Source organism: Thioprofundum lithotrophicum, from assembly GCF_055387065.1.
Genome location: NZ_AP042379.1, coordinates 1,539,203 through 1,650,148 on the forward strand (window position 1 = coordinate 1,539,203; position 110,946 = coordinate 1,650,148).

At 67.0% G+C, this 110,946-nt stretch carries 106 protein-coding genes and 1 pseudogene (2 of these 107 only partly in view); 83 read left to right on the forward strand and 24 right to left on the reverse strand.

The features are described from left to right. The 3 genes from metH to ACZ5BH_RS07175 form a co-directional block, all read left to right on the forward strand. On the forward strand, positions 1-2,370 hold the 3' portion of the coding sequence (gene metH / locus ACZ5BH_RS07165) for a methionine synthase (RefSeq protein WP_464888572.1). Its footprint begins 1,344 nt before the window's first position; the window shows 2,370 of its 3,714 coding nt (coding positions 1,345-3,714); its start codon lies off the left edge, out of view; its stop codon occupies positions 2,368-2,370. A 116-nt stretch (positions 2,371-2,486) separates the two neighbouring features. After that, entirely contained in the window at positions 2,487-2,981 is a 495-nt protein-coding gene (locus ACZ5BH_RS07170; RefSeq protein ID WP_464888573.1) for a YaiI/YqxD family protein, read from the forward strand. Positions 2,982-3,135: 154 nt separating this feature from the next. Further along, on the forward strand, positions 3,136-4,767 hold the full coding sequence (locus ACZ5BH_RS07175) for a methyl-accepting chemotaxis protein (protein ID WP_464888574.1): 1,632 nt from the start codon (positions 3,136-3,138) through the stop codon (positions 4,765-4,767). 25 nt (positions 4,768-4,792) lie between these two features. On the opposite strand, the gene ACZ5BH_RS07180 is transcribed toward ACZ5BH_RS07175, so the two are convergent. Further along, complete coding sequence (locus ACZ5BH_RS07180; RefSeq protein WP_464888575.1) at positions 4,793-5,326, reverse strand: hypothetical protein; 534 nt, start codon at positions 5,324-5,326, stop codon at positions 4,793-4,795. Positions 5,327-5,448: 122 nt separating this feature from the next. On the opposite strand from ACZ5BH_RS07180, the gene ACZ5BH_RS07185 reads away from it, so the two are divergent. From ACZ5BH_RS07185 to ACZ5BH_RS07210, 6 genes are all read left to right on the forward strand, one after another. Further along, entirely contained in the window at positions 5,449-5,874 is a 426-nt protein-coding gene (locus ACZ5BH_RS07185) for a hypothetical protein (protein WP_464888576.1), read from the forward strand. Positions 5,875-5,906: 32 nt separating this feature from the next. After that, positions 5,907-7,781, forward strand: coding sequence for a flavohemoglobin expression-modulating QEGLA motif protein (locus ACZ5BH_RS07190; RefSeq protein WP_464888577.1), 1,875 nt, complete (start codon positions 5,907-5,909; stop codon positions 7,779-7,781). Further along, positions 7,781-8,839, forward strand: coding sequence for an ATP-grasp domain-containing protein (locus tag ACZ5BH_RS07195; protein ID WP_464888578.1), 1,059 nt, complete (start codon positions 7,781-7,783; stop codon positions 8,837-8,839). Before ACZ5BH_RS07190 ends, ACZ5BH_RS07195 begins: the two co-directional genes overlap by 1 nt. A gap of 82 nt (positions 8,840-8,921) precedes the next feature. After that, on the forward strand, positions 8,922-9,689 hold the full coding sequence (locus tag ACZ5BH_RS07200; RefSeq protein WP_464888579.1) for a rhomboid family intramembrane serine protease: 768 nt from the start codon (positions 8,922-8,924) through the stop codon (positions 9,687-9,689). A 21-nt stretch (positions 9,690-9,710) separates the two neighbouring features. Then, positions 9,711-10,547 (forward strand): SDH family Clp fold serine proteinase, encoded by an 837-nt coding sequence (locus ACZ5BH_RS07205; RefSeq protein WP_464888580.1) that lies wholly within the window; start codon positions 9,711-9,713, stop codon positions 10,545-10,547. Between the two features lie 295 nt (positions 10,548-10,842). Beyond that, positions 10,843-12,372: a SulP family inorganic anion transporter gene (locus ACZ5BH_RS07210; RefSeq protein WP_464888581.1), complete on the forward strand. Its 1,530-nt coding sequence runs from the start codon at positions 10,843-10,845 to the stop codon at positions 12,370-12,372. A gap of 114 nt (positions 12,373-12,486) precedes the next feature. Here the strand turns inward: ACZ5BH_RS07210 and ACZ5BH_RS07215 are convergent, their stop codons facing one another. The 3 genes from ACZ5BH_RS07215 to ACZ5BH_RS07225 all read right to left on the reverse strand — a co-directional run bounded on the left by ACZ5BH_RS07215 (position 12,487) and on the right by ACZ5BH_RS07225 (position 14,286). Next, positions 12,487-12,834: a hypothetical protein gene (locus ACZ5BH_RS07215; RefSeq protein ID WP_464888582.1), complete on the reverse strand. Its 348-nt coding sequence runs from the start codon at positions 12,832-12,834 to the stop codon at positions 12,487-12,489. Positions 12,835-12,946: 112 nt separating this feature from the next. Continuing rightward, positions 12,947-13,498, reverse strand: coding sequence for a hypothetical protein (locus ACZ5BH_RS07220; protein WP_464888583.1), 552 nt, complete (start codon positions 13,496-13,498; stop codon positions 12,947-12,949). A gap of 113 nt (positions 13,499-13,611) precedes the next feature. Beyond that, positions 13,612-14,286, reverse strand: a complete 675-nt coding sequence (locus ACZ5BH_RS07225) for an SOS response-associated peptidase (RefSeq protein ID WP_464888584.1) — start codon at positions 14,284-14,286, stop codon at positions 13,612-13,614. A gap of 70 nt (positions 14,287-14,356) precedes the next feature. On the opposite strand from ACZ5BH_RS07225, the gene ubiA reads away from it, so the two are divergent. From ubiA to ACZ5BH_RS07245, 4 genes are all read left to right on the forward strand, one after another. Further along, entirely contained in the window at positions 14,357-15,238 is an 882-nt protein-coding gene (gene ubiA / locus ACZ5BH_RS07230; protein ID WP_464888585.1) for a 4-hydroxybenzoate octaprenyltransferase, read from the forward strand. 215 nt (positions 15,239-15,453) lie between these two features. Beyond that, entirely contained in the window at positions 15,454-16,380 is a 927-nt protein-coding gene (locus tag ACZ5BH_RS07235) for a hypothetical protein (protein WP_464888586.1), read from the forward strand. Further along, a complete protein-coding gene (locus ACZ5BH_RS07240; RefSeq protein ID WP_464888587.1) occupies positions 16,380-16,988 on the forward strand; it encodes a PilN domain-containing protein in 609 nt (202 codons plus the stop codon). The genes ACZ5BH_RS07235 and ACZ5BH_RS07240 overlap by 1 nt, the downstream gene beginning before the upstream one ends. Further along, the gene (locus tag ACZ5BH_RS07245; RefSeq protein ID WP_464888588.1) at positions 16,985-17,653 is read left to right on the forward strand and encodes a hypothetical protein; all 669 of its coding nucleotides are present in this window, start codon (positions 16,985-16,987) and stop codon (positions 17,651-17,653) included. The genes ACZ5BH_RS07240 and ACZ5BH_RS07245 overlap by 4 nt, the downstream gene beginning before the upstream one ends. On the opposite strand, the gene ACZ5BH_RS07250 is transcribed toward ACZ5BH_RS07245, so the two are convergent. Further along, positions 17,604-18,014, reverse strand: a complete 411-nt coding sequence (locus ACZ5BH_RS07250; RefSeq protein ID WP_464888589.1) for a DUF1702 family protein — start codon at positions 18,012-18,014, stop codon at positions 17,604-17,606. The two genes, ACZ5BH_RS07245 and ACZ5BH_RS07250, sit on opposite strands and share 50 nt — an antisense overlap. Here ACZ5BH_RS07250 and mshL point away from each other — a divergent pair. From mshL to ACZ5BH_RS07270, 4 genes are all read left to right on the forward strand, one after another. Then, positions 18,007-19,842, forward strand: coding sequence for a pilus (MSHA type) biogenesis protein MshL (gene mshL, locus ACZ5BH_RS07255; RefSeq protein ID WP_464888590.1), 1,836 nt, complete (start codon positions 18,007-18,009; stop codon positions 19,840-19,842). The two genes, ACZ5BH_RS07250 and mshL, sit on opposite strands and share 8 nt — an antisense overlap. Before the next feature lie 18 nt (positions 19,843-19,860). Further along, positions 19,861-20,787: an ExeA family protein gene (locus tag ACZ5BH_RS07260; protein WP_464888591.1), complete on the forward strand. Its 927-nt coding sequence runs from the start codon at positions 19,861-19,863 to the stop codon at positions 20,785-20,787. Then, on the forward strand, positions 20,784-21,875 hold the full coding sequence (locus tag ACZ5BH_RS07265; protein ID WP_464888592.1) for a tetratricopeptide repeat protein: 1,092 nt from the start codon (positions 20,784-20,786) through the stop codon (positions 21,873-21,875). The genes ACZ5BH_RS07260 and ACZ5BH_RS07265 overlap by 4 nt, the downstream gene beginning before the upstream one ends. 189 nt (positions 21,876-22,064) lie before the next feature. Next, positions 22,065-22,649: a porin family protein gene (locus ACZ5BH_RS07270; protein WP_464888593.1), complete on the forward strand. Its 585-nt coding sequence runs from the start codon at positions 22,065-22,067 to the stop codon at positions 22,647-22,649. 118 nt (positions 22,650-22,767) lie between these two features. On the opposite strand, the gene ACZ5BH_RS07275 is transcribed toward ACZ5BH_RS07270, so the two are convergent. After that, complete coding sequence (locus tag ACZ5BH_RS07275; RefSeq protein WP_464888594.1) at positions 22,768-23,238, reverse strand: aminoacyl-tRNA deacylase; 471 nt, start codon at positions 23,236-23,238, stop codon at positions 22,768-22,770. Between the two features lie 81 nt (positions 23,239-23,319). Here ACZ5BH_RS07275 and ACZ5BH_RS07280 point away from each other — a divergent pair, with 81 nt between their 5' ends. Continuing rightward, positions 23,320-23,568: a hypothetical protein gene (locus tag ACZ5BH_RS07280; RefSeq protein WP_464888595.1), complete on the forward strand. Its 249-nt coding sequence runs from the start codon at positions 23,320-23,322 to the stop codon at positions 23,566-23,568. A gap of 18 nt (positions 23,569-23,586) precedes the next feature. Further along, on the forward strand, positions 23,587-23,793 hold the full coding sequence (locus ACZ5BH_RS07285; RefSeq protein ID WP_464888596.1) for a dodecin: 207 nt from the start codon (positions 23,587-23,589) through the stop codon (positions 23,791-23,793). Between the two features lie 177 nt (positions 23,794-23,970). Here the strand turns inward: ACZ5BH_RS07285 and ACZ5BH_RS07290 are convergent, their stop codons facing one another. After that, positions 23,971-24,678 carry a phosphoribosyltransferase family protein gene (locus ACZ5BH_RS07290; RefSeq protein ID WP_464888597.1) on the reverse strand — a complete coding sequence of 236 codons (708 nt, stop codon included), beginning with the start codon at positions 24,676-24,678 and terminating at the stop codon, positions 23,971-23,973. 81 nt (positions 24,679-24,759) lie between these two features. Between ACZ5BH_RS07290 and ACZ5BH_RS07295 the strand changes: the two genes are divergently transcribed. The 13 genes from ACZ5BH_RS07295 (at position 24,760) to ACZ5BH_RS07355 (ending at position 36,056) form a co-directional block, all read left to right on the forward strand. After that, positions 24,760-25,233, forward strand: a complete 474-nt coding sequence (locus ACZ5BH_RS07295; RefSeq protein WP_464888598.1) for a hypothetical protein — start codon at positions 24,760-24,762, stop codon at positions 25,231-25,233. Beyond that, positions 25,230-26,174, forward strand: a complete 945-nt coding sequence (bioB, locus tag ACZ5BH_RS07300) for a biotin synthase BioB (protein WP_464888599.1) — start codon at positions 25,230-25,232, stop codon at positions 26,172-26,174. The genes ACZ5BH_RS07295 and bioB overlap by 4 nt, the downstream gene beginning before the upstream one ends. 20 nt (positions 26,175-26,194) lie before the next feature. Then, positions 26,195-27,361: an 8-amino-7-oxononanoate synthase gene (gene bioF, locus ACZ5BH_RS07305; RefSeq protein ID WP_464888600.1), complete on the forward strand. Its 1,167-nt coding sequence runs from the start codon at positions 26,195-26,197 to the stop codon at positions 27,359-27,361. Then, positions 27,358-28,143, forward strand: a complete 786-nt coding sequence (bioH, locus tag ACZ5BH_RS07310) for a pimeloyl-ACP methyl ester esterase BioH (RefSeq protein WP_464888601.1) — start codon at positions 27,358-27,360, stop codon at positions 28,141-28,143. The genes bioF and bioH overlap by 4 nt, the downstream gene beginning before the upstream one ends. Continuing rightward, entirely contained in the window at positions 28,133-29,005 is an 873-nt protein-coding gene (bioC, locus tag ACZ5BH_RS07315) for a malonyl-ACP O-methyltransferase BioC (RefSeq protein ID WP_464888602.1), read from the forward strand. Before bioH ends, bioC begins: the two co-directional genes overlap by 11 nt. Beyond that, entirely contained in the window at positions 29,002-29,667 is a 666-nt protein-coding gene (gene bioD / locus ACZ5BH_RS07320; RefSeq protein ID WP_464888603.1) for a dethiobiotin synthase, read from the forward strand. Before bioC ends, bioD begins: the two co-directional genes overlap by 4 nt. 370 nt (positions 29,668-30,037) lie before the next feature. Continuing rightward, on the forward strand, positions 30,038-30,355 hold the full coding sequence (locus ACZ5BH_RS07325) for a c-type cytochrome (RefSeq protein ID WP_464888604.1): 318 nt from the start codon (positions 30,038-30,040) through the stop codon (positions 30,353-30,355). 80 nt (positions 30,356-30,435) lie between these two features. After that, positions 30,436-31,197 (forward strand): cytochrome c oxidase subunit 3, encoded by a 762-nt coding sequence (locus tag ACZ5BH_RS07330; protein ID WP_464888605.1) that lies wholly within the window; start codon positions 30,436-30,438, stop codon positions 31,195-31,197. Between the two features lie 46 nt (positions 31,198-31,243). Next, positions 31,244-32,056, forward strand: coding sequence for an SCO family protein (locus ACZ5BH_RS07335; RefSeq protein WP_464888606.1), 813 nt, complete (start codon positions 31,244-31,246; stop codon positions 32,054-32,056). Then, the gene (gene coxB / locus ACZ5BH_RS07340) at positions 32,049-32,846 is read left to right on the forward strand and encodes a cytochrome c oxidase subunit II (protein WP_464888607.1); all 798 of its coding nucleotides are present in this window, start codon (positions 32,049-32,051) and stop codon (positions 32,844-32,846) included. The genes ACZ5BH_RS07335 and coxB overlap by 8 nt, the downstream gene beginning before the upstream one ends. Before the next feature lies 1 nt (position 32,847). Beyond that, positions 32,848-34,428, forward strand: coding sequence for a cytochrome c oxidase subunit I (locus ACZ5BH_RS07345; protein ID WP_464888608.1), 1,581 nt, complete (start codon positions 32,848-32,850; stop codon positions 34,426-34,428). A gap of 60 nt (positions 34,429-34,488) precedes the next feature. Beyond that, on the forward strand, positions 34,489-35,403 hold the full coding sequence (gene cyoE, locus ACZ5BH_RS07350; RefSeq protein ID WP_464888609.1) for a heme o synthase: 915 nt from the start codon (positions 34,489-34,491) through the stop codon (positions 35,401-35,403). Positions 35,404-35,414: 11 nt separating this feature from the next. Beyond that, positions 35,415-36,056, forward strand: coding sequence for an SCO family protein (locus tag ACZ5BH_RS07355; RefSeq protein WP_464888610.1), 642 nt, complete (start codon positions 35,415-35,417; stop codon positions 36,054-36,056). 79 nt (positions 36,057-36,135) lie between these two features. On the opposite strand, the gene ACZ5BH_RS07360 is transcribed toward ACZ5BH_RS07355, so the two are convergent. Continuing rightward, a complete protein-coding gene (locus ACZ5BH_RS07360; RefSeq protein ID WP_464888611.1) occupies positions 36,136-37,491 on the reverse strand; it encodes a cbb3-type cytochrome c oxidase subunit I in 1,356 nt (451 codons plus the stop codon). A 96-nt stretch (positions 37,492-37,587) separates the two neighbouring features. On the opposite strand from ACZ5BH_RS07360, the gene ACZ5BH_RS07365 reads away from it, so the two are divergent. The 11 genes from ACZ5BH_RS07365 to ACZ5BH_RS07415 all read left to right on the forward strand — a co-directional run bounded on the left by ACZ5BH_RS07365 (position 37,588) and on the right by ACZ5BH_RS07415 (position 50,469). Further along, positions 37,588-38,616 carry a COX15/CtaA family protein gene (locus tag ACZ5BH_RS07365; protein WP_464888612.1) on the forward strand — a complete coding sequence of 343 codons (1,029 nt, stop codon included), beginning with the start codon at positions 37,588-37,590 and terminating at the stop codon, positions 38,614-38,616. A gap of 602 nt (positions 38,617-39,218) precedes the next feature. Next, on the forward strand, positions 39,219-40,652 hold the full coding sequence (gene ccoN / locus ACZ5BH_RS07370; RefSeq protein ID WP_464888613.1) for a cytochrome-c oxidase, cbb3-type subunit I: 1,434 nt from the start codon (positions 39,219-39,221) through the stop codon (positions 40,650-40,652). Between the two features lie 34 nt (positions 40,653-40,686). Continuing rightward, positions 40,687-41,433, forward strand: coding sequence for a cytochrome-c oxidase, cbb3-type subunit II (gene ccoO, locus ACZ5BH_RS07375; protein ID WP_464888614.1), 747 nt, complete (start codon positions 40,687-40,689; stop codon positions 41,431-41,433). Between the two features lie 12 nt (positions 41,434-41,445). Next, complete coding sequence (locus ACZ5BH_RS07380) at positions 41,446-41,640, forward strand: cbb3-type cytochrome oxidase subunit 3 (RefSeq protein WP_464888615.1); 195 nt, start codon at positions 41,446-41,448, stop codon at positions 41,638-41,640. Then, a complete protein-coding gene (gene ccoP / locus ACZ5BH_RS07385) occupies positions 41,637-42,545 on the forward strand; it encodes a cytochrome-c oxidase, cbb3-type subunit III (protein WP_464888616.1) in 909 nt (302 codons plus the stop codon). Before ACZ5BH_RS07380 ends, ccoP begins: the two co-directional genes overlap by 4 nt. Before the next feature lie 120 nt (positions 42,546-42,665). Beyond that, positions 42,666-44,099: a cytochrome c oxidase accessory protein CcoG gene (ccoG, locus tag ACZ5BH_RS07390; protein ID WP_464888617.1), complete on the forward strand. Its 1,434-nt coding sequence runs from the start codon at positions 42,666-42,668 to the stop codon at positions 44,097-44,099. After that, positions 44,089-44,904 carry a FixH family protein gene (locus ACZ5BH_RS07395; protein ID WP_464888618.1) on the forward strand — a complete coding sequence of 272 codons (816 nt, stop codon included), beginning with the start codon at positions 44,089-44,091 and terminating at the stop codon, positions 44,902-44,904. Before ccoG ends, ACZ5BH_RS07395 begins: the two co-directional genes overlap by 11 nt. Positions 44,905-44,906: 2 nt before the next feature. Beyond that, positions 44,907-47,372, forward strand: a complete 2,466-nt coding sequence (locus tag ACZ5BH_RS07400; protein ID WP_464888619.1) for a heavy metal translocating P-type ATPase — start codon at positions 44,907-44,909, stop codon at positions 47,370-47,372. Then, positions 47,369-47,560, forward strand: a complete 192-nt coding sequence (ccoS, locus tag ACZ5BH_RS07405) for a cbb3-type cytochrome oxidase assembly protein CcoS (RefSeq protein WP_464888620.1) — start codon at positions 47,369-47,371, stop codon at positions 47,558-47,560. The genes ACZ5BH_RS07400 and ccoS overlap by 4 nt, the downstream gene beginning before the upstream one ends. A gap of 468 nt (positions 47,561-48,028) precedes the next feature. After that, the gene (locus tag ACZ5BH_RS07410) at positions 48,029-49,807 is read left to right on the forward strand and encodes a VWA domain-containing protein (RefSeq protein WP_464888621.1); all 1,779 of its coding nucleotides are present in this window, start codon (positions 48,029-48,031) and stop codon (positions 49,805-49,807) included. Next, positions 49,804-50,469, forward strand: a complete 666-nt coding sequence (locus tag ACZ5BH_RS07415) for a hypothetical protein (protein ID WP_464888622.1) — start codon at positions 49,804-49,806, stop codon at positions 50,467-50,469. The genes ACZ5BH_RS07410 and ACZ5BH_RS07415 overlap by 4 nt, the downstream gene beginning before the upstream one ends. 14 nt (positions 50,470-50,483) lie before the next feature. Here ACZ5BH_RS07415 and ACZ5BH_RS07420 read toward each other — a convergent pair whose 3' ends face one another. After that, positions 50,484-52,415, reverse strand: coding sequence for a sensor histidine kinase (locus ACZ5BH_RS07420; RefSeq protein WP_464888623.1), 1,932 nt, complete (start codon positions 52,413-52,415; stop codon positions 50,484-50,486). Between the two features lie 24 nt (positions 52,416-52,439). Beyond that, positions 52,440-55,661, reverse strand: a complete 3,222-nt coding sequence (locus ACZ5BH_RS07425; RefSeq protein WP_464888624.1) for a bifunctional diguanylate cyclase/phosphodiesterase — start codon at positions 55,659-55,661, stop codon at positions 52,440-52,442. Between the two features lie 285 nt (positions 55,662-55,946). On the opposite strand from ACZ5BH_RS07425, the gene ACZ5BH_RS07430 reads away from it, so the two are divergent. The 4 genes from ACZ5BH_RS07430 to cmoB all read left to right on the forward strand — a co-directional run bounded on the left by ACZ5BH_RS07430 (position 55,947) and on the right by cmoB (position 58,970). After that, entirely contained in the window at positions 55,947-56,744 is a 798-nt protein-coding gene (locus tag ACZ5BH_RS07430) for an undecaprenyl-diphosphate phosphatase (RefSeq protein ID WP_464888625.1), read from the forward strand. 77 nt (positions 56,745-56,821) lie between these two features. Then, positions 56,822-57,223, forward strand: coding sequence for a hypothetical protein (locus ACZ5BH_RS07435; protein ID WP_464888626.1), 402 nt, complete (start codon positions 56,822-56,824; stop codon positions 57,221-57,223). Positions 57,224-57,267: 44 nt separating this feature from the next. After that, positions 57,268-57,996, forward strand: a complete 729-nt coding sequence (gene cmoA / locus ACZ5BH_RS07440) for a carboxy-S-adenosyl-L-methionine synthase CmoA (protein WP_464888627.1) — start codon at positions 57,268-57,270, stop codon at positions 57,994-57,996. Further along, positions 57,996-58,970, forward strand: coding sequence for a tRNA 5-methoxyuridine(34)/uridine 5-oxyacetic acid(34) synthase CmoB (cmoB, locus tag ACZ5BH_RS07445; protein WP_464888628.1), 975 nt, complete (start codon positions 57,996-57,998; stop codon positions 58,968-58,970). The genes cmoA and cmoB overlap by 1 nt, the downstream gene beginning before the upstream one ends. Positions 58,971-59,593: 623 nt before the next feature. Here the strand turns inward: cmoB and ACZ5BH_RS07450 are convergent. The 4 genes and pseudogenes from ACZ5BH_RS07450 to ACZ5BH_RS07465 form a co-directional block, all read right to left on the reverse strand. Continuing rightward, a pseudogene (locus tag ACZ5BH_RS07450) lies at positions 59,594-59,845 on the reverse strand (methyl-accepting chemotaxis protein); the annotation flags it as partial. An 880-nt stretch (positions 59,846-60,725) separates the two neighbouring features. Beyond that, entirely contained in the window at positions 60,726-62,048 is a 1,323-nt protein-coding gene (gene rimO, locus ACZ5BH_RS07455) for a 30S ribosomal protein S12 methylthiotransferase RimO (protein ID WP_464888629.1), read from the reverse strand. Between the two features lie 124 nt (positions 62,049-62,172). Then, positions 62,173-63,447 carry a multifunctional CCA addition/repair protein gene (locus ACZ5BH_RS07460; RefSeq protein WP_464888630.1) on the reverse strand — a complete coding sequence of 425 codons (1,275 nt, stop codon included), beginning with the start codon at positions 63,445-63,447 and terminating at the stop codon, positions 62,173-62,175. Then, entirely contained in the window at positions 63,444-64,409 is a 966-nt protein-coding gene (locus ACZ5BH_RS07465) for a complex I NDUFA9 subunit family protein (protein ID WP_464888631.1), read from the reverse strand. The genes ACZ5BH_RS07460 and ACZ5BH_RS07465 overlap by 4 nt, the downstream gene beginning before the upstream one ends. A gap of 311 nt (positions 64,410-64,720) precedes the next feature. Here ACZ5BH_RS07465 and ACZ5BH_RS07470 point away from each other — a divergent pair, with 311 nt between their 5' ends. The 3 genes from ACZ5BH_RS07470 to ACZ5BH_RS07480 are packed head-to-tail and all read left to right on the forward strand — an operon-like array spanning position 64,721 to position 67,230. Beyond that, positions 64,721-66,085 (forward strand): NAD-dependent succinate-semialdehyde dehydrogenase, encoded by a 1,365-nt coding sequence (locus ACZ5BH_RS07470; protein WP_464888632.1) that lies wholly within the window; start codon positions 64,721-64,723, stop codon positions 66,083-66,085. 9 nt (positions 66,086-66,094) lie between these two features. Continuing rightward, complete coding sequence (locus tag ACZ5BH_RS07475) at positions 66,095-66,415, forward strand: heavy metal-binding domain-containing protein (protein WP_464888633.1); 321 nt, start codon at positions 66,095-66,097, stop codon at positions 66,413-66,415. Between the two features lie 23 nt (positions 66,416-66,438). After that, positions 66,439-67,230, forward strand: coding sequence for a sulfite exporter TauE/SafE family protein (locus ACZ5BH_RS07480; protein ID WP_464888634.1), 792 nt, complete (start codon positions 66,439-66,441; stop codon positions 67,228-67,230). Positions 67,231-67,424: 194 nt separating this feature from the next. On the opposite strand, the gene ACZ5BH_RS07485 is transcribed toward ACZ5BH_RS07480, so the two are convergent. The 7 genes from ACZ5BH_RS07485 to ACZ5BH_RS07515 form a co-directional block, all read right to left on the reverse strand. Further along, positions 67,425-68,777: a sensor histidine kinase gene (locus ACZ5BH_RS07485; RefSeq protein WP_464888635.1), complete on the reverse strand. Its 1,353-nt coding sequence runs from the start codon at positions 68,775-68,777 to the stop codon at positions 67,425-67,427. Between the two features lie 306 nt (positions 68,778-69,083). After that, entirely contained in the window at positions 69,084-69,761 is a 678-nt protein-coding gene (locus ACZ5BH_RS07490; protein ID WP_464888636.1) for a response regulator transcription factor, read from the reverse strand. A 1-nt stretch (position 69,762) separates the two neighbouring features. Then, positions 69,763-70,029 (reverse strand): PepSY domain-containing protein, encoded by a 267-nt coding sequence (locus tag ACZ5BH_RS07495; RefSeq protein WP_464888637.1) that lies wholly within the window; start codon positions 70,027-70,029, stop codon positions 69,763-69,765. A 57-nt stretch (positions 70,030-70,086) separates the two neighbouring features. Continuing rightward, positions 70,087-70,551, reverse strand: a complete 465-nt coding sequence (locus ACZ5BH_RS07500; RefSeq protein ID WP_464888638.1) for a hypothetical protein — start codon at positions 70,549-70,551, stop codon at positions 70,087-70,089. 82 nt (positions 70,552-70,633) lie between these two features. Next, complete coding sequence (locus ACZ5BH_RS07505) at positions 70,634-71,104, reverse strand: DsrE family protein (protein ID WP_464888639.1); 471 nt, start codon at positions 71,102-71,104, stop codon at positions 70,634-70,636. 78 nt (positions 71,105-71,182) lie between these two features. After that, positions 71,183-72,166 (reverse strand): GTP 3',8-cyclase MoaA, encoded by a 984-nt coding sequence (moaA, locus tag ACZ5BH_RS07510; protein WP_464888640.1) that lies wholly within the window; start codon positions 72,164-72,166, stop codon positions 71,183-71,185. Positions 72,167-72,246: 80 nt separating this feature from the next. After that, positions 72,247-72,516 carry a hypothetical protein gene (locus ACZ5BH_RS07515; protein ID WP_464888641.1) on the reverse strand — a complete coding sequence of 90 codons (270 nt, stop codon included), beginning with the start codon at positions 72,514-72,516 and terminating at the stop codon, positions 72,247-72,249. A gap of 166 nt (positions 72,517-72,682) precedes the next feature. Between ACZ5BH_RS07515 and ACZ5BH_RS07520 the strand changes: the two genes are divergently transcribed. The 19 genes from ACZ5BH_RS07520 (at position 72,683) to nirJ (ending at position 90,615) form a co-directional block, all read left to right on the forward strand. Further along, on the forward strand, positions 72,683-73,366 hold the full coding sequence (locus tag ACZ5BH_RS07520) for a Crp/Fnr family transcriptional regulator (protein WP_464888642.1): 684 nt from the start codon (positions 72,683-72,685) through the stop codon (positions 73,364-73,366). Between the two features lie 107 nt (positions 73,367-73,473). Then, positions 73,474-73,908 carry a c-type cytochrome gene (locus ACZ5BH_RS07525; protein ID WP_464888643.1) on the forward strand — a complete coding sequence of 145 codons (435 nt, stop codon included), beginning with the start codon at positions 73,474-73,476 and terminating at the stop codon, positions 73,906-73,908. Positions 73,909-73,923: 15 nt separating this feature from the next. Next, the gene (locus ACZ5BH_RS07530; RefSeq protein ID WP_464891206.1) at positions 73,924-75,303 is read left to right on the forward strand and encodes a cbb3-type cytochrome c oxidase subunit I; all 1,380 of its coding nucleotides are present in this window, start codon (positions 73,924-73,926) and stop codon (positions 75,301-75,303) included. Positions 75,304-75,403: 100 nt separating this feature from the next. Continuing rightward, complete coding sequence (locus ACZ5BH_RS07535; protein ID WP_464888644.1) at positions 75,404-75,934, forward strand: cytochrome c oxidase subunit 3 family protein; 531 nt, start codon at positions 75,404-75,406, stop codon at positions 75,932-75,934. Between the two features lie 7 nt (positions 75,935-75,941). Further along, the gene (locus ACZ5BH_RS07540) at positions 75,942-76,232 is read left to right on the forward strand and encodes a cytochrome C oxidase subunit IV family protein (RefSeq protein ID WP_464888645.1); all 291 of its coding nucleotides are present in this window, start codon (positions 75,942-75,944) and stop codon (positions 76,230-76,232) included. A gap of 209 nt (positions 76,233-76,441) precedes the next feature. Beyond that, positions 76,442-77,254, forward strand: coding sequence for an AAA family ATPase (locus tag ACZ5BH_RS07545; RefSeq protein ID WP_464888646.1), 813 nt, complete (start codon positions 76,442-76,444; stop codon positions 77,252-77,254). Continuing rightward, positions 77,235-77,639, forward strand: coding sequence for a magnetosome magnetite crystal formation protein family (locus ACZ5BH_RS07550; protein WP_464888647.1), 405 nt, complete (start codon positions 77,235-77,237; stop codon positions 77,637-77,639). The genes ACZ5BH_RS07545 and ACZ5BH_RS07550 overlap by 20 nt, the downstream gene beginning before the upstream one ends. After that, positions 77,636-78,598, forward strand: a complete 963-nt coding sequence (locus ACZ5BH_RS07555) for a 4Fe-4S binding protein (protein WP_464888648.1) — start codon at positions 77,636-77,638, stop codon at positions 78,596-78,598. Before ACZ5BH_RS07550 ends, ACZ5BH_RS07555 begins: the two co-directional genes overlap by 4 nt. A 120-nt stretch (positions 78,599-78,718) precedes the next feature. Further along, a complete protein-coding gene (locus ACZ5BH_RS07560; RefSeq protein WP_464888649.1) occupies positions 78,719-80,683 on the forward strand; it encodes a monovalent cation:proton antiporter family protein in 1,965 nt (654 codons plus the stop codon). A gap of 287 nt (positions 80,684-80,970) precedes the next feature. Continuing rightward, positions 80,971-82,842: a nitric oxide reductase activation protein NorD gene (locus ACZ5BH_RS07565; protein WP_464888650.1), complete on the forward strand. Its 1,872-nt coding sequence runs from the start codon at positions 80,971-80,973 to the stop codon at positions 82,840-82,842. A 127-nt stretch (positions 82,843-82,969) separates the two neighbouring features. Further along, on the forward strand, positions 82,970-84,688 hold the full coding sequence (locus ACZ5BH_RS07570; RefSeq protein WP_464888651.1) for a cytochrome D1 domain-containing protein: 1,719 nt from the start codon (positions 82,970-82,972) through the stop codon (positions 84,686-84,688). A gap of 73 nt (positions 84,689-84,761) precedes the next feature. Then, complete coding sequence (gene cobA / locus ACZ5BH_RS07575) at positions 84,762-85,550, forward strand: uroporphyrinogen-III C-methyltransferase (protein WP_464888652.1); 789 nt, start codon at positions 84,762-84,764, stop codon at positions 85,548-85,550. After that, the gene (locus ACZ5BH_RS07580; protein ID WP_464888653.1) at positions 85,543-85,881 is read left to right on the forward strand and encodes a c-type cytochrome; all 339 of its coding nucleotides are present in this window, start codon (positions 85,543-85,545) and stop codon (positions 85,879-85,881) included. The genes cobA and ACZ5BH_RS07580 overlap by 8 nt, the downstream gene beginning before the upstream one ends. Next, complete coding sequence (locus ACZ5BH_RS07585) at positions 85,878-87,047, forward strand: cytochrome D1 domain-containing protein (RefSeq protein WP_464888654.1); 1,170 nt, start codon at positions 85,878-85,880, stop codon at positions 87,045-87,047. Before ACZ5BH_RS07580 ends, ACZ5BH_RS07585 begins: the two co-directional genes overlap by 4 nt. Before the next feature lie 218 nt (positions 87,048-87,265). Continuing rightward, positions 87,266-87,751: an Lrp/AsnC family transcriptional regulator gene (locus ACZ5BH_RS07590; protein WP_464888655.1), complete on the forward strand. Its 486-nt coding sequence runs from the start codon at positions 87,266-87,268 to the stop codon at positions 87,749-87,751. Next, positions 87,742-88,284, forward strand: coding sequence for a siroheme decarboxylase subunit beta (ahbB, locus tag ACZ5BH_RS07595; protein WP_464888656.1), 543 nt, complete (start codon positions 87,742-87,744; stop codon positions 88,282-88,284). The genes ACZ5BH_RS07590 and ahbB (ACZ5BH_RS07595) overlap by 10 nt, the downstream gene beginning before the upstream one ends. Continuing rightward, the gene (locus ACZ5BH_RS07600) at positions 88,277-88,729 is read left to right on the forward strand and encodes an Lrp/AsnC family transcriptional regulator (RefSeq protein WP_464888657.1); all 453 of its coding nucleotides are present in this window, start codon (positions 88,277-88,279) and stop codon (positions 88,727-88,729) included. Before ahbB (ACZ5BH_RS07595) ends, ACZ5BH_RS07600 begins: the two co-directional genes overlap by 8 nt. A gap of 4 nt (positions 88,730-88,733) precedes the next feature. Beyond that, positions 88,734-89,261, forward strand: a complete 528-nt coding sequence (ahbB, locus tag ACZ5BH_RS07605) for a siroheme decarboxylase subunit beta (protein WP_464888658.1) — start codon at positions 88,734-88,736, stop codon at positions 89,259-89,261. 163 nt (positions 89,262-89,424) lie between these two features. After that, on the forward strand, positions 89,425-90,615 hold the full coding sequence (nirJ, locus tag ACZ5BH_RS07610) for a heme d1 biosynthesis radical SAM protein NirJ (protein ID WP_464888659.1): 1,191 nt from the start codon (positions 89,425-89,427) through the stop codon (positions 90,613-90,615). Between the two features lie 458 nt (positions 90,616-91,073). Here nirJ and ACZ5BH_RS07615 read toward each other — a convergent pair whose 3' ends face one another. The 3 genes from ACZ5BH_RS07615 to ACZ5BH_RS07625 form a co-directional block, all read right to left on the reverse strand. Next, positions 91,074-91,502 carry a hypothetical protein gene (locus ACZ5BH_RS07615; RefSeq protein WP_464888660.1) on the reverse strand — a complete coding sequence of 143 codons (429 nt, stop codon included), beginning with the start codon at positions 91,500-91,502 and terminating at the stop codon, positions 91,074-91,076. Between the two features lie 623 nt (positions 91,503-92,125). Then, positions 92,126-94,525, reverse strand: a complete 2,400-nt coding sequence (gene lon, locus ACZ5BH_RS07620; RefSeq protein ID WP_464888661.1) for an endopeptidase La — start codon at positions 94,523-94,525, stop codon at positions 92,126-92,128. 54 nt (positions 94,526-94,579) lie between these two features. Then, the gene (locus tag ACZ5BH_RS07625) at positions 94,580-94,984 is read right to left on the reverse strand and encodes an Hsp20/alpha crystallin family protein (protein ID WP_464888662.1); all 405 of its coding nucleotides are present in this window, start codon (positions 94,982-94,984) and stop codon (positions 94,580-94,582) included. 227 nt (positions 94,985-95,211) lie between these two features. Here ACZ5BH_RS07625 and ACZ5BH_RS07630 point away from each other — a divergent pair, with 227 nt between their 5' ends. From ACZ5BH_RS07630 to ACZ5BH_RS07695, 14 genes are all read left to right on the forward strand, one after another. Continuing rightward, complete coding sequence (locus ACZ5BH_RS07630; RefSeq protein ID WP_464888663.1) at positions 95,212-96,981, forward strand: bifunctional diguanylate cyclase/phosphodiesterase; 1,770 nt, start codon at positions 95,212-95,214, stop codon at positions 96,979-96,981. Between the two features lie 84 nt (positions 96,982-97,065). Continuing rightward, the gene (locus ACZ5BH_RS07635; protein WP_464888664.1) at positions 97,066-98,610 is read left to right on the forward strand and encodes a cytochrome D1 domain-containing protein; all 1,545 of its coding nucleotides are present in this window, start codon (positions 97,066-97,068) and stop codon (positions 98,608-98,610) included. Positions 98,611-98,834: 224 nt separating this feature from the next. Then, the gene (gene nosZ / locus ACZ5BH_RS07640; RefSeq protein ID WP_464888665.1) at positions 98,835-101,144 is read left to right on the forward strand and encodes a Sec-dependent nitrous-oxide reductase; all 2,310 of its coding nucleotides are present in this window, start codon (positions 98,835-98,837) and stop codon (positions 101,142-101,144) included. Positions 101,145-101,216: 72 nt separating this feature from the next. Then, positions 101,217-101,546: a c-type cytochrome gene (locus ACZ5BH_RS07645; RefSeq protein ID WP_464888666.1), complete on the forward strand. Its 330-nt coding sequence runs from the start codon at positions 101,217-101,219 to the stop codon at positions 101,544-101,546. Between the two features lie 76 nt (positions 101,547-101,622). Continuing rightward, positions 101,623-102,771: a NapC/NirT family cytochrome c gene (locus ACZ5BH_RS07650; RefSeq protein WP_464888667.1), complete on the forward strand. Its 1,149-nt coding sequence runs from the start codon at positions 101,623-101,625 to the stop codon at positions 102,769-102,771. 140 nt (positions 102,772-102,911) lie between these two features. Beyond that, positions 102,912-103,625 (forward strand): c-type cytochrome, encoded by a 714-nt coding sequence (locus ACZ5BH_RS07655; RefSeq protein WP_464888668.1) that lies wholly within the window; start codon positions 102,912-102,914, stop codon positions 103,623-103,625. 61 nt (positions 103,626-103,686) lie between these two features. Next, positions 103,687-104,859, forward strand: a complete 1,173-nt coding sequence (locus tag ACZ5BH_RS07660) for a hypothetical protein (protein ID WP_464888669.1) — start codon at positions 103,687-103,689, stop codon at positions 104,857-104,859. Between the two features lie 7 nt (positions 104,860-104,866). Further along, on the forward strand, positions 104,867-106,192 hold the full coding sequence (locus ACZ5BH_RS07665; RefSeq protein ID WP_464888670.1) for a nitrous oxide reductase family maturation protein NosD: 1,326 nt from the start codon (positions 104,867-104,869) through the stop codon (positions 106,190-106,192). A gap of 3 nt (positions 106,193-106,195) precedes the next feature. Next, positions 106,196-107,020 carry a 4Fe-4S dicluster domain-containing protein gene (locus ACZ5BH_RS07670; RefSeq protein ID WP_464888671.1) on the forward strand — a complete coding sequence of 275 codons (825 nt, stop codon included), beginning with the start codon at positions 106,196-106,198 and terminating at the stop codon, positions 107,018-107,020. Continuing rightward, positions 107,017-107,997, forward strand: coding sequence for a NapH/MauN family ferredoxin-type protein (locus tag ACZ5BH_RS07675; protein WP_464888672.1), 981 nt, complete (start codon positions 107,017-107,019; stop codon positions 107,995-107,997). The genes ACZ5BH_RS07670 and ACZ5BH_RS07675 overlap by 4 nt, the downstream gene beginning before the upstream one ends. Next, positions 107,994-108,869, forward strand: coding sequence for an ABC transporter ATP-binding protein (locus tag ACZ5BH_RS07680; protein WP_464888673.1), 876 nt, complete (start codon positions 107,994-107,996; stop codon positions 108,867-108,869). Before ACZ5BH_RS07675 ends, ACZ5BH_RS07680 begins: the two co-directional genes overlap by 4 nt. Continuing rightward, positions 108,866-109,345 carry a hypothetical protein gene (locus tag ACZ5BH_RS07685; protein ID WP_464888674.1) on the forward strand — a complete coding sequence of 160 codons (480 nt, stop codon included), beginning with the start codon at positions 108,866-108,868 and terminating at the stop codon, positions 109,343-109,345. Before ACZ5BH_RS07680 ends, ACZ5BH_RS07685 begins: the two co-directional genes overlap by 4 nt. After that, positions 109,346-110,173 (forward strand): ABC transporter permease, encoded by an 828-nt coding sequence (locus ACZ5BH_RS07690; protein ID WP_464888675.1) that lies wholly within the window; start codon positions 109,346-109,348, stop codon positions 110,171-110,173. A 20-nt stretch (positions 110,174-110,193) separates the two neighbouring features. Then, a protein-coding gene (locus tag ACZ5BH_RS07695; protein ID WP_464888676.1) for a UbiA family prenyltransferase crosses the window boundary here: on the forward strand, positions 110,194-110,946 show its 5' portion. 192 nt of this gene lie beyond the right edge of the window; only the first 753 of its 945 coding nucleotides appear in the window; its start codon is at positions 110,194-110,196; its stop codon lies off the right edge, out of view.

Here is a 110,946-nt window from a genome sequence, read left to right on the forward strand (position 1 = left end):
AACTCCATCTCCCTCAAGGAAGGCGAAGAGAAGTTCCTGGAACAGGCGAAGCTCTGCCGGCGCTACGGCGCGGCCGTGATCGTCATGGCCTTCGACGAGGAAGGCCAGGCCGACACCCGCGAGCGCAAGGTGGAAATCTGCACCCGCGCCTATCGCCTGCTGCGCGAGAAGCTCGACTTCCCGCCGGAGGACATCATCTTCGATCCCAACATCTTCGCCGTGGCCACCGGCATTGAGGAGCACAACAATTACGGCGTCGACTTCATCGAGGCCACCCGCGAGATCAAGCAGAGCCTCCCCCACGCCCTGGTCTCCGGCGGCGTATCCAACGTCTCTTTCTCCTTCCGCGGCAACAACCCCGTGCGCGAGGCCATCCACGCCGTGTTCCTCTACCACGCCATTCGTGCCGGCATGGACATGGGCATCGTCAACGCCGGCCAGCTCGCCGTGTACGAAGACATCCCCGCCGACTTGCGCGAGCGGGTCGAGGACGTGATCCTCAATCGCCGCCCCGATGCCACCGAACGCCTGCTGGAGATTGCCGACAAGTACCGCGGCGACGGCAGCGAGACGAAGAAGGAAGAAGATCTCGAATGGCGCAGCTGGCCGGTGGAAAAGCGCCTGGAACACGCCCTGGTCAAGGGCATCGACGCCTTCGTGGTGGAAGATACCGAGGAAGCCCGGCAGAAGTTCGACCGCCCCATCCAGGTCATCGAAGGCCCGCTGATGGATGGCATGAACGTGGTCGGCGATCTGTTCGGCGCCGGCAAGATGTTCCTGCCCCAGGTGGTCAAGAGCGCCCGGGTGATGAAGAAGGCCGTGGCCCACCTCATCCCCTACATCGAAGCCGAGAAGGCCGATGGCGCCGAGACCGCCGGCCGCATCCTCATGGCCACGGTGAAGGGCGACGTGCATGACATCGGCAAGAACATCGTCGGCGTGGTGCTGCAGTGCAACAACTTCGAGGTGATCGATCTGGGCGTGATGGTCCCCGCCAACACCATCCTGGAGACGGCGAAGAAAGAGAAGGTGGACATTATCGGCCTCTCCGGCCTCATCACCCCCTCCCTCGACGAGATGGTGCACGTGGCCAAGGAGATGCAGCGCCTGGGCTTCGACATTCCGCTGATGATCGGCGGCGCCACCACCTCCCGCGCCCACACCGCGGTCAAGATCGAGCAGCACTACGACGGCCCCGTGGTCTGGGTGAAGGACGCCTCGCGGGCGGTGGGCGTGGCCCAGAACCTGATCAGCGAAGAGTTCAAGGACAGCTTCGTCGAGGAGCTGCGCCGCGAGCACGAGCGGGTGCGCAAGACCCACGCCGGCCGCCGTGCCGCCACCAAGTGGCTCACGCTGGAGCAGGCCCGGGCCAACCGCTCGCCCCTCGACTGGGAAGGCTACACCCCCCCGGTGCCCAACGATCTGGGCCTGCAGATCTTCGACGACATGCCGCTGGAATTCCTGGTCCCCTACATCGACTGGACCCCCTTCTTCCACACCTGGGAGATGCGCGGCAGCTATCCGAAGATCCTCAACGATCCCCACAAGGGCAAGGAAGCGCGCAAGCTCTACGACGATGCCCGCGAGATGCTCGATCGCATCGTGCGCGAGAAATGGCTGCGCGCCCGCGCCGTCATCGGCCTGTTCCCCGCCAACCGCGAAGGTGACGATGACATCGCCGTCTACACCGACGAGCGCCGCAGCGAAGTGCGCATGGTTCTGCACCATCTGCGTCAGCAGGTGGAAAAACCCCCGGGCAAGCCCAACCGCTGCCTGGCCGACTTCATCGCCCCGAAGGAAAGCGGCAAGGCCGACTACCTGGGCGCCTTCGTGGTCACCGCCGGCCTTGGTATCGACGAACACGTGCAACGCTTCGAGGAAGCGGGCGACGACTACAACGCCATCATGCTCAAGGCCCTGGCCGACCGACTGGCCGAAGCCTTCGCCGAGCACATGCACCACCGGGTGCGCAACGTCAACTGGGGTTACGCCGACGAAACACGCAAGTGGACGCCGGACTACGGCCTCAAGTCGGAAAACTTCGACAACGAAAAACTGATCAAGGAAGACTACGTGGGCATCCGCCCCGCCCCCGGCTATCCCGCCTGCCCGGATCACACCGAGAAGGCCCTGCTCTGGAAACTGCTCGACGCCGAAGCCCACGCCGGCGTGCAGCTCACCGACAGCTTCGCCATGTGGCCTGCCGCCTCCGTCAGCGGCTGGTACTTCAGCCACCCCGAATCCTGCTATTTCGCCGTCGGCAAGATCAACCGCGACCAGGTCGAAGACTACGCCCGCCGCAAGCAGATGCCCCTCGAAGTCGTCGAACGCTGGCTCGCCCCCAACCTCGGCTACGAACCGGACGACTGAGCAACCCGAATCCGCAAAACCAAGCCCCAACTGTAGGAGCGGCGCAAGCCGCGACAACACCTCCCAACGTTCACCCTGCAGGCGCGGCGCCCCCGCCGCGACAACCATCCCACAATATGCACAACGACCATCCCCACAAAGCCCATGCCCCCAACCCCCACATCTGGATCGACGCCGACGCCTGTCCGATAGCGGTACGCGAGATCGTCATCCGCGCCATCCGGCGGACGGGCCTGCCCGCCACCTTCGTGGCCAATCATGTGCTGCCCCTGCCGAAACTGCCCAACCTCCGTTTCCAGCGGGTGGCCGCCGGCTTCGACGTGGCCGACAATCTGATCGCCCGTGAAGTCCGGCCCGGCGATCTGGTGATTACGCAGGACATCCCGCTCGCGGCCGAGGTGATCGAAAAGGGCGCCGCCGCCCTCGGCCCCCGGGGTGAATGGCACACCGCCGAGACCATTCGCCAGCGACTCAATATGCGTGATTTCATGGAGACCCTGCGCGCATCCGGTATCCACACGGGCGGCTCCGCTGCTTTCGGTGTAAGGGAAAAACAGGCCTTCGCCAATCATCTCGATCGCTGGCTGGCAAGGCATGCCCGCGGTGATTGACGGTCTCGAAATCGTGCTCCCTGCTGTGGGTCGGGGTTCAGCCCGACATCGTCGCCGGTCGTGTGCGCAAACCCGTACAAAAGCATGGGTAAAACAAGGCGTGACTCGGCCGCTAAGCAGATGACATCACGGCAATTCGCAACGGAGCATAGCCATGACCCTGCTATCCCGCCTGACCATCCGCGCCCGATTGAGCCTGGCCTTCGTCCTGATCTTCATCGGTTTCGGACTGACCGTTTTCGTTTCACTGTATGGCCTGGCCAGCAGTGGTGCAACGATCGCGAGTTACTTCAATCACAACCAGTTGCGCCTCACGGCTTACCAGAACATGTATGGCGATGGCCTGCTCTCCGGTGTGGCCCTGCGCAATCTGGTGCTCAAGCCGAAACTGAAGAAACCCTACAAGGTCGTGCCGGCGGCCATCGAACGCTTCGAGAAAAACTACGCCACGGCGCTCGCGGTTTCGGCAGAGCGAGAGGAACTGGCCAAGGCGCTCCAGGTGATCAAGGGTTATTGGGACAAGACCCGCGATGCCAAGCTGCAGGTGCTGGAGCGAATGAAGGTGGGTGATGTGGAGGGCGCCACTGAATTGTTGCGCACGGTGGAGCACCCCAATTGGCAGAAGGTGCGGATCCACCTGCAAGAACTCATCAATCGCGAGATGGCGGACACGTCTGCCGTGCAGGCTTCCATTCTGGAACGGGAACGAGCCACCTTGCGCACAACCCTCATCCTTACCGCCATTGGTGTTTTGCTGGCGGCCGGCGTGGCGGTCTTTGCCATCCGTGGCATCCGCCAGGCCTTCGGACACATGACCTCGGCGCTTGAGGAGATCGCCAGTGGCGACGGGGATCTGACCCGGCGCATGCCCGAAGACGGTCGTGACGAGCTGGCCGGCCTGGGGCGGGTGTTCAATCGCTTCCAGGAAAAGCTCCAGCACATGCTGGGTGACGTGGCCCGCAGCGGTCAGCGCCTGAACGAGGCGACCGCCCGGCTCACCGAGCTGAGCGTGAACACCAAGTACAGCATGAACCAGCAGGAGACCAAGCTCGAACAGGTGGCCACGGCCATGAACGAGATGACCGCCACGGTGCAGGAGGTGGCGCGTCATGCCGGCGAGGCCTCCGGCTCGGCTCAGGCGGCCGACGAGGAAGCCAACCGGGGCCGGGTCATCGTCAGTGAGGTGGTGCAGGTGATCAACGATCTTGCCACCGAGGTGGAAGCCACTGCCGGCACGCTGCAGCGGCTGGAAGAGGATACGGTGCAGATCGGCGGGGTGCTCGACGTGATCCGCGGCATTGCCGAGCAGACCAACCTGCTGGCGCTCAATGCCGCCATTGAGGCAGCCCGTGCCGGCGAGCAGGGCCGGGGTTTCGCCGTGGTGGCCGACGAAGTGCGGACCCTGGCTTCCCGCACCCAGGACTCCACCCAGGAGATCCAGAGCATGATCGAACGGCTGCAATCCGGCGCCCGGCAGGCGGTAGCCGCCATGGAGCAGGGGCAGCAGCGTACCGGTCAGGCCGTGGACACGGCGCGGTCCGCTGACGAGGCGCTGCAGGCCATCACCACGGCGGTGGCCACCATCGCCCAGATGAATACCCAGATCGCCACCGCGGCCGACGAACAGTCGGCGGTGGCCGAGGAAATCAACCAGAACGTCACCGTGATCAGCAGCCTGGCCGGCGAGGCGGCCCAGAGCGCCGAGCACACGGCGGCTTCCAGCCAGGAACTTGAAGCGGTGGCCGGGGAGTTGAACCAGGCCATTTCCGTTTTCCGGATCCAGTGAGGTTCGGTTCCGCGCAACGTGAGGGTCACTGGGGTTTGCTGCGTCCCACGTACACTTCCTCGCCGGTGAGCGTGTTGAGATACACGTCCAGCCCGTTTTCGTGACGCAGGAAGATCAGGGAACGGTCGGCGGCCTCGTTGGGCACGAAGCCGAAGGAGCGGCTCAGGGAACGTTCGTATTCCCAGCCTGGCGGCGAGACCAGGCTGGTCTCCGCGCCGCCGGCCAGGCGCGCGGCGGCGACCGAAACCCCGGCCGCGTCGTCGTGCATGTGGCCGAACTCGAGCCAGTCGCAGGGTGCCACCGGTCCGCGCAGCTGATCCACCACCACCAGATCCACGGCCCGCCCCTCGCGCAGATAGACCAGCCCCCGCCGTTCCAGGCCGGCAATCCATGCCTCCGTGTCATCGGGCGTCATGAAGCCCACGCGCACCAGTTCACCGTCGGCGCACAGGGTATCGTTGGGCACGAGGGCCATGAAGGCTTCCCAGTCGTCATTGAAGACGCGCAACACGGCATCGGCGCGCAGGATGACGGAAATGGCTTCCACGAGCACGGCCATGGCAGGCCTCCCGAGACGGTTTGCCGGCCATGATGGAGCGGCGGGCGCGCCCATGCAAGCCGTTGCCCCGGCGTGCCGATGGGGCGAGAATGCCCTTTTCCGCATTTTCCCTGGAGCCCTGCATGAAAACCGCCTTGCCGCGCCTGCTGCTGTCCCTGTCCGTGGTGTTGCTCGCCGCCTGCACCCTCAAACCCTCGGCTGACGAAATCCGCCAGCTCGTCGAGCAGCGCTTCCAGAAGGCGGGTTTTGGCGAGCTGTTCGCCATCGAGAACTTCGAGAAGGTGAACGGCTACGAACCCCGTGACAACGTCTACGTGGCCGAGGTGGAATACGATCTGGTGTTCCGCAGGGGCCTGCGCGAGCTGGAGGCGGAACTGAAGCAGGATGCCGGTGATGCGCCGATGGCCGCGTTCATGAATGCCATGGGCCTGCTGGCCCTGAAGATGCAGTATGGCAACTTCAAGGCCGGCGATCGGGTGCACAGGAAGGAAGCCATCCGTCTGATCCGCACCGAGAAGGGCTGGCGGATCCTCGAAGAGGACGCTTGAAAAGCGCCAGCCGGGCATCAATGTCATCCGGCATGGATGACCGGATCCCCCTCGTTTCCGAAACCGAGCGCGCGGCGGTGGTGGCGGCCCTGCGCCGCGGCGAGGGCGTGCGCCGGGATCTGCCGGGCGGCGGGCGGCTGGTGTTCGACCGGCCCGTGCCCTTCCTGTGCCTCTACCGGCGCCCCGGGCCCGAAGCGGATCCGGCCACCGAGGGCCTGATCGCCAGCCAGTCGGCCTGGCTGTTGCTGCCGCCGCAGACGGATCCCGCCGGGGTGGCATCCCTGCTGGACGACATCTCGGCGGTGCTGACGGCGCGTTTCGGCGCCTTCCTGCTGCTGGAGATGTGGCTGCGTCCCCCCCGCGGCGAGGAGGAGAGACCGCCCCACGTGTTCCGCATCGTGGCCCCTTCCCACGCGCCGCCCGTGGCCGTGCTGGAGGAGATGGAGGAAGCCCTGCTGGCCTGTACCATCCATCGGCGCACGCCCACCATCTGCGTGGACTACGTGGAGACGGTGCATGCGCCGGCCGCCTCGCCCTGGCCGTGTTGCCGGCGGGAAGGCGTGACCTGCCTGGGTCTCGAGGTCAGCCCGGTGTACCGGGACCCCCGCAGTGGCGAGGTGTACGTGTTCGCCTGGGAGGCCTTCCGCCGGCGCCTCAACACCGCGCTCAAGCGCAGCTTCCACGCCTTTGCCCAGCACTGCACCCGCTGGCGCCCGGCGCACTTTCACGAACTCGGCCCGCAGACGCCCGACACCGAGGCCCTGAAGGTGGATCGGGGGCTGGCCCGGATCAGCGCCGCGTTCGACCTGCTGCTGCATGTCACCCCCGTGAACACCGAAGCCGCTTGGGAGGCCTTTCGCCGCAGCGGCTTCGAACGCCCTCCCGAATTTCTCTACCGGCCCCGCACGGTGGCACCGGGCCAGATCAAGCGGCGCCTGTTCCGCCTGCCCCTGGAACGCATCGAGGATCCCACCCTGGCGCGCATCCTGCACGCCAAGCGCGATGAGCTGGATCGCCAGATCACCCTGCTGGCCGACCGCAACACGCCACGTTTCCTGCCGGGGAGCCGTGCCCTGTTCGGTGACGTGGAGCCGGAACTGGCGGCCCTGGCCGACGAACTGCTCGCGGGCATCGACCACGATGGCCGCGAGTCCGCCGGGCCGTGGCTCGATGCCGAGGCCTTCGCCGCCCGCGCCCGTGAGGAACTGGCCTTCTACCGCCGGCAGGACCGGCGCCTGCGCTCGGGGGTGGAGGTGCGCGACGACATTGCCGGCATCCTGGTCTCCCACGGCCGTTTCCTGATCGGCCGGGGCGCGAAGGTGGCCGCATCGCGGGTGGAGGTGGCGCTCGCCCACGAGATCGGCACCCACGTGCTCACCTGGCACAATGGCCGTCATCAGCCCTTCCGCGAGCTGCAGGAGGGCATGGCCGGTTACGAGCCCATGCAGGAAGGGCTGGCGGTGCTGGCCGAATACCTGGTGGGCGGGCTGGAAGCCGCGCGCCTGCGCCAGCTCGCCGGGCGGGTCAAGGCGGTGCAGCTCATCACCGCGGGCGCCGATTTCGTCACCACCTTCCGCACCCTGCACAAGGAATATGGCTTCGGCGCACGATCCGCCTGGATGATGACCATGCGCACCTTCCGGGGCGGCGGTTACACCAAGGATGCCGTCTATCTGCGCGGCCTGCAGCGTCTCCTGCAACGCCTGGCCGAAGGCGTGGATCTGGCCGGCCTCTACGTGGGCAAGCTGGCCGACGCCTGGCTGCCCTATGTGGAGGAGCTGCGCTGGCGCACCATCGTGCAGCCGCCGGCCCTGTTGCCGCGGTTTCTCGAGACGCCCGGCGCCAGGGCGCGCCTGCGCCGCCTGGCCGCGGGAATCGGCGTGCCCCAACTGCTGGAGGCGGCCTGATGCGCATCGGCATCATCGTCAACGATCTGTTCGAGGAACGCTTCGGCTATACCACCACCCAGCTGGCGATGGTGGCGGTGCGGCATGGCCACGAGGTCTGGTACATCGACGTGGGCGATCTGGTGCTGCGCCCCGACGATCACGTCTATGCCCATGCGGTGAAGGTGCCGCCCCGCGCCCACCGCAAGCGGCGCGCCTTTCTCGAAGGGGTCTGGGACACCGCCCGCCAGGGCCGCGAGGAGATCGCCGTGGCCGAGCTGGACGTGCTGCTGCCGCGCAACGATCCCAGCCTCGACGTGTTCAGCCGCCCCTGGGCGCGCGCGGCGGCCATCGACTTCGGGCGGCTGGCGGTACGCGATGGCGTGCTGGTGCTCAACGATCCGGACGGCCTCGCGCTCGGCCTCAACAAGCTGTATCTGGAATACTTCCCCGAGTCGGTGCGCCCGCGCACCCTCGTCACCCGCGACAAGAGCGAGATCAAGGATTTCATCGCCGCCCAGGGCGGCCATGCGGTGCTCAAGCCGCTGGCCGGCTCGGGCGGGCGCAACGTGTTCCTGGTGCGCCCCCACGATACGCCCAACGTCAACCAGATGATCGAGGCGGTGGCCCGCGACGGCTTCTGCATCGCCCAGCAGTATCTGCCCGACGCCATCCACGGCGACACCCGCCTGTTCCTGCTCAACGGCCGGCCCTTCGAATACCGGGGCCGCATCGCGGCCATCCACCGCCAGCGGCGCACCGGCGACGCCGACATCCGCTCCAACCTTACCGCCGGCGGCATCGCCCGGCCGGCCGAGGTCACGCCGGCGATGCTCGAGCTGGCCGAGGCCATGCGCCCGCGTCTGCAGGCCGACGGCATCTTCTTCGCCGGCCTCGACATCGTGGGCGACAAGGTGATGGAAGTGAACGTGCAGTCCCCCGGTGGCCTGATCGGCGCCGAGGACTTCGAGGGCGTGAACTTCTCCGCGGCGCTGCTCGAGGCCATCGAGCGCAAGCTGGCCTGGCGACAGAAGCATCCGGACGTGCCGAACCGGGCGCTGGCCGCCCTGGAAGGCTGAAGCCGCCGGACGAAAGGGGGTAGGAGCGGCGCCCTCGCCGCGATAGGATTGCAATACGATTCGGCCAAGGAAAGAACCACGCATGTTCCCCCTCCAGGATTCCATCCCCGCCCGCTATCCGCCCGTGATGATGTGGGCCCTCGTGGTGCTCAACAGCCTCGTGTTCCTGTTCGAGCTGAGCCTGCCGCCGCAGACGCTGCAGGCCTTCGTGCACCTGTTCGGCGTGGTGCCCGCGCGCTATACCCATCCCGACTGGGCCGCCACGGTGGGGTTCCCGGTGGGCGATTACTGGCCCTTCGTCACCAGCATGTTCCTGCACGGGGGCTGGATGCACATCATCGGCAACATGTGGTTCCTGTGGCTGTTCGGTGACAACGTGGAAGACCGCATGGGGCCGCTGCGCTTTCTGCTGTTCTATCTGGCCTGTGGCGTGATCGCCGCCATCATTCACGTGCTGGTCAATCCCGATTCCACCGTGCCCACCATCGGCGCCTCGGGGGCCATCGCCGGCGTGCTGGGGGCCTACTTCCTGATGTTTCCCCATTCGCGGGTGATCGCCGTGGTGCCGATCCTGTTCTACCCGCTGTTCTTCACCGTGCCGGCGGCCCTGTTCCTGTTCTTCTGGTTCCTGATGCAGTTCTTCTCGGGCGCCACGTCCGTGTTCCAGGGGCAACAGGTGGGCGGCGTGGCCTGGTGGGCCCACATTGGCGGATTTCTGGCCGGCATGCTGCTGTACCGCTTCTTTCTTTCCGCGGAACGCAACCGCCCCTGGCATCCCGACGAACTGGGGCCGGCCGAAGTCTGGGGGCGCAGGATACTCGACGATCTCAACCGCCGCACGCGGCGCTGAAACCCGACAGGAGACATCACCATGGATCCCTTTTCCGTTCTGTTCTGGCTGTTCTTCATGCTGGTGGCGCTGCAGCCGGTGCTGCGCCAGCGGATGCTCGAGGCCAGCCGCACCCGGCTCATCGCCCGTCTGGAGCAGGAGCGGGGCTCGCGGGTGATCCTGCTGGTGCACCGGCAGGAGACCATGAGCCTGCTCGGCTTTCCGCTGATGCGCTTCATCGACATCCACGATTCGGAGGAAGTGATCCGCGCCATCCACCTCACGGATCCGCAGACGCCCATCGATCTGGTGGTGCACACTCCCGGCGGCCTGGTGCTGGCGGCCCTGCAGATCGCCCGGGCCATCGACCGTCACCAGGGCCGGGTGCGGGTCATCGTGCCCCATTACGCCATGTCCGGCGGCACGCTGATCGCCCTGGCCGCCGACGAGATCGTCATGAGCCCCCATGCCGTGCTCGGCCCGGTGGATCCCCAGCTCGGCCAGCAGGCGGCGGCGTCCATCCTCAAGGTGGTGGAGCAGAAGCCGGTGGAGAAGATCGACGACCAGACCCTGATTCTGGCCGACCAGGCCCGCAAGGCCCGGCAGCAGGTCTGCGAGGCGGTCACCGAGCTGCTCTCCGGCAAGCTGCCCGAGGGGGAGGCCCGGGAACTGGCCGAGAAGCTCAGTACCGGCACCTGGACCCACGACTACCCCATCACCCCGGAGCAGGCCCGCGAATTCGGCCTCAACGTGAGCACCGAGATGCCCGAGGAATTCCTGCAACTGATGGCCCTCTATCCCCAGCCGGTGCAGCGCATCCCCTCGGTGGAATACCTGCCCGGCCGGCGCGAACCGGCGGGAACACGGGAGAAGCATTGACCGGGCTGCGCTAGCGGCTGGCGGATAACATCAAGTAGGCGCGGCGCCCTCGCCGTTTATTGAACGTCTCAAAATTGTGTTGACACAAACGGCACCGGTCTGGGCAGGTGTAGGCCGGCTCAAGCGCAGCGGAGCCGGCAAAGAATGGTGTCATCCCGTCATGGCGGCTCCGCTGCGCTAGAGCCGCCCTGCGGATGGGAGGTAAAACCATTTTGAGACGATTCACATTTCCCTCGCACCTCGGCCCTGCTATCATGCGCGGCCTTTTTGTCCCGCCGTTTTGCCGAGGTCGTGCATGTTCCAGTTGGGTTGCGCCAGCCGCGCCTGTTTCAAGAATGAAATCCTCTCCGGGCTCACCGTGGCCCTGGCCCTGGTGCCGGAGGCGGTGGCCTTCGCCTTCGTGGCGGGGGTGGAACCGCTGGTGGGATTGTATGCCGCCTTCATGGTGGGCCTGCTGGCGGCCATCTTCGGCGGCCGGCCGGGGATGATCTCGGGCGCCACCGGAGCCATGGCGGTGGTGATGGTCTCGCTGGTGGCCCAGCATGGGGTGGAATACCTGTTCGCCACGGTGGTGCTCACCGGCCTGTTGCAGATCGGCGCAGGCGTGCTGCGCCTCGGCAAGTACATCCGCATGGTGCCCTACCCGGTGATGCTGGGCTTCGTCAACGGCCTGGCCATCGTCATCTTCCTGGCCCAGCTCCAGCACTTCCAGGTGGCAGACGCCGAGGGCGTGCGGGCCTGGATGCAGGGCCGGGAGCTGGCCGTGATGCTGGGCCTGGTGACCCTGACCATGCTGATCATGCACTTCCTGCCGAAGCTCACCGGCGCCTTTCCCGCGGCGCTGGCGGCCATCATCGCCGTATCGCTGCTGGTGCTGGGGCTCGACATCGACACCCGCACCGTCGGCGATCTGGCCTCCATCGAGGGTGGCCTGCCGACCTTTCACCTGCCGTCGGTGCCGCTGAACCTCGAGACCCTGAAGATCATTTTCCCCTATGCGGCGATCCTGGCCGCGGTGGGCCTCATCGAATCGCTGCTGACCCTGAGCCTCATCGACGACGTGACCGGTACCCGCGGCCGCGGCAACCGCGAATGCGTGGGGCAGGGCATCGCCAACACCGTCACCGGCTTCTTCGGCGGCATGGGCGGCTGCGCCATGATCGGCCAGAGCATGATCAACGTGAACTCGGGCGGCCGCCAGCGCCTGTCGGGCATCGCCGCCGCCCTGTTCCTGCTCGGCTTCATCCTCTTTGCCTCGGATCTGATCGAGCGCATTCCCATCGCCGCCCTCGTGGGCGTGATGTTCATGGTGGTGCTGGCCACCTTCGAATGGTCCAGCTTCCGGATCATGGGCAAGATCCCGCGCACCGACGCCTTCGTGCTGGTGCTGGTCTCGGCGGTGACCGTGTTCACCGATCTGGCCATGGCGGTGGTGGTGGGGGTGATCGTCTCGGCCCTGGCCTTCGCCTGGGAGCACGCGCGGCACATCCACGTCAATCGCCGCGACGAACCCGACGGCACCCGCGTCTATGAACTGAACGGCCCGCTGTTCTTCGGCTCGGTGAAGAACTTTCTCGATCTGTTCCATCCCGAGGACGATCCGGACGAGGTGATCATCGAGTTCCAGCACTCCCGCGTGGTGGATCACTCGGCCATCGAGGCCATCGACACCCTCGCCGAACGCTACATCCGCGCCGGCAAGCGCCTGCACCTGCGCCACCTGTCGCCCGAATGCCGCGAACTGCTCAAGAAGGCCGGCGATCTGGTGGAAGTGAACGTGCTCGAGGATCCCAGATACCACGTGGCCGACGACGCGCTGGCCTGAAGACAGGGACGAGTGGCGACGACTACAGGGATGTAGGAGGTAGAGCGAAACAGGATGCCAGAGCCGAGGGAGGAGGTTATCGAAGCCAACCCACCGCTTGTTCCTCGTTCCTTTTTATGCCTGCTCGTCTTCCCCTTCGATGTGGTACATGAACTGCCGGCGCAGGCCGTCGAGTTCGGCCTGCAGGCGCTGGTGCAGTTCCGTTTCCAGCTCGGCTTCGAGCAGCGCCAGGGCGCGCCCGTAGAAGCGGTCGAAGGCGTCACGGACCTGATCGGGCGTGAGGGGGCGGGCGGGCCTTGTGCCCGCGGGCGGGCTGTCCGGCAGCAGGGTGACCTCCACGTAGCGGGGCACCAGTTTCTGCACGTCGCTCTCGTAACGGGTGGCCACCAGGGGGGAGGTCTTGACCCAGGTATCTCCGTTCCAGGTGAACTTCTGGCCGATGGCGAGGGACTGGAACTTCATGCCGCCATTATAGCCGATGGCCGTTGCCGTCCCATGGCGCCGGGGGTTCGACCGGGCAAAAAAAACCGGAGGCGAAGCCTCCGGTTCTTGCCGCAAGGGAGGTCGGTTCGGCTCAGGATCCGGCGTGCTCGGCCTTGAAGCGGGCGATCAGGGCATCGGGGCGCTGCTTCTTGTTGGCCTTGGTGAGCACGAACACCACGGTCTCGCCCCGGGGGCCCGCGCCGATCCGGGTGAAGCGGTACGTCGGCTCGCCCAGCTCGCGCACGGCCTTCATCTGGGCATAGTTGTCGAACACGTAGATCCGGCCTTCGCGCACCATTTCGCCGTAGAAGCGGGCAGGGGCGTCGCGTTTGCCGTCGAAGATCGCGATGGCCGGCACCGGCTTTTTCATCTTCTTGTCGTGTTTGGTCAGGCCGAAGACCACGGTCTCCCCGTGGGGGCCGGCACCGATCCGGGTCAGGCGGAAGGGGGTTTCGCCCAGTTTCAGAAAGTCTTCGTAGAGGCCCTTGTCGTAGAAGACGTGGATGCGGCCGTCGTGATGGACTTCGTACAGGCTCAGGGCCTCGTCACTGCCACGGTCCTGATCCGCGGTGGCGCAACCGCCGGCCACAAGGCCAAGGCCCAGGAACAGCAGCAGGGACTGAAAGAAGGGGTGAACGCGCATGGATGCCTCCGGTTCGTGTTGTAGGGAATGTCAGCCGGAGCGGATTGTGCCGCATGAACATGAAGGTTTTGTTACCAGGCTGTTGGAAAAGCCGGTCGTCGCGCCACAGGCCGTCAGGACACGGGCCGGATCAGCTCCGGGCCGTCGTGGCGCGGGTTGTTCACCCGGCGGCTCACCGGATACATCTCGAGTGCCTCGGCGGGCAGGGGGCGGAGCAGATCCTCGACTGCGGCCGGTTCGGTGATGGCCGGGTCGAGCCAGCGGTCGTAGTCGGCCGGCGTGAGGATGGCAGGCATGCGAGCGTGGATGCGGGCGACCACCCGGTTGGCCGCGACGGTGATGATGGCGAAGGTGTCGCGTGGATGTTCGCCTTCACGGTACTCCCACAGCCCGGCGAAGGCGAAGAGGGGATCTTTCGCCGGGCGGATGTACCAGGGTTGTTTGCCGGTGGGCGTGGCCTGCCATTCATAGAAACCGCTGGCCGGCACCAGGCAGCGGCGATGGCGCAGGGGGCCGCGCCAGAGCGGCTTGTGGGCCAGGGTTTCGGCCCTGGCGTTGATCAGCCGGTAGCGGGGGCGGGGCGAATCGGCCCAGTGGGGCACCAGTCCCCAGCGCATCAGGGCGCAGGTGCGGCCATTGGCCGGCGCGCGGGTCACCACCGGCACCTGCGAGTCGGGGGTGACGTTGAAACTGGGCGTGTAGTCGGGCACCGGGCCGTCGATGGCAAACCATTCGGCGATGAATTCCGGGCCCGCGGCGATGGTGTAGCGTCCGCACATGACCGGCATTGGAACCCATCGGCGCGAACAAGGCAAAACGGTTACAATTCGCCCAGTTTCGCCACCCCGATCGGAGCCCATGGCCGCCTTTTCCCTGGATCGCGATTTCCTTCTCGACCGTGCCCGCCAGTATGCCCTCCTGATGCGCCTGAACCGGCCCATCGGCATCCTGTTGCTGTTGTGGCCCACCCTCTGGGCCCTGTGGATCGCCGCCGAAGGCGTGCCGCCGCTGAAGATCCTGGTGGTGTTCGTGCTCGGGGTGGTGCTGATGCGCTCGGCCGGCTGCGTGATCAACGACTACGCCGATCGGGAATTCGATCCCAAGGTGCGTCGCACCCGGGATCGGCCCATCGCCGCCGGCCGCGTCTCGCCCCGGGAGGCGCTGGGGCTGTTTGCGGTGCTGTGCCTGCTGGCCTTCGCCCTGGTGCTGACCCTCGATCCCCTGACCATCCGTCTGGCCCTGGTGGCGGTGGTGCTGGCCGCGGTGTATCCCTTCATGAAGCGTTACACCTATCTGCCCCAGGTGGTGCTGGGCATGGCCTTCGGCTGGGCCATTCCCATGGCCTTCGCCGCGGTGAGCGGGGCGCTGCCGAAGGCGGCCTGGCTGCTGTACGTGATCAACGTGATCTGGTCGGTGATCTACGACACCTTCTATGCCATGGCGGATCGGGAAGACGATCTGCAGGCGGGCGTGAAGTCCACCGCCATCCTCTTCGGCGAGGCGGATCGGCTGATCATCGGCCTCCTGCAGGGAATGATGGTGGCGGGGCTGATCCTGCTGGGGCGGGATCTGGGCTTCGGGCCGGTGTGGTGGCTGGCGGTGCTGATCGTGATCGCCCTGTTCGCCTGGGAGCAGTACCGGGTACGGGACCGGCGGCCAGAAGACTGTTTCTATGCCTTTTTGCATAACAATTGGGTGGGGATGGCGATTTTTGCCGGCATTTTTCTCAATTATTGGTAAAAAAATGTGATGGATTGCCGATAAACGGGCGAACTGCTTTATAATCCCTGCAACAACATGCATTTATGCCGATCTGTTGCAGTAGTTCATGAGCGATCGGCGATAACCCGATATCCGGAAAGGGAGGCGGATATCCCAGCCTGACTCCGTGGGGACAGATGCTGCTGAATCTCTTTCAACGCAAGCCTCGCAATCCGGGTATTCTGGGTGTCAGTGTGACCGACGAAGGCATTGCGCTGGCGCACGTGCGCCGCGAAGCCGGCGGACCGCCGCGGCTGCTGCATGCCGAGTTCCAGCCTCTGGGTCCGGATGAACAGGCGGCCGAAGTGTTGCGTACCCGTCTGCGCCAGCTCGATCTGGAAGACGTGCCGGCGGCCACCGCCCTCTCGCCCGGCGAGTTTACCCTGCAGATGGTGCCGGCGCCGGAAGTGCCGCCCGAGGAGCGGCGTCAGGCCGTGCGTTGGCGCCTCCGCGATACGCTGCCCTACGACGTGGAAGAAGCGGTGGTGGACGTGTTCGAGATCCCCCGCGAGGCCCTGCGCAGCGCCACGCCGATGCTCTATGCGGTGATCGCCCCCCGCTGGGCCGTGCAGGCGCGCATCGACCTGCTCGAAGACGCCGGCGCCAACCTGCAGTACATCGACATTCCCGAAATGGCCCAGCGCAACATCACCGCCCTGCTGCCCGAGGATGCGAAGGGCCTGGCCGGCCTCTCCTTCAGCCGCGAGACCGGCTTGCTGACCCTGACCCGCCAGGCCGCACTCTATCTGGCCCGGGAGCTGGAACAGGGCGAACAGATCCTGATTCCGCTGCCCGAACGGCTCGAAGGGACCAGCGGGCTGACGCTGGAAGGGCCGGATCCCGAATTGCAGCGGGCCTACGACAGCATCGTCCTCGAAGTGCAGCGGTCGCTCGACTACTACGAGAGTCATTTCACCCTGCCGCCCATTCAGCGGCTGGCCGCCGGCGGCCGTTTCCGCGAGATGCCGGGGCTGGCCGAGGCGCTGGAGAACCAGCTCGGCCTCGGCATCGTCGAAATCGATTTCAATGCGCTGCTGGCGAGCGAATCGCCCCTGGATGCGTCGCTGCAGGCGCGTTGTCATCTGGCCATTGGCCTGGCATTGCGGGACGAGGCCGCCTGATGCAGCAGATCAATCTCTACCAGGACGAATTCCGGCCCCGCCGCGAGGTGCTCTCGCTGCGCCAGGCCGTGGCCGGGCTGGCGGGCCTGCTGCTCGTGCTGCTGGCCGTCAGCGCCTGGCAGGGCTGGCGGAGCGGCCAGCTCGCCGAACGGGTCGAGGCCACGCGCCAGACCCTGAGCCGGAACGAGACCCGCCTGGTGAGCCTGCGTGAGGCCCAGGCCGCGCGCAAGCCCGATCCGGCCCTGGCCGAGACGGTGCAGCGGTTGGCCCGGCGGGTGGAGACCAAGCGCCGGGTGCTGGAGGTGCTCGCCGGCAAGCGCTTCGGCAACACCGAGGGCTTCGTGCCGCAGCTCACCGGCCTGGCCCGCCAGCGCATCGAGGGCCTGTGGCTCACCGAACTGCGCCTGCATGGCGGCGGCACCCGCCTGGACCTGGCCGGCAATGCCCTGAAACCCGAACTGGTGCCGCGCTATCTGCAGCGGCTGGGCAACGAGCAGATCTTCAGCGGCACGGCCTTCGAGACCTTGCGCCTGACGCGGCCGGACAAGGGCCCCAGGTGGGTCAGCTTCGTGCTGCACAGCCAGGCGGACAAGGAGGACGGATCGTGACGGCCTGGCAGAAGCTGAACGAAGCCTGGGCGGCCCGCAGCCTGCGGGAACGGGCCGTGCTGTTGCTGCTGGCCGCAGTGCTGGTGGGGCTGCTGTGGGACGGGATGCTGTGGAGCGCCCAGCGGGCCCGTGCCGCCCGCCTGGCCGCCGAGCTGGAATCCGGCCAGACCCGGATCGCGGCGCTCGAGACCCAGATCCGCACCCTCGAAAGCCAGGCGCGGACCGATCCCGATGCGGCTCTCAAGCGCCAGCGGCAACAGCTCGAGGCGCAGATGGCCGAACTGGATCGGCGGCTGAAGGAACAAATGGGGGATCTCATCGATCCGGCAAGCATGGCCCGGGTGCTGGAGGCCATCCTCACCCGCCACACCGACCTGCGCCTGCGCCGGCTGGAGAACCTGCCCACCCGGCCGTTGCTGGCCGACGCGGAACCGGACCGGCAGGCAGGGAACGAGGCGCCCCGCGCCGGGGTCTACCGCCATGGCCTGGAGATGGAGTTCTCTGGCAGCTATCTCTCGCTGCTGGCCTACCTCCGGGAACTGGACGCGCTGCCCTGGAACTTCTACTGGGATGCCCTGGAACTGAAGGTGGAGCGCTACCCCCGCGCGATCATCGTCATCCGGGTGCACACGCTGAGCCTCGACGAGGGGTGGATCGGTGTCTGAGGGCAGGGCGGCATTGCGGCTCGCGTGGCTGGCGCTGCTGCTGGCAATGGCCCCGGCGGCCTTGGCCGAGGTGCTCGACGATCCGACCCGCCCGCCCGGTTACCGCCTGCCCGGCAGCGGCAAGGCCACGGTGCGCGGCTGGCACCTGAGCGGGATCTGGATCCGTGACGGCCAGCGCCTGGCCCTGATCAACGGCCGCATGGTGCGCCCCGGCCAGCGCATCGACGGCGCCCAACTGGTGTCGGTCGGCCCCACCGGGGTGCGTCTGCGCAAGGGGGAACGAATCATCACGGTGCGGCTGTTGCCGCGCCGGGTCAAACAGGCCACTCCGGTGGCACGAAACTGAGTCGCCAATGAACAAGAATCATCCGTCTCGTCTGTCTGCCGCCGCCATCGCCCTGCTGTTCGGGCTGGGGCTCGGCGGTTGCGCCACCCAACCGGAACCGGGCACGGCCCCCGATGCCAGGGCCCTGCCCGAGAGCCTGCTGCCGGAAATCGATGCCACCCTGGCCGACGCCGAGGCCAGCCGGCCGACCGGGCCGGCGACCGCCAGCGACGTGGAACGGGCCCTGATTCCGGCCCTGCCACTGAATCTGCCCGAGCGGACCGGCATCGACACCGAGCCCCGTTTCGACATCAAGGTCAACCGCGCCCGTGCCCGCGACTTTTTCATGGGCCTGGTGGAAGGCACGCCCTACAACATGGTGGTCGATCCCAAGGTGCGCGGCCGCATCACGCTGGATCTGAAGAACGTCACCGTGCGCCAGGTGCTGGAGACCGTGCGCCGCGTGTTCGGCTACGACTACGAGGAGCACGACGGCAACTTCATGATCTATCCCAACACCATGACCACCCGGATCTTCAAGGTGGACTACCTGGACATCAAGCGCCGGGGGATCTCCCAGGTGCGGGTCAACTCGGGGCAGCTGACGGACAGTTTCCAGGGCGGAGCCGGCGGCAGGGGAGGTTATGGCAGCCGGGGCGGAACCTATGGCGGCGGCAGCGCCGGCGGCTATTCGCCCTATGGTCAGCAGAATCTGCGCAGCGTTCAGCCCAGCAGCCAGATCGATACCGTCACCGAGAAGGAGTTCTGGAAATCCTTCGCCAAGTCGGTCCAGGCCCTGATCGGCAACGAGAAGGGGCGTTCGGTGGTCGTCTCGCCCGAGTCGGGGCTGGTGGTGGTGCGGGCCATGCCCGCCGAGCTGCGCATGGTGGAGAAGTTCATCAACCAGACCCAGCGCAACGTGCAGCGCCAGGTGATCCTCGAAGCCAAGATCATCGAGGTGGAGCTGTCCGAACGCTTCCAGGCCGGCATCAACTGGTCGGCGCTGGCCCAGAGCGGCAGCAACCAGGGCCTGATCAGCCACGTGGGCGGCGGCTCCGTGTTCGACGTGAACCAGAGCGGCCTGGGCTACACCAGTCTGCAGGGCAACAGCGGCGATCTCAACCCGGCCAGTCCCTCGCCGGTGAACGGCTCGAGCACCTCGGCCTTCGGCGGCGTGTTCACCTTCGCCCTGTCGCTGGGCACCAGTTTCAGCGCCTTTCTCGAGTTGCTCAAGGGCCAGGGCAACGTGCAGGTGCTCTCCAGTCCCAAGATCTCCACCCTCAACAACACCAAGGCGGTGATCAAGGTGGGGCAGGAGGAGTTCTTCGTCACCAACGTCTACAGCAATACCGCGCTCACCTCCGGTGCCACCACCACCGGCAGCAACGTGGAGCTGACGCCCTTCTTCTCCGGCGTGGCGCTCGACGTGGTGCCGCAGATCAGCGACGACGGCAGGGTGACCCTGTTCATCCACCCCACCATCAGCCGGGTGGACGAACAGGAGAAGAACGTCGCCGTCAGCGCCACCGATCAGCTTTCCCTGCCGCTGGCCTTCAGCACGGTGCGCGAGTCGGATACCATCATCAACGCGCGCAGCGGCCAGGTGGTGGTGATCGGCGGCCTGATGCAGGACAAGATCCTCGACTTCGAGACTTCCGTGCCCTTCTTCGGCGACCTGCCCCTGGTGGGCGGCCTGTTCCGGCACAAGGCCCAGCGCAAGGTCAAGAGCGAACTGGTGATCCTGCTCAAGCCCACCGTGGTGGAGGGCGACGGCACCGTGTGGCGGGAACAGATCCGCGCCCACCGGGCGCGTTTCGACAGCCTGCGTGATGCCGGGGCCGTGCCGCCGGCCCCGCAACCCTGATCGGATGGGGCGGCGCTCATGTATCAGGAACATTTCGGACTGCGTGAACTGCCGTTCTCCATCACCCCGGACACCGGCTTCTTCTTCTCCTACGGCCACTACGCCGATGCCCTCAACACCCTGCTGGTGGCCCTGCGCGCCGGCGAGGGCTTCATCAAGGTCACCGGCGAAGTGGGCACCGGCAAGACCCTGCTCTGCCGCAAGCTGCTGGCCACCCTGGACCGGCAGTTCGTGGCGGCCTACCTGCCCAACCCCATGCTCACCCCCTACGGCCTGCAGAGCGCGGTGGCCGAGGAACTGGGCGTGCCGGCGCAGGGCCAGCCCAACGCCCACCAGTTGCAGAAGCGCATCACCGAGCGGATCCTGAAACTGAACGCCGAAGGCAAGCGGGTGGTGCTGTGCCTCGACGAGGCCCAGGCGATGCCCATCGAAACCCTCGAGACCCTGCGCCTGCTCACCAACCTGGAAACCGAGAAGCGCAAGCTGCTGCAGGTGGTGCTGTTCGGCCAGCCGGAGCTGGAAGAGAAGCTCAACCGGCCCGAGATCCGCCAGCTGCGTCAGCGCATCACCTTCGCCTACCGCCTGGAGCCCATCGATCGGGAGGGCATGAACGCCTACGTGCAGCACCGGCTGATGGTGGCCGGGCACCAGGGCGGCGGCAGCCTGTTCCGGCCGCCGGCCCTGCAACAGCTCTACCGGGGCAGCGGCGGCATCCCCCGGCTGGTCAACATCCTGGCCCACAAGTCGCTGATGGCGGCCTACGGGCGGGGCGACCCGGTGGTGGATCGCGAACACGTGCGCATGGCCATCGCCGACACCGAAGACGTCTCGAACCGCGATGGCGGGCGGGGCCTGTGGTGGCTGGCCGGGGGGCTGCTGACGACGCTGCTGGCCGCGGCGGGCTGGCTGCTCTGGCAACGCCTGCAGCAGGGAGGCAGCCCATGAGCCTGATCAACCAGATGCTGCGGGATCTCGACCGCCGCCAGGATCGCGCGGATGGTCCGGGCGCGGTGCCCCCCGCCTACCGCCAGGGCCGGCCGCCGCGCCGTTCGCCCTGGCTGATTCTGGCCTTCGCCGCCAGCGTGCCGCTGGCCGCCCTGGTCGGCTGGCTGGCCTGGGAGCGGTTTGCGGCCGCCCCCGTGGCCGAACCGGCGCCCGCCGCCGCCGTCGAGGCCCCCCGGCCGGCCGGGCCCGCGCGGGCGGCGCTTGCCGCCACGCCCGCCGGACCCCGGCCCGAGGCGGCGTCCCGCCCTGCGCCACCGCCGCCTGCCCCTGCGGCCGAGCCCCGCGCCCGGGAAACGGCCCGGGCGCCGGAACCGGCGCCGCGGCGACCGGCGGCCACGCAGCAGGCGCCGCCCCCGCCGGCGCCGGCGATGGCCGGCGCCGAAGCCCCCTCGCCAGCCGATGACGCTTCCCCGGGCACGGTGCGCAAATCGCCGCGCCCCGTCACACCGCTGCAGCGGGCCGAGGAACACTATCGCCGCGCCTACACCCTCCTGAGCCAGGGCCGCCAGGAAGCGGGCGAGGCGGCCCTGCGCAAGGCGCTGGCGGCCGCGCCCGATCACGACAAGGCCCGCGAACTGCTGGCTTTGGTGCTGATCCGCGGCGGCCGCCTGGTGGAGGCCGGCGAGGTGCTGCGCGAAGGCCTGCGGCGCAATCCGGGCCACCGCCAGCTGGTGCGGATCTATGCCGAAGTGCTCGACCGCCAGCAGCGCACCGCCGTGGCCGTGCGCCTGCTGGAGCAGTACCGGCCGGCGCGAATCGAGCGCGATCCGGCCTATTTCGCCCTCCTGGCCGCCTACTACCGCAAGCAGGGCCGTCAGCAGGACGCGGCCAGCCTGTATCGCCAGCTCACCCGCTTGCGGCCCGACAACGGCGTGTGGTGGATCGGGCTCGGCCTCTCGCTCGAGGCGCTTGCCCAGCCGGCGGCGGCTGCCGAGGCCTACCGCAAGGCCCGCGACACCGGCGCCCTGAACGCGGCCCTGCGCCGCTTCGTGGCCGGCAAGCTGAAAACATCCCCCGAAGCACCGTAACCGGCCGCAATCCGGCCTGCGCTGAGCCAACACGCCGGAACGAAGGGCACCCTCTCCCCCGCGATGCGGGGGAGAGGGGTGGGGTGATGGGGAACCGGATCCCCAAACTGTGAACCCGCTCCATGGCGGCCGGTCCAATCCGATCCTATACTGCAATCAGGACCGGCATTCCGCCGGCATGGACCTGTCATGCGCCCTTCTTCCGTTTTTCCTTTTCTGCTCGGCCTTATTCTTCCTGCCGGCGCGGCACACGCCGGCGAGGTCGGACTGCGCTGGCAGGTGGACTACAAGCAGGTGCGCCTGGACGAACTCGGCCGCCGCCTCATCACGCCCGATTTCATGAGCCTCAGCGCCGAGGTGGGCACCCAGTTCGACCAATACGATGCCCGCATCCTCTATCCGGTGCGCCAGGCGGGGTTGCGCCTGGATTTCGGCCTGCACCTGCGGCACATCGAAGGCTATGCCAGTCTTCCCGCCGGCGGCACCGCGGCGGGGGCGGATCGCGCCACGCTCAACACCACCATCCCCTCGTTCTATGCCTCGGCCCTGTTCGACCTGCCCTTCCAGGGCCTCTCGGCCGGTTTCGAAGGCAGCCGTTCCGGCCTCTCCGATCGCCTGTTCGACTACCGGGCCAAGCTCCAGTACCAGTGGCGCAACGGCTTCGGCCTGCAGGGCGGCTGGCAGCACCAGCAGATGACCCTCGACCCGGCACTCGACACCGGCCCCGTCCTCACCAATTTCGGCCCCTATCTGGATTTGCGCTGGCAATTCTAGATCCGAGGGACGAAGGACGAGTGGCGAGGAAGAACTTGTAGGAGCGGCGCGAGCCGCGAAAACCTCCGCCGGCGCCTGGGCATTTGCCAAAAATGTTGCGTTGCTGCGCGAACATCCCCTACCCGCCCCCAAAATGCCCCCAGTGCGCATCCGGCAGGAGCCGGGGGAAGTCTTCGCCGTCCACCCGCACCAGTTCCAGGTGATCGCCGGCCTCGAAGAACACGCTGGCCAGGGCGCGCAGGCGCTCGTCGGCGTAGGTCTCGAGGCCCCAGGCCGGGCCCACCGGCGGGATCGCGCCCGGCTCGCAGTCGGGAAACAGCCGATCCACGTCGTCCTCGGCGGCCAGCACCATCTTTCTGCCCGCCGCCTCGGCGAGGGCATGCAGGTGCAGCCAGCCGTCGGCGGGGATCACCGCCATGGCGAAGCGGCCTGCCTCGTCCCGCACCAGGACGGCCTTGGCGATGTGATCCGGCGGCACGTGCGCCGCTTCGGCGGTCTGCCGGCTCGACAGCGTGCGCGGGTGGGGCAGGAGATCGTAGTCCACGCCACGTTGCCGCAGCCAGGTTTCGAGGGTTGGGGCCATGGTCATGGCAGTATCCTCGCTCGGGAGGGAGGGGAATCAAGATACCGCGAAGCCCGGGCCGAGGCCACCCCGTGGTAAGCTGGCACCATGACCGACACCCCGCTCGAACTGCAGGTCGAAACCCGGCAGGACGAACGCGGCGAGCCCCTGCCCTGGCGCTTCCACTTCGGCCGCCGGCCGGTGGAAGTGGTGGAGGTGCAGGATCGCTGGATCGGGCCCGACTACCGCTACTTCAAGCTGCTGGGCGACGACGGGGGCACCTACATCCTGCGCCAGGACCTCGAGCACCCCCGCTGGGAACTGATCCTGTTCGATGCCCGCGGCCTGCGCGAATGACCACACCGGGAGACACCCATGCAAGACCACGTCTACAAGCTGATCGAAATCGTCGGCTCCTCCACCGAAAGTTCGGACAAGGCCATCGAGAACGCCATCGCCAGGGCCGGCGAAAGTCTCCATCACCTCGACTGGTTCGAGGTGGTGGAAACCCGCGGCCATCTCAGGGAAGGGCGCATCGCCCACTGGCAGGTGAAAGTGAAGATCGGTTTCCGCCTCGACTGAATCCGCATGAAATGGGTTCTGCTCATCCTGGGCCTGATCCTGAGCGTGCTGATCGGCAATCTGCTGATGCTCGGCCGCGGCCCGGGGGCGCGGCGCAGGCCGCCGGAAAAGCGTGACGAGTGACGAGGGACGGTGAGAAACAGTGCGCGGATGTTTGCATCGCACCATGTCCTTGGCTCATCCCAGCCGTTTCGTGGCCCTGGCCGCGGCCCACACCACTACCCGCCGGGCGCCGGCGCGCCGCAGCAGGCGGGCGATTTCGCCCACCGTGCTTCCGGTGGTGACCACGTCGTCCACGATGGCCACGTGGGAGCCGGGGAGGGGGGCGGTCAGTGCGAAGGCGCCGCGCAGGTTGCGGCGGCGCGCTTTGGCGTCCAGTCCCTGCTGGGGCGGGGTGGGCCGGGTGCGGCGCAGGGCGGCGGGCAGCAGGGGCAGGTCGAGGCGGCGGGCCGCGAAGCGGGCGATCTCCACGGCCTGGTTGAAGCCCCGCTGGCGCAGGCGGGCCGCGTGCAGGGGCACGGGCAGCAGGCAATCGGGGCGGGGCCGGTCGCTGACCGCCTCGGCCAGCAGGTGTCCCAGCAGGCGCGCGGCCGGCAACCGTTCGCGGAACTTCAGGGCGCCGACGAAGCCGGGCACCGGCGTCTCCCAGGCCAGGGCCGCCACCAGCGCGTCGAAGGGCGGGGGGCGCCTCAGGCAGCGGCCGCAGGGCAGGTCGGTGGGGGCGGCCAGGGCTTCGCCACAGCGCGGGCAGGGATGGGCGGTGCGCGGCAGATCGGCCTGGCAGGGTGGGCAGAGGCCGGATGGTGACCGGGTGTCCGCACCGCACAGCAGGCAGGGGAAGCTTGGGTGGAAAATCTGGTCGATCCGTAACCAGTTGTAAACCATGTGCATCCCTGCGAGTTGACAGGTGGCGTCCTGCCCCTAGAATGGCGGTCCCGTTTCCGCCAAGTCTAGACTCAGGTTCTCATGGAATCCAATCCCCCCGGTGTCTCCGGCGGCACCCGCGAGATCTCCGCCGCCAATGCGCGCCTGATGGCCCGCCTCTTCTACCTGGGCAATCTGCTGGCCTTCCTGCCCGGCCTGGTGGTGGCGCCCTTCCTGTTCATCACCGAGCCGGCGAAGACCATGATGATCTTCATGTTCCTGTTGATGGTGGTGCCGCCGATCCTGTGGTTCGGGATCTCCATCATGGTCTACATCGTCGCCCGCCACCATCCCAATCCCCGCGTCGGCCATCACACCCAGCAGGCGGCCTACCTGTTCTACGGCGCCCTGGGGGTCATCATCCCGGTGGGCACCTTCTTCGGCACCGACTGGAAGCTGTGGATTGTCACCGGCGGCCTGGTGGCGCTGGTGGTGGTGCCCTGGTCGGCCCTGGCCCTGTGGCGCATCCGCCGGGAAGACTGGCAGGACACCACCTACGAGGCCGAACACCCATGAGCGAGATCCGTCATGACTGGCGCGACGCCGAAATCGCCGCGCTCTACGAACTGCCTTTCAACGATCTGCTGTTTCGCGCCCAGCAGGTGCACCGCGCCCACTTCGATCCCAACCAGGTGCAGGTGAGCACCCTGCTGTCGATCAAGACCGGGCGCTGTCCCGAGGACTGCGGCTACTGCCCGCAGTCGGTGCGCTACGACACGGGCCTGGAGGACGCGCCCCTGCTGCCGGTGGACGAGGTGCTGGAACAGGCCCGCGCCGCCCGCGAGCGGGGCGCCAGCCGCTTCTGCATGGGCGCCGCCTGGCGCGCGCCCAAGGATCGCGATCTCGATCAAGTGGTGGAGATGGTGCGCGAGGTCAAGGCCATGGGCCTGGAGACCTGTCTGACCCTGGGCATGCTCACCGAGGCCCAGACCGCGCGCCTGCGCGAGGCCGGCCTCGACTACTACAACCACAACCTCGACACCTCGCCCGACTTCTACGGCGAGATCATCACCACCCGCACCTACCAGGACCGGCTCGACACCCTGGCCCGGGTGCGCGAGGCGGGGATCAAGGTCTGCTGCGGCGGGATCGTCGGCATGGGCGAGGATCGGGCCGATCGCATCGGCCTGCTGCGCGAGCTGGCCAACCAGCCGCAGCATCCCGAGAGCGTGCCCATCAACCTGCTGGTGAAGGTGGAGGGCACGCCGCTGGCCGAGGCCGAGGATCTGGATCCCATCGAGTTCGTGCGCACCATCGCCGTGGCCCGGATCCTCATGCCCAGGTCCTGGGTGCGCCTGTCCGCCGGGCGCGAGGCCATGGACGACGCCCAGCAGGCCCTGTGCTTCCTGGCCGGCGCCAATTCCATCTTCTACGGCGAGAAGCTCCTCACCACCCCCAACCCGGCGGCGGATCGGGACCGGGCCCTGTTCGACCGGCTCGGCCTGCAGGCCGTGTGAGGGCTCCGCGCGGCGGCGCCATGCGCCTGGACGACTTCCTGGCCCGGGAACTGGCGGCCCGCCGCGAGGCCGGGCTGTACCGCCGGCGGCAGGTGCTCGAGTCGCCCGCCGGGGCCACGGTCACGGTGGCCGGACGGCGCCTGCGCAACTTCTCCGGCAACGACTATCTCGGGCTGGCCGGCCATCCCGAGGTGCGCGCCGCCTTCGCCCGCGCCGCCGAACGCTGGGGCGCGGGCAGCGGCGCCGCCCACCTGGTGACCGGCCACCAGCGTCCCCATCACGCTCTCGAGGAAGCGCTGGCCGACTTCACCGGCCGCCCGCGGGCCTTGCTGTTCTCCACCGGTTACATGGCCAACCTCGGCGTGGTGAGCGCCCTGCTGGGGCGGGGCGACACGGTGTTCGAGGACCGGCTCAACCATGCCTCGCTGATCGACGCCGGGATCCTCAGCCGGGCCCGCCTGCGCCGCTACGCCCACGCCGAACCGACGGATCTGGACTCGCGCCTGGCGGGCGAGGCCCATGGCGCGAAGCTGGTGGTCACCGACGGCGTGTTCAGCATGGACGGCGACGTGGCGCCGCTGGGCGAACTGGCCAGCGCCTGCGCGCGGCACGCTGCCTGGCTGATGGTGGACGACGCCCACGGCTTCGGCGTGCTGGGCCCGGGAGGCGGCGGCAGCCTGGCCGCCGCCGGCCTGGGGATGGACGAGGTGCCGATCCTCGTCGGCACCCTGGGCAAGGCCTTCGGCACCTTCGGCGCCTTCGTCGCCGGCAGCGAGGATCTGATCGAGATGCTGATCCAGGCTGCCCGCAGTTACGTCTACACCACGGCCCTGCCGGCGGCGGTGGCCGAGGCCACCCGCGCCAGCCTGGCCCTGGCCCGGCGCGAGGAGTGGCGGCGGGAGAAACTGGCCACCCTGGTGGCCCGCTTCCGTGCCGGGGCCGCCGAGCTGGATCTGCCGCTGATGGCCTCGCAAACCCCCATCCAGCCCCTCGTGCTCGGTGAAGCAGGGCGCGCCATGGAAGTGAGCGCCCACCTACGGAATGCCGGTTTCCTGGTGAGCGCCATCCGCCCGCCTACCGTGCCCCGGGGCACGGCGCGCCTGCGGATCACCTTCAGTGCCGCCCACGAAGAGGCCGACGTGGACGCCCTGCTGACGGCCCTGGAAGAAGCGGGAGCGGCGGCGTGAGCGGCGCGCTTCACGTGACGGTGCGCGGGCAGGGGCCGGACCTGGTCCTGCTGCACGGCTGGGCCATGCATGGCGGCGTGTTCGCGCCCCTGCTGACGCACCTGGAGGCGGACTTCCGCCTGCACTGCGTGGATCTGCCGGGCCACGGCCACAGTGCGGAAATCGCCGGCGGTTCGCCCGCCGCCCAGGCCGAGGCCATCCTGGCGGCCGTCACGCCCGGTCTTGCGGGGCCGGCCCTGTGGCTCGGCTGGTCGCTCGGTGGCCTGCTGGCCCTGGCCGTGGCCGGGCAGCGGCCCGAGGCGATGGCCGGGCTGCTGCTGCTGGCTAGCGCGCCGCGCTTCGCCCGCGCTCCCGACTGGCCGGCAGGCATGGACACCACGGTGCTGGCCGGCTTCGCCAGGAACCTGGCCACGGACCACGCCGCCACCCTGCAGCGTTTCCTGGGTCTGCAGGTGATGGGCGAGCCGGCGGCGCGGGCCAGCCTGCGGCAGCTGCGCGAGGTGCTGGAAACGGCGCCGGCGCCACGGCCCGGCGCCCTGGCCGCCGGCCTCGCCATCCTGCGCGAGGCCGATCTGCGCGCCACCTGGCAGGCCCTGCCTGCGCCCGTGGCCCTGCTCGGCGGGGCGCGGGATCGCCTGGTGTGCCCCGCGGCCCTCGAGGCGGCTCATGCCCTGCGCCCCGCTGCCGCCCGGCGCCTGCTGGAGGGCGCCGGTCACGCGCCCTTTCTCACTGCCCCCGAGGCGGTGGCCGGTTTCGTGCGGGAGTTCGCCCGTGGAGCCTGAGCTGCGCCCCGACAAGGCGCAGATGCGCCGCGCCTTCGCCCGTGCCGCCGCCGGTTACGATGCAGCGGCGGTGCTGCAGCAGGAGGTGGGCCGGCGCCTGCTGGCGCGGCTGGATCTGATCCGCTTCACGCCCGGCCGGGTGCTCGACGCCGGCTGCGGCACCGGCGCCTGCCTGCCCGGCCTGCGCGAACGCTATCCCCGCGCCGAGCTGCTGGCCCTGGACATCGCCGAGCCCATGCTCGCCCTGGCCCGCCGCCGCGGTGGCTGGTGGCAGCGCCGGCGTCGCCCCGTGCGCTGCCTGTGCGGCGACGTGGAACGCCTGCCGCTGCGGGACGAAAGTGTCGATCTGGTGTTCTCCAACCTCACCCTGCAATGGTGCGCCGATCTGCCGGCGGTGTTCGCCGAACTGCAGCGGGTGCTGCGCCCCGGCGGCCTGCTGCTGTTCACCAGCTTCGGCCCCGATACCCTGCACGAGCTGCGCGCGAGCTGGGCGCAGGTGGACGCCGCGCCGCATGTCAACGTCTTTCCCGACATGCATCACGTGGGCGACTGGCTGCTTCAGACCCCCTTCGCCGATCCGGTCACCGACGTGGAGCGGATCACCCTCACCTACGAGGACCTGTTGGGGATCATGCGCGATCTGAAGGCCATCGGTGCCCACAACGTGCTCGGCGGCCGGCCCCGCGGCCTCACCGGCAAGGCCCGCCTGGCCGCGCTGCGCGAGGCCTACGAAGCCCATCGCCGCGACGGCCGCCTGCCGGTGACCTACGAAGTGGTCTATGGTCATGCCTGGAAACCGCAGGCGGGCGGCCAGCGGCAAACGGTCTGCTTCACCCCCACTCCGCCGCAGGAGGCCAGATGAACGACGGCGTCTTCGTCACCGGCACCGATACCGAAATCGGCAAGACCTTCTTCAGCGTGCAACTGGTCAAGGCCCTGCGCGCCCGGGGCCGGCGCGTGGCGGTGATGAAACCGGTGGCCAGCGGCGCGCAGCGGGTCGCCGGTCGGCTGCGCAACGAAGACGCCCTGGCCCTGCTGGCCGCCGCCGGCACCGATCAGCCCTACGAGACCTGCAATCCCTTCTGTTACGCCCCGCCCATCGCGCCCCACGTGGCCGCGGCGCAGGCCGGGGAGCGGATCGACACGCAGCGGATCGTGAACCAGGCCCGTGCGCTCGCCGCCGGTGCCGATTTTCTGGTGGTGGAAGGCGTGGGCGGCTGGCGCGTGCCCCTCGACGATAACGAAGACGTGGCTGCCCTGGCCGCGCGCCTGCAACTGCCGGTGATTCTGGTCGTGGGCTTGCGTCTGGGTTGTATCAACCACGCCCTGCTCAGCGCCGACGCGATCTGCCATGACGGCGTTCCCTTCGCCGGCTGGGTGGCCAACCGGATCGATCCCGCCGCGCGCAACGTCGAGGCGATGATCGATACCCTCCGCCGGCGCATCGCTGCGCCCCTGCTTGCCGAACTGGGCCATGGCGCCGGGCGCAGCGCGCTGGACCCGGTGGTCGATGCCTTGCAATAGCCGTTCCGAATTTCGAGGGCGTGTTTTCGCATAGTCGCATATAGCGGTATTTTGATATGCGGCCCTGGCCGTCTTTCCCCCTTGCAGCCGTTTCCCGAGTGTGTATATCATCACTGCCAACCCTGACACCGAACACGATATGCCAGCTTGCATTCGGTTCCCGGGTCATGAAGAAAGCGCCTGCCATGACGGGCGCCAACAACAAATACCACCAACAATAAAAGTTTCTTCCGTGCGGTCATCATTCATGCCGTAACACGACAAGTATCACGCACGGTGTTGTCTTGTCCGGCTTGCCGGGCAGCCACATCGCCCGACGTTGTAGTGCTGGATTCCTGAATCTGTTTCTTGTGAATGGAGGAGGAGAGTCTTGAAGCATCTACCCGTCTGTACCGTTGTCGTTTCCTCGTTGCTGTTGTTCGCATCCCCCGGGCTCCTGGCCGCCGATCTCGCGGCGGGCAAGGAGAAGGCGGCCACCTGCGCCGGTTGTCACGGCGCCAACGGCCGGGCCGCCAATCCCCAGTGGCCCAATCTGGCCGGCCAGAACAAGGAATACCTGATCAAGCAGTTGAAGGATTTCAAGGCCGGCAATCGCAAGAACGATCTCATGTCGCCCATGGCCCAGTCCCTCTCCGACGAGGACGTGGAGAACGTGGCGGCCTGGTTCAGCAGTCTGCCCTGCCAGTAGGGCGGGAGGCGCGTGCGCCCCGGCGCGCGTGATTCCCTGGCATCGTTCTTCGTTTTCTTGCGCATTTGGGGGAGTCCGACATGACTGAGCATGCTGCTGCACACGAACACGCCGAAGAGGTCAGCATCTGGCCGGCGGTGATTTCCATCGGCATCCTGTTTGCGGTGCCTTTCGCCTTTTCCTTCCAGTTCGTCTATCACAACGGCCTGTACGCGGCCCTCTCGCTGGGGCTGGGGGTGCCGCTGATCGTCATGGGCATCGTCGGCTGGGCGTACGAGGCGCTGCATTCCGAACCCGTGGCCGAGGGCTTGGCGCCACCGGCCATGGGCTGGTTCATCGTCGCCGAGGCGCTGATCTTCCTCTCCTTCTTCGCCACCTACTGGGTGGTGCGCCTGGGCGCGCCCGTATGGCCGCCCGAAGGCACGGTGGAATTGCCGACCCTCATGCCCCTGATCATGACCGGGGTGCTGGTGACCTCCAGCTTCACCATCCATTTCGCCGAAGGCCGCCTGGCGCAGGACGATCGCGCCGGCTTCATTCGCTGGCTGATCCTGAGCATGCTGCTCGGCCTGGCCTTCATCGGCATGTCGGCCTATGAGTGGAACCACCTGCTGCACGCGGGCTTCACGCCGGCCACCAACATCTTCGGCACCGCCTTCTATACCATCACCGGTTTTCATGGCGCGCACGTGATCGTGGGGCTGGGGATCTTCACCGCCATGCTCCTGCCGGCCCTGCGCGGGCGGATCAACGAAGGGCTGGTGAAATCGGGGTCCCTCTACTGGCACTTCGTGGACATCATCTGGTTCTTCGTGGTCTCCCAGGTCTACTTCTGGGTGTAGGGTGCGATGGCTCGGACGCAGACGCGGCAGGCGGGCCCTGGCCCTGTTGCCGATCACGCTGGCCGGACTGGGCTGGCCGGCGGGTCCGCTTCAGGCCCTGAGCGACGGCAACACCGAATCCACCCTCGACCCCCAGGTGGTGGCCATCGACGAGCGGGCCTTTCTCGGCGTCCGGCTCGATGGCCATTACCGACTGCGCGATGCCCGGGGGCAGACCTTCACGCTGGATCGCTATCGCGGCAAGCCGCTGATCCTGCTGTTTTCCTATTACACCTGCGATGGCCTGTGCGGCACCATCAACCGGCACCTGCAGACGCTCGTCGACGGCGTGCAGCGTTTTCGTGCCGGTCGCGATTTTCAGGTGCTCACGATCTCCTTCGACAAGCACGACACGGTGGAGCGCATCGCGGCGTTCCAGCGCCGCAACCGGCTCGCCGAACGGCCCGGCTGGCACCTGGCGATCCTCGACAATCCCGCCGACATCGTGCCGCTGACCGCCAGCGTGGGGGTGCGCTTCTTCTGGTCGTACCGGGATCGGGTGTTCGTGCACCCCAATGCCTTCATCTTCGTCTCGCCGCAGGGCCGGGTGGTGCGCTACCTGTACGGCACCCTCGTCACGCCACGGGACGTGGAGCTGGCCCTGATCGATGCCAACTGGGAAAAGATTTCCACCTCCGGCAAGTTGATCGACATCCTCGCCGGAGTGTGTTTCAGCTACAACTTCAAGGAAGGACGCTACACCGTCAACATCCCGCTGTTCGCGGGGCTCGGCGCCCTGTTGCTGGGTTTCGTGCTGGTGGCCACGTCCTTCCTGGTGGCGAAAAAGAAACTGCACAGGAGGGAGGCGACAAATGGCTGAACCGATGAAGCGGTGGATGCGGCGGGCCGGGGCCCTGCTGGGGCTGGCAGCGCTGTGGGGGGGGGTGGCGCTGGCCCAGGGGCGCGTCGAGACCCAGCGGGTGTTGCCGGGCGAATGGCAGGTGGAGGAACGGGTAATCCCCGACAACGTGGCCGGCTGGGATCACCTGTGGAAGGAGATCATGATCGACATCACCGTGATCGGCGTGATCTTCGCCCTGGTGACCCTGTGGTTCCTGTTCCGGTATCGCCGCCGCGATCCCGACCAGGAAGGCGCCATGCCGAAACTCAGCGCCGCCCAGGCCGTGGGCTGGGCGGTGATCCCGGTGTTCGTGTTCATGGCCGACGACTTCTACCTGGCCGCCCAGGGCTGGCAGCTCTGGAACGACTATCGCAACGTGCCCGAGGATCGCCTGGAGATCCGCCTCGAGTCGGCCATGTGGACCTGGGACTACACCTATCCCAACGGCGTGAAGACCTTCAACGAGCTGCGGGTACCGGCGGGCAAGCCGGTGCTGCTGCGCATGACCTCGCGCGACACCATCCACAGCCACTGGATCCCCGACTACCGGGTCAAGGAAGACTCCATGCCCGGGCGCATCACCTACATCTGGTTCATGCCCAAGGTGCCGGGGGAACATGTGGTGACCTGCGCCGAATACTGCGGGCACCTTCACTCGCGCATGAAGGGCAAGTTGATCGTCATGGCGCCCGAGGACTTCGAGGCCTGGTATCAGGCCGAAGGAGCGAAACGGCAGCAGGCGAAGCTCGAAACCACAGGAGGAGCATGACATGGCAGGCGTATTGCGTGAATGGCTGTTTACCACCGACCACAAGAAGGTGGGCATCCTCTATCTGATCGGCTCTGTGGCCGCCTTCGCGGTGGCCGGGATCATGGCCCTGCTGATGCGCGCCGAGCTGTCGGCGCCCGGGCCCACCATCACCGAGAACCCGAGCGAATACAACGTGTGGCTGTATTTTCACGGCGCGGCGATGATCCTCGGTTTCCAGATCCCGGCCCTCACCGGCTTTCTGGCCAACTACCTGGTGCCCCTGCAGATCGGCGCCAAGGACGTGGCCTTCCCGCGTCTCAATGCCCTGAGCGTGTGGCTGTTCTTCGCCGGCATCATCCTGGCCCTGCTGACCTTCGTGATGCCCGATCCGCCCGACGTGATGTGGACTGGCTATCCGCCCTATTCGGAGATCACCCAGGGCAACACGGCCTTCTATTCCTTCACCGTGCTGCTGCTGGGCTTCGCCTCCATCCTGGGCGGGGTCAACTTCCTGACCACCATCGCCTTCATGCGCGCGCCGGGGATGGGCTGGAACCAGCTCAACATCTTCACCTGGACCATCTTCGCCGCCTTCATCCTGCAGCTCATCTTCGTGCCGGTGCTGGGCACGGCGGTGACCATGATCATGTTCGACAAGTACCTGGGAACCAACTTCTTCGACCCGGCCCAGGGCGGTGACGTGCTCATCTACCAGAACCTGTTCTGGTTCTATTCGCACCCGGCGGTGTACGTGATCTTCCTGCCCTTCATCGGCATCGTCTTCGACATCGTGGCCACCTTCGCCCGCAACCGGATCTTCAACTACAAGATGGTGGTCTACGGCGGCATCGGGGGCATTCTGCTGCTGGCCGGCGAGGTGTGGATCCATCACCTGTACGTGACCGGCATGCCCGACTGGCTGCGGGTCGGGCAGATGGTCACCACCCTGCTGATCTCGGTGCCGGTGGGGCTGATGTTCATCGGCCTGGTGGGGACCCTCTACAAGGGGGCCATCACCTTCACCACGCCCATGCTCTATGCCCTGTCGGTGATCTTCCTGATGCTGATCGGCGGCCTCACCGGCATCCCGCTGGCGGTGGCCTCCATCGACATCCACGTCTCCGACAGCTACTTCATCCCCGGCCATTTCCACTACGTGATGGCGGTGGCCGGCACCTTCGCCATCTTCGGCGGGATCTACTACCTGTTCCCCAAGATGACGGGCAGGATGTACAACGAGACGCTGGGCAAGACCTCGTTCTGGATCACCTTCGTCGGCGTGAACCTGGTGTTCTTCCCCATGATGATGGCCGGTCTCGAGGGCATGCCCCGCCGCTACTGGGACTACAGCCAGTTTCCCCAGGTAGAGGGCCTGCACCACCTGATGACCGCCGGCGCGGTGCTGGTGGCCATCGGCTTCTTCCTGGCCCTGGTCAACTGGATCCAGGCCCTGTTCAAGGGCCAGCCGGCGGGCAGCAACCCCTGGGGCTCCCGTTCGCTGGAGTGGACGACCGCTTCGCCGCCGCAGCACGGCAACTTCCCCGAGATCCCGGTGCTGTCGAAGGAGTGGAGTCCCTACGCCTACGGCACCAGCCAGTGATGTGAACCGGCGGGCCGTCCGGCCCGCCACCTGCCGCGTCGATCGCCCAAGGAGTCCGTCATGCCGCAAGCCGCCATTGCCACCGCCCTGCCGCTGCCCCTGTGGAAGCGCTATCTGGATCTGTGCAAGCCGAAGGTGGTGCTGCTCATCGTGTTTACCGCGCTGGTGGGCATGTTCCTTTCCACCCCCGGCATGGTGCCCTGGCCGGCCCTGATCTTCGGCACCCTGGGCATCGGCCTGGCGGCCGCCTCGGGGGCGGCGCTCAACCACTGGGTGGATCAGCGCATCGACGCCCTGATGGATCGCACCCGGCACCGGCCGCTGCCCCAGGGCGAGCTGGCCTCGGGCAGCGCCCTGGCCTTCGCCCTGTTGCTGGGACTGCTGGCCATGGCCCTCCTGCTGGCCTTCGTCAACACCCTTACGGCCGTGCTCACCTTCATCGCCCTGATCGGCTATGCGGTGATCTACACGGTGTTCCTCAAGCGCATCACGGCCCAGAACATCGTGCTCGGCGGCGCCGCCGGGGCCGCTCCGCCGGTGCTGGGCTGGGCGGCGGCCACCGGCGAGGTGCATCCCGAGGCGATCCTGCTGTTCCTGATCATCTTCGTCTGGACCCCGCCCCATTTCTGGGCCCTGGCCATCCGCCGCCGGGACGACTATGCCCGGGCCGGGATCCCCATGCTGCCGGTGACCCGCGGCGTGGCCGTCACCAAGCGCTACATCCTGCTCTATACGCTGGTGCTGGTGGCGGTGAGCGTGTTGCCCTTCGTGATGCACATGAGCGGCCTGCTGTACCTGGCCGGGGCGCTGGCCCTGGGCGTCGGCTTCCTGCACAACGCCATCGCCCTGTACCGCGCCCGCGACGACGGCCCGGCGATGAAGACCTTCGGCTATTCGATCTTCTATCTGAGCGCCCTGTTCGCCTTCTTCCTCGGCGATCACTACCTGCGCCTGTTCCTGCGCCACTGGCTCTGAGGAGCGCGGCGATGACCCTGGCCGCGGCGGGCAAACGGCTGCTTCTGTTTCTGGTCCTGGTGGCGATCGGCGTGGCGGGCCTGGCCGCCAAGCGCCAGTGGCGGGCCGAGGCGCTGCCCGCCCCGGCCGAGGACGGCATCACCCGCCTCTCGCCTCCACTGGCCCTGCGCGACTTCCGGCTGCAGGCCACCACGGGCGAGGCGTTCACGCCGGCCTCCCTGCGCGGCCACTGGTCGTTGCTGTTCTTCGGTTATACCCACTGCCCCGATGTCTGTCCCGCCACCCTCAAGGTGTTGCAGGCGGTGAACGCCCGGCTGCGCCGCCGCGGCTTGGCCCCGCAGAGCGTGTTCGTCACCGTGGATCCGGCGCGGGATGACGTGGGCACGCTGGCGCGTTACCTGGCCTGGTTCGAGCACGCGGGGCTCGGCGTCACCGGCGAGGCGGCGGAACTGGCGGCGCTGCGCCGCCAGCTCGGCGTGTACGTGGAGGAATCGGCCGGCCGCACCGCCGCCGGCTATCTGCTCGCCCACACGGATCGCCTGTTCCTGATCGATCCACGGGGACGGGTGGTGGCCCTGTTCAGCGAACGCACCGACATCCGTCGCCTCGCCCGGCAGATCGGCACGGTGATGGAGAGCGGGGGAGAAGGGTAGGCGCGGACGCCAGTAAATAAGCATTTTGAGCCACTTTCCAACGCCGGATCGTGCCGTCAGAGGGTTTTTCAACAGCCTGTTAGGTCCGCCGCCCCGTCAAGGCGCGGAGCATGACGACCACGAACAGCAGGCCGCCGATGATGGCGATGAGGCCGCCGAGGCCCATCATGGCCATGCCGGCGATTTGCGGCAGGTCGTGCAACTGCTGGGCGGCGCCGGCGGTCTTGCGCTGCACGCCGTAGCCGCCGGACCAGGCCAGGCCCAGGATGTGCAGCAACTGGCCGCCGGCGTAGATCCCCGGCTGCCAGCGGGCCAGGCGGGAGACGGGCGCGGCGAAGCCGAGTTGCGGCAGCAGGGCGTAGGCGGTGCCCATGAAGGCCAGGGTCACGCCCACGATGGAGCCATGGTAGTGGGCGGGGATCACCACGTTGATGCCGTGGATCAGCCAGGCGATGACGCCGCCGGCGGCGAACAGCAGCAGGGAACTGTAGAGAGCGGCGCGCAGCGGGCGCTGATGCGGTGCCGGCCGGGCGCGGTGGCGCAGGTTGCGGCCGATCAGGTAAAGGCCCAGGGGAATGGTGGCCAGGCCGCCGCCGTACTGCATCAGCCGGGTGTAGCCCAGGCGCGCCTCGCCGCTGAGCACCGGATGCTGCAGGGCCAGGATCGGCACGTAGAGGAGGGGCAGGATCCCCAGGGTGAACAGGGCGATGACCCAGGCCGGGCGCAGCGGCGCGGCGAGACCGGCGGCGCAGGCCAGCACCAGCCAGCACAGCGCCAGCAACTGGGTATGGGTGAACTGCAGCACGTGGCCGGCGCCCCAGAACAGGAACTCGAAATAGCCGTGGGCATCGAGATCGGCGGGCAGTTCCCGCAAGGTCCAGAGAAACACCAGCAGAGCGAGGGCGGCGGCCAGGGCCGCGCTGAGGCTGCCGAAGCGCAGGGCGTCCGCCGCCGACAGGGGGGTGCGCCAGTGCAGGCCGCCGCCCAGGGTGCCGATCACCAGCAGCCCGAGGCCCGCGCCGATCAGGGCCAGGGCGGTGTGGAAGGCGGGATGCTGCAACACCGGCAGATAGTTGTTCATCAGCGGATCGCCGATGCCCGCGAAGGGCAGTACGGCCATCAGCAGCGTGCCTGCGGCGCACAGGCCGAGCGCCAGGCGGTCGAGGCGCGGCCGCTGGGGCACGGTCACGTTCCATAGCACGCCGGCGAAGGCCACGAACCAGATGAACACCGACATGTCCACGTGCACCACCAGCGCCGTGTGGAAGAAGTCGAGCCAGGGGATCACGGCCTGGATCCCGGGCGTGCGCGACAGGACCAGCAGGATGGCGAACACGCCGGCGACCACCAGGGCCGCCACGCCGAGCCACAGCCAGCGCAGCGGGGCGCGGCGGTCGGCGGAGTCTTCCAGGGTCAGTGCATAGGGACAGTGCATGACGTTTCCTTGGGCGAGCAATACGAGGACGAGGCAATGAAGGGCAAAGCGTTTGTCGCTGACGTTTTCGGCAGTATAGCCACAAACGGCGCGGAGGTGCCGCGCGCCGCCGCGGCGGACGGCGGCACCGGGTTTCAGCGGCTGGCGCGCTTCACGGCGCTTTTGGCCTTCGTGGTGATCCTGCTCGGCGCCTGGGTGCGGCTCTCCGACGCCGGGCTCGGCTGTCCCGACTGGCCCGGCTGTTACGGCCATCTGGACGTGCCCGCCGAGCCCCACGAAGTGGCCCGGGCCAACGTCCTCTATCCCGAGCGGCCGGTCGAGGCCCACAAGGCCTGGAAGGAGATGATCCACCGTTACTTCGCCGGCACCCTCGGGCTGCTGGTATTCACCCTGGCCGGCTGGGCGCTGTGGCGCCGGCGGCGGCCGGGCCAGCCGCTCGCCGTGCCCCTGCTGCTGGCCGCCGTGGTGATCCTGCAGGCCCTGCTGGGCATGTGGACCGTGACCATCCGCCTCAATCCCACCATCGTGATGCTGCACCTGATCGGCGGCTTCACCACCCTGTCGCTGTTGTGGTGGCTGGTGCTGCGCAGCCCCGGCAGTCCGCTGCCCGCGACCACCCTGCCGCATGATCGGCGCCTCGCCTGGCTGGCGGGGGCCGGACTGGTGCTGGTGATCGGCCAGATCATGCTCGGCGGCTGGACCAGCGCCAACTACGCGGCCCTGCACTGTCCCGATTTCCCCACCTGCCAGGGTGCCTGGCTGCCGCCGCTGGACTACCGCGAAGCCTTCGTCCCCTGGCGCGGCACCGAACTCGATTTCGAGGGCGGCGTGCTCGACAATACGGCGCGGGTCACCATCCACTTCACCCACCGCCTCGGGGCGCTGCTGGTGTTGCTGTATGTGGGCGGCCTCGCCCTGTGGCTGCGCCGGCCCGGCCAGCCGTCCCGCCTGCGTCGCTTTGCCCCGGTCCTGCTGGCAGCCCTGGCGCTGCAGATCGGCCTTGGCATCTCCAACGTGCTGTTCTCCCTGCCCCTGCCGGTGGCCGTGGCCCACAACGGTGGCGGCGCACTGCTGCTGCTGAGTCTGGTGACACTCAACCATCTGCTGCATGGCAGGAAGGCGTGAGAAGACGCCCTTGTCTTTGAGCCTCGCAGGGAGCGGGGCAGCGGACCCGCTGCGTTCAAACGGCTCTCCCCGTTGGCGGCATTCCGATCCTTCCTCGTTGCGGCTTGCGCCGCGCCTACAACGGTATTGAATCGTCTCCAATTGGTTTTCCCTCCCGCCATCCATGGCGGGATGACACCATATTTTGCGGGCGCCGCTGCGCTTGAGCCGGCCTACACCCGCCCCAGACCGATGCCGTTTGTGTCAGCGCAATTGTGAGACGTTTGGGCTATTTGGATGGATCGTGGTTTTGCCGGCTACCCGTTCCCAGCAACCCGCTACCGCAGAGGTGCGGCTCAGGCCGCGATGACGATTCCCGAAAACGAGCGCGCTTGCACTTCCCTTTCCATGCCACGTGCGTTTGCGCCTGTCATGGCAGGCGCAAACGCCTTTCCCGACGACGAAAGATTCGATTCCCGAAGGCGGGAACGGCCATTTTCGGTTGCCGCTGACAAGCCGGGTCATTTAGAATAGGTCTCCTTGCCGGTAGTACCCGAGTGTTTTTCTCAAGTATTTTCGGCATGGAGATTTCTGGCATCACCACGAGAATCAAGAGGCAAACAATGGCCCATACGACTGCACAGCCGGCACAATACGACTACGCGATTGTCCGCAACTTCACCATCATGGCACTGGTCTGGGGTGTGCTGGGGATGACCGCCGGTCTCTACATCGCATCCGAACTGGCCTGGCCGTTCCTCAACTACGACATCCCGCAGATCACCTTCGGCCGCCTGCGGCCGGTGCACACCACGCTGGTGATCTTCGGCTTCGGCGGCAGCGCCCTGTTCGCCACCTCCTACTACGTGGTGCAGCGCACCTGCCAGACGCGCCTGTGGGGCGGTCCGCTGGCGAGCTTCACCTTCTGGGGCTGGCAACTGGCCGTGGGTCTGGCCGCCATCTCCTACATGGCCGGTTACACCCAGGCGCGGGAATACGCCGAGATGGTCTGGCCCATCGACATCCTGATCGCCGTGGTCTGGGTCGCCTACCTGGTGATCTACGTGATGACGCTGGTCAATCGCAGCCAGCCGCACATCTACGTGGCCAACTGGTTCTACATCGCCTTCATCCTGGCCACCGCCATCCTGCACATCTTCAACAACCTGGCCATGCCGGTGAGCCTGTTCAGCCTCTCGTCCTACAGCCTGCAGTCGGGCGTGCAGGACGCCATGACCCAGTGGTGGTATGGCCACAACGCCGTGGGCTTCTTCCTCACCGCCGCCTTCCTGGGGATGATGTACTACTTCGTGCCCAAGCAGGTGGGCCGTCCGGTCTACTCCTACCGGCTGTCCATCATCCACTTCTGGGCTCTGATCTTCCTGTACATGTGGGTCGGCGCCCACCACCTGCACTGGACCGCGCTGCCCGACTGGACCTCGACCCTGGCCGCCACCTTCTCGATCCTGCTGCTGATGCCTTCCTGGGGCGGCATGATCAACGGCATCATGACCCTGTCCGGCGCCTGGGACAAGCTGCGCACCGATCCCATCATCCGCTTCCTGGTGGTGGCCCTGTCCTTCTATGGCATGTCCACCTTCGAAGGGCCGCTGATGTCGCTCAAGAGCGTCAACGCCCTGTCCCACTACACCGACTGGACCGTGGGTCACGTGCACTCCGGCGCGCTGGGCTGGGTGGCCATGATCTCCTTCGGCTCCCTCTATCACCTGGTGCCGCGTCTGTGGAGCACCCGCATGTGGAGCACCTCGCTCATCTACCTGCACTTCTGGCTCGCCACCATCGGCATCGTGCTCTACATCAGCGCCATGTGGGTGGCCGGCATCGGTCAGGGCCTGCTGCTGCGCGCCTTCGATGACTACGGCAACCTGGCCTACACCTTCATCGAGACCGTGCAGTTCCTGCATCAGCCCTACGTGGTGCGTGCGCTGGGTGGGCTGTTCTTCGTCTCCGGCATCGTGGTCATGGGCTTCAATACCTTCATGACCATTCGCCAGAGCCGCCGCGAGCAGGCCGCACTGCAGGCCACGCCGGCCTGAGTTCCGCAGACGACCGACATCAGGAATTATCGACATGAAACACGAAACGATTGAAACGAATGCCGGCTGGCTCATCGTGCTGACCATGATCGTGATCAGCATCGGTGGCCTGGTCGAGATCATTCCCCTGTACTTCATCAACAACACGGTGGAAACCGTGAAGGTGGACGGCAAGGAGACCATCCGGCCCTATACCGCCCTGGAACTGCGCGGCCGTGACATCTACATGCGCGAAGGCTGCTACCTGTGCCACTCGCAGATGATCCGCCCGTTCCGTGACGAAGACATGCGTTACGGCCACTACTCGCTGGCGGCCGAGAGCCAGTACGACCATCCCTTCCAGTGGGGCTCCAAGCGCACCGGTCCCGATCTGGCCCGGGTGGGCGGCAAGTACTCCAATGCCTGGCACTTCCAGCACCTGATGAACCCCCGTTCCGTGGTGCCCGAGTCCATCATGCCCAACTACCCGTGGCTGAAGGAACCGCTGGCCTACGCCGACATCCAGGCGCGGATGCGGGCCCTGAAGGCCGTGGGCGTGCCCTATTCGGAGACCCAGGCCGAATACGAGGCCAACGTGGAGCGCTTCGGCAAGGACGTGGCCGACCAGCTCAACATCCTCAAGGCCAAGGACAACCTGATCGCCCAGGCCACCCAGGGCAATTACGACGGCAACCCGGACGACGTTTCCGAAGCCGATGCCCTGATCGCCTACCTGCAGGTGCTCGGCACCATGGTCGACTTCAGCAAGTTCGAAGAAGGCTATTTCGCCGAGTTCCGGTAAGCGGAGATCGCGATGTTCGAATGGCTGGAATGGTTCACCCACATGGAGAACACCAAGCCCTTTGCGCTGGTGCTCTTCTTCGTCACCTTCGTGGGCATCATTCTGTACCTGTTCACCGGCAAGAAGCGCGGGGAGCGCCTCGAGTCGTACAAGAACATACCGTTTGAGGACGACGACGATCGTCGTCACGAGGATTCACAATCATGAGCAAAGACAAGACCCAACAATCCGTGCAGACCACCGGACATTCCTGGGACGGGGATCTCCAAGAATTCAACAACCCCTTGCCGCGCTGGTGGCTGTGGGCCTTCTATGCCACCATCGTCTTCGCGGTGGTCTACTGGTTCCTGTATCCCACCCTGCCCATCGGGCGGGACTACACCAAGGGGATCGGCAACGAAATCACCTACACCACGGCCGACGGCAAGACCGTCACCACCCACTGGAACACCCGTGCCCTGTTCCTCAAGGAGAAGGAAGAAGCCCGCAAGCAGCAGGCGGTGTATGTGGAGAAACTGGCCCAGGCCAGCTACGAAGACATCGCCAAGGATCCGGAACTGTCCGCCTTCGTCTTCTCCCGGGCCAAGGTGCTGTTCGCCGACAACTGCGCCGCCTGCCACCAGACCGGCGGCAACGGTGTGCTGGGTGAGTATCCCAACCTGCTGGACGATGCCTGGCTGTGGGGCGGCACCTTCGCCGACATCGAGCAGACCATCAGCAATGGCCGTCACGGCAACATGCCGGCCTGGAAGGGGCAGCTCTCGGAACAACAGATCGGTGATGTGGTCGAATACGTGCTGAGCCTCTCCGGCGAGCCGGTGGATGCCGAGAAAGCCGCCCGCGGCCAGAGCGTGTTCATGAACAACTGCGCCGCCTGCCACGGCCAGGATGCCAAGGGCCAGAAGTTCCTGGGCGCGGCCAACCTGACCGACAAGATCTGGACCATTGCCAAGGTGCCCCTGGCCAACAGTCTCGACGGCAAGCGCAATGCCGTGCGCGAAGTGGTCGAGAACGGCAAGAGTCGCATCATGCCGGCCTGGAAGGGTCGTCTGTCCGACACGGAAATCAAGATCCTGACCTATTACGTGCATGAGCTCGGCGGCGGGCAATAGTCCTGCCGCCGGTCTCCGGCACGTCCATCGCGGCACGGGAGGGCCTTCCCCGCTTTCGGCGGGGAGTCCTCCCGTTGTCGTCTGTTGCGGCCGCCGCCGCACCCGGTTGTAACGAGTGACATGACCCAGCCCCAGTATCAAGCCCGGATTCCCGTCTATCCCCGCAGCGTCAAGGGCCGCTTCCGTACCCTGAAGACTGCTGTCCTGCTGCTGGCCTATGCCGTCTATTTCCTCCTGCCCTGGCTGCGCTGGTCGCGGGAGAATGCCCCGGATCAGGCCGTGCTGTTCGATCTGGTCGGGCGCAAGTTCTATGTCTTCGATCTGGTGGTCTACGCCCAGGACATCTTCTGGCTGGCGGGCCTGCTGGTGATCTTCGCCCTGCTGCTGTTCTTCGTCACCGGACTGGCGGGACGGGTATGGTGCGGCTACTTCTGCTTCCAGACCCTGTGGACCGATCTCTACCTGTTCGTGGAGCGCTGGATCCAGGGCGACCGCAATGCGCGCATGAAGCTCCACAAGGCCCCCTGGGGACCGAACCGGATTCTGCGCCTGGGCGCCACCTGGCTGGCCTGGCTGCTGATCGCCCTGATCACCGGCGTGACCTTCGTGCTCTACTGGGGCGATGCGCCGGTGCTGCTGCGGCAGATGCTCACTGGCGAGGCGCCCTTCGCCGCCTACGCCACGACGGCGTTTCTCACCCTCACCACCTTCGTGATGGCGGGCCTGGCGCGGGAGCAGGTCTGCACCTACATGTGTCCCTATGCCCGCTTCCAGGGGGTGATGTTCGATGCCAATACCCTGATCGTGGCCTACGACGCGAACCGGGGCGAGCGCGAGAAGGGGCGGCAGAAACCCCGCAAGGGGCTGATCAAGCGCGAGGAACGCATCGAGCAGGGGGTGGGCGACTGCATCGACTGCGGCTACTGTTTCCAGGTCTGCCCGGTGGGCATCGACATCCGCGACGGCCTGCAATACCAGTGCATCTCCTGCGCCCTGTGCATCGACGCCTGCGACACCATCATGGATTCCATCGGCTATCCACGCGGCCTGGTGCGCTATACCTCGGAAAACGCCCTGGAAGGCAAGCCCACCCGCCTGCTGAATCTCAAGAACATCGGCTATGGTGTGGCCCTGGCCATCACCATCGGGGCGCTGGTCTGGAGCGTGGCCCATCGTGCCGACGTGGAGCTGGCCGTGTACCAGATCCGTCAGCCCCTGGCGGTGACCCTCTCCGACGGCCGGATCCAGAACCGCTACCGGATCAAGGTCAACAACAAGACCGAAGCGCGGCTCACCTACCGCCTGGGCCTCGAGGGGCTCGAGCCCTCGGCGGAGCTGGATGCCGGCCGTTTCCGGGAGTTCACCCTGGAACCGGAACAGATGCTGCCCCTGCAGGTGAAGGTGCGCCGCGATCCAGGCCGGATCCGCCAGGTGCGCGAGTCCTTTGCCTTCGTGCTCGAGCCGGTGGGGCAGGCGGGGGCGCCGGTGGTCCGGCATGCCAGCCAGTTCTATACGCCGCCGGCCCAGGTGCGGGGAGGTGAACATGCCAGGTGATCTCGTCTTCAGCCTGCTGGGCGGGGCCCTGGCGGTGGCCCTGGCGTTTCTGGCCCTGCACCGTTTCACCCGTTTCGATGCCAAGGGCGCGGGCCTGCTGGTGGCCCTGGGTGTGCTGGGGATCTACGTGCCGGTGGCGATCCTCTGGTGGCCGGGGGCCGACGTGTTCGCCATTCACATCGCCATCTATCTGATCACGGCCTATGCCCTGGGGATCATCTTCAGCGTGCGCGAGCAGCGGGCGGGGGAGAAGCGGGGATTCCACTGGGCGCCGGCCCTGATCGTGCTGTTCTTCGTGCTGGTGGTGGCCCTGGATTCGGTGTTCGTGATGCTGGCCCAGCAGGGGGTGGACGGCCGCCTGGCGAGCTGGCTGCTGCCCGCGCCGCGCGGCGGGGGCAATGTCTCGTCCCACTTTCCCGGCACCGTGGCCCGCAACTTCCACGAGCGCGAACAGGCCTTCAACGAGTGGCTGGAGCGCATGGAGGCCCAGCGCCTGCGCAACTGGCGGGTGCGCGAAGGCTGGGTGGGCGGCGCGCGGGCCGGCGAGCCGGCGGTGTTCCGCCTGGAGCTGGCCGACAGCAACGCGCGGCCGATCACCGGCGCCCGCATCGAAGGGCGTTTCATGCGTCCCGGCAACGTGAAGCTGGACCAGGCCTTCCGCATGATCGAGGTGCGGCCGGGCCGTTACGAGGTGACGCTGGTCCTGCCGGAGCACGGCCGCTGGAACGTGCACGTGCAAATCGGCAAGGATGATATCCTGCACGAATTCAACGCCCGCACCACGGTGGCCGAACCGCCTGCCTGAACATGCCCGACGATGCCCCCAGCTGTTTCCACTGCGGCCTGCCGGTGCCCGAGGGCAGCGACTACCGGGTGGAAATCGATGGCCGGGAACGGCGCATGTGCTGCCCCGGCTGCGAGGCGGTGGCCCGGGCCATCGTCGACGGCGGGCTGGAGAGCTATTACCGCCACCGTACCGCCACGGCGCCCACGGCCCGCGAGCTGGTGCCCGAGGCGCTCAAGGATCTCGATCTCTACGACCAGCCCCAGGTACAGCGCAGCTTCGTGCGCGAGGCCGAGGCGGGCAAGGTCAAGCAGGCTTCGCTGATCCTCGAGGGCATCGTCTGTGCCGCCTGCGTGTGGCTCAACGAGCGGCACGTGGGTTCCCTGCCCGGCGTGCTCGAGTTCCGGATCAACTACAGCACCCACCGGGCCACCGTGAAGTGGGACGACTCGCGGATCCACCTTTCCGACATCCTGCGCGCCATCTCCGAAATCGGCTATCTGGCCCATCCCTTCGATCCGGGGCGCCAGGAAGCGGTGCAGAAGAAGGAGAAGGCCCAGGCCCTCAAGCGCCTGGCGGTGGCGGGGCTGGGCGCCATGCAGGTGATGATGGTCTCCGTGGCCCTGTACGCCGGCGACTTCAGCGGCATGGAAGCCCGCATGCAGACCTTCTTCCGCTGGGTGTCGCTGGTCATCGCCACACCGGTGGTGCTCTATTCGGCCCGCACCTTCTTCGTCTCGGCCTGGCGGGATCTGCGCCGCCGGCGGCTGGGCATGGACGTGCCGGTGGCCTTGGCCATCGGCGGCGCCTATCTGGCCAGTACCTGGGCCACCCTCACCGGGCGCGGCGAGATCTATTTCGACTCGGTGACCATGTTCACCTTCTTCCTGCTGGCCGGCCGCTATCTGGAGATGGCCGCGCGGCACAAGGCCGGGCAGGCGGCCGAAGAGCTGGTCAAGCTGCTGCCGGCCATGGCCACGCGGCTCACCGACGGCGGCGAGGAAACCGTGGCGGTGGCGGATCTGGCGCCGGGCGACCGGGTGCGGGTCAAGCCGGGCGAGCCGGTGCCGGCCGACGGTCGGGTGCTGGAAGGCCGCTCCAGCGTGGACGAATCCCTGCTCACCGGCGAAAGCGTGCCGGTGCCCCGCGGCCCGGGCGACAAGGTGGTGGGCGGTTCGGTCAATGTGGAGAGCCCGCTGGTGATTGCCATCGAAAAGGTCGGCGAGGAGACGGTGCTGGCCGCCATCCAGCGCCTGCTGGACCGTGCCCAGTCGGAGAAACCGCGCCTGGCCGGGCTGGCGGACCGGATCGCCGGGGCCTTCGTCGGCGTGATCCTGCTGCTGGCGGCCGTGGTGGGCTGGTACTGGTGGCAGCACAATCCCGCCGAGGCCGGCTGGATCGTGCTCTCCATGCTGGTGGTCACCTGTCCCTGTGCCCTGTCCCTGGCCACCCCGGCGGCCCTGACCGCCGCCACCGGCAGTCTGACCCGCCTCGGCGTGCTTACCACGCGCGGTCATGCGCTCGAAACCCTGGCCCGCGCCACCCACATGGTGCTGGACAAGACCGGCACCCTCACCGAAGGGCGCCTGCGCCTGGAGTCGGTGCAGACCCTGGGGGCGTCGGACGAGGCCCGTTGCCTGCGGATCGCGGCGGCCCTGGAGCGGGCCTCGGAACACCCCCTGGGCGCGGCCCTGGTGCAGGCCGCCCCGGGGGAACTGCCTCAGGTGGAGGAGGCCGTGGCCGAGGCCGGGCAGGGGATCGAAGGCACGGTGGAAGGCCGGCGCTACCGGATCGGTCAGCCGGCCTGGGTGGCCGCCTTTGCCGGTTGTGCCCTGCCGGCGTCGGAGGCGGACGGCGCCACCGAGATCGTCCTCGCTGACGAAGACGGCCTGCTGGCGGTGTTCCGCCTGCGTGACCGCCTGCGCCCCGGGGCCCGCGAGGCCATCGCGGCCCTGCGCCGCCAGGGCATCGTGCCGCTGCTCTACAGCGGCGACAGCGAGGCGGCGGTGGCCGCCGTGGCCCGGGAGCTGGGCATCGCGGATTTCTGCGCCCGCATGCGTCCCGACGACAAGCTGGCGGGCCTGCGGGAACTGCAGTCGCGCGGCGCGGTGGTGGCCATGGTCGGTGACGGGGTCAACGACGCCCCGGTGCTGGCCGGGGCCAACGTCTCCCTGGCCATGGGCACCGGCACCCAGCTCGCCCAGGCCAGCGCCGACATGATCCTGCTCAGCGAACGCCTGGGCAACCTGCCCCAGGCCGTGCGCATGGCCCGGGACTGCCTGCGCATCATCCGCCAGAATCTCGGCTGGGCCCTGCTCTACAATGCCGTGGCCCTGCCCCTGGCGGCCATGGGCCACGTGGCCCCGTGGATGGCGGCCATCGGCATGTCGGGCAGTTCGCTGGTGGTGGTGGCCAATGCGCTGCGCCTCAACCGGCGCTATACTGACGCCTCGCTTACCCCCGATTCCGCCGGAGCCGGTACCGCATGACCATCCTCTTCCTGCTCGTTCCTCTCGGTGTGCTGTTTCTCGGCGTGGCCATCTGGGCCTTCGTCTGGGCCGTGCGCAGCGGCCAGTTCGACGATCTCGAAGGCCCCGCCCACCGCATCCTGATGGACGACGACGACCCCCGCATCCCAGGCCGCAAGCCCGATTCCCGCGAGGAACGCCGGCCTTGATGCGGCCCGGCGAGTCTTCTAGAATTCGTCTACCCAACCGAATTGCCACAGGACACCGACCCATGAAAGACATGTTCACCTTCGAGAACTTCCCGCTGACCTTCATCATTGGCCTGGTCATCGTGGCCTGGCTGAGTTTCTTCTCGGTGATCCTCTCCGGCTGAAGCAAGACACCGTCAGTTGCATGAAAAAAGCCGCCTGCAGGCGGCTTTTTTCATGCGGAAAGGCTTTCGCCCGTCCGTTTTTGTGTAGGAGCGGCGCCCTCGCCGCGACAGGAACAGGGCCAAGGGACGAGGGCCGAGTGACGAGGTGAAGCGGAATCGGAAGCCTATGCTTTTCCTCGGCCCTTGGCCCGCGTGACTCGGCCCTGCGTGATCGCGGCGAGGGTGTCGCTCCCGCCTTCCGTGGGGACCTTCTCTCCCTTCCCCCACGCCTTCAGTTTCCCCGCCAGTGGCCGCAAAGGATGGCATGAGAGTGTCATTCCTGTTCATTTTGCTGCTCACGAGCGCGGCCGCCGCGGCGGCCCCGGTGCCCGACGTGCGGGTGGCGATCGACGTCTCCGGCAGCATGAAGCAGACCGATCCGCGGAACCTGCGCCGGCCGGCCCTGCGCCTGCTCACGGGGCTGTTGCCCGAGGGCAGCCGGGCCGGGGTGTGGACCTTCGGCCAGTACGTGAACATGGCAGTGCCCTGGGGACGGGTGACGCCGGCCTGGAAGGCGAAGGCCCGGGCCGAGGCGGGCCGGATCCATTCCCGCGGCCGCTACACCAACATCGAAGAGGTGATCCAGAAGGCGGCCTTCAACTGGCGGCGCCCCGATCCCCGTTACGCCCGGCATCTGATTCTGCTCACCGACGGCAAGGTGGACATCGCCCGCGATGCCGAGGTGGACGCCCTCTCGCGCCGGCGCATTCTCGAGACGTTGCTGCCGCAACTGGTCCGGGCCGGCGTGCAGGTGCACGCGGTGGCCCTGTCCGGCGACTCGGACCGGGCCCTGCTCGAGACCCTGGCGGCCGAGACCGGCGGGCGTTTCGCCGAGGCCGCCTCGGCCGCGGATCTGCAACGGATCTTCCTGCAGCTGTTCGAGCGCGCGGCGCCGCGGCCGGCCCTGCCTATCGAGGGCAACCGCTTCACGGTGGACGCCGGCGTGCGCGAGATGACCCTGGTGGTGTTCCGCCGCCCGGCGGATCCGCCCCTGCGCATCCAGCCGCCGCAGGGCAGGGCCTTCGACGAGGCCGGCGCGCCGGATCCCGTGAGCTGGTATCACGAGGACGGCTACGATCTTGTCACCGTGCGGGCGCCGGCCCGGGGAGAGTGGCGGTTGCTGACCCGTGTCGATCCCGAGAACCGGGTACTGGTACTGACCGATCTGCGCCTGGAGGTGCGCGAACTGCCCACGGCGCTGCTCGCCGGGGATCCCTTGCCCGTGCAGGCCTGGCTCCGGGAGCGCGAACGGCGCATCACCCGGCGGGACTTTCTCGAACTGGTGCGTTTCACCGCGCTCGACCGGCAGGGCGAGGCGCAGCCGCCGCAGGAATGGCTGCTCTCGGACACGGGACGCGACGGTGACGACAAGGCTCGTGACGGGGTTTTCGGCCGGCGGGTGGATGGCGTGGCGGGCGAAGGCGAGCACGTCCTGCTGGTGCGCGCCGACGGGGCCACCTTCCAGCGCGAGTTCCGGCACGTGTACCGGGTGCTGCCGGCGCTGCTGCGGCTGCAGGTGGAGAAGGCCGGCGAAGGCTTTCATCTCGGCGTGACGCCGGAACGGCTGCTGATCGATCCGGCCGAGGTGAAGGTGATCCGGGAAGACACGGGCGAGCCGTTGCCTTCGGCCGGCGAGCAGGGCTGGGAACTGGCGTTGCCGGCGGCGTTTGCCGGCAAGACCCTGGCGGTTCGGATCGAGGGTCGGCGGCGCACCGGCCAGCCCGTGCAGGCCCGTTACACGGTCCAGGTGCCGGGCGTGCCGGCCGCGGTGGCGGAACACGCGGCCGCGGCCGGCCATGCAGCGCCGCCGGAAGCACAAGCGGCCCCGGAGGCGCACGGGGAGGCCCCCGCCGCGCATGAAGAAGCACCCGCGGCGCAGGGGAAGCCGGCCGAGGCCGAGACGGGGCCCGACTGGACCCGGATCCTCATCCTGACCCTGCTGATCAACCTGCTGCTGGCGGCCGTGGGGAACGCGGTTTGGCTGGTGCTGCGCCGCCTGCGCCTGCGCAGGCAGGCCGAGGACGAGGCGGCCCTGCAGCTGTGAGCGAGTGGCTGACAGGGCTGTTGCTGGCGGCGGCGGAGTTCGGGCTGCTGGTGAGCCTGGTCTTCGGCATCCATCTCTATCTTCAGTCGCGCGGGCGGCGCGACGACCAGGCGCGGGCCCGGGAACTGGTGGCGCGGCTGAAGAACGGGGCGGAAGATCACGAAACGGCGCTGATCACGGCGCTGGTGGAAAGTTACGGCCTGCCCCGGGCGGCGGCGGAAGAGATGGCGGGGGCCCTGATCGATCAGGAGAAGTCGCTCTATCGCAAGGTGATGCGCATGTTTCTCGGCCGGGATCGCACCGGCATCGGACGCTTCGACGAGGACGTGCGCGGCCTGCTGCTGGCCTACCGCAACCTGATCGAGGCCCCGCCCGGGGAGGGCGAGGGGGAGGCCGTGGCATCGCCCGCCCGGCTGCGCAAGGAGAACCAGCGTTTGCGGGCGCGCAACGCGAAACTGGAAGCGGATCTGGCCCAGGCCATGGCCACCATGGAGAACATGCTGACCGAGTACGCCTCCATGTACGAGGGCGGGCGCAAGGAGGGCGAGCAGCGCATGAAGAACGAAATGTTCCGCCTGCGTCAGGCCCTTGAAAGCGGTGAACCGCCGCCCGACGACGAGATTCCCGAATTGACGGACATCGCCGATCCGAATCCCCGTTAGGCCGTTGCGCCGGCCTACGTTTTTTCTCTTGTCTCTTTCCTTTGCCCCAAAGGCAGGCGGAACCAGAAAGTGCAGCCCCGGCCCGGGTTGTTGTGCACGCCGATTTTGCCGCCGTGGAGTTCGACGATGCGCCGGCAGATGGCTAGGCCGAGGCCGGTGCTGGGCTCGCCGCCGGTGGGGCGGTTGCTGAGGCGGGTGTGGGGGGTGAAGACCTTTTCGAGATCCGCTTCGGTGAGCCCCGGGCCTTCGTCCTGAACCTGGCAGCGGACGGTGTCGCCTTCCAGGCGGGTGCGGATCCTGATCCGGGTGCCGGTGGGCGAGAACTTGATGGCGTTGTCGACCAGGTTGCTGAGCACCTGGGTGATCCGGGTGTCGTCGGCCCGGATCTCCGGCAGGTGGGAATCGAGATCCGTCTCCAGGGTGATCTGCTTGCGCCCGGCATAGGCCTGGTTGCTGGTGACGATGAAGCGGATCAACAGGTTCAGATCCAGCGGCTCGGGGTGGCAGGTGAGGCTGTCCTCGTGCAGCACGATCTCGCCCAGGAAGTCGTTGACGATGTTCTGCATGTAGTCGTCGGAGCGGCGGATCAGTTCCAGCAGTTCGGGGAGATCGGCCGGCGGCTTGCCGGTGATGCGCAGGGTGTCGTGCAGGGTGTCGACGATGTCGCGGATGACCACCAGCGGCTTGCGCAGATCGTGGCGGGCGAAGCCGATGAACTCGTCGGCCCGGCGCAGGGCGGCCTCGAGCTGCTCGTTGGTCTCGCGCAGGCGGGCGGTGGCCTCGTCCACCCGGTCCTGCAGATCGGTGTTGAGCTGTTCGAGCCGGTGGCGGGAGATGAGCAGGCCGCTGATCAGGTTGTGCAGGGCGTCGTCGAGCTGGCCGATCTCGCGGGGTACGTTGTGGCCGGGATCGGGCAGCCGCCCCCGGAAGCGGTTGCGGGCCATCTCGTCGGCGGCGCCGGCCAGGCGCACCAGGGGGCGGCTGATCCAGCGGGCCAGGAAGACGGCCACGCCGATCGCCAGGAGCAGGGCGACGCCGACCCAGGCCAGATGACTGGTCAGCAGGGCGTGGACCTGACGGGCCACTTCTGCCTTGGGCTGGGGCACCATCACGCCCCAGCCGATGCCGGGCACGGCGGTGAAGCCGGCCACCATCTCCTGCCTGACGAAGGGCGAGTAGAACTCGGTGACGCCGGTTTCGCCCGCCATCATCTTCTGCACCACCGAGAGATGGGAGAGATCGCGGATCTCCCGCATCCAGTCGGGGTTGGGGTGGGCGATCACGTGGCCGGTCTGATCCACGATGGCCGAGTGGCCGCGCTCGCCGAAATGGATGTTGCGGCGCAACTGTTCGATGTAATCGATGTTCAGTTCGGCGAGCAGCACGGCCTGCACCTGCCCGTCGGGGCCGAGCACCGGCTGGGACATGATTAACGTGGGTTGATCGTCCAGGGGGCTGTATTGCATGGCCGAGAGCGTCGGCTGGCCCCGTTCCAGGCTGAAGCGGAAGCAGGCCTCGTCGGCGAACAGTCGGTGCTGGCCGGGGGCGATGGCGGAAAGGGCGGTGGAGTAGATCAGATCGCCATTGGCGGAAACCAGCGACAGGTTGCGGAAGTCGGGCAGGATGGTGCCCGTGTCCGACAGGAGATCCACCACTTCGCGATCACGATCCCGACCCGCGAGGCGGTTGGCGAGCATGGCCAGCATGGTCTGGTGATCCTGCACGTAGAGTTGCAGCGGCGAGGCCAGGTTCATGGCCAGGAGGCGGTGCTTCTCGTAGACCTCGCGCCAGGCGTCGTCCCAGGCGGCGTGATAGAGGCGCAGGCCGAGCACCGCCATCGGCAGCAGGGCCACCAGCACGAAGGCGCCGATCAGCAACTGGTGCAGGGGCCGCCGCAGCAGGCGGCCCGGGAGGCCGAAAATTGTCCTGATCCTGTCGCGTATCACCGGGCCGGTCTCCGTGCTTCGGGGTCAGGGCGCGTCCGCCGCCGGCAGGATCCGGCGGGTGATGTCCTGTGCCGAGATGGGCCGGCAATAGAGGAATCCCTGGTAGCGGTGGCAGCCATTGTCGCGCAGGAATTCGGCCTGGGCGAGGGTTTCCACGCCTTCGGCCACCACCTCCAGGCCCAGGTGGCGGGCCATGGAGAGGATGGTCTGGACGATGGCCGCGTCGTTGGGGTCCTCGGTGATGTCCTGCACGTAGGCCCGGTCGATCTTCAGCTCGTCCAGCGGCAGGTGCTTGAGATAGTACAGGGAGCTGTAGCCGGTGCCGAAGTCGTCCACCGAGATGCGCAGGCCCAGTTCCTTGAGGGCCTTGAGCTTGGCGATGGTGTCGTCCAGATCCTCGATCAGGGTGCCTTCGGTGATTTCGAGGGTCAGCAACTGGGGAGCCACGCCGGTGCGGCGCAGGATCTGGTTCACCTGTTCCACGAAGCCGCTGTGGCGGAACTGGATGGGGCTGACGTTCACCGACAGGCCGGGCGGTTGGCCGTCGTCGGCCTGGTCCATCCAGGCGCGCAACTGCTGGCAGGCGGTGAGCAGCACCCATTCCCCCAGATGCAGGATCAGGCCGGTTTCCTCCGCCACCGGGATGAAGGTGTCGGGCATCACCCGCCCGCGGGCCGGATGCTGCCAGCGCAGCAGGGCTTCCACGCCCACCGGCTGCTGGCGGTCGTCCACCTGGGCCTGGTATTCGAGAAACAGCTGTTCCGCGCCCAGGGCATCGCGCAGATCCTCTTCCAGGGCCAGGCGGGCGTCGGCCTCGGCCTGCAGGCTGGGGTGGTAGTAGGCGATGGTGTCGCGGCCGTTGCCCTTGGCCTGGTACATGGCCGCATCGGCGTGGTTGAGCAGCACCTCGGCGCGGTGGCTGTCCTGGGGAAACAGGGCGATGCCGAGGCTGGCGGTGATGTGGAAGCGGTGGCCGTCGAGATCGTAGCCGCCGCTGATCCGGCCGCGGATCTTCTCGGCCACCTGCCAGGCGCGCTTGGCGGCCACGCCCGGATCGGCGTCCAGGGCCGGCAGCATGATCACGAACTCGTCGCCGCCCAGGCGCGCCACCGTGTCCTCCTCGCGCAGGGCGTCGGTGAGGCGGCGGGTGACCTGCTGCAGCAGCATGTCGCCGGCGCGGTGGCCGAGGCTGTCGTTGAGCAGCTTGAAGCGATCCAGATCGATGAAGATCAGGCCGCCGTGCACCCCCTCGCGCTGGGCGTGGGCGATGGCCTGTTGCAGCCGGTCCAGCATCAGGCGCCGGTTGGCCAGGCCGGTGAGGGGATCGTAGAAGGCCAGCCGTTCGATTTCCTGGCGGGCCTGGTGGCGTTCGGTGATGTCCTGCACCGCGCCGCGCAGGAAGGTGGGCTCGCCCCCGGCGCTGCGCTCGAGGCTGCCCGACAGCTCCACCCAGCGCACGGCGCCGTCGGTGCGGATGATCCGGTATTCCACCAGCAGCGGCGCGTCTTCTTCCAGGCTGCGGGCGATGGCGTCGTCGAGGCGCGCGGTGTCCTCCGGGTGCACCAGGGTCATGCTGGTATCGAGGGTGTGGCCCAGTTCGCCGGGGCCGAGGCCATAGATGGCTTCCGCGCCTTCCGACCAGGTGACGTGCCCGCTGGCGATGTTCCATTCCCACAGGCCCACGCCGGCGGCGCGGGTGGCCAGGCGGATCTGGGCCTCCTTGCGTTCCAGTTCCACCAGCAGTTGCTGGTACTGGCGTTCGGCGGTCCGCCGCTCGGTGACGTTGCGCAGCACGCCGATGAGGGTCGGCTGCTGATCGACGAAGACCCGGGTCAAGCTCACTTCCACGTCGATGCAGTCGCCGTTGGGCAACTGCTTCATCCAGTCGAAAATCCGGGGCTCGCCGGCGAGCACCTCGCGGATGATGGCCTCGGCCTTCTCGGCCGACGGCTGGCCGTCGGGCTGCACGGGCGGCGAGAATTCCACCGGCGAGCGGCCGATCACCTCCTCGCGGGGGCGCTGCAGGATCTCGAACAGCTTGTCGTTGCCGTCGATGAGGACGCCGTCGCGGATCATCAGCACGCCGTCGTTGAGGGCGTCGAGCAGGCTCTGGTAGCGGGACTGGCTCTCCAGCAGGGCCCGGGTGGTCTGGTCCAGTTCGGTGAGATCGCTGAGGCTGGAGACGAAATGGGTGATCGCCCCGGCCTCGTCGCGCACCGCGTTGATGGTCTCCCACACCTGGAGCAGGCGCCCGTCCCGGTGGCGTAGCCGACGGCGGCCGCTCCAGGCGCCGCTGCGGGCCACGGCCAGCCGCTGGGCGGCGGGGATGGCGTCTTCCTCGTCGGGCACGTCGAGTTCCGCCAGGGCATGCCCGGCGATGTCGGCGGCGGCGAAACCGGTGAGCGCCGTGAAGGCGGGATTGACCCGCAGCACCTGTCCCCCGGGGTCGGTGATGGCGATGGCGTTATGGGTGTCGAAGGCGATGGCGGCGATGCGGCTCTCCTCGCGCAACCGGTAGTCTTCGGTCACGTCGCGAAACACCAGGATCAGGCCCTCCAGGGAGCCGTCCTCGCGCAGGATCGGCGCGGCGCTGTCGGCGATGCGCCGGGGCTGGCCGTCGCGCCGCCGCAGGATGCTGTCGTCACCCAGGTTCAGGGCCTGGCCGCTCTCGGTCAGGTGCCGCACCAGGTTGCGTACCACCTCTCCCTGTTCGCCCTCGAGCACGAAGACGTCTTCCAGGGGCCGGCCGTGGGCGTCCTCGGCCGACCAGCCGGTGAGGGTTTCGGCCACGGGATTCAGGCGGGTGATGCGGCCCTGGTCGTCGGTGGTGATCACCGCGTCGCCGATGGCCTCGAGGGTGCGCGAGAGCTGTTGTTCGCGCTGTTGCAGGAAGGCCAGGGCCTGATGGAGCTGGCGGCCCATGAGGTTGAAGGCCTCGGCCAGCTCGGCGATCTCGCCGCGGCCGGTCACGGGCAGGGGCTCGAAGCGGTGCTGTACCATCTGCCGGGCCCGCTGGCTCAGCAGGCGCAGGGGGCGGCGGATCAGCCAGTGGTGGAGCCCCATCACCAGCAGCAGCACCGGCAACAGCAGCCATAGCAGGATCTCGCGATCGGCCGGCAGCAGCCAGAGCAACGCCCCGAACAGCAGGAGCACCAGCAGCGGCAGGCCGAGGCGCAGATCGATGGTGAACAGGCGTCTCATGCGCTCGGCAGTGGTTGGCGGGCGGGTCTGGGGCACGTCGTCCATCCCTGGCGGATTCCCGGTATGACGGCTGTCGATTTCATCTGGCTTGCTCGCGAAGATGGGTGGGGGAGCCCTTCCCCGACCGATTCCCGATCTATCGGCCGCCGGCGAAATTTGTTTACCTCCACCCACGCGAGGCTCGTACGCCTTACCCCTCTCCCCCCGGGAGAGGGGCTGGGGGTGAGGGCGTGAGGGCGTGCGGGGCATGTCCGTTATACCGCAATTTGCCGGTCATGACATTGGGTTACAATGCCGACCCTCGTCCGTTGCCCGGGAACCCCAGTCATCATGTCGCTGCTGCACATCCTGCTCCTGGCCATTCTTCAGGGGCTGACCGAATTTCTGCCCATCTCCAGTTCCGCGCACCTGATCCTGGTGCCGAACCTCACCCACACGGCGGATCAGTCCCTGGCCTTCGACGTGTCGGTGCATGTGGGCACCCTGGTGGCGGTGGTCGCCTACTTCCGCCACGAGGTCGGGCGGCTGCTGGCCGACTGGGCCCGCTCTTGCCGGCAGCGGGCTCCGGTGGGCGAGAGCCGCCTGGCCTGGGTGCTGCTGCTGGCCTCGGTGCCGGTGGGCGTGGCCGGCCTGCTGCTGCACGATCTGGTGGAAACCGTGCTGCGTTCGCCGCTGGTGATCGCGGCCACCACCATCGGGTTCGGCCTGCTCCTGTGGTGGGCGGACGCGGCCGGCCGCCGCCGGCGCGACGAGCACAGCCTCGACTGGCGGGACGGCCTGCTGATCGGCCTGGCCCAGGCCCTGGCGCTGGTGCCCGGCACCTCGCGGTCGGGCATCACCATGACCGCTGGCCTGTTCCTGGGGCTGACCCGGCAGGCCGCCGCGCGCTTCTCCTTTCTGCTGTCGATCCCCGCCATCCTCATGGCCGGCGGCTATCAGACCCTGAAGTTGCTGCAGGCCGGCAGCGGGGTGGACTGGCTGGCGCTGGCCCTCGGGGCCCTGTTCTCGGCCGTCACCGCCTGGCTGTGCATCGCGCTGTTTCTGAAGTGGCTGGATCGGATCGGCATGCTGCCTTTCGTGATCTATCGTCTGCTGTTGGGGCTGGGACTGCTATACTTGTATATCTAACCTAGGAATTTCCGGACCCCGAATCCGTCCGGCAATTTGTGCTGCCAGGGACGCGGTGGCTCACCAGGAGCGTCACCATGCCCGTGCACATCCGCATCCATCCCGAGGTGAACCTCGTCGTGCACACGGCGACGGGCCAGCTCGAGGTGGCGGACATTCGGGACGCCTTCGACCGCATGCTCGAGGATCCGGAATTTCGCCCCGGCATGAACACGCTGTGGGATCTGCGCGAGGCCCTGGTGTATTCCACGCCCGACAAGCTCCAGGAACTGGTGACCCATGTGGCCCTGTCCCGCGAGAAGCGGGGCAGCCGCTATCGCCTGGCCATCCTGGCGAAGGATTCGGTGCTGCTGATGCTGGCCGACATCTTCAAGGCCCTGGCCAGCCCGCTGGCCTTCCAGGTGCGGATTTGCCGGGAGTTCGACGAGGCCTGGGAGTGGTTGCAGGCCGGGTCCGACGGCAACAGCAGCGCCGCCTGAGCCGCCGCGGGCCGGCCCCGGCCCGCCTGGTTTACAATTTCTCCATGCCTTCTTCCGTGGACAAGCTGTTCGCCGCCCCCCGCCCCCTGGTGGACTTCGCCTTCGACGAGGCGGTGGCCCGGGTCTTCCCCGACATGATCCGCCGTTCGGTGCCCGGCTACGAGACCCTGATCGGGCTCACCGGCCTGCTGGCGGCGCGCCATGCCCGGGCCGGCAGCCGGATCTACGATCTGGGCGCCTCGCTCGGCGCCAGCACCCTGGCGGTGGCCCGCTGCCTCGAGACGCCCGACGTCACCCTGGTGGCGGTGGACAATGCCCCGGCCATGGCGGCGCGTTGCGCTGCCAACCTGCGCGAGGCCCTGGGAGCGCGGCGCGTGCAGGTGATCTGTGCCGACATCCGTGACGTGCTCATCCGCGACGCCTCGGTGGTGATCCTCAACTTCACCCTGCAGTTCGTGCCGCCGCCGGATCGCGCCGCGCTGCTGGCACGCATCCATGCCGGCCTGCGTCCCGGTGGCATTCTGCTGCTGGCCGAGAAGATCGCCTTCGCCGATTCGGCCGAACAGCGACGCATGGAGGCCCTGCACGCCGATTTCAAGCGTGCCAACGGCTACAGCGAGCTGGAGATCCACCAGAAACGGGCGGCCCTGGAGAAGGTGCTGATCCCCGACACCCTCGAAACCCACCACCGGCGCCTGCAGGCGGCGGGTTTTACGGCGGTGGACGAATGGTTCCGTTGCCTCAACTTCGCCGGCCTGCTGGCCCTGCGCTGATGGATCTCGACACCTTGTTGCCGGCGCTGGCCGAAGGGCCGCTGGCCCGCTGGGCCGAACGCCTGCCCGCCCAGGTGGCCGCCGGGCTGGACCCGGCCCGGCACGGCGATCTGCCCCGCTGGGAGGCGGCCCTGGCCGCGCTGCCCGAAGCGCGGCCAGGCAGCGTGGATCTGGCCGCCGACACGGTGCGCATCGGCCACGCCGCCGATCTGGCTGCCGGCGATGGCGAACGGCTCGAAGCCGCCCTGCGGCAACTGCACCCCTGGCGCAAGGGGCCGTTCGAGTTGTTCGGTCTGCCCATCGACACCGAATGGCGTTCCGACTGGAAGTGGCAGCGCCTGGCGCCGCACATTCAACCGCTGGCCGGGCGGCTGGTGCTCGACGTGGGCTGCGGCAACGGCTATCATGCCTGGCGCATGCGCGGGGCGGGAGCGGCGCGGGTCATCGGGATCGATCCGTCGCCCCTGTTCGTGATGCAGTTCCGGGCCGTGAAGCGCTACCTGCCCGCCGAGCCGGTGGACGTGCTGCCGCTGGGCATCGACGATCTGCCGCCGGCACTGGACGCCTTCGACACCGTGTTCTCCATGGGGGTGCTCTATCACCGGCGCTCGCCGCTGGATCACCTGCTGCAACTGAAGGGTGCCCTGCGCCCCGGCGGCGAACTGGTGCTGGAAACCCTGGTGGTGGAAGGCGACGCGCAGAGCGTGCTGGTGCCGGCGGGGCGCTACGCGAAGATGGGCAACGTCTGGTTCATCCCCTCCCCGGCCCTGCTCGAACGCTGGCTGGAACGCTGCGGCTTCCGCGACGTGCGGGTGGTGGACGTAACCCCCACCCGCGTGGAGGAACAGCGCCGCACCGCCTGGATGACCTTCCAGTCCCTGGCCGACTTTCTCGATCCCAACGATGCCTCGCGCACGGTGGAAGGCCATCCGGCCCCCGTGCGCGCCATCGCCATCGCCCGCAAGCCGGGTTAGCAGGCTGTTGTTTCAAAATTGTCTTGACGTGAATCGTTTGATGTAGGAGCGGCGCAAGCCGCGAAAATGCCGCCTTCGCGGCTTGCGCCGCTCCTACCGGATAGCACCTAAATTCACAACAGCTTTCTGCCGATTCAGAACAGTTCCACCTCGCTGGGCGCGTCGGTGAACGATTCGATGCGCTGTTTCTCCTCCACCAGCATGCCCAGCCGCTCGACGAGTTGCCGGCTTTGTTCTTCGGTGGCTTCCATGGCCTCGAGGATGGTGCCCTGCAATGCGGCGTCGGCGCGCCAGTCCTGCTCCAGGGCGTCGAGCAGGGTCTGCACTGTGGCGTGGAGCCGGTTGTGCAGATCGATGATCACCGGGTAACTGGGCAGGTTGTTGTAACAGGCTCCGCCATCGGGATCGGCGAACCAGTGGCCGAAACGGCAGCGATCCGCATCCACCCGCAGATCGTCCTTGTAGGGATGATGGCCGTCCAGGCCGATGACCCGGTGGGCCTTCTGCACGTAGACCGTATGATCCATCTTGGCCAGCGAGATGTGGCTGATCATGCGGGCCTTGCTGACCGTTTCGTAGGTCTGCTGGGCCACTTCCGCAAAGCGGGCGAAGGAGCGCTCGAAATCGGCCACCAGCTGGTTCGAGGTGGTGGTCTTCTCCTCCATCTGGGCGGAGCTTTCGGCGATCCGCTGGCTGGCCTGCAGCAGCCCGGTGATGATGGCCTCGATCTTGTCGGTGGCCTGCTTGGTGTTCTCGGCCAGGGCCCGCACCTCGTCGGCCACCACGGCGAAGCCGCGGCCGTGTTCCCCCGCCCGCGCCGCCTCGATGGCGGCATTGAGGGCCAGCAGGTTGGTCTGATCGGCGATGCTGGCGATGAGGCCGATGATCTGGTTGATCTCCGCGCTGCTCTCGTCGAGCTGGCGGGAGGCATCGCGCAGGGCGCCGATGCGTTCCACCACCAGGCCGATGTTTTCCTTTACGTTGTTCACGTCGTTGCGGCTGCCCTGGGCATTGAGCGCCGCTTCGCTGGAGATGGTTTCCACTTCGGTCATCTCCTGGGCGATGGTGTGCAGATCGGTCTGGGTGAGTTGCAGGCTGGAGACCAGGTTCTCGGCCTGCAGGGCCGATACGCGGCTGAACAGCTCTTCCCGCTGGCGCTGCCAGTGGGCCGCTTCGAGGGACTCGAGGGCCTGGCGGATGCTCGCCAGCCCGTCGCGGAACTCGCCGGCGAAGTCGGCGCTGGCGGGCGGCGTGTCGAAGCGTTGCTCGCCGGCGGCCTGCAGCAGGCTCACCGTGTCGTGGACGAAGGCTTCGGTCTGTTCCACGGCCCGGTTCAGGGCATGGGCCAGCGCGCCCAGTTCGCAGTTTTCGGGGATCCCGGTCAGGCGGGCGGAAAGCCGGCCGCTGGCCAGTTCCTGGCACACGCTCTCGAGCTGCCGGGCCATGGCCAGGTGGCGTTTGCGGAAATGGCCAATCAGCGGCCAGGTGAGAATCCCCAGGACCAGAAAGCCGAACAGTACCGGGTCGGGGCCCAGCCGCAACAGGGCGTAGCCGGTGGCCGCGAGCAGCAGGAGCGGCGCGAGATAGGGGAGCAGGCGGGGGACGAAGCGGGCGGCAAGGGTGGTCATGCGGTGCATCCAGGCTGTGAGGGCGGGGCGCAGGCCGGGGCCGCGGCCCCCGCGCAGGGTTCGGGTTTCCCTGACTCTAGCGGCCGGTAACGGACGGGCTTTAGCTTGAACCCGGGAAAACCCGGAATCAGCCCGCGAGCGGGCGGGCGATCAGATCGTGCTCGGTGGCGGCGACGATCTCCACGTCCAGCAGATCCCCGGCCTGGGCGTCGGGCGCGTCGTCGAGGATCACGGCGCCGTCGATCTCCGGCGCCTCGCCGGCCGAGCGGGCCAGCAGCAGGCCCTCCTCGTCGACCCCGTCCACCAGCACGGTGGCGCGCCGGCCGACCCGCGCCTGCAGCTTCGCCGCGCTGATTTCGCCCTGGCGGGCCATGAAGCGGGCCAGGCGGTCCTGCTTCACTTCCTCCGGCACGGCGCCGGGCAGCGCGTTGGCCGGGGCACCGTCCACCGGCGAGTAGGCGAAGGCCCCCACCCGGTCCAGTTGGGCGGCGTCGAGAAACTCGAGCAACAGGTCGAAGTCGGCCTCCGTCTCGCCGGGGAAGCCGACGATGAAGGTGCTGCGCAGGGTCAGATCGGGGCAGATCGTCCGCCAGTTTTCGATCCGCTCCAGCACCCGCTCGATGTCGCCGGGGCGTTTCATGGCCCGCAGCACGGCCGGGCTGGCGTGTTGCAGGGGCACGTCCAGATAGGGCAGGACGCGGCCCTCGGCCATCAGCGGCAGCACCTCGTCCACGTGCGGATAGGGATAGACGTAGTGCAGCCGCACCCAGGCGCCGAGCGTGCCCAGGGCCGCCGCCAGCTCGGTGAAGCGGGTCTTCACCGGACGCCCGCCCCAGAAGCCGGTGCGGTATTTCACGTCCACGCCGTAGGCCGAGGTGTCCTGGGAGACCACCAGCAGCTCCTTCACTCCGGCGGCCACCAGGTTCTCGGCCTCCTGCAATACCTCGCCCACCGGCCGGCTGACCAGATCCCCGCGCAGTTGCGGGATGATGCAGAAGCTGCAGCGGTGATTGCAGCCTTCCGAGATTTTCAGATACGCATAGTGACGCGGCGTCAGCCGCAGCCCCTCGGGCGGCACCAGATCGGTGAAGGGATCGGGGGGCTTGGGCAGGTGCGTGTGCACCGCTGCCATCACCGCTTCGTAGGCGTGGGGTCCGGTGACCGCCAGCACGCCGGGCACGGCCGTCTCCACCAGGCCCTCGCGCGCGCCGAGGCAGCCGGTCACGATCACCCTGCCGTTCTCGTCCAGCGCCTCGCGGATGGCCGCCAGCGACTCTTCCACCGCCGCGTCGATGAAGCCGCAGGTGTTGACGATCACCAGGGCCGCGTCGTCGTAACGATCCGTGATGGCGTAGCCCTCGGCCCGCAGGCGGGTGAGGATCCGCTCCGAATCCACCGTGGCCTTGGGGCAGCCGAGGCTGATGAAACCGATCTTCGGCGGGGTCTTCATGGTCTTCTTCACGACCGCGGTGGAAGGAACACGGAGGACACGGAGACACGGAGGACACCGAGGCGAGAACGTGTGGAGACAGCCGGGGCCTGTCGCAGATCACTCATCAGGTGGAGGCGGATTCTCAGCATTTCTCCGTGCCCCCCGTGTCTCCGTGCCCTCCGTGTTTGCTGTGTTCGTCCGTTTTCGAAGCCTCGCGGATCGCGGCGATGCGGCGCTGGCGCAGTTCGCGGGCGAGGTCGGCGCCGCGGTAGCCTGCGCGGGCCAGGTCGCCGCCGCGGATGGCGTCGGCGGCGGCGAAGGCGGAGCGCAGGAGGCCGGGCTGGGCGAACTCGGCGTCCGCGTAGCCGGGCCGGCCGCGGGAGTCGGCTTCGCAGGCCAGCAGGTACTGCTCGAAACGTGCGGGGCGGCGGAAGGCGTCCAGGGCCTCGAGCAGCGCGAGCAGGGCCGGCGCGTCCAGTTCGGCGGCGCGGTGGTAGTGCAGGTGATAGCGGGTCACCAGCACGGCCAGTTCGTGAAAAGCCTTCGGTGCCCGGTACCGTTCGCACAGGGCCTCCACCAGGGGCACGCCGCGGGCTTCGTGATCGGGATGCTTTGGCCACAGATCCCGGGGCGTGGTGCCCTTGCCCAGATCGTGGACCAGGGCGGCGAAGCGCACCACCGGCTCGGGCGTCAGGCGCGCGGCCTGTTCCAGCACCAGCAGGGTGTGCACGCCGGTGTCGATCTCGGGATGGTGCGCGGGATCCTGCGGTACGCCGAACAGCCGTTCGATCTCCGGAAACAGCCTGGCCAGGGCGCCGCATTCGCGCAGCACCTCGAAGAACACCTGGGGCGCATCCTCGCCCAGGGCGCGCACCGTCTCCTGCCAGACCCGTTCGGGCACCAGGGCGTCCACCTCGCCTGCGTCCACCATGCGGCGCATCAGCGCCAGGGTTTCGTCGGCGATGCGAAAGCCCAAGGGGTGGAAGCGGGCGGCGAAGCGTGCCACCCGGAGGATGCGTACCGGATCCTCGACGAAGGCGGGGGAGACGTGGCGCAGCAGGCGGCGTTCCAGGTCCCGCCGGCCGCCGTAAGGATCGATGAGGTGTCCGTCCTCGTCCTCGGCCATGGCATTGATGGTGAGATCGCGCCGGGCCAGGTCTTCCTCCAGGGTGACCTCGGGGCTGGCGTGGAAGGTGAAGCCGGTGTAGCCGGGGCCGGTCTTGCGTTCGGTGCGGGCCAGGGCGTATTCCTCTTTCGTTTCGGGATGCAGGAACACGGGGAAGTCCTTGCCCACCGGCCTGAAGCCCAGGGCGCGCATCTGCTCGGGCGTGGCGCCCACCACCACCCAGTCGTTGTCGGTGACCGGCAGGCCCAGCAGCCGGTCCCGCACGCCGCCGCCGACCTTGTAGATCTTCACGGCCGGCGGGCGGTGCGTCGCCAGCGGGTATAGTGGGCCCGCAGGGTGTCCGGTTGCAGATAGAGGGGCACGGCCGCTTCCAGGGGCGTGGGCACGATGCCGAAGACCTCGCGCAGCACCCGGTCGCCCTCGGCGCAGACGCTGTCGGTTTGCAGGGAGCGGAAGTTGTCCAGGGTGAAGGGCTTGCCCGGCACGTGCTGCAGGATCATCGCCTGCAGTTTCGACAGGCGCGGGCCGAGGGGGAGGATGCGCCGGTGCAGATCCAGTTCCCGGTTGAGGTATTCGACGATCTCGAGCAGGGTGTATTCCTTCGGCCCGCAGAGATCGTAACGCTGGCCGATGGCCGCCGGCCTGTCGAGGCTGCGCACGAAGGCCTGCACCACGTCTTCCACGTGCACCGGGGCGAAGCGGCTGCGGGCGCAGGCCAGGGGCAGGATCGGCGCCTTGCGCAGCAGGGCGGCGAAGCGGTTGGTGAAGCTGTCGTCGCGGCCGAAGATCACCGAGGGCCGGAAGGAGGTGGCCTCGATGCCGCTGGCGGCATGCACGCGGTTTTCGCCCTCGCCCTTGCTGCGCAGATAGTAGCTGCTGCCGCTGGCCGCATCGGCGTGCAGGGCGCTCATGTGCAGGAAGCGGCTCACCTTCTTCTCGCGGCAGGCGTTGAGCATGCGCTCCACCAGGGCCACGTGGATGGCATGGAATTCCTTGCCGTTGTCGCGCTTCTCGTTGAGGATGCCGATCAGGTTGATGGCGATGTCACAGCCATCCAGGGCCTTGCGCATCACGAAGCCGTCGTGCACCACGTCGCCTTCGAGCAGGGTGAGGCCGGGGAACACCCGCAGATCGCGGTGCCGTTCCGGATGCCGGGACGGGATCCGGACCCGATGGCCCGCCGCGGTCAGGGCCCGCGCCAGATGGCGGCCGACGAAGCCGGTGCCGCCGAAGATGCAGAGGGTGTGTTGCATGATCGATTGTCTGTTCCCTTGATGTGGCCGTGCAAGATTGACTGGCTGGATGTAGGCCGGCTCAAGCGCAGCGGAGCCGGCAACGCAACAACAGAAATCGCTGTTCCGAATTCCCGTTCAGTTTGGTGGGTTGGAAACACCTTTCCGGGCCGCCCTCCCTGCCTGCCTCCAGGCGTACGAGAATTCGGAATACCTGTTTGTGCCCGCAGGCATGGCAGAGAATTGAAACACAGCGGCGGCAAGGGCGTCTATACTTGGCCCAACGGTATGGACATCCCCCTTGCCTCGCCACACCAAAACAAGGAGCAAACATGAGCTTTCAGGTCACCAGTCCCGTCGATGGCACGATCCTGCGCGAAATCCCGGCCTGGGATGCGGCCACGCTGGATCGCACCCTGGAGGCCGTGGCCGCGGCCACGCCCGGCTGGGCCGACACCCCGGTTTCGGAGCGGGCGCGGCTGATGGGGCGGGCCGCCGAGGTGCTGCGCGCCAACGCGGAGCAGTATGCGCGCATCATGACCACCGAGATGGGCAAGCTCTTCCGCGATGCCCGTGCCGAGATCGAGAAATGCGCCTGGGTCTGCGAATACTATGCCGAGCACGGGCCGGCCTTTCTCGCCGACGAGATCATCGCGTCGGACGCCGGCAAGAGTTATGTGGCCTATCTGCCGCTGGGCACCGTGCTGGCGGTGATGCCCTGGAACTTCCCCTTCTGGCAGGTATTCCGTTTCGCCGCGCCCGCGCTGGTGGCCGGCAATACCGGCGTGCTCAAGCACGCTTCCAACGTGCCGGAAAGCGCCCTGGCCATCGAGGAGGTGTTCCGCGAGGCCGGCTTTCCCGAGAACGTGTTCCGCACCCTGATGATCCGCGCCTCGCAGGTGCGCGGAGTGATCGAGGATCCCCGCGTGCACGCCGTCACCCTCACCGGCAGCGAGCCGGCCGGCCGGCAGGTGGCCGCCGCCGCGGGCGAGAATCTCAAGAAGTCGGTGCTGGAGCTGGGCGGCTCCGATGCCTTCGTGGTGCTGGAGGATGCGGATCTGGACCTGGCCGTGCAGACCGCTGTCACTTCGCGTTTTCTCAACAACGGTCAGAGCTGCATCGCCGCCAAGCGCTTCATCGTGGTGGATGCCATCGACGAGGACTTTCTCACCCGCTTCCAGGCCGCGGTGGAGGCCCTGCGCATGGGCGATCCCTTCGACGAGGCGACCCAGCTCGGCCCCATGGCGCGCACCGATCTGCGCGACGAGCTGCACCGGCAGGTGACCGACAGCATCGCCGCCGGCGCGGTGCCGGTGACCGGCTGCGAAATCCCCGACCGTCCCGGCGCCTGGTATCCCCCCTCGATCCTCGACCGGGTGGAGCCAGGCATGCGCGCCTGGCACGAGGAGCTGTTCGGCCCGGTGGCCATCGTCATCCACGCCCGCGACGAGGAGGATGCCCTGCGCATCGCCAACGATTCGCCCTTCGGCCTTGGCGGCAGCATCTGGACCGCCGACAGCCGGCGCGGCGAGCGCCTCGCCCGGCGCATGCAGTCGGGCGCCACCTTCGTCAACGGCCTGGTCAAGAGCGATCCGCGTCTGCCCTTCGGCGGCATCAAGCATTCGGGCTACGGCCGGGAGCTTTCGCATCATGGCATCCGCGAGTTCGTCAACGTCAAGACCATCTGGATCCGCTGAGGCCAAGACATGATTCTTTCCACCACCCCCACCCTCGAAGGACGCCCCATCCGGACCTATCACGGCGTGGTCACCGGCGAGGCCATCCTGGGCGCCAACGTCTTCAAGGACTTCTTCGCCTCCATCCGCGACATCGTCGGGGGCCGCTCCGGCGCCTACGAAAAGGAACTGGAGAAGGCCCGCACCCTCGCCTTCGAGGAGATGCAGGAACAGGCCCGCACCCTGGGCGCCAACGCGGTGGTCGGCATCGACATCGACTACGAGACGGTCGGCGGGCAGGGCAGCATGCTGATGGTGAGCGTCAGCGGCACGGCCGTGACCGTGGAGTGATGGCGACTCGCCCCGGCTGAAGCATGGGGGTGCCAACGGCGCTGTTGCTCTTCGCCGCCCTGCTGGGCGTGTTTGCCGGTCTGGCGGCGGGGTTGCTGGGGGTGGGCGGTGGCCTCGTCATCGTGCCGGTGCTGGCCATGCTCTTCACCGCCGCCGGCTACGACCACGTGATGCATCTGGCCGTGGGCACGTCGCTGGCGACCATCGTTTTCACCTCCCTGTCTTCGGTGCGGGCCCATCACCGCCATGGCGCGGTGCAGTGGCCGGTGTTCCGGCGCCTGACGCCGGGGATCGTGATCGGTGCCCTGGCCGGCGCGGCGATCGCCGATCGCCTGCCCGGCGACCGCCTGCGCCTCGTCTTCGGTCTGTTCGAGCTGTGGGTGGCCGTGCAGATGAGTCTGGACATTCGCCCGGCGCCCCACCGGCGCCTGCCGGGCCCGGCCGGCATGGGCCTGGCCGGCGTGATCATCGGCGGGATCTCGGCCATCGTGGGGATCGGCGGCGGCACCCTCACCGTGCCGTTCCTGGTCTGGTGCAACGTGGCCATGCGCCAGGCCGTGGCCACCTCCGCCGCCTGCGGCCTGCCCATCGCCCTCGCCGGCAGCCTGGGCTTCCTCGTCACCGGCTGGGACGCCCCCGACCGTCCGCCCGGCAGCCTCGGCTATCTGCACCTGCCGGCCCTTGGCGCCATCGTCGTCACCAGCATGCTCGCCGCCCCCTGGGGCGCCCGCCTCGCCCACCGCCTGCCGGCCCGCACGCTCAAGCGGATCTTCGCCCTGCTGCTGTTCGCCCTGGCGGCGAAGATGCTGGCTTGAAAGCAGAGGAAAGAGGCAGGAGACAAGAGGAAAGGGAAGGACTCAATCCGTAAGAGCGGCGCCCTCCCCGCGAAAATACAGGGACGAGTGACGAGGGCCAAGGGCCGAGGGAAAACATTGGGTTCCCGGCTTCGATTCCCTCGTTACTCGTTCCTTGGCCCTTGGCCCTGTTCGTCGCGGCGAGGGCGCCGCTCCTACCCGTTCCGTGGCAGTTTCACGGTCAGTTCCGCGCCGCCGAGGGGGCTGTCGCCGATGTGCAGTTCGCCGCCGTAGAGCAGCACGATCTCCTGCACCATGGCCAGGCCGAGGCCGTGGCCTTCCACCCGGGTGTCGGCGCGGCGGCCGCGTTCGCGCACGGCGGCCTTTTGCGCGTCGGGGATGCCGGGGCCGTCGTCTTCCACGCGGATCACGATTGTCTCGCCTTGCCGGGCGGCGCGGATCCGGATGCGCCGCTTGGCCCACTTGAAGGCGTTGTCCAGCAGGTTGCCGAACAGCTCCAGGAGATCGCCGGTTTCCATGGCGATGGCCAGCTCGGCGGGGATTTGCAGTTCCACGTCGCGCCGGGCCTCGCCGTGGACCTTGCCCAGGGTCTGCAGGAGCCGTTCGAGCTGCGGTCGCAGGGGAACGGGAGCCGGATTGGCCCGGGCGGCGGTGGCGGCCCGTTGCAGCTGGTAGTCGATGATCTCGCGGATCCGCTGCACGGCCTCGCGGGCTTCGGCCGGGTCACGGCGGGCCGGCTCGTCGATGGCGTTGGCGAGGATGGCCAGGGGCGTCTTGAGGCTGTGGGCGAGGTTGCCCAGGGCGTCGCGGTAGCGTTCGACCTGCCGCCGGTTGTGTTGCAGCAGGGCGTCGATGCGATCGGTGAGCTGTTGCAGTTCGGGCGGGTAGGGGCCGGGCAGGGTGTCGAGCCGGCCCTGTTCGATGCGGCGCAGATCGGCGCTCACTTGGCGCAGCGGACGCAGCCCCCAGCGCAGCACTGCGGCCTGCACCAGCAACAGCAGCACGGCGGCGCCGCCCAGCCAGCCCCACAGGGTGCGGCGAAAGTCGTCCCGGCGCGCCAGCCAGGGCGTGCGATCCTCGAGCAGGCGGATCCGCAGATCGGTGGTGCGCCCGCCGTCGCCTTCCCAGCGCACCGCGTAGTGCAGGGCCAGGTGGGGCAGGCCGTCCAGCCTGCGCTCGATGAAACGCGGTTCGCCGGGCGGCGAGGGGGGGGCGGCCGGCAGCGTCAGGCCGAGCAGGGAGGGCGTGCGCAGCAGCACCTTGCCGTGCGCATCCTCCACCTGCGCATACAGGCCCGAGGCGGGCCGGCCGTAGCGCGGATCGGGCAGTGGGCGGACGAAACGGGGCTGGCCGTTCGTCGCCACGTCGAGGATGGCCAGCAGGGCGTAGAGGCGATCCTGCAGCCGTTCCCGCTGGGCCGTTTCGAGGCTCTGGCGAAAGGCCCGGTCGAGCGCCAGGCCGGTGAGGGCCACGAACACCAGCAGTACCACGAGGGCGGCCAGCAGCAGGCGGGCCTGGAGGGAGAGGCGCCGGGCGGCCGGTTTCATTAATCGTCTCAAAATGGTTTTACCTCCCGTCCGTAGGGCGGCTCAAGCGTAGCGGAGCCGCCATCTCGGGATGACACGATTTCTGCCGGCTCCGCTACGCTTGAGCCGGCCTGCATCCGCCCCACACCGGCACCGTTTCTGTCAGCACAATTTCGAGACGTTTAACAGGCTGTTGAAAAAAGTCTCTGACGAGTGCGAGACAAGGCGGAAAGTGGCGAAAAAGCGCAGTTTACACGCCAGTAAATGAGCATTTTGAGCCACTTTCCAACGCCGAATCGTGCCGTCAGAGGGTTTTTCAATAGCCTGTTAACACGTGGCGCAGGCCCAGCGGTAGCCGCGGCCGCGCAGGGTTTCGATGGGTTGCCAGGCGCCGTCGGGGTCGAGTTTGCGGCGCAGGCGGCGGACGAAGACCTCGATCACGTTGCTGTCGCGATCGTAGTCCTGGGCGTAGAGGTGTTCGGTCAGCTCGGTCTTGGAGATCACCTCGCCGGCATGCAGCACGAGGTATTCGAGCAGGCGGTATTCGTAGGCGGTGAGTTCCACCTCCCGGCCTTTCAGGGTCACGCGCTGGCGGCGGGGGTCGAGGGCCAGCGGCCCGCTGTGGATCACGGGGCGGGCCTGGCCGGCGGCGCGGCGCAGCAGGGCGCGGATCCGGGCCAGCAGTTCCTCGGGATGGAAGGGCTTGACCAGATAGTCGTCGGCGCCGGCCTCGAGGCCCTCCACCTTTTCTTCCCAGCGGCCCCGGGCGGTGAGGATGAGCACGGGAAAGTCCCGGCCGGCCGCGCGCCAGGCGCGGATCACCGCGATGCCGTCCTTCTCCGGCAGGCCCAGATCCACCACTGCCAGATCGAAGGGGATCTCCTCGCCCAGGTACTGGCCCTCGCGGCCGTCGGCGGCGGTGTCCACCGCGAAGCCGGCTTCGGCGAGCATGGCGCGCAGCTGCTCGCGCAGGGCGTCTTCGTCCTCGAGGATCAGCAGGCGCATGTCACTTCGCCGGCACGCGGAAGATCTTCACGTGGCCGTTGGGCAGCAGCACCTTGATGCGGTGGACCCGCTTGCCGTTGCGGGTGACGGTTTCGGCGCTGAGGATCCGGCCGCCGGTCTGCTTGCGGATGCGGGCCACGGCGGCATCGAGACTCTCGCCCTGCTGGCGGGCCACCCGCAGCAGGCCGTCGGCCGCCGGTACGGTGGCCGTGGCCGGCGGGATCGGCAGCAGGGCGAGCAGGACGGCGGACAGCAGGATGCGGAGCATGGTCGGCGTCGGCAAGGCGGAACGTGGGCACAAGCATACCGACCCGCCGGCGGTTTGTCAGTGCCGGCCCAGTTCGTAGCCCACCACCGAGCCGATGAACAGCCCCGTAGTGGTAGCCAGCGGATCGCCGTCGCCCAGCGCGTTGCCCACCACGCCGCCGAGGACGCCGCCGCCGATCACCGGCAGGGGATCAAAATGGGAAACGCCGTGGGGGCGGTAACGGACATGGGGCCGGTAGAGATGGCCGTGGGGACGGTGATGGCGCAGATAGGGCTCGTCATGATGGCGCCCGGGGCGGTGGCTGCGGCGCCATTGCCGCCAGGCCCGGCGTTCACCGCGGTGCTCGGCCCGCTCCAGTCGTCGCCAGGTCTGGCGCCAGGCGTGGTGCTCCACGCGCCGTTCATGCCTGAGGTGCTTGCCTTCGCCGTGCCAGCGCCGTGCGTGACGATGATCGTCTGCCAGGGCCGGCGTGGCGGTGGCCAGCAGGCCTGCGAGCAGGGGGATGATGAGGAAGCGTGACATGAGCGTGCTCCTGTTGCCTGTGGATTCGGCAAGAAGCATGGCACGGCGGGGCTGAACGAGGGCTGAACCGACGCAGCGGGGCTCAGTCGCTGATCACGATCCGTGCGTAGCCGAGGGCCAGGTAGTCGTTGATCTGGGCCGGACCGGAGGCGGAGAGATCGACGTAGTCGGGAAAGTGCTCCTCGGCCAGGCCCCGCCAGCCGGCGAAGGTGCCGCAGGCGTGGACGGTGACGTCCTCGGCGAGCAGGGAGCGAACGGTCTGGTGAACTTCGGTGTAGCTGTCCCGCACCGAGGTTTCGAGGCCGAACATCTCCTCGCCGTGAGTGACGACCGCCACGGGCAGATCGGGGAAGCGCTGGCGCAGCCGTTCGATGGCCTGGCGCACCCGGGGGAGGGCCCATTCCAGGCCATCCTCGTCGTCGGTGACGATTTCGAAGACCACCCCTTCGGGTGGCGTGTCCTGCGCCAGCAGGCGCTGAAGATCGGATTCGTTGGCGAGGGCCGGCGCGGTGACGGCGGCCAGCAGGCCGGCAAGCAGCAGGGAACGGAACATGGCGGGGCTCCGGGGCATGGGCCTGTTTCTTCTGACAGCGGCCCGCCACGGCCGTTCCACGCGGCTGCAAGCCCGGGCTCAGCCGCCGGTCATGGACATGAAGCGCACCACCTGTCCCGGCTTTTCCCGGAACTCGTGGCGTTCGGGCTTGCGGGCGATGGCGGCGCGGATGTGATCCTCCAGCTCGGCATCGGAGAGGCCGGCGCGCAGCAGGGGGCGCAGGGGATACTGATCGTCCTGGCCCAGGCAGAGGTAGAGGGTGCCGTCGGCGGCGAGGCGCACCCGGTTGCAGGTTTCGCAGAAGTGCTGGGAGAGGGGCGTGATGAAGCCGATTCGCAGATCGGTCCCGGCCACCTGTACGTAGCGGGCCGGCCCGCCACCGGGCATGGTGCCGGGGATCAGCTCGTAGCGTTTGGCCAGGCGCCGCTTCACGTCCTGCAGGCTGACGAAGCGTTCGCTGGCGGCCAGCCCCGTCTCGCCCATGGGCATGGTTTCGATGAAGCGCAGGGTGAAGCCGTGTTCGAGGCAGAAGTCCACCATGTCTTCCACCTCGTCGTCGTTGACGCCGGCCATGATCACCATGTTGATCTTGATGGGGGCGAAGCCCTCGGCCTTCGCGGCCATCAGGCCGTCGAGCACCTTGTCGAGCTTGCCGCGGGTGATTTCCCGGAACCGCTCGGGGCGCAGGGTGTCGAGGCTCACGTTGAGCCGCCGCACGCCGGCGGCACGCAGGGCGGCCGCTTCGCGGGCCAGGCGGGTGGCGTTGGTGCTCAGCGACAGATCCTCGATGCCGGGCAGGGCCGCGAGGCGCGCGGCCAGCGCCGGCAGGCCCCGGCGCACCAGCGGCTCGCCCCCGGTGAGGCGGATGCGGCGGGTGCCCAGGCGGCCGAAGACGCCGATCACCCGTTCCAGTTCGTCGAAGGTGAGCCAGTCCTCGGGCGTGTCGAAGTCGTTGTACCCTTCGGGCATGCAGTACTGACAGCGCAGATCGCAGCGGTCGGTGACCGACAGGCGGACGTATTCGATGCGGCGGCCGTAGGAATCGACGAGGGTGTCCGTCATGGCGGTGATACCTGTGCGAATTTGTCAGGCATTATACCCCATCCCCGGGGGACGGCGGGTAGCGGTATCTGCCTGAGCGTTCATGCCTTTTCTTCGGCGTCGTTGGCCAGATCCGCCAGAATGCGCTGTGCAGTGTCACGATCGGGGGAGCCCACGGCGATGATCCGGTCACCCTGGAGCAGCGCGGGATAGAGGTTCAGGGACAGGCGCTCGCTGAGTTCGCGGGCGGCCGCGTCGCTGGCCAGGAGGATTTCCAGGGCGTAGCCAGCGTCGTCGCAGGCCTTTTGCCACACATCACGTGCCGGGGCGTTGGCATCCGTGTCGGAGAGGATCAGGCGCAGTCGATTCATGTCGCTCCGGAACGTCCGTGGGATGGAACCTGAAACAAAGGTGAAACTTCTATGGAAATATAGATATACTCGGGTGCACCGTGATCCGCTTTGACCCAGGTCAACTCGGAATCGGTCCGGCATAACAATAACGACATAGGGAAATGCCCCTGTAACGGAGTCCGGAATGAAACATGCCACCCTGTCCCCAAAGGAGCTGCAGTCCGTCTATCTGTTTTCGGGGCTCGACGAGCGCCAGTTGCGGGCCATGCTGGAGACGGCCTACAGCATCGATCTCGCGCCGCGGGAAATCCTTTTCGAGGCGGATCAGCCGGCGAAGCATTTCTATCTTCTGCGTTCCGGCCAGATCAAGCTCTTCTCCCTCTCCGACAGCGGCGACGAGAAGGTGGTGGAGATCATCTACCCCGGCGAGACCTTTGCCGAGGCCATCACCTTCATGACCCGGCACGACTATCCCGTAAGTGCCGAGGCCATCGTGGCCAGCGAGGTGATCAGTTTCGACATGGCGGCGTTCCGCCGCCTGCTGGAGGATTCCCACGAGACCTGCATGCGCCTGATGGCCGACATGAGCCGCCGCCTGCGCAAGCGCATCGCCGAAATCAACAATCTGACCCTGCACAACGCCACCTACCGGCTGGTGGTCTATCTGCTGGAGCAGATCCCGCCGGGGGTGGTGGAGCTGCCGGAGATCCATCTCGGCACGCCCAAGAGCGTGATCGCCTCGCGTCTCTCCATCCAGCCCGAGACCTTCTCGCGGATCCTCGGCAAGCTGGCCCGCCAGAAACTGATCCGGGTGCACCAGAACACCATCACCCTGCTGGACGTGGACGGGCTGCGCGCCCTGCTTTGATCCCGTTCTGGACCGAATCCACGCTCGCGCTTGACCTGGGTCAATGAGACCGAGTGCCGGGCTGGGGAATATGGACCCGGCTCAATCATGCACCTGGGGGGATCACCATGAGCGAGAAATTCACCAAATCGATGGCGCGCAACATCTTCTATGGTGGCGGCGTCTTCTTCTTCCTGCTGTTTTTGGCCCTGACCTTCGACACCCACGGCGAGCTGCCCAAGCGGGATCACCGCGAGAACATCACCGAGAAGGTGGCCATGGGCAAGATGGTCTGGGAAGAGAACGACTGCATCGGCTGCCATACCCTGCTGGGAGAAGGCGCCTACTTCGCGCCGGAGCTGGGTAACGTCTACAAGCGCTTCGGCAACAGCAAGGAAGGCATCATCGCCTTCATCAAGAGCCGGCCGCCACAGGGGATCGAGGGGCGCCGCAGCATGCCCCAGTTCAACCTGAGCGACGAGGAACTGGACGCACTGGCCGAGTTCCTGAAGTGGACGTCGGAGATCAATACCGCCGGCTGGCCGCCGAACATTCAGGGTTAAGGGAGGGGAATGACGATGCAATACTCATCTCAAGCGGTTGCCAAACCGTATTTCATCGCTGCCATCGGGCTCTTCGTGGGCCAGATCCTGTTCGGCCTGATCATGGGCCTGCAGTACGTGTGGGGGGATTTCCTGTTTCCGGAGATTCCCTTCAACGTGGCGCGCATGGTGCACACCAACCTGCTGATCGTCTGGCTGCTGTTCGGCTTCATGGGCGCCGCCTACTATCTGGTGCCGGAGGAGGCGGAAACGGAACTGGCCAGTCCCAGGCTGGCCTGGGCCCTGTTCTGGATCTTCCTGGTGGCCGGCGCGCTGACCATTCTCGGCTATCTGCTGGTGCCCTATGCCCGGCTCGCCGAGATCACCGGCAACAGCCTGCTGCCGACCATGGGGCGGGAGTTTCTCGAGCAGCCCACCATCACCAAGATCGGCATCGTGATCGTGGCCCTGGGCTTCCTCTACAACATCACCATGACTGTGCTCAAGGGCCGCAAGACGGTGATCAGCATGGTGCTGCTCATCGGCCTGTGGGGCCTCGCGGTGTTCTTCCTGTTCTCCTTCTACAACCCGGACAACCTGGTGCTGGACAAGTACTACTGGTGGTGGGTGGTCCATCTCTGGGTGGAAGGCGTGTGGGAGCTGATCCTGGGCTCCATCCTGGCCTTCGTGCTGATCAAGGTCACCGGCGTGGACCGGGAGATCATCGAGAAGTGGCTGTACGTGATCATCGCCATGACCCTGATCACCGGCATCATCGGTACCGGTCACCACTATTACTGGATCGGCACGCCCGAATACTGGCAGTGGCTGGGGTCCGTGTTCTCCGCCCTGGAGCCGATTCCCTTCTTCATGATGGTGATCTTCGCCTTCAACATGGTCAACCAGCGCCGGCGTGAGCACCCCAACAAGGCGGCCACCCTGTGGGCCCTGGGGACGCCGGTCATGGCCTTCCTGGGGGCCGGCGTGTGGGGCTTCATGCACACCCTGTCGCCGGTGAACTACTACACCCACGGCACCCAGATCACCGCGGCCCACGGCCACATGGCCTTCTACGGGGCCTACGTGATGGTCGTGCTGGCCATCATCTCCTACGCCATGCCGCTGCTGCGGGGGCGGGCCGCGGCCAACAGCGGCAAGTCCCAGGTGGTGGAGATGTGGGGCTTCTGGCTGATGACCGTGTCCATGGTCTTCATCACCCTGTTCCTCACCGGGGCCGGCATCCTGCAGGTCTGGCTGCAGCGGGTCAGCGAGGATCCCCAGCCCTTCATGGTGGTCCAGGAGAAGATCGCCCTGTTCTATTGGATGCGTGAAGTGGCCGGCCTGTTCTTCCTGGTGGGGCTGGTGCTCTACATCATTAGCTTCTTCGTGGGCGGAGAAGAGGAAGCCACGGCCTGAGTCGCGCCGGGGCGGCCCAGGCCGCCCCGGTCCATCCCCCGTCACCATGTCGTCAGCAGTCCAACCCGCATCGCCCGGCCGTTATCCGCCGGGCGATTTCATGATCTGGATCTTCATCTACGCCGAGTTGCTGGTATTCGGCATCCTGTTTCTGGCCTATGCCTTCGCCCGCAGCCGCAATGTGGAATTGTTCGATGCCGCCCAGGCGCATCTGAACCGCACCGCCGGGGCGGTCAACACCCTGGTGCTGATCACCTCCAGCTATTTCGTGGTGCGGGCGGTGGCGGCCATTCGCGCCGATCGGGCCGCCGCCTGCGCCCGCTGGCTGCTGGCGGCGGTGGGCATGGCGTCGGTGTTCGTGGTGGTCAAGCTCGGCGAGTATGGCGCGGCGTCGGCGCAGGGGATCACCATGTCCACCAACACCTTCTTCATGTTCTACTGGTCCATGACCTTCTTCCACTTCATGCATGTGCTGCTGGGCATGGTGATCCTCCTGGCGGTGTGGTGGAAGGCCCGGCACGGGGCCTACTCGGCCGCCGAGCATACCGGCGTGGAAACCGGCGCCTCCTACTGGCACATGGTGGATCTGGTCTGGATCATCCTGTTTCCACTGGTCTATGTGATGCACTGAGCCCAGGATGGAAGAAAGATCGGCTAGACTCAATCTACGGCCCTGCACCCTCACCTGGCTGGTGCTGGTGGCACTGACGTTGGGCGTGCTGGCCATCGGCCGGCTGGGCCTCGCCGGGTGGGGCATCGTCGGCCTGCTGCTGGCCTCCACGCTGGTCAAGACCTGGCTGGTGGCCGAACATTTCATGGGCCTGCGCCACAGCGCCCTGCGCTGGCGGCTGATCATGGCGGCCTATCTGGTCGTGGTGCTGTCCGGCATCGCCCTGGCCTGGTGGCTGGCGTCGCCGACCGTCCCGTAGGCCGGTTCAAGCGCAGCGGAACCGGCTGAATCGGCAGCCGATGACGGCTCCGCTGCGCCTGAGCCGCCCTGCGGTGAGCGGCTGCAGGGGCGGCGCAAGCCGCGAAAGGATGCGTTTTCGCGGCTTGCGCCGCTCCTACACCAAACGATTTGCGTCAAGAACGTTTTGGGACATTCAATCAACCGGATTGACCTGCTGAGGAGACAGGCATGAACACCACAGCCCCTGCCGTGGAAGCGGCCCGCGAGGAACCCTTCTATCTGCCCACGGGCAACGAGGTGGCCCTGTTTGAGCATGCCCACCGGCACCGTTTGCCGGTGCTGATCAAGGGGCCGACCGGTTGCGGCAAGACCCGTTTCATCCGCTACATGGCGGCGCGGCTCGGGCTGCCCCTGCACACGGTGGCCTGTCACGACGATCTCACCGCGGCGGATCTGGTGGGCCGGCACCTGATCGGCGACGGCAGCACCTACTGGGTGGACGGCCCCCTCACCCGCGCCGTGCGCGAGGGCGGGATCTGCTACCTGGACGAGGTGGTGGAAGCGCGCAAGGACACCACCGTGGTGCTCCATCCCCTGTCGGACGATCGCCGCATCCTGCCCATCGAGCGCACCGGCGAGACCCTGCAGGCGCCGGACGATTTCATGCTGGTGGTCTCCTACAATCCCGGTTACCAGAACCTGCTCAAGGGCATGAAGCCCAGCACCCGCCAGCGCTTCGTGGCCCTGCGTTTCGACTATCCCGACGCCGAGCGCGAGCAGGCCATCGTCGAGCGCGAGACGGGGCTGGAACCCCGGGTGGCGAAGCAGCTCGTCTCGCTGGCGCGGGCCCTGCGGGCGCTCAAGGATCACGATCTGGAAGAGAACGCCAGCACCCGGCTGCTGGTCTATACCGCCACCCTGATCCAGGGCGGCTTCGATGTGGTGGACGCCTGCCGGGCGGCCCTGATCGAGCCGCTGACCGACGACGAGGAAACCGTGGACGCGCTCATGGAGGTCGTGCATGCCACCTTCGGCCGCTGAACAGCCGGCCGGGCAGGGCATCGCGGTGACCGCCGAAGCCCTGTACCTGACCAACCTCATGCTGCTGCCGGGCCTGGCCTTCCTGATCCTCCTCGCCTACTGGTGGCGGCACCGGGCCGATGCGCCGCCGCTGGGCCGCTGCCATCTGGCGCAGACGGTCAGCGCCAGCCTCTGGGGCGGCATGCTGCTGGTGTTCATCAACCTGCTGGTGATCCTCTTCGGCGGCTACGACTCGCCCAACGTCTGGCTGTTCGTGATCCTCTATTTCACCCTGGTCCATTCCACCTTCATCCTGCTCGGTACCCTGGGGCTGGCGCGCGCCATGGCCGGCAAACCGTACCGCTACCCGCTGGTGGGCAGGCCCTCCCCGGAGTTCGGCCTGTGAGCCGCGCGCCGGAACACACCCTCGTCTCCCAGTGGCCGACATTGCGCCGCGGCCTCGGTCGTCAGCGCAAGCGTCGCCTCTTCCAGGCCGGCTTCTTCGCCCTGTTCGTGCTGGCGCCGGTGCTCGATCTCTTCCGCTTCGATCTCACCACCACCCATTTCGTGTTTTTCGGCCGGCCCTGGACGCTGGGGCTGGATCCCTTTCTGGCCGGCGAGATCGGCGCCAGGGAGGCGGCCTGGAACGTGATCCTGCGCGGCTTCGTGCCCCTGGCCGTCCTGGTCGGCGTCTTCGGCGGGGTGGCCTGGCGCTGGGGGCGGCTGTACTGCGGCTGGCTGTGTCCCCACTTCTCGGTGGTGGAGCTGATCAACGGCGTGCTGCGCCGGGCCATCGGCAGGATGAGCTTCTGGGACCGCGAGCGCCTGCCGCCGCGGCGGCCCGATGGCACGCCCCTGCCGGTGGACCGCCGCTGGCGCTGGCTCATCGCCCCGCTGGCGGTGGGTTTCGCCTTCCTCTGGGCGGTGGTGCTGCTCACCTACCTGCTGCCGCCGGCGGAGATCTACGCGAACCTCTGGCACGCCAGCCTCACCCGCAATCAGGCCCTGTTCATCGGCGTCGGCACCTTTCTGCTGAGCATCGAGTTCCTGTTCGCCCGCCACCTGTTCTGCCGCTATGCCTGCGCGGTGGGGGTGTTCCAGAGCTTCGTGTGGATGGCCAACCGCAAGGCCATGGTGGTCAGTTTCGATCGCAGCCGGGCCCGCCACTGCCGGGGCTGCGACAACATGTGCGAGAACGAATGCCCCATGCGCCTCAGGCCCCGGGGCATCAAGCGGCGCATGTTCACCTGCACCGAATGCGGCCGCTGCCTGTCGGCCTGCGAGACCGTTCAGGGACGGCGCGGCCAGCCCAGCCTGCTCACCTGGCGGGCCGGGCAGGACGCCCTGGCGGAGAGCCAACGTTAAATGAAAGGTCCAAATACCAGTCCATGGTTCATTCTGGGTACTGAGCCCTCTGTCCCAGAGGGCGGGGTTGGAATCGGGCACGCTTGTCCAGGTGGCCCGGAATCTGGAACTTCTGTTTAGATGCACGAAGGGGATTTCTTCACCGGCCTGTTCCTGCTGCTGGGCATCGGCGTGGGGGTGCTGGCGCTGTTCCGGCACTTCAACGTCTCGCCGATCCTCGGTTACCTGTTCGTCGGCCTGCTGGTGGGCCCCAACGGCCTCGGCCTGCTGCCCGACACGGCCGAGACCCGTTTCCTCGCCGAACTGGGCGTGGTGTTCCTGATGTTCACCATCGGCCTGGAATTCACGTTGCCGGAGCTGCTGGCCAACCGCCGCCAGGTGCTGGGGATCGGTGGTGCGGAAGTGCTGCTGGGCACGGCGCTGGCCGGTGCCGCGGCCTGGGGGCTTGGCCTCTCGGCCGAGGCGGCGATCCTGGTGGGCGGCGCGGTGGCCATGTCCTCCACGGCCGTGGTCATCAAGCAGCTCGCCGAGCAGATGGAGCTGGCCACCCGCCATGGCCGGGTTTCGGTGGCGGTGCTGCTGTTCCAGGATCTGGCCACCCTGCCGTTCCTGATCCTGCTCGGCACCCTGGGCGCCGGCGAGCACGGCGACGGCCTGGCGCTGGTGTTTCTGAAGGCCGCCGTGGTCTTCACCGGCTTGTATCTGGGCGGGCGCTGGCTGGCGCGGCCGTTCCTGCACTGGGTGGCGCGCGGGCGTTCCACCGAAGTGTTCATGCTGGCGGCCCTGTTCATCGTGGTGTCGTCGGCGCTGGTGGCCCACCTGGCCGGCCTGTCGCCGCCGCTGGGGGCCTTCCTCGCCGGCATGGTGCTGGGCGAGACCGAATTCCGCCATCAGGTGGAGTCGGACATCCGCCCCTTTCAGGACGTGCTCCTGGGCCTGTTCTTCGCCACCATCGGCATGCTGCTGGTGCCTGCCAGCCTCCTTCAGCAGGGAGGATGGATTCTGCTGCTGACCGCCACGATTCTGTTCGGCAAGAGCGTCCTCCTCGCCCTGCTGTGCCGGCTGTTCGGGGAAGACGCCATGACCGCCGTGCGCAGCGGCGTGAGCCTGTCGCAGAGCGGCGAGTTCGGTCTGCTGCTGGTGGCCGGGATGCTGCCGCTGGGTCTGCTGCCGGCGGACGGCGGCCAGATCCTGCTGGGGGCCATGATCCTGAGCATGGCCGCCGCGCCCTTCCTGATCCGCTACAACGGGCCCCTGGCCACCTGGTTCCTGCAATGGGGCCGCCAGCCGCCCGAGCCGGTGGCGCCGGCGCAAGCCATCGCCCAGGAGAGCGCAGGGCTGTCGGGGCACATCGTGATCGTCGGCTTCGGCCGCATCGGCCAGAACATCGCCACCCTGCTGCACGAGGATCAGTTCGACTACCTGGCCCTGGATCTCGATGCCCAGCGGGTGCGCCATGCCCGCGACGCCGGCTTCCGCGTGGTCTATGGCGACGCCAGCCGCCATGCGGTGCTCGAGGTCAGCCGGGTGGCCGAGGCGCTGGCCCTGGTCATCACCCATGATCGCCTGGAGGCGGCGCTGCGCACCGTGACCCTGGCGCGCCAGCTCAACCCGCGGCTGACCATTCTGGTGCGCACCCGCGACGACCGGCACATGGACGAGCTGCTGGCGGCCGGCGCCACCGAGGTGCTGCCGGAAGGACTGGAGGCCAGCCTGATGCTCGGCGCCCAGCTCCTGCTGCTGCTCGGCCGCCCCGAACCGGAAGTCAACGAACGCCTGGCCGCGATCCGCGCCGAGCGTTACCGTCTCCTGCGCAGTTTCATCCACAGCCGCAGCGAAGGCGCCTCCGAACGCGGCTATCACCGCCGCCTGCATACCGTGCCCCTCCCGGCCCACGCCTGGGCCGTGGGCCGCCGCCTTGGCGAACTGCGCCTGCCCGCCGAGGTCGTGGCCATCCGCCGCCACGGCATCCGCGTTCCCGCCCCGGCCGCCGACACCCGCCTGCGCGAAGGCGACATCGTCATCCTCCAGGGCGACCAACACGCCCTCGAACAGGCCCAGGAGATCCTGCTGCATGGACACTGATTGGCCGAAGTGGAAGAAACGCAGAGGACGCAGAGACGCAGAGGGCGCAGAGAGAATTTTATGGGCAAGCTGAAACTTGAACGAGATAGGTATGCTGGTGGTGGGGCCACATCATCATGTTTACGTTGTCCGCCTTTTTCGTTGCAGGGTGGTCCAATCGCGTCGGTCCTGGTTTTGAATTCGTCACCACTTTGGCGTGAAATCTTTGCAAACCTCTGCGCTCTCTGCGCTCTCTGCGTCTCTGCGTCCTCTGCGTTCTTTCCACCCAAAGCGAAACGGAGCCCCTGATGCGACGCTTCTTGCACAGTCTGCATCGCCTGATCGAGATGGAAGAATCGGTCGGTAAGCTCTGGCACCGCTGGGTGACCGGGGTGGCGGAGCGGCGTTATCCGGAGGCGGCGGTGACCCTCGAGGAAGTGCGGGGCCGGGTGGGGATTCTGTTCCGGGCCCTGGGGGGCGATGGGGGCCTGTCGCTGGCGGCGGCCACGGCCACCGGGCACGGCGCGCGGCGGGGCTTCCTGCAACGGCTTGCCGGCAGCGGCGGGCGGGTGGCGCTGGCCTGGCGGGACGGCGAGGCGCTGTATCTGCCGCCGGTGATCGATCTCTTCCCCGCGCGCGAGCGCAATGCCGATCTGTATCTGTGGCTGGCGGCGCTGGCGGCGTCGGCCGAGCCGGCCGCCGACGACTGGTTCGTGGCCAGCCAGCAGCGCACCCGCGCAGTGCTCGCCGCCTGGCCCGGCCTGGCGACGCGCTACGCCGCGCTGGTGGAGGCCCATCTGTCCGCCCGGCCCGATCCGGCCACGCTGCCGGCGACGGCCGCCGCCCGCGAGCGGGCCATCCGGAAGGCCCTGCGCGAGCCCGGCAGCGTGGCGGCGTTGCCCGCCGCAGAGGCGGCCCCCTGGCCGGTGCCCCTGTGGCTGCATCCGGCCCCGCCGCTCGCGGCCCCGGCAGCGGCAGCGGGCGAGGACGGCACCCCGCCCGAGCCGGGCGGGGATGTGCACGTGCCCGAGGAGGAACGGCGCTACCGGGCCGAACAGACCGAGATGCCCGACGGCAAGCGCGGCCTGGTGCTGGATCGTTTCGAGAACATCCTGAGCTGGGCCGAATACGTGAAGGTGGACCGCGCCACCGAGGAAGAGGAGGACATGCGGGCCGCCGAGCAGGCGGCGCAGGATCTGGACACCCTGCACGTGGCCCGCGACAGCAAGCGCACCGCCAGCCGCATCCGTTTCGATCTGGATCTGCCCTCGGCCGAGTCGGACGACACGCCGCTGGGCGAGGGGATCCTGCTGCCGGAATGGGACTGGCGCAAGGCCACCCTCAAGCCGGATCACTGCCGCCTCCAGCCCATGATCGCCGCCGACGCCGAACCCTGCGAACTGCCCGACCACCTGCGGCGCACGGCACGGCGGATCCGCAGCCAGTTCGAGGCCCTGGTGCCGAGCCGGATCTGGCACCGCGGCCAGCCCGACGGCAGCGAGGTGGATCTGGAGGCCTACCTGGACTTCACCACCGAGCAGCGGCTCGGCCATGCCTCGGCCGACCAGGGCCTGTACCGGGACTTCCGTGGCGGTCTGCGCGACCTGGCCTGCCTGCTGCTGGCCGATCTGTCCCTCTCCACCGATGCCTGGATCGACAACCGGGCCCGGGTGATCGACGTGATCCGCGACAGCCTGCTGCTGTTCGCCGAGGCCCTCTCGGCCACCGGCGACGATTTCGCCATGTACGGCTTTTCCTCCCGCCACCGGGATCACGTGCGCTTCCACCAGCTCAAGACCTTCGACGAGCGGCATGGCCCGCTGACGCGGGGGCGCATCGCGGCCATCAAGCCGGGTTTCTACACCCGCATGGGCGCGGCCATCCGTCAGGCCACGAACCTGCTCGAGAAACGGCCGGCCAGCCAGCAACTGCTGCTCCTGCTCACCGACGGCAAGCCCAACGATCTGGATCAGTACGAAGGGCGATACGGCGTCGAAGACACCCGCATGGCGGTGCTGGAGGCGAAACGCAAGGGCCTGCAGCCCTTCTGCGTGACCATCGACGCCAAGGGCGGTGACTACCTGCCGCACATGTTCGGCACCGACGGCTTCGTGGTGATCCGCCGCCCGGCCGACCTGCCCGGCGAGCTGCCCCTGTTGTACGCCCGTCTCACCGCCTGAACCGGACTCGGTCAAAAGGCGGCGGTCAGGCGCGGCGCTTGACGTACGTCAAGGCGGCCCCGCAAGGCAGGGACTAGAAATGACCACGGTATCCACCTGTCTTTTCCATGCCAGAGGGAGGCACATCATGAAACGTTCCACCATGTTGCTGACGGGCGCGGCCTTCGTCCTGTCGCTGACGGCCGGATCGGCGTTCGCCGCCGAGAAGCATCCGAGCGGTTCGTCGGCCGAGATGAAGTACCAGGGCGCGCCCTCCACCATCAACCCGGAAAGCGCCAAGACGACGCATCCCAAGGCGCCGCCCATGACCGAGGAGGAGTTCGAGCTCGCCAAGAAGATCTTCTTCGAGCGCTGCGCCGGCTGTCACGGGGTGCTGCGCAAGGGGGCCACCGGCAAGCCGCTGACGCCGGACATCACGCTCAAGCGCGGTACCGAGTACCTGAAGACCTTCATCACCTACGGCTCGCCGGCGGGCATGCCCAACTGGGGCACCTCGGGCGAACTGTCGGAGAAGGAAATCGACATCATGGCCCGTTACCTGCAGCACGAGCCGCCGGTGCCGCCCGAGTACGGCATGAAGGAGATGAAGGCCACCTGGAAGGTCATCATTCCGCCGGAGAAGCGTCCCAAGCGGAAGATGAACAAATACAACCTCGACAACCTGTTCTCGGTCACCCTGCGTGATGCCGGGCAGGTCGCCCTCATCGACGGGGACACCAAGAAGATCATCAACGTGGTCAACACGGGCTACGCGGTACACATTTCGCGTCTGTCCACCTCCGGCCGTTATCTCTACGTGATCGGGCGCGACGCCAAGATCAATCTCATCGATCTGTGGATGAAGAAGCCCGACAACGTGGCCGAGATCAAGGTGGGTCTGGAAGCCCGTTCGGTGGAAACCTCCAAGTACAAGGGTTACGAGGACAAGTTCGCCATCGCCGGCACCTACTGGCCGCCCCAGTTCGTGATCATGAAGGGCGAAACCCTCGAGCCCCTGAAGATCGTCTCCACCCGGGGCATGACCGTGGACACCCAGGAGTATCATCCGGAGCCCCGTGTGGCCGCCATCGTGGCCTCGCACGAGCATCCGGAGTTCATCGTCAACGTCAAGGAAACCGGCAAGGTGCTGATGGTCAACTACAGCGACCTCGACAACCTGAAGATCACCAGCATCGACGCCGCCCGCTTCCTGCATGACGGCGGCTGGGACTCCACGCACCGCTACTTCCTCACGGCGGCCAACAAGTCCAACAAGATCGCGGTGGTCGATTCCAAGACCGACAAGCTGGTCAAGCTGATCGACGTCGGCAAGATCCCGCATCCGGGCCGGGGCGCCAACTTCCGGGATCCCAAGTATGGGCCGGTGTGGGCCACCAGCCACCTGGGCGACAACACCATCGCCGTGATCGGCACCGATCCCAAGCGGCACAGAAAGTACGCCTGGAAGGTGGTGCGCACCCTGCAGGGCCAGGGTGGGGGTTCGCTGTTCATCAAGACCCATCCCAAGTCCCGGCATCTGTACGTGGACACGCCGCTCAACCCGGATCCCAACCAGAGCCAGAGTGTCGCGGTCTTCGATCTGAAGAACCTCGACAAGCCCTACAAGGTGCTGCCCATCGCCAAGTGGGCCAAGCTGGGTGACGGACCCAAGCGCGTCGTGCAGCCCGAGTTCAACAAGAAGGGCGACGAAGTCTGGTTCTCGGTGTGGAACGGCAAGAAGCAGGAGTCGGCCATCGTCATCGTCGACGACAAGACCCTGAAGCTCAAGGCCGTGATCAAGGACAAGCGCCTGGTCACGCCGACCGGCAAGTTCAACGTCTACAACACCATGCACGACATCTACTGATGTCTTCCCGGCAGGCGGCGCCCGCGGGCGCCGCCTGACCGGCTTCTCTTTCGGCAAACGCGGAGGGCAGCGCATGACAGGTCGCGTCTATCTGGTTGGAACCGGCCCCGGCGATCCCGAACTGCTCACCGTCAAGGCCTGGCGTCTGTTGCAGAATTCCGACGTGGTCGTGTACGACCGTCTGGTGTCAGACGAAATTCTGGAACAGATTCCCCCCGGCATCAGCCGCATCTGCGTGGGCAAGCGCAGTGGCCGCCACCCGGTGCCCCAGTCCGAGATCAACGATCTGCTGCGGCGCCTGGCCGAAGCGGATCACGTGGTGGTCCGCCTCAAGGGCGGCGATCCCTTCGTCTTCGGGCGGGGCAGCGAGGAAGCGGCCCATCTCGTGCGGCACGGCATCCCCTTCGAGGTGGTGCCCGGCATCACCGCCGCCTCGGCCTGCAGCGCCTATGCCGGCATTCCCCTGACCCATCGCGGCCTGGCCAGCGGGGTGCAGTTCGTCACCGGCCACGCCCGCGACGATCGGCCCCTGGAACTGGACTGGCGCTCCCTGGCCGATGCCGACAAGACCCTGGTGATCTACATGGGCCTGGCCAGCATCGGCCGGATCGTGCGCGAGTTGCAGCGCGCCGGCCTGCCCGGCGACACGCCGGCGGCGGCCATCGAACAGGGCACCACCGCCCGCCAGCGGCGCCTCGTCACCACCCTGGCTGAACTGCCGGAGACGGTGCGCCGGGCCGGCTGCCGGCCGCCGGTGCTGTTCGTCATCGGCCGCGTGGTGTCCCTGGCCGAAACGCTGGACTGGTTCCAGCCCGCCGCGGCCACCGCCGAGGCCGTGGTGCGGAGGGAAGGGCATGGCTAGCCGGCGTGCGGCGCTCGCCACGCTGGCCGCGGGGCTGTGGCTGTGCCTTGCCCCGGCATCGGCGCTGGCGTCGCCCTCGCCGGCCCGCCAGGGCGAGCTGCGCGATCTGCTCCTGCAGGACTGCGGCTCCTGCCACGGCATGACCCTCAAGGGCGGCCTGGGGCCGGCCCTCACGCCGCAGGCGCTGGCCGGCAAGTCGCCCGAATTCCTGCGCCGGACCATCGTCCAGGGCCGGCCCGGTACCCCCATGCCCCCCTGGGGCGGTATGCTCAGTGCCGAGGACATCGACTGGCTGGTGCAGACCCTGTTGCGCGGCGAGGCAATCCGATGAGACGCCCCCTCCTGTTCCTGCTGATCCTCCTGCTGGCCGCCTGTGCCGCCTCCCCTGCGCTGCGCGGCACCGGCGACATGGGGCTCATCATCGAACGGGCCAGCGGCGCGGTGCGGATCCTCGAAACCACCGGCCGCACGCTGCTGGGCGAGGTGACGGGACTCGGTGATCTTTCCCATGCCTCGGTGGTGTTCTCCCGTGACGAACGCCACGCCTACGTGTTCGGCCGCGATGGCGGCCTGAGCAAGGTGGACCTGCTCACCGCCACGCTCGAAAAACGCCTTCTCCAGTCCGGCAACAGCATCGGCGGCGCCATCTCGCAGGACGGGCGGCTCATCGCCGTCTCCAACTACACCCCCGGCGGGGTCCGGGTCTTCGATGCCGCCACCCTCGAGCCGGTGGCCGACATCCCGGCCACGCCCTACGGCGAGCGGCGCTCCAAGGTGGTGGGGCTGGTGGACGCCCCCGGCCAGCGCTTCGTGTTCTCCCTGTACGACACGGGCGAAATCTGGATCGCCGATTTCAGCAACGGCGGCACGCCCCTCATCACGAAGTTCCGTAACATCGGCAAGCAGCCCTACGATGGCCTCATCACCCCCGATGGCCGCTACTACATCGCCGGCCTGTTCGGCGAAGACGGCCTGGCCCTGCTGGATCTCTGGCATCCGGAGAAGGGCGTGCGGCGCATCCTCCAGGGCTACGGACGGGGCCAGAAGAAGCTGCCGGTGTACAAGATGCCCCACCTCGAAGGCTGGGCCATGACCGAAGACTACGCCTTCCTGCCCGCCGTGGGCCGCCACGCGGTGCTGGTGGTGGATCGCCACACCTGGAAGCAGGTCGGCGCGATTCCCGTCCACGGCCAGCCGGTGTTCGTCATGGCCCGCCCCGACGGCCGCCAGGTGTGGGTCAACTTCGCCTTCCCGCGCAACGACACGGTGCAGATCATCGACACCGACAGCCTGGAAATCGTCGGCACCCTCAAGCCCGGCAAGGCGGTGCTGCACATGGAGTTCACGCCCCGCGGCGAGCAGGTCTGGATCTCGGCCCGCGACGACAACCGGGTGACCGTCTACGACACCCGCACCTTCGCCATCCTCGCCCGGCACCGCGTGCCCAAACCCAGCGGGATCTTTCTGACCGCCCGCGCCCACCGGATCGGCCTCTAAATGAAAGTTCCAAATATCAGACCATGGTTCATTGGCTCTGAGCCCTCTGGGACGGAGAGTCGTTTCGTGACCGTCGGCCGCAGGGATGCGGCCGTCGAGCCTACAGGGAGGTATTCACGGCGTGTCACGAAACGACTCTCCGTCCCAGAGGGCGGTGTTGGAATCAGGCACTCTTGCCCAAGTGGTCCAGTATTTGGAACTTGTATTTAGGAGCAGCCATGCATCGCCAACCCCGTCTCGACAAGGCCGCCGAACTCGAACCGCTGGAGAAGCACCTGCTCAACGACTACCAGCACGGCCTGCCGCTGGTGCCGCGGCCCTTCGCTGCCATCGCCGAACGCCTGGGCGTGAGCGAGCAGGAGGTCATCGAGACCCTGCGAACGCTGCGCGAGCGGGGCTTCGTCAGCCGGGTGGGCGCGGTGTTTCGCGCCAACAGCATCGGCGCCTCCACCCTCGCGGCCATGGCCGTGCCCGAGGCCGAGCTGGAAACGGTCGCCGACATCGTCAACGGATACCGCGAGGTGAACCACAACTACCAGCGCGAACACCGCTTCAATCTCTGGTTCGTGGTCACCGCCGAAGACGAGGCGGCGCTGGCCCGGGTGCTCGACGACATCGAACGGCGCACCGGCCGCTCGCTGCTGCGCCTGCCCATGCTGGCCGACTATCACATCGACCTGGGGTTCGAACTGCAATGGACATGAAGGTGACCCGCAAGCCGGCCCGCTGGCCCGTCCCCGCCGTGCTCGACGGGGACGACGAGGCCCTGATTGCCGCCATCCAGACCGGCCTGCCGCTGGTGCCCGATCCCTATGCCGAAATCGGCCGGCGCATCGGCTTGCCGGAAGCCGAGGTCATCGCAAGATTGCAACGCCTGCTGGCGCGCGGCGTGATCAAGCGCCTGGGCGTGGTGGTGCGCCATCACGAACTGGGTTACCGGGCCAACGCCATGACCGTCTGGGACATCCCCGACGCGCAGGTGGACGCCCTCGGCGCCTGCATGGGCCGCTTCGACTTCGTGACCCTCTGCTACCGCCGCCCGCGGCGCCTGCCCGACTGGCCCTACAACCTCTTCACCATGATCCACGGGCGGGATCGCGACGAGGTGCTGGCCAACATCGAACGCCTGGTGCGCGAATGCGGCCTCGAGGGCATCGCCCGCGAAGTGCTGTTCAGCCGCCGCCGCTTCAAGCAGCGTGGCGCCCTCTACCATGCCCCGGAGGCCCGTCATGGCTGAACTGGACGCGCTCGACCGGGCCATCGTCAACCGCCTGCAGGACGGCCTGCCCCTGAGCGAACGCCCCTATGCCGAGGTCGCCGCCGAACTGGGCATCGCCGAGGCGGAACTGCTGCAACGCCTCGACGCCCTCCTGGCCCGCCGCGTGCTCACCCGCTTCGGCCCACTGTACGATGCCGAGCGCCTCGGCGGCGCCTTCAGCCTGGTGGCCATGGCCGTGCCCGAGGCGCGCTTCGACGAGGTGGCCGAACTCGTCAACGCCTATCCGCAAGTGGCCCACAACTACCGCCGCGAGCACGAACTGAACATGTGGTTCGTCCTCGCCACCGAACGGCCCGAGGAGATCGCCCGGCTCAACACCGAGATTGCCGCACGCACCGGCCTGCCCGTGTACGATATGCCCAAGGAAGCCGAATACCACCTGCGCCTGAAGCTGGAGGTCTGAGCGCATGAACGCCGTGCCCGCCGATCTGCCCCTGCTGCTGGACGACCTGGACCGGCGCATCGTGCGCGCCACCCAGGCCGGCCTGCCGCGGGTGCCCCGGCCCTGGCAGGCCGTGGCCGAACAGGTGGGCAGCAGCGAAGCCGAGGTGCTCGAACGGGTGCGCCGCCTGCAGGAACACGGCGCCATCCGCCGCATCGGCGCCGTGCCCAATCACTACGCCCTGGGCTACACCGCCAACGGCATGACCGTCTGGGACGTGGACGACGCCCGGGTGGACGAACTGGGCCGGGCCGTGGGCGCCCTGGACTTCGTCAGCCACTGTTACCGCCGGCCCCGCCATCCGCCCCACTGGCCCTACAACCTCTTCGCCATGGTTCACGCCCGCAGCCGCGAAGAAGCCCGGCAACAGGCCCGACAGATCGCCGACCTGCTCGGCGATGCCTGCCGCGCCCACGACATCCTGTTCAGCAGCCGTATCCTCAAGAAAACCGGCCTGCGCCTCGGCAGGGGCGAGGGCCGAGGGACGAGGTGAGAGGCATGACGACGTGCTGCCACAACCTCGGCCGACTCAAGCGCAGCGGAGCCGGCATATCGGGAATGAGATCTGTCTTGCTGTTGTACGACCCTCGTCGAAGGACCCCCTCTCCCGCCGGGAGAGGGACGGGGTGAGGGCCCATGAACCCAGGAGACCCACCATGTTCCGCATCACCCGCTACCTGAAGGAAGTGCTCGAGCCCACGCCCCTCGGCCCGCACCGCGAGCCGCCGGGCCCGGTGGTGATCTGGAACCTGATCCGCCGCTGCAACCTCACCTGCAAGCACTGCTATTCCATCTCGGCCGACAAGGACTTCCCCGGCGAACTGACCACCGACGAGGTCTACACGGTCATGGACGACTTGCGCGAATTCGGCGTGCCCGTGCTCATCCTCTCCGGCGGCGAACCCCTGCTGCGCCCCGACCTCTTCGACATCTCCCGCCGGGCCAAGGCCATGGGCTTTTATGTGGGGCTGTCCACCAACGGCACCCTGATCGACGAGGCCATGATCGGCAAGGTGGCGGACATCGGTTACGACTACGTGGGGATCAGCATCGATGGCCTGCGCGAAACCCACGACCGCTTCCGCCGGCGGATCGGTGCCTTCGACGAATCCCTGCGCGCCATCCGCCTGTGCCGCGAAGCCGGCATCAAGGTCGGCATGCGCTTCACCCTCACCATGGACAACGCCCACGAGCTGCCGGATCTGCTGCGCCTGATGGATGCCGAAGGCGTGGACAAGTTCTACCTCTCCCACCTGAACTATGCCGGGCGCGGCAACCGCAACCGCAAGGACGACGCCGTCCATCGCCTCACCCGCGAGGCCATGGATCTGTTGTTCGAAACCTGCCTGGCCGATCTGCGGGCCGGCCGCGAACGGGAGTTCGTCACCGGCAACAACGACGCCGACGGCGTCTACCTGCTGCGCTGGGTGGAACAACGCTTCCCCGAGCGCGCCGATCACCTGCGCACCCTGCTCGAACGCTGGGGCGGCAACAGCTCCGGCGTGAACATCGCCAACATCGACAACCTTGGCAACGTCCACCCCGACACCTTCTGGTGGGACTACGACCTGGGCAACGTGAAGGAGCGGCCCTTTTCCCAAATCTGGCCCGACACTGCCGATCCCCTCATGGCCGGACTCAAATCCCGCCCCCGCCCCCTCGAAGGCCGCTGCGCCGCCTGCCGCGAACAGGCCATCTGCGGCGGCAACACCCGCGTGCGTGCCTGGCAACTCACCGGCAACTTCTGGGCCGAAGATCCGGCCTGCTATCTGACAGACGAGGAGATAGGGGTGGAAAATGGCAAAGAAAGGCTGGCCGTCACCCCCTGGACACGGCGCGCGCGATAGCAATTGGTTGTCTCACCGCGAATCGTTTGACGTAGGAGCGGCGCAAGCCGCGAAAATGCCCCCTTCGAGGCTTGCCTGCTCCTGCAGAATAACACTTGCCAAAAAATAATTCCGAGGTGCTTAATCCGTTATTCTGACCGTTGCGAAAAATCGCCGCTGTAGGTCGGGCTTTAGTCCGACATGTCGGCCTGATACCCAAGGGGCACACCGAGGCCAACCTACAAGGGCATGATTGGATTTCACTTTTGGAGCGTTCCAGAAGACAGTCCGGAATGTCTCATTCACAAGACGATTGCCGGAAAAAAGCGATTCCATGCTTCAATCTTTGCAACTGTCAGGTTCGCTTGTCGGCATGGCCGTTTGACTTGGCGCAAGAAGAGACCGCACCTAACGATAAAGCTGTGCGGCGCAAACGAAGCGCAGCGGAGTTTGCGTCCGAACAAGCGTATTGTTAGAAGTTATTTCTCTACATGCCTATATACCCGCCGTATCTTCACCTCTGGCAATGGCCAAGATGGAAAAATACGCTCATATTCCTTTTTCGTTGCGGTTTTCAGGTTTAGATGCTTAGGAAATAATTTAGGACCAAACATTCTCCCTGTGAGCTCATGAGCAGAAGTTAAATCTAGTTTTTTGACTATACTTCGTGGTATATGAGATTTACATTTCTTCAAAATATCAATGAGACGGTCATCACATGACAAAATACAAACCTTATCCCGCCCATGAATATGCGCTAAGTGAATACCCATGCTGATAATCAGATGATCAAATGTCCCCATAGGTGTTACACGCTTTTTTCCTCTAGATATCTTGTAATAATGATCTATTGGTGCCACGAGATTTATGCCAAGAATGTGATAACGAGACAATTCATAGTGATACATAAAATGTCCGTTATGAATATCCTTCTGAAACTGTTTGCATACCCTCTTATATATGCGTGTATCAATCGTACCCTTCTTCTTAACATGACTATTCCAGTGCCCGAAGCTGTGTTTCATAAAAACTGAAAATGTCTCGGCAACGCAAAAATTCGGGATATATATAAAATACTTATCTGGGTTTGCACGAACATAGTTCAATATGAGCCGAATCGACTCCTGCGCCTTTTTTGAATTTAGAGAACGCGGCAAATAGTATCCGGCCGCAACATTCGCATCGATCAAAAAATACATATTCTTACTTCTAACAGATGATTACCTGGAAATTATGAATCCGGGATCTACGTCTTCTGGATAATACGTCAGGAGATCCCGAGCCTGACTGCTCAAGGATAGAACGTGCCAGGGTGTTCCGCAATCCCTGAATTGAGTTGGGGGTTAAAATATACTCAATAAAAACAACAATCTGGTCGGTTGTGAGGTGGCGCCCTGAATCTGACGTCTGCACGGAGCGAGTAGCACGGCTGGTCGATCCTGGATCGTCTGACGAGTTATCTGGAAAGGGGGGCGGCTTGGCCGCTGGAGGCTCGTGTTCCGTGTGGTAGGGCAGCGCCTTTTTCCCGCAATCACGCGGCCGTTTCGTTACCGGGTTCCGACGCGGTGGCGGGTTCGAGTGCGGACTCGATGGCCTGATCCACGTTCTCCAGCCATTCGAACTGCAGTTCCCGACGGGCGGCTTCGGGGATTTCCTCGAAGTCCTTGCGGTTGCGCTGGGGGAGGAGGACGCGGCGGATGCCGGCCTGGGCGGCGGCGATGCATTTTTCCTTGATGCCGCCCACGGGCAGCACCAGGCCGCGCAGGCTGATTTCGCCGGTCATGGCGGTATCCTGGCGCACGCGGCGGCCGGTGAGCAGGGAGACCAGGGAGACGAAGATGGCCACCCCGGCACTGGGGCCGTCCTTGGGGATGGCACCGGCGGGGACGTGGACATGGATATCGCTGTCCTTGAACAGGGCCGGATCGATGCCGAGGGATTCGGCACGGGCCTTGACCAGGGAGAGGGCGGCCTGGGCGCTTTCCTTCATCACGTCGCCGAGCTGGCCGGTGAGGATCAGCCGGCCGTTGCCGGGCACGCGGGCCGATTCGATGAACAGGATGTCGCCGCCCACCGGCGTCCAGGCCAGGCCGGTGGCCACCCCGGGGATGCTGGTGCGCATGGCCACTTCGTTCTCGAAGCGCGGCGGGCCGAGGATTTCGGGAATGTCGTCTGGGCCGATGGTGGCCGATTCGATTTCGCCCAGCGCCACGCGCATGGCCACGTGGCGGCACACGGCGCCGATCTCCCGTTCCAGGTTGCGGCAGCCGGCCTCACGGGTGTATTCGCGGATGATGCGCCTGAGGGCGGCGTCTTCGATCCGGCACTGTTCGGGCTTCAGGCCGTTGTCCTCGAGTTGGCGCCGCACCAGGTAGCGCCGGGCGATTTCGAGTTTTTCTTCTTCGGTGTAGCCGGGGATCTCGATGATCTCCATGCGATCCCGCAGTGGCCCGGGAATGGTGTCGAGCACGTTGGCGGTGCCGATGAACATGACCTGCGAGAGATCGAAGGGCACGCCAAGATAGTTGTCCTGGAACTGGCTGTTCTGTTCCGGATCCAGCACTTCCAGCAGGGCCGCGGCCGGGTCGCCGTGAAAGCCGCCGGCGCCGAGCTTGTCCAGCTCGTCGAGCATGAACACGGGGTTGCGGGTGCCGGCCTTGCGGATGGCCTGGATGATGTTGCCGGGCATGGCGCCGATGTAGGTGCGCCGGTGGCCGCGGATCTCCGCTTCGTCGTGCACCCCGCCGAGGGCCACGCGCACGAACTTGCGCCCGGTAGCGCGGGCGATGCTGCGCCCGAGCGAGGTCTTGCCCACGCCGGGCGGGCCCACCAGACAGAGGATTGGGCCGCGGCCTTCTGGATTGAGCTTGCGCACCGCCAGGTATTCGAGGATCCGCTTCTTGACCTTCTCCAGACCATAGTGATCCTCGTCGAGGATCCGCCGGGCCTTTTCCAGATCGATCACGTCCTCGTCCACCCGGTTCCAGGGCAGGGCGGTGAGCCAGTCGAGATAGTTGCGGATCAGGGTATATTCGGCCGACTCTTCCGAGAGTCGTTCCAGGCGGGTCAGCTCCCGGCGGGCCTGTTCCTCCACGTCCTCGGGCATGCCGGCGTCCTCGATGGCCTGGGCCAGTTCGGCCAGCTCCTGCGGCTGGCCTTCGGTTTCGCCCAGCTCGCGGCGGATGGTCTTGAGCTGTTCGCGCAACAGGAACTCGCGGTTGCGCTTGTCTACCGCTTCCTTGGTCTGCTGTTCGATTTCCTGGGTCAGGCGCAGCACCGCGAGGCGGTGGGCGAGCAGGGCGGCGACCCGTTCCAGGCGCCGGCTCACGTCGAGCGTTTCCAGCAGTTCCTGTTTCTCTTCCGGTTTCAGATCCAGAAAACCGGCGATGGTGTCGGCCAGCAGGCCGGGGGTGGGGATGGCCTCGAGCGAGGCGACCAGTTCGCCGGGCACCTGCGGCATCAGTTCCGCCGCCTCGGCGGCCTGGCGGCGCAGGTGTTCCATGCGCGCCTCGATCTCGGGCGTGAGGGTCTCGTCGTCCTGCAGGTATTCGACCCGGGCCAGCAGGAAGGGATGACCGTCGAGGTATTCCCGCACCCGGAAGCGGCGCTGCCCCTGGCAGATGATGTGGTGGCTGCCGTCGGGAGCGGTGACGTAGCGCAGGATCACCGCCTCGGTGCCCACCTCGTACAGATCCGTTGCCTGGGGGTTGTCCACGCTGCCATCCTTCTGTTGCAGGATGCCGATGGGCCGCTCCTGTTTCGCCGCTTCCTGGGCGGCGGCGATGGAGCGGGGCCGACCGATGGACAGGGGCAGCACCACCCCCGGGAACAGCACCGTGTTGCGCACCGGCAGGATGATCAGCGCATCCTCCGGCAGGGCGGGGGGCGTGCTTTCGGTGGTGGTGTCGGCTGTGCGGGTTTCGTCGTTCATTTTGCGTTTCCCCTGTGGGCAGGCGGTTGAAAACCGGTGATTGTCAACAGCCTGTCAGTCGAGCCGGCGCAATTGCAGCACGAGGCAGCCGTCGCGCACTTCGCTGGCCGCCGGTTCATAGCGGCCGGATGGCAGTTGCAGGCGGCGCTCGAAGCGCCCCTGGGGGATTTCGAGACGATGGATGCGGGCCCGGCGCAGGGCGGCGGGGGTGGGCCGCACCCCGCGCACCACCAGCCGCCCCGCTTCCACATGCACTTCGACCCGATCGGCCGGCACCCCGGGCAAGGCCACGATCACCCACAGGGTGCCGGGTGTCTCGAACACGTCCGCGGGCGGCTCCCAGGTGGGCCGGGGCGAGCCCTGGCCCGGCTGAAAGAAGTGGCGCTGGAGGCGCTCGGCCCGCTCCAGCATCTCCAGGGCTTCCGCCCACATCAGATCGCGCAGGTTGCTGTGGCTCATGTTCTCGTCGGCCTCGGGGTCGTTTCGTCTCCGTCGTATGGCTGCGCAGACCCTTTCTCAAGGGCTGGACCCGGAAATGGGCCTGTCACACCCCGGTCACATTTCGCGCCTAGAGTGAACGGACAATGAGACAGAAAAAATGTGGATTAGCCGGAAAGCCTGATCCGGCAACCGCCGCGCCGGCCATCGGAACCTGGCCGGAGCCGATCGGAGAGAGCAACGTGAACATGGGGGATCTGGTTGCCGAGCTGGAGCGGGTGATCGCCCGCCAGGATATCCTCTCGGTGTTCCAGCCCATCGTCAACATCGTCCAGCAGAGCATTCACGGTTACGAAGCCCTGAGCCGCGGCCCGTCCGACAGCCCTCTGCACAGCCCCCTGATGCTGTTCGACGTGGCCGAGCGCGGCCGGCGCCTGTGCGAGCTGGAGCTGCTGTGCCGGCAACTGGCCATGCGCCGTTTCTGCCACCAGCGCCTGCCGGGCAAGATCTTTCTCAATGCCAGCCCGGTGACGCTGTTGCAGGCGGCCAATCACCCGGAACAGACACTGGCGATGCTCGAACGAGTTGGCCTGACCCCGGGCCAGGTGGTGATCGAGCTGACCGAGCGCCATCCCCTCGACGACTACGACATCATCCGCGAAGCCACCCGCCATTACCGATCCCTGGGCTTCGAAATCGCCATCGACGATCTCGGTGCCGGCTATGCCGGTCTGCGCATGTGGTCGGAGCTGCGGCCCGATTACGTGAAGATCGATCGGCATTTCGTGCAGGGCATCCATGAAGACAAGGTCAAGCAGGAATTCATCCGCTCGATACTCGACATCGCCAACGGTCTCGATTGCCGGGTGATCGCCGAAGGTATCGAAGTCGCGGAGGAGTTTGCCGTGATTCACGACATGGGCATCGAATACGGCCAGGGGTATTACATCGCCCGGCCCACCGCCGCGCCGGAGAAGTTCGTGGCCCGCAGCCTGTTCGCCAGCCACCAGCGGCGCCAGTTTCTGAACCGGCCGTTTCGCCTCTCCGAGTCGGTGTCCCTGCTGTTGCGTGAGTCGCCCACCGTGCGCCGCGACACCCGGGTGGAGGCGGCGGTGGATCTGTTCGCCCGGCACCGTCTGCTGACCACCCTGCCGGTGGTGGACGAGGCGCACCGGCCTGTCGGGCAGGTGCGCCGCAACGTGGTCATGGAGCTGTTTGCCAATCTGTATGGGCGCGCCCTGTACGGCGGCAAGCCCCTGGCCGAATTCATGGAGGCCATTCCGGTGGTGGTGGAGAAGGATCTGGGGGTCGAACAGACCAGCCAGCTGATCACGGCGCAAACCGACTTGCGGGTGGAAGACGATTTCGTGATCGTGGAGAATGGCCGCTTCGTCGGTATCGGCAAGGTGATCGATCTGTTGAAGAAGATCACCGATCTGCAGATCCGCAATGCCCGCTACGCCAATCCACTGACCCTCCTGCCGGGCAACGTGCCCATCTACGAGTTGATCGATCAATTGTTGGCCGAGGCACGGCCCTTCGTCATCGCCTATTGTGATCTGGACAATTTCAAGCCATTCAACGATGTCTATGGCTACAACCAGGGTGACAAGGTCTTGCGCAAGGTGGCGGAAATCTTCACTGTGCACGTGGATCCGGAGCGGGACTTCGTCGGTCACGTGGGTGGGGATGACTTCATCCTGATCTTCGGCAGTGACGACTGGCAGGCGCGCTGCGAACGGATCCTGGCCACCTTCGCCAGCACGGTAAAGGATTTCTACACGGCCGCGGATCGCCTGCGCGGCGGGATCGTTGCCTCCGATCGGCAGGGCCAGCCCCAGCGCTTCGGCTTTCTGAGTCTGTCGATCGGCGCCGTGCGGCCCGATCCGCGGCGCTGCCATTCCCATCACGAGGTGGCGGCCCTGGCTTCGGAGGCCAAGCGCCAGGCCAAGCGCCGGCCGGGCAACCGCCTGTTCGTGGATCGCCGCAGCGGCCCCGATCGGCCGTTGGTGGGGTGAGGTTCGGCGGGGGTTGATCGCCGTCAAGGCATCTTCCGGGCAGGCGGGCTTCAATGGCCGCATCCTGTCGCCCCGGGAGACGCCATGCTTCGCCATCTGCCTGTCCTGCTGCTCGTTCTGCTTCCCGGCCTCGTTCAGGCCGCCCCCGATGCCGCCGCCCTGTACCGGCAGCACTGCGCCGAATGCCACGGCGCCGACCGCCTGGGGCGCATGGGCCCGGCCCTGCTGCCCGAGAATCTGGTGCGCCTGCGCAAGCCGGCCGCGGCGAAGGTCATCGAGAAGGGCCGCCCGGCCACCCAGATGCCGGCCTTCGGCGGCAAGCTCGACGATGCGCAAATCGCCGCCCTGGTGAACCACATCTATACCCCCCTGCCGGAGGTGCCCACCTGGGGGGAGGCCGAAATCCGCGCGTCGCGCATCGTCCACGTGCCGCCGGGGAGCCTGCCGGACAAGCCGATCTATGCCGCCGATCCCCTCAACCTCTTCGTGGTGGTGGAGCTGGGCGACCACCACGCCACCATCCTCGACGGTGACCGCCTGCGGCCCCTCCACCGTTTCAGGACCCGGCGCAATCTGCATGGCGGGCCCAAGTATTCGCCTTCCGGCCGGTATGTGTATTTCGCCTCGCGGGATGGGTGGATCAGCAAGTTCGACATGTACAACCTCAAGACCACGGTGGAGATCCGCGCCGGGATCAATACCCGCAACCTGGCGGTTTCGGGCGACGGCCGCTACGTGCTGGTGGGCAACTATCTGCCCCATTCGCTGGTGCTGCTGGATGCCCGGGACCTGTCGCTCATCAAGGTCATTCCGGCCCGCGCCCTGGACGGCAAGACGTCCCGGGTCTCCGCCGTGTACAGCGCCCCGCCGCGGGGCAGCTTCATCGTCGCCCTCAAGGATATTCCGGAGGTCTGGGAGATCAGCTATCTGGACGAACCGGAACCGGTCTATATCGGGCCCATGCACGACTACCAGTACGAGGAAGGGGCGGTGGATCGCGGGCCGTTTCCCGTCCGCCGCATCCGTCTCGACGGCATCCTCGACGACTTCTTCTTCGATCCGCCCTACGAGCACCTGATCGGCGCCTCTCGGGACGGCAACAACGCCCAGGTGATCAACCTGATCGTGGGCCGCAAGATCGCCACGCTCGATCTGCCGGGCATGCCGCACCTGGGATCGGGCATCACCTGGAATTACCGGGGCCACCCGGTGTTCGCCACTCCCAATCTGCGCAGCGGCGAAGTCACGGTGGTGGACATGACCGACTGGAAGGTGATCAAGCGCATCAAGACCCTCGGGCCGGGTTTCTTCATGCGCAGCCACGAAAACACGCCCTATGCCTGGGTGGACGTGTTCTTCGGTCCCCACAAGGACAAGGTGCATGTGATCGACAAGCGCACGCTGGAAATCGTCCGCACCCTGCAGCCGGCGCCGGGCAAGGTGGCGGCCCACGTGGAGTTCGACCGTTACGGGAAATATGCCCTGCTCAGCATCTGGGACCCGGACGGCGCCCTGGTGATCTACGACGCGGCCACGCTGAAGGAAATCAAACGCCTGCCGATGAAGAAGCCCTCCGGCAAGTACAACGTCTGGAACAAGATCCACCGTTCCGCCGGCACCAGCCACTGACGGCTGCCAGATCTGCCAAGCGGCGGGGCGGGCGGAAAAAGTGGCGTGATTTGACCAAGATCAAGGGATTCACCGTCGCATGACAGACAATTCTGTCCCATAGTGTCGGATATCCAACACCTGTATCGCCACGGGCGTATTCATGGCAGGGCAGGACCGCAGGGGAGCGGGTTGGACGACGACAAGATTCCTGACCCATGACGACCTTAGGGAGGTTGCACCCCATGAACAGAACCACTCAACGCGTGGCTTCGGCACTGCTGGGGATCGGGCTAGCGCTCGGTGCCGGCAGCAGCGCCTGGTCACAGGAAACGCTCAAGGACGTGATGAAACGCCGCGGCCTGAGCGAGAAGGACATTCTGGCCGCCGCCAAGACCTACACGCCCAGCGGCGGGCGCGATGAATACATCGTGCTCAGCTCGGGCGGCCAGAGTGGCCAGCTCATCGTCTACGGCGTGCCGTCCATGCGCATCCTCAAGTATGTGGCCGTGTTCACCCCCGAGCCCTGGCAGGGCTACGGCTTCGACGACGAATCCAAGAAAGTGCTGGCCCAGGGCCGCATCAACGGCAAGGACATCCTGTTCGGGGATACCCACCATCCGGCCATTTCGGAAACCAACGGCGAGTACGACGGCCGCTACGTGTTCCTCAACGACAAGGCCAACCCGCGGGTAGCGGTCATCGATCTGCATGACTTCGAGACCAAGCAGATCGTGGTCAATCCCTTCTTCAAGTCGGCCCACGGCGGCACCTTCGTCACGCCCAACACCGAATACGTGATGCACGCCGCCCAGTACGCCGCGCCCTTCTCCGACGACTTCGTGCCCCTGGAGGAGTTCAACGAGAAGTACCGGGGCGGTCTGACCTACCTCAAGTTCGACAACAAGAAGGGCCGGATCGATCTGAGCCAGTCCTTCACCTTCGAACTGCCGCCCTACAGCCAGGATCTGTCCGATGCCGGCAAGGGCCCGTCCTACGGCTGGGGCTTCACCAACTCCTTCTGTTCCGAGCGTTACGTGGGCGGCATCGAGCGGGGTCGCCCGCCCTTCGAGGCCGGCTGCTCCTCCAAGGACACCGACTTCATGCACGTGACCAACTGGAAGAAGGCCGCCGAGCTGGTCAAGGCCGGCAAGGTCAAGAAGGTCAAGGGGCACTACATGATTCCCATCGCCCAGGCCGTCAAGGAAGGCCTGCTGTACCTGATTCCGGAGCCCAAGAGCCCGCACGGCGTGGACGTGACGCCGGACGGCAAGCGGATCGTGGTCTCCGGCAAGCTGGACAGCCATACCTGGGTGTACAGCTGGGAGAAAATCAAGCAGGCCATCGAACAGAAGAAGTTCCAGGGCAAGGACCCGTACGGGATCCCCATCATCGCCCTCAAGACCGCGCTGGACAAGTCGGTCAACGTGGGCCTGGGTCCGTTGCACACCCAGTTCGATTCCAAGCCCTGCGTGGCCTACACCTCCATCTACGTGGATTCCATGATCACCAAGTGGGACTACTGCAAGGGCAAGGTACTGGATCAGCTGCCCATCCATTACAACGTTGGTCACCTGATGACCATGGAAGGCGATACCGTCTCGCCCGACGGCAAGTACCTGGTGGCCCTCAACAAGCTGGCCATCGACCGCTTCAACCCGGTCGGCCCGCTGCATCCGCAGAACCACCAGCTCATCGACATCAGCGGCGACAAGATGCAGCTCCTGTACGACATGCCGCTGCCGCTGGGCGAGCCCCACTATGCGGTGGCCATCAAGGCCGACAAGCTGAAGCCGGGCGTGCGTTACCGTTCGGGCTGGAACAGCCGCGAAGACAAGCGCTCGCCCTACAAGACCCGCGCCGGCCGCGAGAAGATCGTGCGCACCTGTGACGACAGTGGCAAGTGCACCGTGGAAGTCTACGGCACCACCATCCGCTCCCACATTACCCCGGAGATCATCGAGGTCACCGAGGGCGATACGGTGAAACTGCACTTCACCAACCTGGAGCGGGCCGAGGACGAAGTGCACGGCTTCGCCATGTACGGACAGAACGTGCAGCTCTCGCTGGAGCCGGGCAAGACCGCCTCGGCCACCTTCGTCGCCGACAAGCCCGGTGTCTATCCCTACTACTGCACCGAGTTCTGCTCGGCGCTGCACCTCGAGATGCAGGGCTACCTGCTGGTCAAGCCCAAGGGCTACAAGGCCACCAAGGCCGTCATGAAGGAAGGGGTGAGCTACACCAAGGCCGACTACGAGAAGCAGGTCAAGACCAACCTCGAGACCCAGAAGGTCATCGATCAGGTGGTCGCCTTCATCACCAGCCACAACTACAAGGACTTCCCGACCGTCGTGGCCCTGGTGGAAGACGCCACCGATCAGCTTGCCTTCGCCAAGGATGCCCGGGCCAAGGCCGAAGCCGCCGCCGCCAAGGGCGACTGGCAGAATGCCATGCTCTGGGCCAACCAGTGGTGGCAATACCAGGTGAAGGCCGCCGACCTGGGCCTGCGCGCCAAGACCTACCTCGAAGAGAATGGCGCCAGGAAGATCAAGTAACCGCGTTGCAACACACCGTTCCGGGGGGTGGTTTCCACCCCCCTTCTTTTGTCTCAAGCAGGAGGTTGTCACATGAAACACATCGCATCCCTCGCCGCGCTGGGTCTGGCCGGCATGCTGGCCGCCGCGCCGCTGGCCGTTTCGGCCGCGCCCGACGGGGCCGCCCTCTACAAGTCCAAGACCTGCACGGCCTGTCACGGGAAAGACGGCAAGACCCCGATCATGCCCAACTATCCCAAGATCGCCGGCCAGAACAAGGCCTACATGATCCAGCAGATGAAGGACATCAAGTCCGGCGCCCGCAACAACGGCAACACCGCCGCCATGAAGGGGGTGATGCACCTGGTCAGCGACGAGGAAATCGAGGCCCTGGCCGACTACGTCTCGAAGCTGGCGCCCTGAACCGGTGTCCGGTTCCCGGAGCAGGGATGCTCGTTACCGCTTGTTCAACCTGCCTTATCAGTAGCGAACGGTTGTTGTGAAATTGCTGGTCAAGACATCCCTGTTTTCTGCCATCGTTTTCATCCTCGTCGGAATCGTCCTGTGGGGCGGGTTCAACACGGCGATGGAAGCGACCAATACCCTCGAGTTCTGCATCAGTTGCCACGAGATGCGGGACACGGTGTACCGGGAATATCAGCCCTCGGTGCATCACGAAAATCCCTCCGGTGTGCAGGCCGCCTGCCCGGACTGTCATGTGCCCCGGGAGTGGTGGCCCAAGGTGGTGCGCAAGATCCAGGCCTCCAACGAGCTGTATCACTGGCTGGTGGGCACCATCGACACGCCCGAAAAGTTCGCCGCCCGCCGTCCGCAGCTGGCCGAGCACGTGTGGTCGGTGATGAAGCGGACCGATTCCCGGGAATGCCGCAACTGTCACCAGTTCACGGCCATGAAGATCGCCGAGCAGGGCCGCTTCGCGGCCGATCGCCACACCCGGGCCCTCCAGGCCGGCGGCACCTGCATCGACTGCCACAAGGGGATCTCCCACCATCTGCCGCCGCTGGCACCGCTGGCAGCGGATCCCGATCTGGAGCTGGGCGAGGAAATCCTGGAAACCTGCGCCGGCTGCCATGGCGACAAGGCCCAGGGGACGCCCGATGGCGAATACCCGCGGCTGGCCGGGCTCGATGCCCATTACATCGCCCGTCAGATCACGCTGTTCAAAACCCGTGAGCGGATCAACATTCCCATGATCCCCTACGCCAACGACCGCGAGCTGCCCGACGAGGACGTGGTGGCCATCGCCGAATACCTTTCGCGCATCGACCTGCCCGCCAAACTGCCGCCGGTGGAACAGGTCGGCGAAGGCTTCGACGCCCTGGCGCGACTGGAGGCGAGCAAGGCGGTGCTCAACATTCCCCGTTATCCGGGCGACGTGGCGGCGGGGGGGCGGATCTACCGCCGGGAATGCGCCGGTTGCCACGGCGCCGACGCCCGCGGGATCCCGCAGAAGGGCGCGCCCATGCTGGCCGGCCAGCACAGCGCCTACCTGTTGCGGCAGATCGGCCGTTTCCGCAAGGGCGAGCGGCGGCATGAGGCCGACCGCGACGGCGCCATCTTCCGGGCCTTCGGCGACGACGAGATCCGCGACATCCTGGCCTGGCTGTCGGTGCAGGACGATGCCTGACGGGGCGGGGAAAGACCGAGGGTTTCACTTGATTTATCTCAAGGCAGGCCCGGTGCCAGGCGCGTACCCTGAAGCCAGTCGAAGGCAGTGATAGACCGACTGCAAACGTGTATACATCCAGACGCAACGAGGAATCCTCCATGAAAAAACGCATCATTCATCTTGCCGCCATTACCCTTGTCGGGTTGGGCCTGTCGGCCCCGACCCATGCCTGGATGGAGTCCAAGGGAGAACGCGAGGAAGCGCTTCACCTGAAACCGGATCTGGAGAACGGCCGCGACGTGTACGAAGTGTGCGCCGCCTGCCACCTCACCGAAGGCTGGGGCACCAAGGACGGCACCTTCCCGCAGCTCGCCGGCCAGCACCGGGAGGTGCTGATCAAGCAGCTCGCCGACATCCGCGAAGGCAACCGGGACAACCCCACCATGTATCCCTTCGCCCAGCCCTCGTCCATCGGCGGCCCCCAGGCCCTGGCCGACGTGGTGGCCTACATCCAGAAGCTCCCCATGAACCCCGACAACGGCAAGGGCCCCTGGCCCGAGGGCACGCCCGAGTATGCCAAGGGCAAGGAACTGTATGAAAAGAACTGCGTGAAGTGCCACGGCAAACACGGCGAGGGCAACGCCAAGAAGTTCTATCCGCGCATCCAGGGCCAGCACTACAACTACATGCTGCGCCAGTTCGAGTGGATCGAGGCCGGCAAGCGGCGCAACGCCAACCCCGACATGGTGCGGCAGATCAAGGACTTCACGCCCAAGGACCAGAAGATGGTGATCAACTACGTCTCGCGGATTCCGGTCCCGAAGAAGGATCTGGCCCCCTCCAAGGACTGGATCAACCCCGACTTCGACTGATCCGGTCACGGCCCGGCGGATTGGCGCCGGGCCGTCACCATAACAATTTCGGTATCACGTCATGGAAAATGTCCAACGTCTCTGGCTGCAGCGGTTGCTGATCCTCGCCGCGATCGGCCTGCTGGTGGCCATCTACTATTCCCCCATCTGGTGGGTCTCGCTCACCGCGCCCAATTATCCCAAGGAAGCCTTTCCCGACGGGGTGCGCATCCACTTCCACATGAACGGCGTATTCAACGGCTGCAAGCCGGTGAAGAAGGCGGAAGTGGCCGAAGAAGAGGCGCTGGACTGCGTCCACGAGATGGATACCATCAACCACTACGTGGGCATGTATCCCATCGCCGCCGGCGGCGTGGTGGAGAAGGCCTACTCCCAGTTCCTGATGACTCTCCTGGGGATCATGCTGCTGGGCTTCCTGTGCACGCGGCCGAAGGTCCGCATCGCCCTCATGGGCATCGGCTTCGCGGCCCTGGCCGTGTGGATGGCCCTGGCCTGGTACGGGGAAAACGGCATCCGCTACGAGAACAAGGGCTACATCGAGGCCCTGGTGCAGGCCCTGAGCCTGGATCTGGAGAAGGAAGAGGAGGCGGCCGTGCCGGAGACCGGCTCGGCCATCATCGAACGGCTGAAACAGTCGCTGGAAGCGTCGGGCGTGGCGGTGGAGGAGACGAAATCGCCCGGCGACATCAAGACCAAGGACGACATGATCGACTTCCTGCGCGCCAGCTTCGAGGCCGATCAGGCACGCAAGCCCGCCGCCGAGCGCCAGGCATGGCACGGCAGCGTGCGCCAGGTGATGAGCTGGCACTATGAAAAGACCCTGGGCCGCTATTTCAACGAGCCCGAACGCATCCGGCCCATGGTGCACACCATGACCCTGGTGGGCGATCTGGTGTTCTGGGGCGTGCTGGTGGCCATGCTGGTCCTGTTGTGGGGCGCGCGCCGCAACCGCGGGCCGCTCTACTGGCTGCTGGTGGTGGTGCCCATGGCGCTGCCGGTGTTCTTCGTCATCGAATACGCCGGCTGGCTGTGGTGGTATGGCCACAACCTCAACGCCATGGGCGCCTTTACGGTCAAGCCCTTCATGCCCACCGTCTTCGGGGACGGCAAGGTGGCCCAGTTCACCACCCATTCCTATCCCCATTACGGTTTCGGCCTGATGCTGCTGCTGTCCGCCCTGCTGATCGTGGCCGCGGTGTTGCGCCGCCGGGATGCGGACGACGCCACGCGCTGAGCCGGCCATGCACACCCTGAACCGGGCCTGCTGGCTGCTGCTGGGTTGCTGGCCATGGCTGGCCGCGGCCGCCACGCCGGTGCCCCTGCAGCCGCTCATCGACCGCACGCCGCCGGGGGAGACCCTGGTCCTGGAGCCCCGCGTGTATGCCGGGCCGGTGGTCATCACCCGCCCCATCGTGCTCGACGGGCGCAACCAGGCGACCATCGACGCCGGCGGCAGGGGCAGCGTGATCGTGCTGCGGACCGATGGCGCCACCATCCGCAATCTGCACCTGACCGGCTCCGGCGAGTCCCACAACGACATCGATGCGGGGATCCAGGTGCGCGGCAAGTACAACGTGATCCGCGACAACCGGATCGACGACTGCCTGTTCGGCATCGACCTGCAGCAGTCCAGCAACAACGTGGTGCGGCGCAACCGGATTCGCTCCAAGCCCTTCGAGCTCGGGCAGCGGGGGGATGCCATCCGCCTGTGGTACAGCTTTCACAACCGCATCGAGGAGAACGACATCGCCGATGCCCGGGACACGGTGGTCTGGTACTCGGCCAACAACGTCATCGCCCGCAACCGGGCCCGCAACAGCCGCTATTCGCTGCATTTCATGTATTCCCGTTACAACCTGGTGGAAGACAATCATTACGTGAACAACACGGTGGGGATCTTTCTCATGTACAGCGACGGCGTGGTGGTGCGCAACAACTACATCGCCAATGCCTCCGGGCCGACGGGGGTGGGGATCGGTTTCAAGGAGACCTCGGATCTGACCATCGAAGGCAACCGGATCCTGTACTGCTCCAGCGGCATGTACCTGGACGTATCGCCCTTCCAGCCCGACACCACCAACCGCCTGCGCGGCAATCTCATTGCCTACAACGCCATTGGCGTACGCTTTCTCAACGACTGGACCGGCAACCGCTTTCACGGCAACAGTTTCGTGGACAACCTGACCCAGGTGGCGGTGACCGGCGGCAAGACCGCCAACCGCAACGACTGGGACGGCAACTACTGGAGCGACTACCAGGGGTTCGATCAGGACGGCGATGGCGTGGGCGATGCGCCCTACGAACTCTACGACTACGCCGATCGGCTCTGGCAGGACGAACCCTATGCCCAGTTCTTCAAGGGCTCGCCGATGCTGGAGGTGCTGGACTATCTGGCGCGCCTGGCGCCGTTTTCCGAACCGCGCATGCTGGTGCGCGATCCGCATCCGCGCATGGCGCCCGTGACCGCGGTGGCGGCCAGCGAAGCCGAGGCCGAGACCGAGGGCACGGCCGGCGAAGGGGATGGCCTGGATGCCCTGGAACTGTTGCGCAAGAGCCTGGGAAGATAAACGATGAACAGCAACGACAAACGCCACAAGCGGCGGCCCAGCCAGAAGGCGCGGCGCCGGTTTCTGCGCAGCGTCCTCTACGGCGCGGGCGTGCTGGGCGTGGCCCTGCTGGGCTACGTGCCGGTGCGGGCCAAATGGCTCACCCGCCTGCGTCCGCCGGGCGCCCTGCGTGAGGAGAAGTTTCTCTCGGCCTGCATCAAGTGCGGCCAGTGCGTGCAGGTCTGCCCGGTGGAAGCCATTCATCTGGCGGATCTCGACGAGGGCTTCGGCATCGGCGTGCCCTACATCGATGCCCGCCGCCAGGCCTGTGATTTCTCCTGCGATGGCCTGCAATGCGTATTGGCCTGCCCCACCGGCGCCCTCACCCACGACGTGAACTATCCCCACCAGGTGGACATGGGGATCGCACGGGTGGTCAACGAAGGGTCCTGCCTGGCGGTGCAGGGCAAGGGTTTCAAGGGCCAGGCGCGGGGGCCGGACTTCACCGGCAAGCTGCGCTACGAGGCGGTCGATCGCTGGAATCCCATTCCGGTTCGGGATCACCCCTACGATCTGGCCCTGTGCGATCTGTGCATGCGCCAGTGCCCCATCGAGATCCGCATCGCCCAGTGCGAGGCCGGCAAGCCGCCCTCGGGGGACGAGAACCAGTGTCCGCCCCGCCATGCCATCACCTTCGAGGCCATCGACGAGACCGGCCGCAAACGGCCGGTGATTCAGGACGGCTGCGTGGGCTGCGGGGTATGCGAGATGATCTGCCCGGTCGAGCCCGCGGTGATCGTCATCGACAGCCATGACAGTCGTGAACAGAGTACGGGGATGCGCACATGAGCCGACTGACCGATTCCCTGGCCGAACTGCTGGGCCGTGAACCACGCAAGCCGACCCCGGAGGAGATCCCCCCGGCGGTCAGGGCCATCCATCAGGAGAAGCGCAGCGACAAGAGCCGCATCGAGAAGATCCGCGTGGAACTGGCCCACAAGGCTGCCAAACAGGCCCCGGAGAAGATCCGCCGCACCCGATGGCTGGTGCTGATCGCCGTCAACCTGCTGTTCGTGCTCTCCTACTGGCTCGACATCCAGTTGCTGGAAGGCGCGCTCACCGCCTCGCGTTTCGCCGGCTTCCACATGGCCGATCTCAACTCGGCCCTGCAGGTGATGCTGGCCTTCAAGCACGTGGTGATCAACCTGGTGATCGGCACCGCCACCGTGTTCGTGCTCTGGTGGCTGCTGGGCGGGCGCACCTTCTGTTCCTGGGTCTGCCCCTATCACCTGCTGGCCGAATGGGCCGAGACGCTGCACCTGTGGCTGGTGAAGAAGAAACTGGTCAAGGATCATCCGCTGGATCGGCGCCTGCGCACCGTGGCCTGGCTGGTGTTCGCCCTGCTGGCCCTGCTCACCGGCTACACGGTCTACGAGACCATCTCGCCCACCGGCATCCTCAGCCGCGCCCTCATCTACGGCCCGGGCGTGGCCCTGATCTGGATCGGCATCCTGCTGGCCTTCGAGGTGTTCTACAGCCGCCGCGCCTGGTGCCGCTATCTGTGTCCCATCGGCCTCACCTACGGCCTGGTGGGCGCGACCTCGCCCTTCAAGGTGCGTTACCATCTGCCTTCCTGTTTCCATGAAGGGGAGTGCCGCAAGGTGTGCCTGGTGCCGCACGTGCTGGATACGGTGATCCTGGGCCGCGCCCGGGGGATCGAGGTGGACATCGGCGCCGACTGCACCCGCTGCGGCCGCTGCGTGGATGCCTGTCCCACCGGCTCGCTCACCTTCCACTATCCCGGTCAGCGCCAGGCATCGGCATGATCCGCTTCGCACACGTCCGCAAGCGCTTCGGGCGCCAGACGGTTCTCGACGATCTGAATCTCGAAATCGGCCGGGGGGAGCGCATCGCCCTGATTGGCTCCAACGGCGCCGGCAAGACTACCCTGATCCGCTGCCTGCTCGGCGAATACCGTCATGAGGGCCGTATCGAGGTGGACGGGCGCTCGCCGCGCGCCCGGCGCACCGAGGTGCTGCGCCACATCGGTTTCGTGCCCCAGATCTCGCCGCCGCTGCGCATGCCGGTGGGGCAGTTGCTGCGTTTCGCCGCCGGCGTCTGCGACAGCGATCCGGCGCGCATGCGCGCCGTGGCCGCCGAACTGGGGCTGGACGTGGCGCGCCATGCCCGCCAGCCCTTCAACCGGCTCTCCGGTGGCATGAAGCAGAAACTGCTGATCAGCATCGCCCTGGGCCGCGACTGCGACGTGCTGGTGCTCGACGAGCCGGCCGCCAACCTGGACCCGGAAGCCCGCCACCGCTTCTTCGATCTGCTGGCCGAGCGCCAGGACAGGGCGGCGATGCTGATCTCCAGCCACCGCCTCGACGAAGTGGCGCCGCTGGTCAACCGCGTCATCGAGCTGGATCAGGGCCGCGTGGTGCTCGACGATCACGTGGCCGATCAACTGGACATGAGCGCCCGGCTCGACTGCGAGCTGGGCCTGACCCGGGCCGACGAGGCCTTCGCCCGCGCCATCGGGCAATGGGGCTTCAGGGCCGAAGCCGACGGCCGCCGCTGGCATGGCCAGGTGGCGGGGCCCGATCGGCTGCGCTTTCTGGGCGTGCTGTCCCGCTATGCCGGCCTGCTGGAGCACATCCGGCTCGAGGCCGCATCCCCCGCCGAGGAGACCGTCTCATGAAACGCCGCACCTTCCTGCTCGCCGGCTCGGCCTTCCTGCTGCTGCCGGCCTGTTCCCGCCGGCCGGAAACCGGGCCGGTGCCCATCCGCTGGGATCGGGAAACCTGTGCCCGCTGCGGCATGGCGATCAGCGATCGGCACTATGCCGCCGAAGTGCGCGGCGGGCCTCCCGGCAAACCCACCCGGGTCTGGAAGTTCGACGACATCGGCTGCGCCCTCCTGTGGCTGGACGAGCAGCCCTGGCAGGCCGATCCCCGCGTGGAGATCTGGGTCACCGACATGGAGAGCGGGCAATGGCTGGATGCCCGCCGGGCCGGTTTCGTCACCGGCCAGCACAGCCCCATGGGCTACGGGCTCGGGGCCCGCGCGAATCCGCCGCCGGGCGCCCTCGATCTCGCCGCCGCGCGGCGTCACGTGCTGGCGGTGGAGAAGGGCGCGCACCGGCATCGCGGCCACCTGCCGGCGGAGGGCCACTGAGTGGGACACCTGTTGCTGACCGCCCGGGCCGACATCAGCGAATCCCTGCGTTCGCGCTGGTTCGCCGTGTATGCGCTGGTCTTCGGCGGCATCGTGGTGGGCCTGTTCGTCTCCGGCCTCACCGAATCGCGGGTGATGGGCTTCACCGGCCTGTCGCGGCTGCTGGTCACCTACCTGCAGATCACCATGGCCATCCTGCCGCTGTTCGTGCTCATCACCACCGTGCGCTCGGTGGCCGGCGATCGGGAGGCGGGCGTGTTCGAATACATGCTGTCGCTGCCCGTGAGCCTCTCGGTCTGGTATTGGGGCAAGTTCCTGGGGCGGTTCGTGGTGGTGTTCCTGCCGGTCTTCCTGGCCATGGCCGGCGCCGTGGCCTGGGGGCTCGTCCGCGGCGCGGAGATCCCCTGGCCGCAGGTGAGCTTCTACACCGGCTTCCTGCTCTCGCTGGCCCTGTGTTTCCTCGGGCTGGGGATGCTGATCTCCACCCTCGCGCGCTCCTCGGACGTGGCCACCGGCGCGGCCTTCCTGCTGTGGCTGTTCCTGCTGCTGTTCATGGATCTGATCCTGCTGGGCGTGCTGATCCGCAGCGGCCTGCCGCCCGAGGGCGTGATCGCCGTGGCCCTGGCCAATCCCCTGCAGGTCTTCCGCACGGCCGCCATGCTGCTGTTCGATCCCCAGCTGGTGCTGCTCGGCCCCTCGGCTTACGTGATCCTCGATCACTTCGGCCGGGTCGGCTTCCTGATCTGGGCCCTGTTCTATCCCGCGCTGCTCGGCCTGGCCGGCGCCGGCGCGGGTTTTCTGCTGTTCCGCCGGGGCGATCTGCCCTGACAACGCCGAGGAGAGACGCCATGCCCGTTGCCGAACCGACGCTCGACCGCTTTCCCAACCCGCTGGCCGCCTACGTCGCCGCCACCCGGCCGCCCTTCATCCTGGCGTCCGTGGTGCCCATCCTGCTGGGCCTGGCCTGGGTGGCCTGGCGCGGCCACGCCATCGAACCGCTCAGCGCCGCGCTGACGGTCCTGGCCGGCGTGCTGCTGCATGCGGCCATCAACGTCCTCAACGACTACTACGACGATCTCAACGGCACCGACGCCGTCAACGAGGAGCGGATCTTCCCCTTCACCGGCGGCAGCCGCTTCATCCAGAACGGCGTGCTCAGCCGGCGCCAGATGCTGCGTTTCGGCCTGCTGTTGCTGTTGGGGGTCGTGGCCATCGGCCTGTGGCTCATCCATCGCACCGGCCCGGAGCTGCTGTGGCTGGGCCTGCTGGGCGTGTTCCTGGGCTGGGGCTACTCGGCGCCGCCCCTGAGCCTCAACGGCCGGGGCCTGGGCGAGCTGGCCGTCCTCACCGGCTTCAGCCTCCTGCCCCTGGGCGCGGCCCTGGTGCAGACCGGCGAGCTGAACTGGCCGCTGGTGCTGGTCTCCCTGCCGGTGGGCCTGCTCACCGCCAACCTGCTCTACATCAACCAGTTCCCGGATCGCAAGGCCGACATCCAGGCCGGCAAGCTGCACTGGGTGGCCCGCCTCGCACCGCGCACCGCCCGCTGGGGCTACGTGCTCATCGCCACCCTGGCCTGGGGGATCTTCCTGGCCCTGGTGGCC

Coding starts and splice junctions, on each gene's coding strand:
- ACZ5BH_RS07260 (WP_464888591.1), top strand. CDS start 19,861: ATGTATCAGGAACATTTCGGACTGCGTGAACTGCCGTTCTCCATCACC.
- ACZ5BH_RS07480 (WP_464888634.1), top strand. CDS start 66,439: ATGGGGGTGCCAACGGCGCTGTTGCTCTTCGCCGCCCTGCTGGGCGTG.
- ACZ5BH_RS07485 (WP_464888635.1), bottom strand. CDS start 68,777: ATGAAACCGGCCGCCCGGCGCCTCTCCCTCCAGGCCCGCCTGCTGCTG.
- ACZ5BH_RS07615 (WP_464888660.1), bottom strand. CDS start 91,502: ATGTATCACTATGAATTGTCTCGTTATCACATTCTTGGCATAAATCTC.
- ACZ5BH_RS07570 (WP_464888651.1), top strand. CDS start 82,970: ATGAAACGTTCCACCATGTTGCTGACGGGCGCGGCCTTCGTCCTGTCG.
- ACZ5BH_RS07355 (WP_464888610.1), top strand. CDS start 35,415: ATGACCCTGGCCGCGGCGGGCAAACGGCTGCTTCTGTTTCTGGTCCTG.
- ACZ5BH_RS07515 (WP_464888641.1), bottom strand. CDS start 72,516: ATGAATCGACTGCGCCTGATCCTCTCCGACACGGATGCCAACGCCCCG.
- ACZ5BH_RS07205 (WP_464888580.1), top strand. CDS start 9,711: ATGGATCCCTTTTCCGTTCTGTTCTGGCTGTTCTTCATGCTGGTGGCG.
- ACZ5BH_RS07240 (WP_464888587.1), top strand. CDS start 16,380: ATGCAGCAGATCAATCTCTACCAGGACGAATTCCGGCCCCGCCGCGAG.
- ACZ5BH_RS07540 (WP_464888645.1), top strand. CDS start 75,942: ATGGAAGAAAGATCGGCTAGACTCAATCTACGGCCCTGCACCCTCACC.
- ACZ5BH_RS07170 (WP_464888573.1), top strand. CDS start 2,487: ATGCACAACGACCATCCCCACAAAGCCCATGCCCCCAACCCCCACATC.
- bioB (WP_464888599.1), top strand. CDS start 25,230: ATGAGCGAGATCCGTCATGACTGGCGCGACGCCGAAATCGCCGCGCTC.
- ACZ5BH_RS07210 (WP_464888581.1), top strand. CDS start 10,843: ATGTTCCAGTTGGGTTGCGCCAGCCGCGCCTGTTTCAAGAATGAAATC.
- ACZ5BH_RS07190 (WP_464888577.1), top strand. CDS start 5,907: ATGGATGACCGGATCCCCCTCGTTTCCGAAACCGAGCGCGCGGCGGTG.
- ACZ5BH_RS07655 (WP_464888668.1), top strand. CDS start 102,912: ATGAAAAAACGCATCATTCATCTTGCCGCCATTACCCTTGTCGGGTTG.
- ACZ5BH_RS07635 (WP_464888664.1), top strand. CDS start 97,066: ATGCTTCGCCATCTGCCTGTCCTGCTGCTCGTTCTGCTTCCCGGCCTC.
- cmoB (WP_464888628.1), top strand. CDS start 57,996: ATGGATCTCGACACCTTGTTGCCGGCGCTGGCCGAAGGGCCGCTGGCC.
- ACZ5BH_RS07225 (WP_464888584.1), bottom strand. CDS start 14,286: ATGCCGGTCATGTGCGGACGCTACACCATCGCCGCGGGCCCGGAATTC.
- ACZ5BH_RS07290 (WP_464888597.1), bottom strand. CDS start 24,678: ATGGTTTACAACTGGTTACGGATCGACCAGATTTTCCACCCAAGCTTC.
- ACZ5BH_RS07680 (WP_464888673.1), top strand. CDS start 107,994: ATGATCCGCTTCGCACACGTCCGCAAGCGCTTCGGGCGCCAGACGGTT.
- ahbB (WP_464888656.1), top strand. CDS start 87,742: ATGGACATGAAGGTGACCCGCAAGCCGGCCCGCTGGCCCGTCCCCGCC.
- moaA (WP_464888640.1), bottom strand. CDS start 72,166: ATGACGGACACCCTCGTCGATTCCTACGGCCGCCGCATCGAATACGTC.
- ACZ5BH_RS07410 (WP_464888621.1), top strand. CDS start 48,029: ATGAGAGTGTCATTCCTGTTCATTTTGCTGCTCACGAGCGCGGCCGCC.
- ccoN (WP_464888613.1), top strand. CDS start 39,219: ATGGCCCATACGACTGCACAGCCGGCACAATACGACTACGCGATTGTC.
- ACZ5BH_RS07675 (WP_464888672.1), top strand. CDS start 107,017: ATGAGCCGACTGACCGATTCCCTGGCCGAACTGCTGGGCCGTGAACCA.
- cyoE (WP_464888609.1), top strand. CDS start 34,489: ATGCCGCAAGCCGCCATTGCCACCGCCCTGCCGCTGCCCCTGTGGAAG.
- ACZ5BH_RS07665 (WP_464888670.1), top strand. CDS start 104,867: ATGCACACCCTGAACCGGGCCTGCTGGCTGCTGCTGGGTTGCTGGCCA.
- ACZ5BH_RS07435 (WP_464888626.1), top strand. CDS start 56,822: ATGCCCGTGCACATCCGCATCCATCCCGAGGTGAACCTCGTCGTGCAC.
- cmoA (WP_464888627.1), top strand. CDS start 57,268: ATGCCTTCTTCCGTGGACAAGCTGTTCGCCGCCCCCCGCCCCCTGGTG.
- ACZ5BH_RS07360 (WP_464888611.1), bottom strand. CDS start 37,491: ATGCACTGTCCCTATGCACTGACCCTGGAAGACTCCGCCGACCGCCGC.
- ACZ5BH_RS07395 (WP_464888618.1), top strand. CDS start 44,089: ATGCCAGGTGATCTCGTCTTCAGCCTGCTGGGCGGGGCCCTGGCGGTG.
- ACZ5BH_RS07625 (WP_464888662.1), bottom strand. CDS start 94,984: ATGAGCCACAGCAACCTGCGCGATCTGATGTGGGCGGAAGCCCTGGAG.
- ACZ5BH_RS07330 (WP_464888605.1), top strand. CDS start 30,436: ATGACTGAGCATGCTGCTGCACACGAACACGCCGAAGAGGTCAGCATC.
- ACZ5BH_RS07270 (WP_464888593.1), top strand. CDS start 22,065: ATGCGCCCTTCTTCCGTTTTTCCTTTTCTGCTCGGCCTTATTCTTCCT.
- ACZ5BH_RS07550 (WP_464888647.1), top strand. CDS start 77,235: ATGCCACCTTCGGCCGCTGAACAGCCGGCCGGGCAGGGCATCGCGGTG.
- ACZ5BH_RS07545 (WP_464888646.1), top strand. CDS start 76,442: ATGAACACCACAGCCCCTGCCGTGGAAGCGGCCCGCGAGGAACCCTTC.
- ACZ5BH_RS07495 (WP_464888637.1), bottom strand. CDS start 70,029: ATGCTCCGCATCCTGCTGTCCGCCGTCCTGCTCGCCCTGCTGCCGATC.
- ACZ5BH_RS07400 (WP_464888619.1), top strand. CDS start 44,907: ATGCCCGACGATGCCCCCAGCTGTTTCCACTGCGGCCTGCCGGTGCCC.
- ACZ5BH_RS07490 (WP_464888636.1), bottom strand. CDS start 69,761: ATGCGCCTGCTGATCCTCGAGGACGAAGACGCCCTGCGCGAGCAGCTG.
- ACZ5BH_RS07530 (WP_464891206.1), top strand. CDS start 73,924: ATGCAATACTCATCTCAAGCGGTTGCCAAACCGTATTTCATCGCTGCC.
- ACZ5BH_RS07470 (WP_464888632.1), top strand. CDS start 64,721: ATGAGCTTTCAGGTCACCAGTCCCGTCGATGGCACGATCCTGCGCGAA.
- ACZ5BH_RS07590 (WP_464888655.1), top strand. CDS start 87,266: ATGCATCGCCAACCCCGTCTCGACAAGGCCGCCGAACTCGAACCGCTG.
- ACZ5BH_RS07660 (WP_464888669.1), top strand. CDS start 103,687: ATGGAAAATGTCCAACGTCTCTGGCTGCAGCGGTTGCTGATCCTCGCC.
- ACZ5BH_RS07180 (WP_464888575.1), bottom strand. CDS start 5,326: ATGGCCGTGCTCGTGGAAGCCATTTCCGTCATCCTGCGCGCCGATGCC.
- ACZ5BH_RS07525 (WP_464888643.1), top strand. CDS start 73,474: ATGAGCGAGAAATTCACCAAATCGATGGCGCGCAACATCTTCTATGGT.
- ACZ5BH_RS07670 (WP_464888671.1), top strand. CDS start 106,196: ATGAACAGCAACGACAAACGCCACAAGCGGCGGCCCAGCCAGAAGGCG.
- ACZ5BH_RS07500 (WP_464888638.1), bottom strand. CDS start 70,551: ATGTCACGCTTCCTCATCATCCCCCTGCTCGCAGGCCTGCTGGCCACC.
- ACZ5BH_RS07295 (WP_464888598.1), top strand. CDS start 24,760: ATGGAATCCAATCCCCCCGGTGTCTCCGGCGGCACCCGCGAGATCTCC.
- nirJ (WP_464888659.1), top strand. CDS start 89,425: ATGTTCCGCATCACCCGCTACCTGAAGGAAGTGCTCGAGCCCACGCCC.
- ccoP (WP_464888616.1), top strand. CDS start 41,637: ATGAGCAAAGACAAGACCCAACAATCCGTGCAGACCACCGGACATTCC.
- cobA (WP_464888652.1), top strand. CDS start 84,762: ATGACAGGTCGCGTCTATCTGGTTGGAACCGGCCCCGGCGATCCCGAA.
- nosZ (WP_464888665.1), top strand. CDS start 98,835: ATGAACAGAACCACTCAACGCGTGGCTTCGGCACTGCTGGGGATCGGG.
- ACZ5BH_RS07430 (WP_464888625.1), top strand. CDS start 55,947: ATGTCGCTGCTGCACATCCTGCTCCTGGCCATTCTTCAGGGGCTGACC.
- lon (WP_464888661.1), bottom strand. CDS start 94,525: ATGAACGACGAAACCCGCACAGCCGACACCACCACCGAAAGCACGCCC.
- ACZ5BH_RS07645 (WP_464888666.1), top strand. CDS start 101,217: ATGAAACACATCGCATCCCTCGCCGCGCTGGGTCTGGCCGGCATGCTG.
- ACZ5BH_RS07220 (WP_464888583.1), bottom strand. CDS start 13,498: ATGCGCGTTCACCCCTTCTTTCAGTCCCTGCTGCTGTTCCTGGGCCTT.
- ccoO (WP_464888614.1), top strand. CDS start 40,687: ATGAAACACGAAACGATTGAAACGAATGCCGGCTGGCTCATCGTGCTG.
- ACZ5BH_RS07600 (WP_464888657.1), top strand. CDS start 88,277: ATGGCTGAACTGGACGCGCTCGACCGGGCCATCGTCAACCGCCTGCAG.
- ACZ5BH_RS07175 (WP_464888574.1), top strand. CDS start 3,136: ATGACCCTGCTATCCCGCCTGACCATCCGCGCCCGATTGAGCCTGGCC.
- ubiA (WP_464888585.1), top strand. CDS start 14,357: ATGGCCGCCTTTTCCCTGGATCGCGATTTCCTTCTCGACCGTGCCCGC.
- ccoS (WP_464888620.1), top strand. CDS start 47,369: ATGACCATCCTCTTCCTGCTCGTTCCTCTCGGTGTGCTGTTTCTCGGC.
- ACZ5BH_RS07275 (WP_464888594.1), bottom strand. CDS start 23,238: ATGACCATGGCCCCAACCCTCGAAACCTGGCTGCGGCAACGTGGCGTG.
- bioD (WP_464888603.1), top strand. CDS start 29,002: ATGAACGACGGCGTCTTCGTCACCGGCACCGATACCGAAATCGGCAAG.
- ACZ5BH_RS07195 (WP_464888578.1), top strand. CDS start 7,781: ATGCGCATCGGCATCATCGTCAACGATCTGTTCGAGGAACGCTTCGGC.
- mshL (WP_464888590.1), top strand. CDS start 18,007: ATGAACAAGAATCATCCGTCTCGTCTGTCTGCCGCCGCCATCGCCCTG.
- ccoG (WP_464888617.1), top strand. CDS start 42,666: ATGACCCAGCCCCAGTATCAAGCCCGGATTCCCGTCTATCCCCGCAGC.
- ACZ5BH_RS07560 (WP_464888649.1), top strand. CDS start 78,719: ATGCACGAAGGGGATTTCTTCACCGGCCTGTTCCTGCTGCTGGGCATC.
- ACZ5BH_RS07630 (WP_464888663.1), top strand. CDS start 95,212: ATGGGGGATCTGGTTGCCGAGCTGGAGCGGGTGATCGCCCGCCAGGAT.
- ACZ5BH_RS07285 (WP_464888596.1), top strand. CDS start 23,587: ATGCAAGACCACGTCTACAAGCTGATCGAAATCGTCGGCTCCTCCACC.
- ACZ5BH_RS07565 (WP_464888650.1), top strand. CDS start 80,971: ATGCGACGCTTCTTGCACAGTCTGCATCGCCTGATCGAGATGGAAGAA.
- ACZ5BH_RS07265 (WP_464888592.1), top strand. CDS start 20,784: ATGAGCCTGATCAACCAGATGCTGCGGGATCTCGACCGCCGCCAGGAT.
- ahbB (WP_464888658.1), top strand. CDS start 88,734: ATGAACGCCGTGCCCGCCGATCTGCCCCTGCTGCTGGACGACCTGGAC.
- ACZ5BH_RS07185 (WP_464888576.1), top strand. CDS start 5,449: ATGAAAACCGCCTTGCCGCGCCTGCTGCTGTCCCTGTCCGTGGTGTTG.
- bioF (WP_464888600.1), top strand. CDS start 26,195: ATGCGCCTGGACGACTTCCTGGCCCGGGAACTGGCGGCCCGCCGCGAG.
- ACZ5BH_RS07345 (WP_464888608.1), top strand. CDS start 32,848: ATGGCAGGCGTATTGCGTGAATGGCTGTTTACCACCGACCACAAGAAG.
- ACZ5BH_RS07535 (WP_464888644.1), top strand. CDS start 75,404: ATGATCTGGATCTTCATCTACGCCGAGTTGCTGGTATTCGGCATCCTG.
- ACZ5BH_RS07465 (WP_464888631.1), bottom strand. CDS start 64,409: ATGCAACACACCCTCTGCATCTTCGGCGGCACCGGCTTCGTCGGCCGC.
- coxB (WP_464888607.1), top strand. CDS start 32,049: ATGGCTGAACCGATGAAGCGGTGGATGCGGCGGGCCGGGGCCCTGCTG.
- ACZ5BH_RS07520 (WP_464888642.1), top strand. CDS start 72,683: ATGAAACATGCCACCCTGTCCCCAAAGGAGCTGCAGTCCGTCTATCTG.
- rimO (WP_464888629.1), bottom strand. CDS start 62,048: ATGAAGACCCCGCCGAAGATCGGTTTCATCAGCCTCGGCTGCCCCAAG.
- ACZ5BH_RS07585 (WP_464888654.1), top strand. CDS start 85,878: ATGAGACGCCCCCTCCTGTTCCTGCTGATCCTCCTGCTGGCCGCCTGT.
- ACZ5BH_RS07215 (WP_464888582.1), bottom strand. CDS start 12,834: ATGAAGTTCCAGTCCCTCGCCATCGGCCAGAAGTTCACCTGGAACGGA.
- ACZ5BH_RS07380 (WP_464888615.1), top strand. CDS start 41,446: ATGTTCGAATGGCTGGAATGGTTCACCCACATGGAGAACACCAAGCCC.
- ACZ5BH_RS07200 (WP_464888579.1), top strand. CDS start 8,922: ATGTTCCCCCTCCAGGATTCCATCCCCGCCCGCTATCCGCCCGTGATG.
- ACZ5BH_RS07580 (WP_464888653.1), top strand. CDS start 85,543: ATGGCTAGCCGGCGTGCGGCGCTCGCCACGCTGGCCGCGGGGCTGTGG.
- ACZ5BH_RS07280 (WP_464888595.1), top strand. CDS start 23,320: ATGACCGACACCCCGCTCGAACTGCAGGTCGAAACCCGGCAGGACGAA.
- ACZ5BH_RS07505 (WP_464888639.1), bottom strand. CDS start 71,104: ATGTTCCGTTCCCTGCTGCTTGCCGGCCTGCTGGCCGCCGTCACCGCG.
- ACZ5BH_RS07425 (WP_464888624.1), bottom strand. CDS start 55,661: ATGGACGACGTGCCCCAGACCCGCCCGCCAACCACTGCCGAGCGCATG.
- ACZ5BH_RS07475 (WP_464888633.1), top strand. CDS start 66,095: ATGATTCTTTCCACCACCCCCACCCTCGAAGGACGCCCCATCCGGACC.
- ACZ5BH_RS07685 (WP_464888674.1), top strand. CDS start 108,866: ATGAAACGCCGCACCTTCCTGCTCGCCGGCTCGGCCTTCCTGCTGCTG.